We start from the raw sequence: 106,430 nt of genomic DNA on the forward strand, positions 1-106,430 counted from the left end.
CAGATCGTCCATGACGGCAATAGCGGAGCGATCAAAGGAGCCAACAAAAGTGGACGCAGTTTCCGCAGTGAGTTCAGCGGGAACGCCTGCAACGTTTAGTCGGCCATTATCCACCTGGGCGCCAGCGCCAGCAGTCCCCACCAAAGCCCGCAGCTCATCAAATCTTACTCCGGACGCTGCGGCATCAGATAATGAGAATGGGGTTAGCATTTCGGCGGCGTCGATTTCGTCCAGCAGCTCCTGGTCAACGAGATTCGCTAAACCATGGATGATAGAGGTCATGATTCTTGCGCTCAGCTCTGAGTCGCTCATGCCTTTCTGCTCGCGGCGTGACATATCGAAGCGTACAGCGCGGGTCCGCATCTGCCCAAGGTCGATGGGCGCCTCTTGGAAGGGTAGTGACTGAGCTATCGCGGGGGTAGCGTCATCGGCTGCTACAAAATTTGCTGGCTCTAGTAAGGTGAATGACCCCGGGCGGGTATAGAACGCACCGGCTGGCGCATAATCCGGCGGGGGTGGCATTCTGATAGGAATCAACCGAGCGCCAGCCTGAGCGACCCGAGAACGGTTTAGCAGGGATGCTTCCATGGATACGGTAGATCCTGCCGGAATGTTATATGTACGGCCATCAGCGCCGGGCAGTTGCGGGAGCATTTGGCGAAGCGACATGCTGCCATTAATACCCGCTACGCGAGACATTCCCGGTACTGTCTGATAACGCTCTTGATCGGTTCCCTGGCCAGCTATTCGGATGTTTCCCGGCATAGCGTTACGGGCTGCCACTAACATTTCCTCAAATTCTTCCATTTCCTACCCCTTGCGTGATCTGTGACTTGATGACGCTAAGTGTTGCAAGTTGTGCCAACTATTTCCGCTGGCGGTAGTTATTGGTTTTTTTCAGCGCGGGCACTGAAATACTTTGCTGCTCAATCGTGGCCACCATCACCCGCTTCGTCATCTAGCTCTATGTCGGCTTCGGCGGCTGACTCCAGCGCTTGAACCAGCTCAGCGGCCAACACCTCCTTAAAGCGCGCTTCGTTGGTCTCACCGATTAACAGGCTGATCACTCGGCTAGGCACGTTCATCACGTTAGCGCGGATAGTGGCGTTTTCGAGTGCCCGCGCCCGCTCGAACTCATCGATAGGCGCGACCTGTCGAAGAGAAACGGCGAGCTCCAGCTCTGCCTGTGTCGTCTCCGCTGCCAACTTGCGAAGCTTGAGCGCGTACTCGTCTAGGGGCTCGTCGCTTTCAGCATCGGCTCGCGCCTGATCACGGAGCCATTCAGAAACATCCCGCGTATTAAAATGCCTCTCTCGACCCCGCCCTCTGGACGGCGATCCCGGGCACCCCCGCCGAACCCAAGCGTCAACAGTTGTTCTGGCAACACCAAAAATCTCAGCTAACTCTATGCGATTGACTTCACGACCCTTTGCCATGCTCATTCCATCCTGGTGGCCACGCCATTAAGTAGTAGTAGGACTTGATTCCAGCTCCCTCGCTCACACAAATTTCCGCGACTCGTTCTACCCGCCGTACACCCCCCGCCGTAAGGTAGCTAAAAAGTTCTGGAAGGTAAGAGCGCCGCTGCAAGTCAGCAACGGCGCGTGATGCTATGCGCGGTATTCGCTGGGGATGTGGTAAGCAGGATCGGCAGACTGAACCAAGGCCGCAGGGGTTAGCTGCCCTGGTGCGCACGCTGGCAGGAAATGGATAGGCGCATCCCCGCCATTGGCGCGCTTACCATCAGGATAGATGCGATCAATTCGGAACTGCTCAAGCGCCAGCGGATCGGCCCACTGGTCAATAACTCTCTTCGCGTACGCCTCTATGGCCTCCCACTGCGCTCTCACCGTATAGAGGGCGAAGGCTGCGGCGTGCGGTGCTGCCTCGATGATTCTAGGTTCTTCGAAAAAGCCATGCCGCTCTTGTGCTTCCTTGGCGAGCTGCGCGGCATCTATCTGCCGCCCCTGCTGGAGCAATTCGGCTGCAATGCCTCCCATAGCAATCACCGCATGCAATTCGGCCGTGGTCGAGCAGCTAGAGACCATGGATGGATAGGCAACCCCGCCCACTTCTGGATTGGGATTCTTCCACACCAACATCCATCCACCAGTGCCACAGCATTCCATCATTACCAAGTGGCCAGCCATACGGTAGCTCGCGCTTAGTAAGCAATCGCGGTGCCAGCTCATCTCTAAAGACTCTTCCATTTCCTACTCCTTGCGTTTGATGTGTCGTGATGACGTCAAATGTCGCAAGTTGTGCCGTTGCTTTCCGCTGGCAGTGGTTAGGGTAAGTCAGCGCCAGCGGCTACTCTCTCTGCCACTCTCTCTCTGTCGTACACTGTGCTAATAGCGGTAGAAGGTGGCTTAAGTAGGAGTGGTGTAAAAACGACACCTGTGGAAGTTGGAAAAGGCGCCCACAGGTGTCAAAAACGACACCTGTGGAGGGTTTAAAAGGCTCCTATGGTGTAAAAACGACACCTGTGGCAGTGCTACAGGTGTCGAATATGCACCGGTAGAAATTTTAGGAATGCGGTTAAGTAGTCGTTAAAGCGGATAATAAAAAACCCACCGGATTGGGTGGGTTTTGATGGGTCACGCCTGTTTCTTATCTGGCGCTAATGGTACCGGCTCTTTTTCCCAGTCGTTGGTGGGTGGCCTATGCCTCCAGCATGGCAGCCAGGTCAATCGCCAAGTGCGCGTCTTTGACTGAGTTCGTGAACAAAACAAGCTCTCTTCCACCATGACGATGAAACCTGCCTCCTGCAGCTCCTTAAAGGCTCGCATAGCTAGCTTTCTCGAACACGGAATTGACTGCTCGGCCTGGCGAACGCCGAAGCCAACCGGTCCACTTGCTGACCAATAGGCTTGCATCTGGTGCAAAAGTGCTTTTGCCTGCGGCGATAAACCAAGATAGGCATTTGATTTAAGCAGGCGGCGCTGGATCACGACAATGCCTTCAGCCCTATCAAAAGGCAGCCTCGCTTTTTTTTGGCCCATTCCCGTCTCCAGATCAAGCGGGCCTCAGTTTAAGGCCCGCTGATAAATCAATGCGCTTCGTTAAGGCGATAACGCTGTATCGTCTTGCAGCGAGCACTCTGGTTTGGGTTGGGCGCCGGGATCTTGTCGATGACGTACCCTTTCGCTTTTAGATCGCGCACCACGGCGCGGGCATCTGCCAGGGGAAGCAAGTGTTGCAACTCAAAGGCGCTTGCGGGGTGCTGGCGCAAAACTTCTAGCACCATGCTTTGCTGAGTGGTAGATTTAACGGCGCAAGATGGCGGTTTAAGAATGGCTCGGCTCCCCTCAGGGCCGGGCCTTTTTAATTGCTCAGTCATGGCGGCACCACTTTTTTGCAAAGCCTCTTCAATCATCTGAGCAAATTGAACCAGCGCGGCGGGGTTTATTTCCTCTTCTCGGCGTTCGGCGGCTGCGGCCTCGTCTCGCATTGTCCGAAGGATGCCGGTTAGGAATAGCCAATTAATCTGCATGACTGCCTCCTGCCTTGCTGGCCCCTTGTTCCTCGATGATTTCAGCTAGATGAGCGGCGCGCTCGGCCAAGTGCTTAATAGAGGTGGCCATACACCCCCTTTGAAAGCGCCCAAGCGCCAGCCCTGTATCTTCACTGTCCTCGCTACTGCCATCTTGCTCTAACATGCCCGCTAAGCCATAAATGGCGGACATAATGTCTTGCACACTCTCGGCGTGGATCTGGGTGGGATTCATGACGTCACCCCCTGCCCTTGCGAGGCTTGATCGATAGCATCGAGGGCGGAATAACCACGGGTGGCAAGCTCATCAATGGCGGAAAGTAGGTGGCCAATGTGATTATCATTGAGGGTAACTGTTTCGCCCTCGCTGCCTTTGCGGCATAAGTCTTGCTGAATGATGTCAGTAAGGCCGCTAATGTTGCCTAACAGGTCTTCTAGCTTGTTGAGCTGGGGCTTAATGCGGCTCATACGGCACCCCCTGCACTGCGCTTGGCATTGTCTAGGGCGCTGGCTTCTAGCCGCTCGGCTTTTTCGATGTGGTGGTTGTAACGCTTAAGGCGGGTGCTGGCGCTGCTATCGGCAAATAAGGCACTTTTGGCCATGGCGCGATGGGCAGCGGCGCGGCTTGATAGGCTGCGGGTAATCAGATTGGATAGGCGGATTGATGCTGTCATTGGTGACACTCCTAGAGTTGAGGAGTCGCCACGATCCTTCCTACGGGATTGGGTGGCGACTGTACGCAGGGTAGGAAACCGGCACTCTAGGAAACCGGCCAAGCCGAAGCTTGCCCACGCACAGCCGCCATGACGTTCAGCGGGCACAAAAAAAGCGCCTGCTGATATGGGGGCGCTGTTGCGCCTAGAGATAAACGGGTTCCTACGCCCGGCTGACGATTTTGCGCCAGCTAATGAAGCATAGCGGGAAGCGATGGGAATAGTCAACATTACGCGGCCCCCATTTCTTGGCGGGCGGCATCAATACGTTGCTTAATCCAATGCTCTACTTCAGATTCTACCCAAGCAACGGCGCGACCATTAGGGTTAAGCTGAATAGGGCGCGGGAACTGCCCTTTTTCCATTAGCCGATAAAGCGCGGAATCGCTTAGGGTGGTGCGCTGACGCACCTCGGGACGTTTGAGAAGTACAGCCATGCCGTGAAACTCCTTGGTTGCTTATGGGCATGGCTGAATGTTCTTACGTTTACCTAATTGAGTCAGGGTTAATAAAATAGACTGTTTTTCTAACCCTTATTCGGGTCATGTTTCTCAATCTCTGCTTTCAGATCGCTAATACGCCAGGCTGGGTCAACCTGAATACCTAGCTGCTCCGCTCGCTTGATAAGCTCCCAGAACCTTTTCATACCTTTTGAGTAGGCCTGGCCTGCAACCATGCTGCCCCTCGTCACTCTTTGCCCCTTGGCAAACGACCTTATATCGCGATTCTTACACCACCCCTTTACCGTTTCCGGTGACTTGTGAACCTCTCCCGCTACGGTTTCGAGCGCGTCGGAATAACGCATTCCTCTGCTCTGCAGATCTAGCACTCTTACTACTGCTTCAATTCTGGGGGGCATGCCTTTGTCTGGATCAAGGTAATCACCCACTGTTTCCAACTCTTTCGGCGGCCTGCCCCTGGGACGCTTCAGCGCCTCGGCAATCAGCAGGCGCTGATCCGGTGTGAGATCAGCTCGACTGATCGCTTTCAGCAGATCACGAAAGGCCTTGGAGTTCACGCCCGCCCCCTGATCGGCACCACGTTTTGGCTGCCTTCACGTAGCGTATCCAAGTAGTCGGCCCAAGCTTGTAGCATGTCGCGGCGCTGCTCTAGGAAAGCCGTTCGGTTGTAGGCGCGGCCATTGGCATCTTTCACAGAGTGGGCCAGTTGCTGCTCGATATGGGCGGGCGGATAGTTCAGGCGCTCTTCAAGCACCGTGCGGGCCATTGCCCTAAAGCCGTGGGCGGTCATTCGCCCTTTGTAGCCCATACCAGCCAATGCGGCCGTAATGGCGTTTTCGCTCATTGGCCGCTCGCGACTTCGGGCACCTGGGAACACGTAGCGGCCTCGCCCGGTAAGATCACTAAGATCGGCCAACGCCTCTACGGCTTGCGTGGCCAGCGGCACGATAAGCGGTGACCCGTTTTTGCTCGGGTTGAATTTCCAGGTTGCGTCGTCCAGGTTGATCGCGTTCCACTCAGCGCGGCGAAGCTCGCCAGGGCGAACAAACACCAACGCGGACAACTTGAGCGCGGCCAGCGTTACCGGTTCGCCAGAATAGGCGTAAATGGCGCGCATCAGCTTAGCGATTTCATCGGGTTCAGTAACGGCGGGGTGATGTTTGACTTGCGGCGACTTCAGCGCGCCTTTCAGATCGGCGGCGGTGTCGCGATCAGCACGCTCTGTCACTATGGCATAACGAAAAATCATGCTAGCCAGTGTGCGCACCCGTTTGGCAGTCTCGAGCTTGCCCTGCTTTTCGATCTTACGCAGGCAATCAAGCAGCTCTGGCGCCGTGATCTCAGAAAGTACACGGTTACCCAGCACCGGCAGTAAGTGGAGCTCTAGGCGGCGCTTATCGTGCCGGTAATGGTCGTGAACCACCTTATCTTGATGAACGGCTAGCCATTCGGTGGCCACCGCGTTCAGCGTATTGGCAGCAGCCACCTTGCTAGCGCGCCGCTCTGCCTGTTTCGCTGCGCTCGGGTCAATTCCCTGGGCAAGCTGCCGTCTGGCGTCCTCTCGCTTTTCACGCGCTTGGGCTAGCGTGGTCTCTGGATAGATACCAAGCGCCAGCCGTTTCTCCTTACCGTTGAAACGATATTTCAGCCGCCAGTAGGTGCCACCGCTGGGCGTGATCTCTAAATACATACCACCACCATCGGACAGCTTATAGGCTTTTTCCTTCGGCTTGGCATTGCGCACGGCGGTAGCGGTTAGCTTATTGGTAGCTCGGGTCATTGGGGGCACCTAAAAACGTAATTCTGGCGTATGCCCCCACATATGCCCCCTAAGAAGGTGCGAAGTCAAGGAGTGTCATGGGAATTACAGACAACAAAAAAGCGCCCTAAGGCGCTTCGTTGCTGGGTTCCAGGTGCTTTCTGGGAACATCTGAAACCATGTTGTGGCGGAGGGACAGGGATTCGAACCCTGGATAGGCTATTAACCTATGCCGGTTTTCAAGACCGGTGCATTCAACCGCTCTGCCATCCCTCCGGCTTATGGGTGCGTATAATAACAGCTTTTCCTTGGAAGTCAACGCCTTTAGTACAAACGTAACCCGACGCGGGTAATCTTGCCGCCTTCCATATCGCTGACTACCCAATGAATACCGTGCCAATCTACATCATCCCCGACTACCGGGTGCCCACCCACGCGTAGGGCAATAAACTCAGCCAGGGTCATGTTTTGCTCGCCGGGGCTTAGTGTTAGGCCATAGGCTTGGGCGATATCCTGCATCTGCGCGCTGCCATCCAGGGTAAAGGTGCCAAAGAAGGCACGTTCCTGCTTGAGTTTGGCATCGCCATTAAACAGCCGGTTAAGGGAGTACAAATCTTCTGAACGGCCGATAACGCAAATCACGTCACCAAGTTTTAAGCGCGTGCTGCCCTTGGGGTGAAGCATGGTGTGGTTGCGAAACAGCGCCGAAATCAGCGCCCCGGATGGGAAGCGGAGAAGCCGGATAGGCACGTCCTCCAAATCCTGGTTCTCTACGCCGTAAACAAATAGCTCAAAATCATTTTCCGGCAAAATACCCAGCGGGCCGCGTCGGTTAGGCACGGTGCCTACCGGCACTTCTACCTTCAACCACTTGGCCATCAGCGTTAGCGAGCCGCCTTGAATCAGCAGCGACATCAATACCACGGCAAACGCGACGTTAAAGTAGAGTGAAGCGTTTTCGACGCCACCAATCACCGGGAAGATAGCCAGCACGATAGGTACCGCCCCTCTTAAGCCCACCCAGGCAATAAAGAAGGTTTCCCGCCAGCGGAACTTAAAGAACGGCTTAATGGTAATCAGCACGGCCAAGGGGCGAGCAATAAAGATAAGCGCCAGCGCCACTAACCCAGCGGGCAGTGCCACATCCCACAGTTCACTCGGCGTCACCAGCAGGCCAAGCACCAGGAACAGGCCAATCTGGCTAAGCCATGCGAGGCCATCGTGAACAGGGAGGATAAAATTGAGATGGCGCCCCGGCTGATTACCAATCATCAAACCGGCCAAGTAGATGGCCAGGAAGCCGCTGCCACCCAGCACGCTGGTTAGGCCAAACACACTGAAGCCAAGCGCTAATGCCAACATCGCATATAGACCCGGCGCCAAGTCTAGCCAGCGCAGCAGTTTAGCGCTTAGCCAGCCGCCGCCAAGGCCAACAATCAAACCAATACCAAACTGAGAAATGAAAAACAGCAGTGTTTCGGTAGGGCCACCAATATCGCCAACTAACAGCTCTACCAGCATCAAGGTGAGGAAAATCGCCATCGGGTCGTTGGTACCCGATTCAATTTCAAGCGTGGCCCCTACCCGCTCGTTAAGATTGACCCCGCGGCCACTTAGCATGGAGAACACCGCGGCGGCATCGGTAGAACCAACAATGGCGCCGACCAACAGGCCCTGCACAATGGTGAGATCAAAAATCCACATCGCGATTACGCCAACAATGGCGCTGGTGATAAAGACCCCAAAGGTCGCGAGAGAGAGCGCGGGCTTAAAACCAACCCGAAAGGTTTTGAGGCGGGTGCGTAAGCCACCGTCTAACAAAATCATGGCGAGCGCGAGATGGCCGATTGCAAAAGCCATGGAGTAGTCATCAAACACAACACCTAGCACGCCTTCTTCACCCGCTAGCATGCCTAGCCCAAGGAAGATCAGAAGTAGTGGCACACCCATCATTGACGATAAGCGGCTGGCCAGGATACTAAGCGCCATCAGCGAGCCGCCTACCAAAAAGAACATATAAATTGCGTCCATGACTCTCCGTCTCTACATCAATACAGCGCTATTATTACATGTAACCGTTGAATTTACTGTGACTTCTCCGCGTGCACTTGTGGTTAAAGGGCTAGTCAGAAGCTTTCCTGGGCGGCTACACTTCGTCGTTACAACATTTGGAGTTACTGACTATGTTGCGCTGCCTGTCACGCTATTGGCACCCTGTCCTGCTGAGCCTAATCTTTACGTTATTATTTTTTAATTCAGCTAGTTACGCAAATGAAGAGAGTGAAGAAAGCAGTCAAGAAACCGCCCCCCTAACGTTGGATACCGACGTTGAGGTGCCGGATAGCCTATGGCGACCCGTTGAAAGTGATACCGAAGCAGCGCCCACTATGGCACTTGCCCCGGCCCCGCCTCTTGAGCCACCGCCGGTTAAACACCTGACGCTGATGCTGGATTGGTACCTAAGCCCACAGCACGCTGCCTTGGTGATCGCGAAAGAGCGAGGCCTGTATATTAACCAAGGGCTTGAGGTAGAGATTCAGTCACCGGCCGACCCATCCATCGCCATCAAACTGCTAACTGCAGGCGAAGTTGATTTAGCGCTAACGCGCCAGCCGCTGCTTCATCTACAAGCCCATAACGGCGCACCGATTATCCGGATTGCGACACTGATTGAAACGTCGCTTACGGCGGTCATTGTGACGGGGGAAGAACAAGCGGAAACTGAAAATACCTTGGCAGGGTTACATTACGGTTATACCACTGGAGAAGGCCGCGACCTGAGTATTCCTCGGTTACTACCCCGCTCAGTTCAGCAAACCGATGATTTCGCAGCACCGGTCAACCTACACTTCGACCCAATTCGAGCAATGCGGGAAGGCCAAATCGATGCAGTCTCGGATGGTTTTTATCACTACCTTCCTCAGCAGCTAGCAACGGAAGGGATTAACACCCACATCATTCGTTTCGATGAGCTGGATATTCCCCGTAGTGACGGCTTAGTAGTGCTGGCCAATAGCGATACCCTTGCCCGCCGCGCCGATACGTGGTCTCGCTTTGTGCTTGCCCTTGAGCAGGCGAGTCACTGGATCGTCGACAATCCTGATGCTGCCTGGGAGCTGCTTATCAGTACCCACCCGGTGCTCGATAATGATATTAATGCTGGGGCCTGGGAGGACATCCTGCGACGCATGGCGCTTAACCCAGCAGCACTAGATAGCCGACGGTATGCTGCCTTTGAAACTTTCTTGCAGCAAACGGGCATTACCAGCGATGTGTTGCCGGTATCGCGTTTAGCGGTAGATCCGCACACGTTATAACCACATACCGCTTATCATCCCATACCTATAGCTCTCTCACTACGTTGGCGACGCATGAGCGAAACAGCATTAATCTTTGTCGATGTTGAGACCACCGGCACCCGGGCAACCCGCGACCGAATTACCGAAATCGCCGCCCTGAAAGTTGTTAACGGTGAGCTGGTCGATCGCTGGTCGAGCTTGATATACCCAGAATGCAAAGTGCCCGCGCAAATCACTCAGCTCACAGGGATTCGTGACGATATGCTGAGGGAGGCGCCACGGTTTACCCACATCGCCGAATCACTGCGTGAGTGGCTGGGCGACGGGCAACTGGTTGCTCACAATGCGCGCTTTGACTACAGCTTTTTGCGCAATGAGTTTAAGCGCGCGGGGCAGGATTTTCGCGCCTCGTTGATATGCACGCTGCGTTTATCGCGGCGGATAGCGCCCCAGGAGCGTCAGCACAATCTGAAAGCGCTACTTAACCGCTACGGCATTTCACCTATCCGCCACCACCGAGCTGGTGATGATGTGGATGCCCTGTGGGCACTCTGGCAAACGTGGCAAGTTGAGCACAGTGAAGAAGCATGGCAGAACCTTCTAGGTGATGAGCGCCGCCATCGAACACTGCCCGCCCATTTAGACAGCGCTCAGCTTGAAGGGCTGCCCACCTGCCCTGGTGTGTACCTGTTTTACGGTCACAATCGGCTGCCGTTGTATGTGGGCAAAAGCGTCAATCTACGCAGCCGCGTACTAGGCCACTTTCAGCGTGATCACCAGGACGATAAAGAGATGCGCCTAGCTCAGCAGGTGCAACATATCGAATGGGAAGAAACCACTGGCGACTTAGGCGCCCAGTTGCGTGAGGCGCAACTGGTGAAAACGTTAATGCCGATTATGAACCGGCAGCTACGCAAGCAGCGCAAGCTGACCACCTGGCACTGGGAGGCAGAAGCCGACCACCCTGAACTGCTTAGCGGAAGCGCCATGAGCCTGCCAATCAGTGGCGCACTGTACGGTTTGTTCCGCAATGCACGAGAGGCTAAGAACACGTTAAGAGTTGTTGCTGAAGAACAAAAGCTCTGCCCGCGAGTACTGGGGCTTGAAAAAGGGAAGGGCCGCTGTTTTGCCAATCAGGTGGGTAAGTGCCTTGGGGCATGCAATGGACAGGAGTCGATAGCAGCACATACCCAGCGGGCACAGGAAGCACTCACCCAGCTACAGGTCAATGTGTGGCCCTGGCCGGGCAGTATTGCTATTGAGGAGAAGTCAGCGGGCGCTACAGCGTCTGCATGGCATGTCGTTCGCCAATGGTGCTACCTGGGCAGTGCGGCAAGCCTTAAAAAGGCCAAAACCCTGGCCGATGCCTCCGCAAGCTTTGATGTAGATAGCTACCGTATATTGAACCGTTTTTTGCGCTCCCCGGAACAATATGGCCTAACGGTCATCCCGCTCGGTTAAGACTGCCCTATTGAGCGTCAATGAACGCCATGACGGCTTGCTGGAACGCTTCTGGCTGGTCAGCATGTAGCCAGTGACCGGCGTTCTTGAGCGTTACCACGCGGGCACGGGGCAGCACGTCGCGCAATGTAGGTAGCATATCGTCTGCCACGTAGTGAGAATCGCCACCCCGCAACACCAGCGTTGGACCTTCGTAGGGCTGCTCGCCATCCGGCACGCCAATAATGTCACTATAGCCCTGTTTGATATGATCCAGCCCAACGCGTAGCGCCATCACGTTGTCTTCATTGCGTATCAGGTTGGTGGCTAAAAACAAGCGTGTCGGTCGGGAATCGACATGTTCGCCCAGCAGGTCATCGGCTTCACGGCGATTTTTGGGCTGCCCTTGCCGCACGTTATCCAGCGCGGCAAACACATCATCGTGACCGTGCTCATAAGCCACCGGCGCAATATCGGCCACCATTAACGATGCCACTCGCTCAGGCGCCAAGCGCGCCAAACTGATCGCCACCTTGCCGCCCATGGAGTGGCCAAGCACATGCGCGCGCTCAATCGAGAGCTTATCCATTAGCGCAAGCACATCATCCACCATAGTGGCGTAACGCATTCCCTCGGCATGGGGTGAGCGGCCATGGTTACGTAGATCAAGCGCAATCACTCGGCGGCTACGCTGCCAGACTTTTAAATGCGAACGCCAATTATCGGCACTCCCCAGCAAGCCATGTAGCACGACTAGCGGCGTGGCATCCGTCGCGGCATCGTCGGCGGGCATATCGATAAAGTGCAAATCAACAGTGGCAACGTTCATCATGCTTGCTCCTAAGCCTTGGCGATTATGGTGGACTTTATACGATTAAGCCGTACGGGGTGCAGTATCCATTTGACCTGTCCAGACCACCAAGCGGCGCGTCAGCCAGGCCAGCAACAAACCATACAGCGGCAGGAAGAACAGCAGACTAATGGCGAGTTTGATCGCATAGTCCACGGCAGCAATTTCCATCCAATTCGCGGCCATAAACGGGTCTGGGCTGTTATAGAACGCCGCCGAGAAGAATGCAAAGGTATCCGCCAGATTACCCAGCACCGTCGAACAAACAGGCGCCACCCACCAGGCCCATTGGCGCAAGCGGTCAAACACCTGAACATCCAGTAATTGACCAATCACATACGCCAAGAAGCTGGCGAGCGCGATGCGGGCGACAAACAGGTTCCACTCCGAAAGCGCTTCAACCCCGGCAAAGCTGCCACGGGGAAACACCACCGACACCACATAGGAGACCAGCAGCGCAGGTAGCATAACGCGCAGAATAATCGATCGAGCCGGCCCTTTACCAAACAGGCGAACCGTTAGGTCGGTGGCTAGAAAGATAAACGGGAAGCTAAACGCGCCCCAGGTGGTATGAAAGCCAAACAGCGTAAACGGCAGCTGAACAAGATAGTTACTGGCGGCAATAATGCCAATATGAAAAGCCACCATTACCAGGAGGCAACGGCGGTGCTGAGTCTCACTCAATGCAAACATGCGGATCGACCTTTTTTTAACAGATAAGAGGGGTTAGGGAACCCTCGAGGTAGTAAGCACATCGCTAAATCAGTTTTAACTAGCGAACGCTATTCTGGGGAGCGCATTATACGGCTTCTGCAGGGTATTAAAAGTCAGGCTATTAAAAGTCAGGTTATTAAAATTCAGAGCATAAAAAGGCCGAAAGATGAAAGCCGCCCTCACTATCGGGCGACTTGTGCTTATGAATCGTTAATCCAGCGGCGTGGCTTTGTCTGCAGCGCCTACCGAGCGTTCGCGCATGGCGGCATGAACATCCGCTAGGCTGGTGGGGTCATCAATAGTGGAAGGAATACCAAACTCTTTACCATCGGCAATCGTGCGCAACAGCTTACGCAAAATCTTGCCCGAACGGGTTTTGGGCAAGCGGTCGACCACTAATACCTGCTTGAAGCAGGCAATCGGACCAATATGCTCGCGAACCCGCGCAATAAGTTCAGCCTCCAGCGTCGCTTCATCGCCATCAAAACCATCTTTAGGAATCACTAGTCCGATCGGCAACTGCCCTTTTAAATCATCATGAATCCCAATGACCGCACATTCGGCAACGGCAGGATGCGCACCGACTACTTCTTCCATTTCACCGGTCGAGAGTCTATGCCCTGCCACGTTAATGACATCATCGGTGCGGCCCATGATGAACAGATAACCCTGCTCATCAAAATAACCGCCGTCGCCAGTTAAATAGTAGCCGGGGAACGCCGCCATATAAGCGCTATGAAAGCGCTGCGGATCTTGCCAAACACCCGTTAAACAACCCGGCGGCATGGGCTGCTTGATGACCACACTACCCTGCTCCATGGGTTTAGCCTGCTCGCCATCGCGGTTGAGTACCTGAACATTGAAGCCTGGAACGGGAAACGTCGCCGACCCCGCTTTAGTCGGCATCGGTTCGATACCGGGCAAGTTAGCCGCGATGGGCCAGCCGGTTTCGGTCTGCCACCAGTGATCGATTACCGGCACGTCGAGAAGATCATCCAACCAATGAAACGTGGGCGGGTCGAGCCGCTCACCGGCCACATAAAGATGTTTGAGGCTGCTAATGTCATATTTCTGCAGCAGCTTGGCGTCTGGGTCCTCTTTTTTAATGGCCCGGAAGGCCGTCGGCGCGGTGAAAAAACTCTTTACTTGGTACTCTTCTATCAAGCGCCAGAAGCTGCCCGCATCGGGTGTTTTGACCGGTTTACCTTCATACACCACGCTAGTGCAGCCAAGCAGCAAGGGGGCGTAAACGATATAAGAGTGCCCCACAACCCAGCCCACATCAGAGGCGGTGAAGAACACCTCGCCTGGCTCCATGGCGTAGATCGCTTGCATTGAGTAAGCCAGCGCCACCGCATAACCACCCGTGTCGCGCATAACGCCTTTGGGCTTACCGGTGGTGCCAGAGGTGTAGAGTATATACAGCGGGTCGGTGCCCTTTACGGGCACGCAGTCGGCAAACGGTGCCTTAGCGACCAACGCATCCCAATCGTGATCGTTCGCTCCCAGTTCTGCACGGTGCGCTTCACGCTGATAAACCACACAGGCATCCGGTTTATGGGCGCTTAACGCAATGGCTTGATCCACCATCGGCTTATACGGCAGCACTTTGCCTAGCTCGATACCACAAGACGCAGCCACCACCACTTTGGGCTCGGCGTCTTCGATGCGTGCGGCCAGTTCGTGAGGCGCAAAACCACCAAACACCACCGAATGGATGGCCCCTAGCCGGGCACAGGCGTACATAGCCACCAGCGCTTCGGGGATCATTGGCATGTAAATCACCACACGATCACCCTTCTCCACCCCTAACTGCGTCAACGCCCCCGCAAAGTAAGCCACTTTGTCGCGCATATCCCGGTAGCTAATGGTGAGCTTGGCCTGGGCGGCGGGCGAATCCCAGAAAATCGCAGCCTGATCACCGCGGCCATTTTCAACGTGGTAATCAAGTGCAGCGTAGCAAAGGTTCATTTCACCATCGCTAAACCATCGCGCATGCTGCTGCTCATCGTAGCTGAGGATGGTTTGAGGTGGCGTATACCAAGGAATTCGTTTGGCTTGCTCGGCCCAAAACGTTTCTGGATGCTCTATCGACTGCTGGTAGGTATGCTGGTAGCGGCTCATGGTGTCTCTGTCTTTATTGTAATGACGATACGAGATAATTGTTGACACTGTATAAAGTAAATCGCCGTCTCACCCTCATACTATGGGCTAAAAAACGACTAAAGTAGCAGCCTGACCAATAGCATTGTCGACAAGAAAGTGGCTACCTGCCTACCATTGATTAATCGTTAAACAGCCACTTGGACAAAACTCGCTAAATTAATGATCATTGAACAACTTGATCCTCGCGACGCGACGATGCCACTACAACGTATAACAATGCTCATAAAAACGCTGAAGTAACAGTGTAGGCAAGGAGATCATTATGTCTGCTTCTACAAGCGCCGCTACACGTCTGCTTGAACATAACTGTCGCGCTATTGAGGCAGGGACTAACCTGCTAAAAGCGCTGGCCAACGAAAAACGCCTGCAAATACTCTGCCTACTTGCCGAAAAAGAACTGTCAGTGACGCAGATTAATCAACAACTTGCATTAAGCCAGTCGGCGCTTTCACAACACTTAGCCATTTTGAGACGTGATGAACTCGTCGACACCCGGAGGGAGTCACAAACCATCTATTATTCGCTGAGCAGTGAGAGCGCCAAGGCAGTGATTGCTACCCTGGCACACCACTATGCTGCATAAAGCTCTTTATAGTTTTCAACATCGCTAATAGTCATACAACAACCATAGCTGTTAACCCTAGTTATTAACCATCGCCCAGAACGATGCTCAGCGCCGCTGCCAACCAGCGGCGTCGATCAAGCCAAGCGCTTTGAGGGCTGCTTTTTCAACGCCTTCCGACACTGCCAAACCAAGTTTACGAGTCACTGTTTTAGGGGGCTCAAGCTTGACCGTAAAGACACGCGCCTCGGTCATACGCTCGACCAGATAAGCTTCGCTGGTACCCACACTGTCAACAAGCAGCTGGGGCAAGGCCTCGCTGCCATACCAAATCTCACCTGTCGCAATCGTTTCTATGTCCATGCCGGGACGCCGCTCAGCCACATAGCTTTTGAATAAGTGGTGAGTATTCTCTAAATCTTCGAGGAACTTTGCTTTTCCCTCTTCGGTATTTTCACCCAACACGGTCAAGGTACGTTTGTATTTACCGGCGGTGAGGAGTTCCACGTCAATATCGTGGCGTTTTAGCAAGCGATGAATATTAGGCACTTGCGCCACCACGCCAATAGAGCCGATCACAGCGAAGGGGGCTGCCTTGATATGCTGGGCGGTACAGGCCATCAAGTAGCCACCGCTTGCTGCCACCTTATCAATACATACAGTTGTGGTGAGCCCTGCCGTACGCAAGCGGTCTAACTGTGCGGCTGCCAACCCATAAGCGTGCACCAGGCCACCGGCGGATTCGAGGCGAATCACCACCTCGTCATTTTCGACGGCGACATCAATAATAGCGGATACTTCCTGACCAAAGCGCTCGGTTTGCGATGCCTTCAGGTCACCGTGGAAATCGAGCACCCAAACCCGTGGCTCATGGGTAGAATCTTGGTTAGCTTTTTGCGCTTTATGGCGTTTTTTATCTTCGTTGCGAAACGCCTTTAGCAGCTTTTTGCGGGCACCTGGTAACGTGGCCGTCAACCGCAGACGACGACCGCGCCGGCGGCGTTGCTCATTCAGCGGCTCAATGTGAAGTTTTAAGTCGCTCTCTTTGTCTTGTTTCGTTCGCGCCATCAAAAGCAAACCAATACCTATCAGCAACATAACGATGGTGGTTTGCACGACAAACGTACCTATTTCCGCTATCCATTCATTCATCGACGTTCTCCATTGGTAAGCTTGAGTCTTTTAGGGTGGGCGCTCTGCCCCGATAAGATGTTGCGGGGTTTGACCATGATGCTTGATTGAAACGCGTGTATGAAATAATCTCGCTCGCCATCACGATTGTTTCTTTGGGCTATTATCGCTAGCCTGGGTCTGATTTACCTAATTGAGAGAAATGTTATGTCTAACAACACCCTTGAGAAGTTGAAAGCACGCTTTAATCCTGAAGCGGCAAAGGGCATGAACGAAGTGTTTCAGTTCCACTTCTCAGACGCGGGCAGCTACTACTTAAATATCCAAGATGGCACGCTGGATGTGCAAGAGGGTGAACACGATGATCCTTCCGTTAGCTTAAGCCTAACGACTGACACGCTAAAAGGCATCATGAGTGGCGATATCAATGGCATGACGGCATTCATGACCGGCAAGCTAAAAGCAACCGGCAATGTCATGCTGGCCACCAAGCTGACCAGCCTATTCCCTAGCGAGTAATGACATATCGGCACTCGGCGCCGTTTAGCGCCAGCGTGCCAAATGAGTTTCGATTAGTTCGCGTGAAATTGAGTAAGGTGGCGGTAGTGATGGCAGTTGGCGAGGTGAAAACCATGCAGCATCGCTGATCTCTACCCCGTCAATGCGAATACGCCGGGTTGTCGCTTCAGCGAAGTAGCCAAACATCAGCGAGTGGGGAAACGGCCAAGCCTGGCTCTGGTGGTAACGCAGTTGGTCAATATGCACGCCCACTTCCTCAAACACCTCCCGGTGAACGGCCTCTTCGGCGGACTCGCCCGGCTCAATAAAGCCGGCCAAGGTTGAATAACGGCCTGGCGGAAAACGCGGGCTACGCGCCAGCAGCATCGCCTCGCCGCTAGTCACCAGCGTAATAATGCAGGGCGAAATACGTGGATAATTGCGGTGCCCGCAGGCATCGCAATGCATTGCAAATTCCGCGGTAAGCTTGGTAGCGGGCGCACCACAGCGCCCACAGAAACGGTGATTCTCCAACCAGGCACCCACCTGCAACGCCGTTGACAGTAAGCTGAACCAGGCGGTAGAAAGCTCGCTCATCCACTGTCGACCATCAATCCAGCCGCTTTCCGCCTGGGACTCAACCAACAGAGCGACCGGCTCATCATCCCAATAACATAGCGGTTGCATCTGCTCTGTCCAGGGCTGAAAGGGTTGTAGCGGCGTCAGCTCCTCGCTACCGCTTAGCGGTGCAGGCGCCAGCATACTGCGCGATAGGCGTATAACTCGCCCGGCCTGTTCATGATGGGGAATTTCTCGCCTAAGCATCGCTTGTCATACCTTTAAACCAATTCAATTGATGCGCTTCACATTTGGCTTTATGGGCCACCTGCTCCTCGTCAGTTGGGCGCACGACGCGCAACTGACCTGGAGTAAGCGTCATACGTTGAATCGACAGACCTTCACTGGAGGTATCCGCCTGCTCCTGCTCTGCTGCAGAGGCTGCGTCTAACGTCAGTGCGGTTTGCCCGCCGGTCATCGCCAAATAAACTTCAGCAAGAATTTCAGAGTCTAGTAGCGCGCCGTGCAGTACGCGGTGACCGTTATCGATATCATAACGTTTGCACAATGCATCCAGGCTATTGCGCTGACCGGGGTGCATGGCCCGGGCCATCGTCAGGGTATCTAATACCGCACAGTGATCGCGCACTGGCCCCAATGCGGGTGTTTTACGCTGCTGATTAAGCATACCCAATTCGTGGTCGATAAAACCCACATCGAAGGGGGCGTTATGAATCACCAGCTCGGCGCCTTCGATAAAGGCCCAAAACTCGTCAGCTATTTTCGCGAAAACCGGCTCATTGGCGACTCTAGCGTCGTCAATCCCGTGAACGGCAACGACTTCTGCGTCGATATGGCGTTCAGGGTTAATGTATTGGTGGTAGGTGCGGCCAGTAAAACGGCGGTTGACCATCTCAATCGCGCCAATTTCGACTAAGCGATGACCATCTTTTGGGTCGATACCCGTGGTTTCAGTATCTAGGATCACCTGGCGCATCATGCTCTCCTCTTGTGATGCTCATCAATGGCTTCATTGGCTAACGCGTCAGCGCGCTCATTGCCGGGATGGCCGCTGTGCCCTTTCACCCAGTGCCATTCTATTGTGTGTCGCTGAGTCTCTTCGTGCAGGGTTTTCCACAACTCAGCATTTTTGACTGGTTGCTTGGCGGCGGTTTTCCAGCCGCGCTTTAACCAGTTATGAATCCACTGTGTTATGCCCTGTCGCACATATTGTGAATCGGTCCATAGCGCGACTTCACAGGGAGTGTTTAGCGTTCGCAGGGCCATGATCGCAGCCATCAACTCCATACGGTTATTAGTGGTATCTGATTCATAGCCTTTCAAGGTTTTCTCATGCTGGCCGCTCGCCAGCACCACACCCCATCCGCCAGGGCCTGGGTTGCCCCGACAAGCCCCATCGGTATACACCGTTACCCGAGGCAGTTGCCCGGCAGCCTCTTTAGTCAAGTTCTTGATCCTTTGATTGATGCGTCTGAGCTTGTGTTGGGAGCTCTTGATAGGGTTGATAGTGAGCCGATGAACCTGAGCGAGTAACGCCTAATGAAGCGGGAGAAACAGGCGCTTTCAAACCAAACTTCATACGTTGCACTGGCGCTTGGCGTTGACGCCTGCGGGCTTGAATCATATAGCTCTCACCTAGCGGTAAGTTATGCCTACGCCCCAGCGACTCCCAATATTCACCGCATTTAGCACTCATCCGCCCACGAAAACAGCAATAGTCTACGCGTTCCACCTCGAAGTCGACAAACGCCAACCAGTCGCGCAGGCGACTAACAGAACGCCAAGTGCCATCCCAGGGAAACTGCTGCTGGCTTTTTCGCCATTGGCGGGCAAGCCCACCCACACCGATCGGATTAAAGCCAAACAATACCAATATCCCATTGTCAGCGGTGACCCGCGCGGCTTCCTGAAGGGTGAAATGGGCGTCGGTTAAATACTCCAGCCAGTGATGAATAACCATTACATCTAAGCAGCGATCTGGCAGCGCCAATTGATCCGGCGGGCATATCAAGGTGCTCTCATTCTCGGCCATTGGTCTTGTGGGTGACCACCGAATGGAATGAGGAATCGCCGACATGGTCATTAAAGCTGGCCCCATGCTCAATTCCAAACTGTGGCCGCCCACGCGCGATTCCACCACGGGCCCTAAGCAGGCACGCTGTGTTTCCCATAGCGAGCGCCCGGCCTCAGACTGCCAATACGGCTGGCAACTTATTAAGCGCTTGGCGAGTGTCGTGGCCGTGGTCGAATTTGACATGAACAGCGCTTCCCTCCACAGTAACGGCTTTTCAACGCCTTGGTTACACCGATTTAGCGCTACTTAAGAAGCGCGATGTTTTGCGTGTTTACGCATTTTGGTCACTGAATTCTGTATTTTCGCAATTTAAAGGATCTCGCCGATGATGAGCGTGACACCGATCCCAGCTCTAAGCGACAACTATATTTGGCTATTAAGACAAGATACCAGCCAAAGCGTTTGCGTGGTGGATCCAGGTGAAGCGGCCCCTGTGATCGAGTTTCTTGAGCGTGAGTCGTTAACCTTAAAATCCATCCTTATTACGCATCACCACCATGATCATACCGGTGGTTTAGCAGAATTAATTAAACGCTACTCCCCTCACGTTATCGGCCCGGCCAACCCCAACATTGAAGGGATTGACGAGACCGTTGGCGACGGCGATGAAGTCCGCATTATGGGCCGTTTATTCGACGTAATAGCGACACCGGGCCATACGCTGGACCATATCAGCTACTTCACAGCGGGCATCCCTGCCCTTCTTTTTTGCGGCGACACTCTTTTTTGCGCCGGTTGTGGCCGTTTATTTGAAGGCACCCCAGAGCAAATGTTTGCCGCGTTGAACAAATTTGCGGAACTACCTGAAGATACACTGGTCTTTGCAGCCCATGAGTATACGCAAGCGAACCTTACGTTTGCTCGTGCTGCGGACCCTGAAAACGAAGACGTTAAACACGCCTTGCAGGAGTGTGAAAAGGCGCGGGCATTGGATCGCCCCACCTTACCCAGCACGATAGGACGCGAGCTGAAAATTAATCCCTACCTGCGCGTGGGCACAGATAGCGTGCGCCAAGCAGCAGGCACCCAGGGTGTTAATGATACTGATCTCGCTACGTTTACCACTCTGCGCGAGTGGAAGAACCGTTTTTAAGAACGCTATCGAAACCAAACGAATGCAACTATGACCTATCGAACGATTCGCCAGCGCTTGATGCTGAGCGCTGGCAGTACCGTAATTATGGGCCTGATGTTAGCCGCTGCGGCAAGCTCACAAGCCTCTGCTCCAGCCTATGAAACCACTGCAAATGCGACGACAGCCTTACCTAACGGTGTTACCACCACGTCGCCAACCGATACAAAGCCCTATCCTACGCCTTTCCAAACCCATTTTTGGGAGGCGCTAGAGCTTGAACCCCAGAATGCCTGGACGACCCTGCGTAAAAGCTTCCAGTGGCAAGAGAAAACATTGCCAGTAGAAGCTCAAGCTCGGGTGGATGAATGGATTGAGCACTATCGTTCAAGCCCTGAAAACATTATCACGATCACCGAACGCGCCACCCCCTGGCTTGCCTGGATTACTCAACAAGTCAGTGAGCGCGGCCTACCTGGTGAAATCGCGTTAATTCCGTTTGTTGAAAGCTCTTTCGACCCAGGTGCACGAAGCCACCGCGGGGCGGCAGGTCTTTGGCAATTTATGCCCCGCACCGGCGACGCATTGGGGTTAGTACGTAATGGTAATTACGATGGTCGTCTGGATGTTCTGACCTCTACCGAGGCCGCGCTGGACTACCTGGAAATGCAGGCCGACCAGTGGTACGAGGGTGACCTCATGCTTTCTCTGGCCGCTTATAACGCAGGCGCTGGCACCGTCAACCGCGCGCAGCGTCAGGTGCAGGGCCAAGGGCTAAGTGGCGACTATTGGGACCTATCCCTGCCCTACGAAACAATGCAGTACGTTCCCAAGTTGAAGGCGATCGCCACGATCATTAACGATCCTGAAAAATACGGTGTGAGCTTACCTGAGATTCACATCGACCCTGCCTTCGCAAAAGTTCAGTTGGCCCACGCAGTGAGTCTGTCTGAAGCCTCGCAAATGCTGGATGTCAGCAAAATGGCACTGGCTGAGCTGAATCCGGGTTTACTGAATGGCAGCATCGATCCACGCAGCGCGCAGACGTTGCTTGTACCCGAAGAAGTGGATAAACAAGTGCTGGCTCAACTGTCACAGGGCAATAGTCAGGCACAGGGCAATAGCCAAGCGCTTGCGCAAAATAACAGCGCAGATACGCATCGCGTTGAAAGGGGCGATAGCCTCTCAGCGATTGCGGCCCGCTATAATATTGATCAACAAGACTTGATACGCTGGAATTCGATTGACCGCCCCAGCGCTTTACAACCGGGGCAGTTGCTGACACTTTCAGGGCGTTGAATCCGGGTTTACTAGTTGGCTTTGTTCACATGGGATGTTACCAATGCCGCGTGGTCTGTTTTTTGCGAAAGCGTTTCTACTTATCAGTGGCTTGCTAATAAATGTATCGATACTGGCGTCAGAAGCAACGACCACTATCGATTCTTCCCAACGCCCTGCCGGTAACAACGTGGTGGGCGATTTAAATACGGATGCCAACAACGTGGTGCCGGTTGAAACAGTTCACGGGTTATCACTTTACGATAGCCCCGAGCTACCGGCAGACTTCCCCTACTTCCCTCATGTGAACCCACAAGCCCCCAAAGGCGGCACTATTACCCATACCGCCGTGGGGGGCAGCTTCGATTCAACGAATCCGTTTATTATTCGCGGCACACCGGCCACTGGCGTTTCGCAAATTTATGACACCTTGATGGCTAGCAACCCCAATGAGCCCTTTAGCCTGTATGGTTTATTGGCTGAAGGCGTGCGCCTGGACCCCGACCGGGAATGGATTGAGTTTGACCTTCGCCCTGAAGCACGCTTTCAGGACGGCGAACCCGTCACCGCCTACGATGTGGTGTTTTCACTTAACCTGCTCCGGGAAGAAGGCAACCCGTTTTATGCCAGCTATTACGCGGGCGTGAACGAGGCAATCGCCCTCAACGAACATCAGGTGCGCTTTACCTTCAGCGACACCGATTCCCGAGAACTGCCGCTAATCATTGCTCAACTGCCGATCCTCCCCCGCCACTACTGGGAGCCCCGCGAGTTCACATCGCCTACCCTGGCGGCTCACCCTGGCTCTGGCCCCTACCTCATCAGTGAAGTTGACCCAGGCAGGCGAATTGTTTATCAGCGCGATGAGGATTACTGGGGTAAAAACTTGCCGGTTAACATTGGCCGCTACAACATTGACCGCATCGTTTACGACTACTATCGCGACCGCGATATTGCCTGGGAAGCCTTCAAAGCGGGCCTGACAGATTTTCGTACGGATGCCCGCGCGGCCACCTGGGCGATTGGCTACGACTTTCCTGCCTATGAAGAGGGTTTGGTGAAGCGGCTGACGGTACCTGACGTCAATCCCTCCATGATGCAGGCCTTCGTCTTCAACCTGCGCAAAGAGAAGTTTCAAGACCCACGGGTACGCGAAGCGTTAAGCCTTACCTTCGATTTTCCTTGGCTCAACACCAATATTTTCTACGATACCTACCGGCGTACCGAAAGCTTTTTCCAGAACTCGGAGATGGAGGCCACCGGACTACCTTCGGAAGAAGAGCTGGCACTACTTGAACCGTTTAGGGAAGAGTTAATTGCTTCCCATGGGTCTGACCGCCTGTTCACCGAACCGCTGCCCATTGACCAACCCCTCAATCTGCGCGAGCGTCTACGCAAGGCACTGGCGCTTTTGCGCGACGCGGGCTATCGCGTTGAAGAAGGAGTACTGGTCAACCAAGCCACCGGCCAGCCACTCAGCCTTGAAGTGCTGCTCTACGATTCGGGTCTTGAGCGTGTGGTTCAACCCATGCTGCGTAACATGGCCCGCCTAGGGGTGCAGACCTCGCTGCGCATCGTTGATATCAATCAATATTTAAACCGGCAGCGCAATTACGACTATGACATAGTGATTAGCCATTTCCCCCAGTCGAACAACCCGGGTAATGAGCAGCGCGACTTCTGGACCAGCGCCGCCGCCGAGGCGCCGCAAAGCCGCAATCGGATGGCGCTCGCCCACCCAGCGGTCGATGCCCTGGTGGAAGCGATCATTAGCGCCGATGGTCGTAAGGAACTGGACACCGCCACACGGGCGTTGGATCGGGTACTGCGCTGGGGATTTTATGTCATTCCTCACTACCACTCAGGCGAAACCCGCATTGCGATCTGGGACAAGTTCGGCTATCCCGAGCCCTTTCCGAAGTATGCGATGGATCTGGATGCATGGTGGGTGGATACCGAGCGTGAAGCAGAACTGCAGCGCCAGCGCCGCTGAGACTGGCTTTATTACAGCGACTTATTCGCAACGGCTTATCCTCAACGGTTTCATCGTCATAAACCTCGGAGTGCTCTGTGGCCCGCTACACCCTACGCCGACTGCTGCTAATGATTCCGACCCTTTTTGGGATCATGCTACTCAATTTTATTATTGTTCAGGCGGCGCCGGGCGGGCCGATTGATCAGATGCTGGCACGTTTTGAGGGTGCAGACGCCATGGCCAGCACCCGCTTGGATATGGGCGGTGCCGATGTGCAGGTAAGTGACGATTCTCGTGGCGCCCGGGGTATCGACCCACGCTTTATCGAACAGCTAGAACAGCAGTTTGGTTTTGATAAACCCGCCCACGAGCGCTTTATTGGCATGATGGCGGATTACCTCACGCTCGATTTCGGCACCAGTTTTTTCCGCGACCGCCCGGTAACAGAGCTGATGATTGAGCGTTTGCCGGTGTCCATTTCGCTAGGGCTATGGACCACGCTGCTGGTCTACCTGATTTCGATTCCGCTGGGTATTAAAAAAGCGCTACGCCACGGCTCCCGATTCGATGTCTGGTCGTCGGGGTTAGTGATTGTCGGCTACGCCATTCCGGGCTTTTTGTTTGCGATACTGCTGATCGTGCTCTTTGCTGGCGGCACCTACTGGGACCTGTTTCCCCTGCGTGGTCTAACCTCGCCCAACTTCGACCAGCTTTCGGCCTGGGGGAAAGTCAAGGACTACTTCTGGCACATCACGCTGCCGGTAATTGCAGCTTCGATTGGCAGCTTTGCTACCCTGACCATGCTGACCAAAAACAGCTTTCTGGATGAAATTCACAAGCAGTACGTGATTACCGCTCGCGCCAAGGGCGCCGATGAGCGGCGGGTGCTCTATGGCCATGTTTTCCGTAATGCCATGCTGATAATCATTGCTGGCCTGCCCGCTGCCATGATCGGGATTTTCTTTACCGGTGCGCTATTGATAGAAGTGATCTTCTCCCTGGATGGGCTCGGCCTGCTCGGCTTTGAGGCGGTGATGCAGAGGGATTACCCGGTTATTTTCGGCACGCTGTTTTTGTATACCGTGATCGGTCTGATCCTTAAGCTGATTTCTGATTTGACCTACGTGTGGGTAGACCCGCGTATCGACTTTTCGACCCGGGAGTCATGATCATGGCCTCTCTTTCTTCTTATTTTTCGCCCATTACCCGCCGACGGCTGGCGGCTTTTAAAGCCAACCGGCGAGCCCGCGTATCGCTTTGGCTATTTACGGCGCTGTTTGTGTTAAGCCTGTTTGCTGAGCTGATCGCCAACGACAAGCCCATCATTATGCAATACGACGAACAGTGGTACGTGCCGCTGCTGGTGGATTACCCCGAAACCGAGTTTGACGGGTTTCTTCCCACGCGTACCGATTATCTGGATCCGTTTATTCAGCAACAGATTAAAGAGCACGGCTGGGCGCTGTGGCCAGCCATCCCGTATTCCTACCAAACCCTGGACATGAACATGACCCGCCCTTCCCCGGCACCGCCGGATAGCCGCCACTGGCTGGGCACCGATGATCAGGGCCGCGATGTATTGGCGCGTGTCATTTATGGCTTTCGCCTCTCGGTTGCTTTTGCACTGGTGCTCACTGCGGGCTCGCTGGTAATCGGCGTTATAGTTGGTGGTGTGCAGGGCTACTTTGGTGGCAAGATTGATTTGATCGGCCAGCGGGTGACTGAAATATGGTCGGGCCTTCCGGTATTGTTCCTGCTTATTATTTTAGCCAGCTTTGTTCAGCCGGGCTTCTGGTGGTTGCTTGGGATCATGCTGCTCTTCTCATGGCTTGGCCTGGTCGATATCGTGCGCGCCGAGTTTCTGCGTGCGCGTAACCTGGAGTACGTGCGTGCCGCCAAGGCGATGGGATTGCCCTCGCGCCTGATCATGTGGCGCCACGTACTGCCCAATGCCATGGTCGCGACGCTAACTTTCATTCCGTTTCTGTTTACCGGTGCCATCGGCACGCTGACCGCGCTGGATTTCCTCGGTTTCGGCCTGCCTCCCGGCGCGCCCTCGCTGGGCGAGCTGGCAGCGCAGGGCAAGAACAACTTACATGCCCCTTGGCTGGGCATCACGGCGTTCATGACCCTGGCAATCATGCTTTCGCTACTGGTGTTCATTGGCGAAGGCTTGCGCGACGCCTTCGACCCACGTCACGTACAACAGCGCCAGGCTGGCCCTGCCCAGGAGACACAAAATGCCTAACCCGCTCCTGCGCATCGAGAATCTCAACATTGCCTTCGATGATACGCCCGTGGTGCATGCGCTATCGCTCACCCTCAATGCGGGTGAAACCCTGGCGATTGTCGGGGAGTCCGGGTCGGGAAAATCAGTCTCTGCGCTCGGGATGATCAACCTCTTGCCCAGCAATGCCACCGTCAAGGGCGAGCGTTGGCTGGGTGATACCGATCTCTCGACATTGACCCAGGACCAGTGGAACGACGTGCGCGGTAATCGTGTCGGTTTCATTTTTCAGGAGCCGATGACGTCGCTTAATCCGCTCCATCGGGTTGGCAAGCAGATTGGCGAAGCATTGCGTCTGCATCAGGGCTTGCGCGGCCAGACGGCTCGCCAACGCTGCAAAGCGCTACTCCAACAAGTGAAACTGCCGCGCCCGGAAGAGCTGCTGGATGCTTGGCCTCATCAGCTTTCGGGCGGACAGCGCCAGCGGGTGATGATTGCCATGGCGATTGCCAACAATCCCTCACTGTTGATTGCCGATGAGCCCACCACCGCCCTGGACGTGACGGTGCAGCAGGAGATACTTGCCCTGCTGCGTGAACTGCGCGACCACCACGCCATGGGCATGCTGTTTATCAGTCATGACTTGAACCTGGTACGCCGTCACGCGGACCGCATCTGCGTCATGCATCAGGGGCGGATACAGGAAATCGGACCGGTTGAGCAGGTCTTTCAACACCCGCAAAGTGATTACACCAAAGCGCTGCTCGCCGCCGAGCCGGAAGGCAGACCCCAGGCCATTAAGCAAGCGCCACCGCTGTTAACGGCTCGTCAGTTGAGCGTAAGCTTCAAGCGCCCCAAGACCGGCTTGTTCAAGCGCCAGCCGCCTGCGTTTGTGGCAGTTCAGCCCACCGATTTTCAGATCACGCCGGGCGAGACCCTGGGCATTGTAGGGGAGTCAGGGTCGGGCAAAACCACGCTGGCGTCGGCCGTCATGCGGCTGGTCACTAGCCAAGGCGATGTTACCCTTGGCAACGACAAACTAAGCTCCCTGTCCGGTGATGATTTGCGACGCCAGCGCCACCGTTTTCAGATGGTGTTTCAGGATCCCTATGGCGCCCTTTCGCCGCGCATGCCGGTCTTCGATATTGTCAGTGAGGGGCTGCGCTTTCATTACCCACACCTGACTGACAAAGAAGTCACCCAGCGGGTTAACCAAACCCTTCACGAAGTGGGTTTGCCCGAGAGTTGTGCTGCGCGCTACCCCCATGAGTTTTCCGGTGGTCAACGCCAGCGCATTGCCGTGGCCCGAGCGATCATCCTGGAGCCAGAACTGTTGGTGCTTGATGAACCCACTTCTGCATTAGACCGCACGGTACAGAAGCAGCTTGTTACCCTGCTGCGCGACCTTCAGGCTCGCAGGCAGTTGAGTTATCTGTTCATTAGTCACGATCTCGCCGTTATTCGCGCCATGGCCCATCGCATTATGGTGCTCAAAGATGGCGAAGTGGTCGAACAAGGCCCCTGCCTGGACGTACTTTCTGCGCCCAAACACGCCTATACCCAAGCGCTGATTGCTGCTGCTCACTTAGCCCCGTAAATTTAAGCCCCTTAAAATTCAGCTCCTTAGTACTTATCACATTAGTACTTATCACCTTAGTAGTTAGCAACGGCTAACCGCTATTGGCGTGAGGTCGCTCCAGCTTGCGACCTCTCTTTCTGGTTGGCACAAAAAACTGGGAATTACTGAAGCTGAATTTACAAGATAACGGTATAAATATTCAATTAAATTAAAGCCGCCCACCCTTTCAGGCAGCGGCTAAATAATACTTAGGGAGTATTCAGAACAGCGCAATTTCTTCGTCAGTCAACTCACGCCACTCGCCGGGCGCAAGGTTGGCATCCAAGGCTAAATCACCGATGGAGCTGCGGTGCAGAGAGTTCACATGATTACCTAGGGCGGCAAACATACGCTTTACCTGGTGGTAGCGCCCTTCGGTAATCGTCAGCTCCGCCTGGGTGGGCGATAGCAGCCGCAGCGTCGCGGGCTGAGTCAGCGTCTCTTCGCCATCAAGCATCAGGCCATCCGCCACCTGGCCAATCGCCCACTCTGCCGCCGCACCATCCATGGGCTCAGCAAGCTCTGCGATATAGACCTTGGCGCAGCGGTGGCGCGGCGAGGTCACACGGTGCGACCACTGACCGTCATCGGTTAACAACAGCAGGCCCGTCGTGTCCACATCCAAGCGCCCCACCGGCTGTAAGCGTTCGGCTTTGGGCAGATCAATCAGGTCGATTGCGCGCTGGTAAAGGCCGCGGCGGGCATTACATTCAACGTCCACCGGCTTGTGCAGCATAATATAGCGTACGCCTACCAGCGCCAGCCGCTCGCCATTAAGAACAACCACATCGTTATCGGTATCGATTTGAGTAGCCGATTGCTTGATCGGCTCACCATTGAGGGTGACTTCGCCGTTCTTAAGTGCTCGCTTGGCGAGGCTACGGGTTAACGGTGAGGTTTCACTTAAAAAGCGATCAAGGCGCATCATTAACCCACTCCTGGCAGCAGCTTAAAATGGTCGGCATCTTGCCAAGCAGGAAATTTTTCACGAAAAGCATCAAGGGTAGTTTTATCCAGCGTGCCCGTCTCTATAAACGGGGTATGGGCAGGTTTATCAATTAACGGTTCGCCTTTGAAGTCGACCAGTAAGGAGTCGCCGCTATAGGCAAGCCCTTTGGCATCCTCTCCAACGCGATTAACGCCAATCACATAGCTTAGGTTCTCTATCGCGCGGGCCTGTAGCAACGTACGCCAGGGGTGACGTCGCGGTGCTGGCCAATTGGCGATACACAGCAGCGCATCATACTCGAAATGCTCACCTTCTGCTGGCTGCTGGCGCATCCACACCGGAAAACGCAGGTCATAGCAAACGCTTAACAGCAGCTTAAAGCCGTTGAGCTCCACCACTTTGCGTTCACTGCCCATGCCGTAACGCTCGTGCTCGCCAGCCATACGGAATAAGTGGCGCTTATCGTAGTAGGTTAAGTCGCCCTCCGGCGTTGCCCATATCAAGCGATTATAAAATTCGCCATTCTCTTCGATCGCCACGCTGCCAGTCATCACGCAGTTTCGGGCCTGCGCCTGAGTCTGCAACCAAGTCACACTTTGGCTTTCGGCCATTGGCTGAGCCATTTCACGCGAGTTCATGGTAAAGCCGGTGGCAAACATTTCAGGCAAAACAATAAGGTCGGTATCACGGCTATCCAGCTCACCGAGTAACTCCTCAAGATGAGCGTGGTTGGCTTGTGGGTCTTCCCAGCGCAGATCGCACTGCACCAAGCTGGATCTAAGTTTAGTCATTAAACACCTCCGTTCCGCCAGTGTTATTGCAATGTTTATGCTAGATTAGCATCTTTAAATAATGAGGCTGCTATGCTTCCTACTCCAACACGCGATCCCGACGCAGTCAAAGGCGTTATGTTTGGGCTAACGGCCTATACAATGTGGGGCTGCTTTCCGCTCTTTTTTGCCCTGTTTGACGGCGTTCCTGCCTTTGAAATATTGATTCACCGCATTATCTGGGCCTGCCTGTTTTTAGTGGGCCTGATTACCCTGTTACGCCGCTGGACTCCCGTTGTTGCAGCCTTGGGCGAACCAAAAAAGCTTGGACGTGTACTGGCCTGTGCGTTATTGATCGCGTTCAACTGGGGTATCTATATCTATGCGGTGGAATCCAAGCAGGTCTTGCAGGCAAGTTTGGGCTATTTCCTGACGCCGTTGGTGAACGTCGCGCTTGGCATGCTGGTGTTGCGAGAAGTGATGGCAAAGCTGCAACTGGTGGCGCTGGGGCTAGCAAGTATTGCGATTGCCACCCAGTTTGTAATGCTTGGTGAACTGCCCTGGATCAGCTTGCTGCTGGCGTTAAGCTTCGGTAGTTACGGCCTGTTTCGTAAGCAGGTGCCGCTAGACGGCCTATCAGGACTGTTTGTGGAAACCCTTTTGCTATTCCCCCTCGCCCTGATCGCCTTGACCTGGTTAAGCTGGAACGACACCTCACATTTTTTACAGAACACTTCAACGACCAGTTTACTGGTCGCCAGTGGGGCTTTAACCGCGCTGCCGCTAATGGCCTTTGCTGGCGCGGCCCGCCGGTTGCGTTTGGCGACCCTGGGCTTTTTGATGTACATCAACCCGAGTATTCAATTCCTGATCGCTTTAACCGTTTTCGGTGAGCCCCTTGGGCTTATCCAGTTGGCGACCTTTGTGCTTATCTGGATCGGGCTTGCGCTCTACTCCTGGTCAGCATGGCAGTCACGCCCGCGCTACGCGGCGGCTAGTTAGAGCAAGTGGTGGTGAGTTGGCGTCTGCGGCGCCTTTCAGCATAGGCGCCGATGCCGTGATCCGTTCCGGCTGATAACCCACCCGGAAGCCACCCTAATGCTTGCCCTGCACATACACTGGCACTGAAAGGTCGTGCATGATTTCTCCGGTATCCCGCTTGTAGGTCTGCAGCAACAGCGGCTTTTCATGGGCGCCACAGCGGCTACCAGTCGGGTCATCGAAGATCCGCTTACTACGGCAGTATTTGAGATCGTGAGCGTAGTCACCCGTAGGCTCGCGGCTTACAGCTGCATTGTGGGTAGGCACATAGCCTTTACGGTCGCAGGCAATGGCGTAACTCAGACCCAGCTGTTTCAGCAGCGGCTCTTGTAAAGTGGGCAGGTGATTGTCGGTAAAGGTATCGAAACCGGTTTTATAAAGCGGCGGCTGGGTACCGGGAATTTGCTCGTACTGGGGCTGAAACAGTTTAGTTTCTGACAGTTCACCGCTGGCAATCGCTTTTTCGAGCATCTTGCCCAACTTATCGGCAGTTGATCGCGCGGCATGAAACACCTGCTGATGCCGCCCTTCTAGATGCTGTTGAGCCAGTTCCCCATCAACCCCTTCAGCGGCTTCCATCAACGCCCGGGCCTGCTCAGCCAAATCGTGCATATTACGGTTGCCTTCATCAACGTCATCTTCCAGTTGGCTCAGGCTGTCCGCCACGGTTTGGCTGTGTTGACGAGTATTTCCCATGGCATCGGCGACGCGAGTGATTTCACTCTGTACCTGATCAAATTCTTTCGTCATCGTCCCCAAGCTATTGCCAACTACTTGTAATCCTTTCGAACGCTCGCTGATACGGGTCATTAAATGGCCCATAGTGGCGACCACTGACTGGCCGCTCTCGTGCATGTCTTTCACCAGCTCATCGACACTTTGCGTCGCGGTGGAGGTTTTTAACGCCAGGTTGCGTACTTCGCCAGCGACTACCGCGAAGCCGCGTCCATGCTCCCCCGCCCGTGCCGCTTCGATGGATGCATTAAGCGAAAGTAGGTGGGTTTGCTCGGCGATATCCTCGATCATTGAGGTAACGTTACGCACACGTTCAATTTTTTCGTTCAGAGCGGTCAGCATGTCCAGTGCCTGATTAGAGCGCTCGGCGACATCACTCATATCCTGGATGATATCGTCCAGCTCGGCATGGTTGTGGTGGCTGGCTTCACGGGCGCTCTCTGCCAGTGCCGCCACTTGGCTGGCGCTTGCACTGACCTGCATAATAGCCGCATTAATGGCTGTCATGCTGGTGGAAGCCTCTCGGGCCATGGTCTCTTGTTGGGTCAGGCGCTGGTCCATCAGGTCGGCATAGTGGGAGACTTCTGCCGAAGCAATCGCGGTACTGCTGGCGCGATTCATCAACCGGTAGGCCATGGCGCGCAGCGAACGGTAATCACGAAGAGATTTAAAGCCACGCTGGTGCTGCTCAAGGCGCCGTTGATCGGCGCGATATACACGCTCAAAAGTCGTTAGCAACATCGCGCCGCCCCCCAATGCGGCACATAACAGAGCGACATAAATCCACACGCCGCCTTGAGCGGCAAGACCAACCGACAACGCCACCATCAGCACTGGAACCAGCAATAGCAGTACACTCATGAGCAGTACTCTTTTATTGATGTTGTTGAGTATCAAACAGCCTTATTAAGGAGGCTTAACTCTCCTTTGTGCATAATCTTAACGGGTTATGCTAATGAAAGAAGTAGCACTTTGGGGGAAGACGGAAAGTACATAAGCGCTTGGTCATCATTGAATGAGCGCAGTGCAAATGAATATAAGCACTGCAAATGAATATAAGCACTGCAATGAATTGGAATATCCCTTACTCTCTTTATCCTGACACTCTTACACCCTATGGAATTCATGCTAAAGCGCTATTTTCCCATTCTGACGTGGCTCCCCCATTATCATAAACGTCTGCTGGGGGCCGACCTCTTAGCGGGGCTGATTGTCACCGTGATGGTTATTCCTCAGTCACTCGCCTATGCACTACTAGCTGGGCTGCCAGCAGTGGTTGGCTTGTACGCCAGCATCCTGCCGCAACTGGTTTATACCCTATTTGGTACCAGCAAAACCCTAGCGGTTGGGCCGGTCGCCATTATCGCGTTGATGACGGGTGCGGCCCTGTCGTCTGTCGCAGCAACCGGCACAGAAGCGTATTTACAGGCAGCGCTGATACTGTCACTGCTTTCTGGCGGCATGCTGGTAGTGATGGGCCTGCTAAAAATGGGCTTTTTCAGTAATTTCCTTAGCCATCCAGTGATTTCGGGCTTTTTAACCGCATCGGGTATTTTGATCGCAGCCAGCCAACTCGGCAGTTTGCTGGGCATCGAAAGTAGTGGTTTTACCCTGGTGGAACGCCTGGTTACCTTGGTACCCAACCTGGCATCCTTCAACTTACCCACCCTGATAATCGGCGGCGGTACCCTGGTATTTCTGATTGTATTGCGCCGCCACGGCAAAGCCACTCTACATAAAGCAGGCTTGCCTCTCCCTCTAGCGGACTTGATTGCAAAAGCCGGCCCCGTCTTTGCAGTGGTTATTACCACTCTGGTGACCTGGCACTGGCAGCTGGCGGATAAGGGCGTCAATGTGGTTGGCCAGATACCTGGCGGCCTGCCAGCGCTGAGTTTTCCCTGGGGAGACTATTCACTGTGGCGAGCACTGGTGATTCCTGCACTACTGATCAGCCTGGTAGGGTTTGTAGAGTCGGTCTCCATGGGGCAGATGTTGGCAGCCAAGCGGCGCCAGCGTATCTCGCCTAATCAGGAGTTAGTAGGCCTGGGCGCTAGCAATCTGGCCGCCGGTTTTTCTAGCGGCATGCCGGTCACCGGGGGGCTATCGCGTACCGTTATTAACTTCGATGCGGGCGCCCAGACACCTGCCGCAGGCACGTTTGCGGCCCTGGGTATCGCGCTGGTAACACTATCCTTTACCGGTTGGCTCTTCTACCTCCCGATTGCGACCCTGGCCGCCACCATCACGGTGTCTATTCTGACGTTGGTGGATATCCCTATGCTGCGGCAAACCTGGCGCTACTCGCGTAGCGACTTTGCCGCGATGGCAGTGACCATTCTGCTCACGCTGATCGAAGGTGTTGAAGCCGGTATCCTCAGCGGTGTTACGCTATCCATTGCGTTGTTCTTGTACCGTACCAGCCGTCCTCATAGCGCGCTGGTAGGTCGTGTTCCTGGCACTGAACACTTTCGCAACACCACCCGCCACGATGTGGAGACGGTCAATAATGTGGCCCTGCTGCGCATTGATGAGAGCCTCTATTTTGCCAATGCCCGCTATTTGGAAGACACCGTCTATAACCTGGTGGCGAGCCACCCAGAACTAGAGCACGTGGTGTTGATTTGCTCAGCAGTCAACCTGATCGATGCATCAGCGCTGGAAAGCCTGGATGCCATCAATGCCCGTTTAAAAGACTCCGATGTGAAACTGCACTTGTCAGAAGTAAAAGGGCCGGTGATGGATCAGCTCAAGAAAAGTGACTTTTTGGATGCGCTAACCGGGCGTGTTTTTCTCAGCACCTACGCCGCCTGGCGCGAATTTTCCTAGCCAATTAGATCAGCAAATCATTGAAAAACCAGGCCAATGCCTGGTTTTTTTGTGTCTGTCGCTTGCTAAAGAGAGCAGGCTCGAACAACAACATTGACAGCTACCTAGCGGCTTCTCTACTATCAATCGACCACTTAGCAAAACAAGATACCGCATAGCAAAACACAAAGTAACGAAACGTAACTATCAGCATCATCACAACCACAACAAAGGAGCATCAAAATGCGCCCACTTGCTCACCGACTCGTTATTGCCGCTCTCCCGCTAACGCTGCTTGGCGCTGCGGTCAGTCACGCCAGTGAGATTGAATTACCCGGCACGATGGCCTGGACAGCTTACGGCACCAACTCGAGCGGCTACGCTCAGGCCGTGGCTATCGGCAATATGCTGCAAAACAAATACGATTCATCGGTACGCATCCTGCCTGGCGACAACGATGTCTCGCGCATGACTCCACTGAAACAAGGCCGTGTGGATCTTTGCGCCTGCGGTATTGCTAGCTACTACGGCGCGGAAGGCGTAATGATGTTCGCTGACCGCGACTGGGGCCCACAGCCACTGCGGGTCATTACTACCTCTACTGCCTCATTTGGGCTTTCACTGGCCGTAGCGGGAGATCTAGGCGTTGAAACCCCAGCGGACTTGGCAGGCAAGCGCATTGCCTATATCCGCGGTGACGACGCCTTGAACAAAGGTACCGAAGCCTATCTCGCCTTTGGTGGGTTAACGTGGGATGACGTCGAGCGGGTTGATTACCCCGGCTATGGTCGTTCATTCGACGGCATTATCGCTGGCGATGTAGATGCCTCTTTTACCACTACCGTAACCCCGCCCGCCCAGCAGTTAGCGAGCAGCCCACGGGGTATCAGTTGGCCGGTCTTGGACCCCAACGATGAAGCAGGCTGGGAGCGGATGGCGGCAGTTGCTCCCTACTTCCGCCCCCACGAAGTGACCGCCGGTGCAGGTGACATTAGCGCTGAAAACCCGGTTCCCAGTGCCAGCTACCCCTACCCGATTGTGGTCGCCAATCAAGACCTAGCGGATAACGTCGCTTACGGCTTGATCAAAGCGATGCAAGAAAATTTCGATGACTATAAAGATAATGCGCCAGGTGCATCGGGTTACGCATTGGAACAACAGGATCTTCAGTGGGTAGTTCCGTTCCACGATGCGGTGGTGGAGTACTACAAAGAGATCGATGTATGGACCGAGGCAATGCAGTCGCACCAGGACAAACTCGTCGAGCGCCAGAACGTGCTGATGAGTGCCTGGGAGAGCTTTATGCAGGACGCACCCAGCGATGATGAAGCTTTCACTACTGAATGGATGGAAGCCCGTGCCACTGCACTGAGCGATGCTGGCTTCGAACCGATCTTCGAGTAATACGCCACGGGGCGGCGCCCGCCGCCCCTGCTGATTGACGGATGTCCCCCATGACCACAGATACCTCGCCTGCCAATAATAAGCAGGTTAAAGAAAAGATTAGCCAAATTCGTGAGTTACCTTCCGCGTTACGCTGGGTGCCAGCCACCGTCACTGTCATATTGATGTTGATGACACTGGATTACCTATTTAATTTAGGGTTACTCACTTTTGTCACGGGGCTAGAGACGCAGTTCTATTACGCCGTGGTCGCGTTATTGCTGCCGCTAGTGTTCTTGCTCTGGCCCATGCGCGACAGCCAGCAAGAGCAGCCTATTCCCTGGTATGACTATCTGCTCAGCGCGGCCACCCTGCTCGTTGGCGGTTACTTTGTCTATAACGCCGTGCCCATCCTGGAGCGTGGCTGGGCATTTTCTGCCCCGGAATTGGCTATTTATGCCAGCTACGCCTATTGGGTGCTGATTATCGAAGCCGCACGCCGGGCAGGTGGTTTACCAATTGCGATCATTGCCGGCTTATTTTCTCTTTACCCGCTGGTGGCAGATATCGTTCCCGGTCCTATCCAGGCGTTCCCTTCCACCCTGGAACAGACCGCTATGTACCATACGATGAGCACCGAGAGCATCATGGGCGTGCCCCTGCAGGCTTTTGCAGGCTTGGTCATTGGCTTTCTGGTATTTGGCGTGGTGCTGCAGAAAAGTGGTGGCGGCAAGTTTTTCATTAATCTCGCCTTTGCACTGCTAGGTCATGTACGCGGCGGCCCCGCCAAGGTAGCAATTTTCTCCAGTGGGCTGATGGGGTCGATGAGCGGCAGCGTCATTAGTAACGTATTGACTACCGGTGTTTTATCTATCCCCGCCATGCGTCGTATCGGCATGAGCCGTTCCTTTGCGGGCGGTGTGGAAGCCTGTGCTTCTACCGGGGGTGTATTGATGCCCCCCGTGATGGGTGCCACCGCCTTCGTCATGGCAATGTTTCTAGACATTCCCTACTCTGCGGTTGCGCTAGCAGCGGTGATTCCCTCCATTCTCTATTTCCTAGGCCTGTTCATTCAAATCGACGCCTATGCAGCGCGCAATGACATCAAAGGCCTGCCCGCTATTGAGCTGCCGTCGATCAAGCAAACACTTAAAGAAGGCTGGTACTTCATCTTTGTCTTCGGCCTGCTGGTGTGGATGCTGCTGGTCATGCAGCGCGAAGCAGTGGCCCCCTTCTATGCCACCGCTCTGCTGCTGGTGCTCAACCAGCTCTCCAAACACAACCGTTGGGGCTGGAAAGACGTCACCGAGACGCTGTCATCTGCGGCCAAGCTGTTTGCTGAACTCATCGCCATTCTGGCGGGTGTGGGCATGTTGGTAGGCGCGCTCTCAATGACTGGCCTGTCGGGCACTATTGCCAACGACTTTATCAATATCGCCGGTGGTAGCGTGCCGCTGCTGTTGATTATGGGCGCGGTAACGAGCTTTGTATTAGGGATTGGCATGACCGTAACGGCCGCTTATATCTTCCTGGCGGTGGCGCTCGCCCCTGCGTTGATTCAAGGCGGCGGCCTGGACCCTATGGCGGTGCACATGTTCATTCTCTACTGGGGCATGCTGAGCTTCATTACGCCGCCCGTGGCGCTGGGTGCCTTTGCTGCCGCCACTGTGGCCGGTGCCCGTCCCATGGAAACTGGCCTCCAGGCCATGCGTTTGGGCAGCGTGATTTACTTTATTCCGTTCCTGTTCGTTCTTAACCCGGCGCTCATTATGCAGGGCGCGCCGCTGATGATTATCGCCGTGTTTATTCAGGCGATCCTTGGCATCATCCTGTTTGCCTCCGCGATGCAAGGCTACTTAATGGGCGTGGGGCGGCTAGGCTATGGCGCACTGCAGGAAATCGTTATTCGCACCCTGGTCTTGATCGCCGGTCTACTGCTAGCACTGCCTGGCGGCGGCATGGTCCCATTGAGCCAGTGGGAGTTGATTGGCCTCGCTGCAGTAGCACTGGTACCGGGCGTTTTATTGGCGCGTTTAAGCCAGCGTCACCATCGGCGTTTGCTAACGACCAACGCTTAATTCAAACACCGAGGAAACTATGCGCACAAAAACAACACTCCCCCTCGTCATAAGCAGCTTAGCGGCTGGCCTTCTCATCACTAGCCATGCCAGCGCTATGCCGCCCACCCTGAATTGGACCGCTTACGGCACTGGCACTAGCGGTAATGCGCAAATCATGGCGATCAGTCAATTGCTACAAGCCGAGCATGGCACGCAGTCCAGGGTCATTCCGGGTGAAAACGACACCATGCGCATGACGCCCCTTAAGACAGGCCGCGTGGACCTATGCGCCTGCGGCATCGCCAGCTACTACGGTTCAGAAGGTGTGATGATGTTCGCCCGACCTGATTGGGGGCCGCAACCCATTCGCGTTATTTCAACCTCCTTGGCCAGCTTTGGCTTGGGCATGGCCGTGGCGGGGGATGTCGAACTTGACGACATCGCCGACTTGGAAGGCAAACGACTGGCCTACCTGCGTGGCGACGATGCGCTGAATAAAGCCGCCGAGGCCTACCTGGCATTTGCAGGCTTGACCTGGGATGACGTCGAGCGCGTCGACTTCCCCGGCTACAACGCCGCCTTCGACGGCATTATCAGCGGCCGTGCCGACGCAGCGATTACCACCACGGTCACACCTGCCGCCCAACGATTGGCCGCCAGCCCCCGCGGCTTACAGTGGCCGGAGCTGCCTAGTGATGACGAAGCCGGCTGGGCACGCATGCTTGAGACGGCCCCTTACTTCCAGCCGCATGATGTCACGTCCGGGGCGGGGATTGATGCAGAACAGCCGCTAGCCAGCGCTAGCTACCCTTACCCCATCATGGTCAGCAACGCTGACTTGGCACCCGAAACCGTGCGCGGGTTAATCACCACACTGATCGAGTCCTTCGATGCTTATAAGGACAACGCACCAGGTGCCAAGGGGTATGCTTTGGAAAATCAGGACATGACATGGGTCGTCCCTTTCCATGATGAGGTGGTCGACTATTACCGCGACAAAGGAATTTGGACTGAGGCAATGGACGCGCATCAAAGCGCCCTGGTGGATCGCCAGGCATTGCTCAAGGCTACTTGGGACGCCTATCAAGCGGATGCACCCGATGATGAAGTAGCATTTATCGACGGCTGGATGGAAACTCGGCGCGCCGCCTTACAAGAAGCTGGGTTAAACCCCGTTTTCTGATGTTGCTTCAATCACGACGGAAATCATTACCTAAGGCCGCCTCTGCGCGGCCTTTTGTTTAGCCAACCATGTTCCGCAATGCAGAACGTTGTTTTGCATTATTGACTCCAACGGCGTCTTTCGCCATGATCACCTCATTCCGAATAACAACTTTAAATTTCATATAGCGAAATACAGGAGCCACTATGAGTGTTCACTACCAGCGACATGGCGAGGTCGGCGTCATCAGTATCGCTAACCCGCCCGTCAACGCATTGAGCCAAGCGGTGCGTAGCGGCTTGCTCAGCGCCCTGGAAGAGGGGTTGATCGACCAGCAGGCCCAAGCACTGGTGGTGATGGCAGAGGGGCGCACCTTCATCGCCGGGGCCGATATACGTGAATTTGGTAAGCCACCTCAAGCGCCACTGCTATCGGATGTCATTACACAGCTAGAAGCCTGCCCTAAACCGCTCATCGCATCGCTACACGGCACTGCGCTGGGCGGCGGCTTAGAAGTCGCGCTGGGTTGCCACTATCGAATTGCGCTGACAGACACCCGCGTTGGCTTACCAGAAGTGAAGCTTGGCTTACTGCCCGGCGCAGGCGGTACCCAGCGGCTGCCCCGTTTGGTAGGCGTGGAAAGATCCTTAGACATCATTACCAGCGGGCGCTTTGTGGAAGCCGCTGAAGCGCAGGATATCGGCATTATTGATGCGATCAGCTATGCCCAAACACCGCTGGAAGCGGGTTTGGCAGCGGCAAAAGAGGTATTGGCGGGACAACAGCAGGCGCGCATCACCGGGCAGTTACCCGCTCCAGAGGCCAATCCCCAGGCCATTGCTGCCATGCGAGAGCAGCTTGAAACCAGCGTACCAGCTCTGTTCTCTCCGTTTCGCATTGTGGACGCCGTTGACGCCTGCACCAAAGCCACATCTCTGGAAGAGGGTTTGCGCCGCGAGCGTGAGCTATTTCTTGCCTGTATGGACTCCCCGCAGCGCGCAGGGCTGATTCACCTCTTTTTTGCCGCTAGAAATCCCCATGTCGTCCCTGGCGTAGACAATGCTGAGCCCTTTGCGCAGATCGCCCTCATCGGTGAGCACACGCTGTTTGAGACGTTTCATACCGCCGCCCAGCGCGCCAACATAACGCTTACCGATACCTCAAACGATAGCACCGAGCTGTGCCTGCTCGCCCCTGGCGAAGATGTCAGCGCCTGCCCTTCTCAAGCCGTCACCGTAGCGCTGCAGCCACTCACCGACAGTGCCTCAGCCACACTCCTAAGCCTAGTACTTGCCGAGCGCGGCCCGTTCCATGAATTGGTGAATCACCACGCCAGCGCGACCGACCAGCAGCGGGCTGCCTTAACGCTCAAAGCGCTGCGGGCCAACGTGGTGGTTAGCAAGTCGCCTAGCGTATTGAGCACGCTGTATAACGCCGCAACGCAAGCGCCCGACAACGACGCTCAGTCAGCCATGGAGCAGGCGAGCCTGACGCTAGCACAGCAAGGCGCCTGCTACCGCGAGAGCGATATTGATCTGTTGGCGGTGGAAGCGTTGGGCTACCCACGCCATTTAGGCGGGCCGCATCGCCATGCCACTCTGCAATCCACTTTATCGACGCCTTCCAAGGATGCTCACTCATGAACCTGACGTTTAGCCCCGAAGAGCAGGCATTCCGCGAGGAAGTCCGCCGATTTTTAGCCGATTCACTGCCGAGTGACATCCGTGAGCGCGTGCGCCTAGGCCGCCATCTGCGCGCCGATGACCACATCCGCTGGCAGAATATTCTCAGCGATCAAGGGTGGCTTGCCGCCAACTGGCCTGTTGAGCACGGCGGCCCAGGCTGGGGTCCGGTGCAGCGGCATATCTTCGATGAAGAGTGCGCCGCCGCCCACGCCCCCACAGTGGTGCCCTTTGGCGTCAATATGGTCGCGCCAGTGATCATGAAATTTGGCAGTGTGGAGCAGCAACAGCACTACCTGCCGCGGATTCTTAATAACCAAGACTGGTGGTGCCAAGGTTATTCTGAGCCGGGTGCTGGCTCGGATTTGGCGGGCCTATCCACCCGCGCCGTGCTCGATGGCGACCACTACATCGTCAACGGGCAGAAAACCTGGACCACCCTAGGCCAGCACGCCAATATGATGTTCTGTTTGGTGCGCACCGACCCCCACGCGAAAAAACAGGCGGGTATCAGCTTCTTGCTGATCGATATGCAGACCCCCGGCATTACCGTACGGCCGATTATCACCCTCGACGGCGCTCATGAAGTCAACGAAGTGTTTCTCGATAATGTCCGCGTGCCGGTAGAAAACCGCGTGGGTGAGGAGGGCCAAGGCTGGACCTGCGCCAAATTCTTGCTTACCCACGAGCGCACCGGCATTGCCGGGCTTGGTCACGCCAAACAGGCGCTGCGCCATTTGAAGTCCCTCGCCTCCCGTATGCAGCATCGCGGCAAGCCACTTTTATCGCTCCCCAGCTTTCGCCAACGAGTGGTCAAAGCAGAGCTTGAGCTGATGGCGCTGGAAGTGACTAACCTGCGCGTGATTGCCGCAGCGCGGGATGGCGGCGTGCCGGGTGCAGAAAGCTCGCTGCTAAAAGTGCGTGGCTCTGAGCTGCGCCAAGAGATCAGCGAGCTCACCCGCCGTGCGCTTGGCCCTGCTGCCCTGCCATTCTTCCCCGAGTTTCTCCATGGTGATGCGTCGCTAGATGACGAATACGCCCAAGGCGCTGCCGCCAGCGCCCAGTATTTTAATCGTCGCAAGCTGTCGATTTATGGCGGTGCCAACGAGATTCAAAAAAGCATCGTCGCTAAAACCATTTTAGGTATGTAAGGGAGTCACCATGGATTTTGCACTCACCGACGAGCAGCGCATGCTCGAAGAGACACTCACACGCTTGGTGGCCGATCAGGTAACGCCCGAGCAGCGCCGCGCTATGCTGGAAGCGCCAGCCCAAGGGGCCAGCCCGCTATGGCGCACGTTTGCCGAGCTGGGCCTGCTGCATATGCCGTTTAGCGAAGACGTAGGCGGGCTAGGCGGCGACGGCACCGATGTAATGATTATTATGCAAGCGTTGGGGCGCGGCTTGGTGCCGGAAGCGTACCTGTTTGGGTTAATCATGCCCGGGCAGCTGCTTGCGCTATGCGCCAACTCATCACAGCAGGAGCGCTGGCTGGCACCATTGTTGGAAGGTGAACACCAGCTCGCCTTGGCTTGGCAAGAACACACCGCCCGCTATGACGCTTTCGATATTTCGACTCAAGCGAGCCAACACAATGGCCAGTGGCAGCTTAACGGCCGCAAAGATGTCGTGATGAACCTCAGCAATGCCGCCGCCACGCTGGTGACCGCCCAACTGCCTACCGGCAAGCTAGGGCTGTTTATCATCCCTGCGGACACTCAAGGCGTCACCTTACAGACCTATCGTACGATGGATGATCAGCCCGCCGGTAACCTAACGTTGGACAGCGTAGCACTGCCGCTAGAGAACTGCCTAAGCGAAGACGTAAATGATGCACTGGCAGAGGTACTGGCCCTGGGCCGCGCCGCGCTGTGTGCCGAGGCCATTGGCGCCATGGAAAACGCCTGCGACCAAACCTTGGCCTATTTAAAAGAGCGCAAGCAGTTTGGCCTACCGCTGGCCACGTTCCAGTCACTGCAGCACCGCATGGTGGATATGCACCTTCACCTAGAACAGTCGCGCTCCATGGCGATTCTCGCCGCCACCAGCCTCTCGCTGCCTGCTGACGAGCGGGACTATAAAATCGCCGCTGCCAAGGCTTACTGCGGCGAGTCTGCTCGCTTTATTGCGGAACAGGCCATTCAGCTTCATGGCGGCATGGGTATGACCGAAGAGTGCTACGTGGCCCACTACGCCAAACATCTAGTGATGTTTGACCACTACCTGGGCGACAGCGACTATCACCTTGAAACAGTGAGCGAACAGCTCGACGCCGCCTAAGGAGTAGCTCATGCGCAGTGAAGAAACGTCACTTGTACGCGTTGAGACTACCGAGGGCGGTATCGCCGAAGTGACCATTGCGCGCCCTGCGGTGCGCAATGCCCTCAACGAGCCTACGGCCCTGGCGCTCAATGACGCATTAGCCACCGTGGCAACTGACCCGCAGGTGCGCTGCGTGATCCTTAGCGGTGAAGGTAGCGCCTTTTGTGCCGGTGCCGATTTAGCAGAATTCGAAAAGGCCTCCACCCAGCCCGCAAGCCAACGTCTGGCAACGCTTTTTCTGCCTGCGCTGCGCAGCATGATGACGATGGAAAAGCCCGTAATCGCCGCCGTGAGCGGCGCTGCCGCGGGGATTGGTGTGTCCTACGTGCTGGCCAGCGATATGGTGGTGATGGGCCGCTCGGCTTACCTAAAACTGGCCTTTATCAATATTGGCTTGATTCCCGACGGCGGCGCTTGCTGGCATTTGGTACGCAAGCTTGGCCACGCCCAAGCTTTTGAGATGGCAGCGCTTGCTACCCCAATGGATGCAGAGCGCTGCGTGGCGCTGGGCCTGGCCAACCGAGCAGTGGAAGATGATCAGGTGTTAGCGGAAGCACGAGCGCTGGCACAGGCCCTGGTGGCTCAATCACCTCAAGCGCTGGGAGCAACGAAACGGGCCATGCGGCGGGCGGCAAACCTGTCGCTTGACGACACGCTAACGCTTGAAGGTGCGCTGCAGGATGAGTGTAAGGCCACCGAGGATTTTCACTCCCGCGTGGCTGCTTTTCGTCAACGCCGCCGCAATTGATTCAGCGCTTGTTGATAATCAGCACGCAGCGTGGCTACTTCATCGGCCACGCTGTTCAGTGTGGTAATACCGCCCACTCCCTGCCCGGCACCCCAAATATCCCGCCACGCTTTTGCCTTGCTGCTGCCGCCTGATCCATAGCGCATGGCGCTTTTGTCGCCCTCTGGCAGTGCCTCTGGGTTAAGCCCGGCCAGCTCGATGCTTTGGCGCAGGTAGTTACCGTGCACGCCAGTAAATAGGTTGGTATAGACGATATCCCCCGCAGCGGCTTCCAGTACCATCTGCTTGTACGCGGGCTGAGCATTGGCTTCCTGGGTTGCAATAAAGCGCGTGCCCATATACACCATGTCCACGCCCAGCGCCTGGGCGGCGGCGATCTGCTCGCCTTTGGTTATCGCCCCTGCCAGCACCAGCGGACCATCGTAAAACTGCCTGACCTCCGCCACAAAGGCGAAGGGGTTAAGCCGCCCCGCATGACCGCCTGCCCCATGGCAGACCAAAATCAGCCCATCTACCCCGGCATCGATGGCTTTTCTAGCGTGCCTCAACGTGGTCACGTCATGAAACACCAGGCCACCATAGGCGTGCACTTGCTCGACCACCCGATTGGGCGCATGCAGGCTGGTAATGATCAGTGGCACCTTGTACTCAGCGCATAGCGCCACATCATGCTCCAGGCGGTCATTGGTGGGGTGCACGATCTGATTCACCGCAAACGGCGCGGCGGGCTGCTGCGGATTCTGAGCGTTATAGTCGTCTAAGGTATCGGTAATCTGCTGCAGCCACTCCCGAAGCAATTCCGCAGGCCTGGAGTTCAGCGCCGGAAACGCGCCAATAATCCCCGCCTGACACTGGGCAATGACCAGCTCAGGGCCAGAAACAATAAACATGGGAGAGCCGATGACCGGTAGCGTCATCGAGGCAGTCAGTTGGGTTAGCATGGAAAACTCGCTAGTTATTATTGTGAACCAATACTGCAAAAGGCCCCACTGGGCCTTTCAATAAGATGTCACACTGCAGTGGTATGGTCGGAACAACCCTACGCGGGGGCGCTGTGAACCCATCCATGGGCGCTACTTTCGCCATCCATGGCGAAAGACCCCCGCTACGGGTTATTCCGACCAAGACGTGGATGCAAGAAGCTTTTACAGCTTGCTTTCAAGCTCCGGCAGGATCTCGAACAGATCCCCGACCAGGCCGTAGTCGGCCACCTGGAAGATCGGTGCTTCGTCGTCTTTGTTGATCGCGACGATTACCTTGGAATCCTTCATGCCCGCCAAGTGCTGAATCGCACCGCTGATACCCACCGCAATGTACAGGTCGGGTGCGACGATTTTACCGGTCTGACCCACCTGCATATCGTTAGGCACGAAGCCGGCGTCTACCGCCGCGCGAGAAGCGCCGATGGCGGCGCCCAACTTGTCGGCAATGCCGTTCAGCAGCTTGAAGTTTTCACCGTTGCCCATGCCGCGGCCGCCGGAGATGACGACCTTGGCGCCGCCGAGTTCTGGGCGGTCGCTTTGCGCCAGCTCTTGCTTCACAAAGCTGGACTGGGTGTTTTCCACCACGGTATCGACGGCTTCGATCGTTGCACTGCCGCTACTGCCCACCGCATCGAAGCCGGTGGTACGCACGGTGATGACTTTCAGCGCGTCATCGCTTTTGACCGTGGCAATGGCGTTACCGGCGTAGATCGGGCGCAGGAAGGTATCGGCACTTTCAACACCCAGCACATCCGATAGCTGGCTGACGTCTTTTAACGCGGCCAGGCGCGGCAGGACGTTTTTGCCGGTGGTGGAGGCACTGGCCAGCACGTGGCTGTAATCATCGGCCAGCGCGACCAGCAGCGCGCCCATGGGCTCGGCAAGCTGGTGGGCGTACACGGCGTTATCGGCAACGCGTACTTTGTTGACGCCGTCGAGCCTGGCAGCGGCGTCTGCTGCTGCCTGAACGCCTTCACCGGCGACCAGAATATCAATATCGCCACCGATGGCTTGGGCGGCCACCACGACGTGGGCGGTGGCGCCAGCCAGTTGGCCTTCGTGTAGATCCGCAAGTACCAGAATGCTCATGGCATCAACTCCTTTCAAAGCACTTGTTTTAAAGAACTTTGGCTTCGTTTTTCAGTTTGTCGATCAGCTCGTCTACCGAGGCCACTTTGATACCGCCTTTGCGCTCGGCGGGGGATTCCACCTTGAGCAGCGTGACCTTGGAGGCCACCTCAACGCCATAGTCGGCGGGGGTTTTGACATCCAGCGGCTTTTTCTTGGCCTTCATGATGTCTGGCAGCTTGGCGTAGCGCGGCTCGTTGAGGCGCAGGTCGGTAGTGACGATCGCCGGGAGTGTCAGCGCGACGGTTTGCAGGCCGCCGTCGATTTCACGAGTGACATTGACCTTGTCGCCGTCTACCGCGACTTCTGAGGCGAAGGTGCCTTGCGGCAGATTGGTCAACGCGGCGAGCATCTGGCCGGTCTGGTTGTTGTCGGTGTCGATGGCCTGCTTGCCGAGAATCACCAGACCCGGCTGCTCTTCGTCCACCACTTTGGCCAGCAGTTTGGCCACTGCCAACGATTCGGCGCGCTCGTCGGTTTCGATATGAATGGCGCGATCAGCGCCCAGGGCTAGCGCGGTACGCAGCTGCTCTTGGGCGGCCTTGGGGCCCACGGTCACGGCCACGACTTCGGTCGCCACGCCCTTCTCTTTCAGGCGCACGGCTTCTTCCACGGCAATTTCGCAGAAGGGGTTCATGGCCATTTTGACGTTGGTAAGGTCCACATCAGAATGATCCGCTTTGACGCGGATTTTGACGTTGTAGTCGATGACGCGTTTCACCGCGACGAGGATTTTCATAAGGCATGCTCCAGCGATTGAACCATCGGCTTTTTATTCCGCATAGCAAAATAATATTTCACTTTATAAAAATAACAATAAAAAAACGCCTGCCAAAGGTCAAGCGTTTCCTTGAACAGCCCAACTCAGAAAGGCGACCAACCAAACCATAACGCCAGCAGCGGTATCGCCGCGATCAGAAAGCGCCCGTTCCAGCGGTAACCGATGCGGGTGGCGGGTACGCCAGTAAAGCGCGATAGAATCAGCATGGAAGCGGTCATTGGTGATGACATCAGCGCCAGCGCCCAGCCTACCATTAACGATGCCCCAATCAGCTCAGGCGTTAACCCCTCGATGCCCAGCGTGGGGAGCAAGCCCACCAACAGCGTCACCGTAACAATCGGGTTGACGCCTATTTGCGCTAGCCCCACCACCATCAGCATGGCCAACACCGCATTTAAAGTGCCCAGCGGGTCAAGCACTGCCAATAACGGTGCAAGCTGCTGGGTGTCCACCAAGCCCACGCATACATGCCCCAAATAGCCTGCCGCCCCCAGCACCACGATTTCATTAGCGCTGGGAGACAGCAACCAAGGTAGCTGACGATGCACCGCCGTTATGGCGGCAGGCAATCCACCATAGCCTAGCCTGCGACGCTGCCAAGCCAGCCATAAAAGCGCCCCGGTAGGCGCGCCCAGCAGCGCGGCAATGGGTAGTCGTAAGTCCAGCAGCCACGCAATGGAAAACACCAGCGCCACAATGCCGATTAGCAAAACGCTAAACTGCGCCAACGGGCGCAGCGACGGGGTGACATAGGTTTTATTGGCGGGTGGGTGCGGGCCGGTGAAATAGTCCACCGCCCAGCCCGCCATAAAAATCAGCGCGGCGGCCCCTAGAATATAGGGTGCCAGCTGTGGCCAGGTGACCTGGGGAAGGCTTGAAAGCACCACGGCCACCCCAATACCCATGGGCGAAATTAGCGGTGCCAGCGAAAATCCGCGCAGCAGCGCCAGCATCATGCGCCGCTGACGGGCCGCGCGCACCCAGGCGCGCCCTTGGGCGGCACTCAGGGTATTGCTCTTCTCGATCATCGCGGCGAAGAGATTCAGCACGCCAATGTTCAGAATGATGCCAAACAGCGCCGAGCCCAGGGATAAGATCGGGTAGCGGCGGCTAGGCGGCTGAAGCAGCATGCTTTGCCCGCAGCGGCGCACTAAACGAGAGCGATAGGCAGGTAGGCGCAACATGCTCAGCGCCACCACAAAGGTAGCAAAAAACGCGAAACGCCCACTCGCCTCAAACAGCAGCTGCCCAGGCGTAGGCGAGCGCCACAGCGCGAGCAGTGTGAGTACGCCAGCGGCACACAGCAGCCCCTTGGCCATGCGGGTGAGTTGACCTTTCAGGGTCATCAAATAGAGCAGCAGCGCAACAATGCCTGCGGCTTGCCACGCCACGCTGCCACCCACCAAATGAATCAGCGTGGCAAGCGTCACCAGTAGCAAACAGGAAACCCGCAGGCGGGCTGGGCTCACTCGCTAGGCTCCCTCAACTGCGGGTCGGGAACGCCTTGTGACGATTCGCTGCCGCTACGGCGACGAAAAGAGCCTTCGCCCATAGCGACGAGATTGCCCTGCTCATCCACGATCTCACCGCTGGTCATGAAGGTTTTTTGCCCGCCGCCACGCAGCGTGCCCGTGGCCCGTAACACGCCTTGCCGAGCAGGCCCCACAAAGGTGGTGGTAAGTGACAGCGTCATCCCACGACGAATATTCCCCGGCACATCGCAGTGCAGGCCCGCTAGGCTCAGGGCGCTGTCCAGCATGGAAGCCAGTACGCCGCCGTGCACGTTGCCGCTGCGGTTGAGGTGCTTGGGTTCAATGGTGAGTTCCACCACCGCGCGCCCCTCTTCCCACTCCACCACGTGCATGCCCAGCAATTCGTGATAACCCATCAGCGCCTGGGGCGTTGTGGAAGCGATTGCGCTGTCTGTTTCGCTCATAAAGCGCTCTCCTGCTGGGCCAAGTCGCGTAGCCGACCTTTCAAAATCTTACCGCTGGCGGTGGAAGGCAGCGCATCCATCAGCACAATTTGGGTCGGCCGCTTATAGGGGGCTAGCCGTTCGGCAATAAAGGCTTTGAGCTCTACCATATCTACTTCAATACCCGGCTCGCACTGCACAAATGCCACGACCTCTTCATTGCCTGCCACCTGCCGCCCGACGACTGCGGTTAAGGTCACCGCAGGATGCTCATTGATCACTGCTTCCACATCCGGCGGGTAGATATTGAAGCCCGAGCGAATAATCAGCTCTTTACTGCGGCCCACGATATAGAGCTGATCGTCGTGATCCAGCTTGGCGATATCACCGGTATTGAGCCAGCCATCTTCCATTAAGGTGGCGCGGGTGGCGTCCGGCTGGCGGAAGTAGCCCTTCATGATATTAGGGCCACGCACCCACAGCTCGCCGATCTCATCGCCTGCCTTTTCTGACGTGCCGCTGCTGCCTAGGGGCTCTAACCGATACTCCAACAGCGGCAGCACGCGGCCCACGGTGCTGCTCTGGTGGCGGTCTTCAATGCGGGTTTGACTAATCGTTGGGCTGGCTTCGGTGAGGCCGTAGCCATTGTGCAGCGTTAGGCCAAACGCAGCTTCAACACGGGTTTTGGTATCGCTATCCAGCGGCGAGCCACCTGCGGAGATATAGATAAGCGCAGGCGCTTCTAGCACGCGCTGCTCACGCTTCAAATACTCCAGGGCGCGGGCATACATGGCGGGCACGCCTTGGAGCACCGTAATACGCTCCTCTTTCAACGTTGCCAACAGCTGAGCAGCCTCGAAACGCGGCACGGTGTACAGGCACGCGCCGTTATACAGCGAGCCCATACACACTGATGAGAGGCCAAACACATGAGACATCGGCAGCACGCCATACACCCGCTGCCCTTCGCTCAGATGGCGCATGCCGCCGGAAATAGAAGCGATATACAGAATACCGCGATGGGTCAGCATGACGCCTTTCGGCGTACCGGTGGTGCCTGAGGTGTAGATCATCGCGGCTACCTGCTCGGCACCGCTGGTGTGAACAGGCTCTGGCTCGCTCTCAAATAGCGGTGAAATCGCTAGGCCGCCGAGCTGCGGATGCTGATAGCGGTCAGCCGCGTGGCGCTCGGCGTGCTGGCTCGCCTCTTGGGAGGCTTCGCAGGTGTAAAACACTCGGCGAGGCAGGCAGTTGCCCTGGATTAGATCCACTTCTTGAGCGGAGAGGCGCGAATTGACAATCGCGACCCAAACATCCATTTCACTGGCGGCCAACAGCAGTACCACCAGGGCACGGCAGTTTTCACTGACCGTCATAATACGGTCGCCGGGCCGTACGCCTAAATTAGCTAACCACTCGCAGGCGGCATGAATCTCTTGCCCCAGCTCGGCGTAGCTCCAGCGAACGTTGCCATCCACAAGCGCGGGGTGATCCGCTAGGCGTTTCGCATTTTCCAGCACGCGGGTGCTCAAGCGCTCGGGAAGTTCTGCTAACAGCTCGCTTGCCAGACGGCCAAAGATCTTCTCATCTGGCGCTTGGTAAGGGACCGACAGAGCCATTAGGACGCCTCCCGCACCATGTTCCGGGCAATCACCAGCTGCTGAATTTGCGTCGTCCCTTCGTAAATGCGGAACAAGCGCACATCGCGGTAGAAACGCTCAACGGCGTATTCCGACATATAGCCCGCACCGCCGTGCACCTGCACGGCGCGATCCGCGACGCGACCCACCATCTCGGCACAGAACAGCTTGCAGCAGGAGGCTAGGGTTGAGACGTTTTCGCCATCATCCTTGCGGCGTGCGGCGTCCATGACCATGGTTTTACCTGCGTAGGCTTCGGTTTTGCTATCTGCCAGCATGGCCTGCACCAGCTGATGCTCCGCCAGCGGCGCACCAAACTGCTTACGTTCCATGGTGTAGCGCAGCGACTCTTCAACCAAACGCTCGGCCACGCCCACACACACGGCGGAAATATGCAGTCGCCCACGGTCGAGCACTTTCATAGCGGTTTTAAAGCCTTGCCCCTCTTTGCCGCCAATGATGTTTTCAGCCGGTACACGGCAGTTATCAAAAATGATGTCGCAGGTATGCGCGCCCTTCTGGCCCATCTTGTTATCCGCAGGGCCGCGAATCAGACCAGGCGTATTGCCTTCAACAATAAAGGCAGAGATACCGCCAGCGCCTTTGTTGTCTGGGTCGGTACGCGCCATGACGGTGAACAGGTCTGCTTCCGGGCCGTTGGTGATATAACGCTTGGTGCCGTTCAATACGTAGTGGTCGCCATCGCGCACGGCGGTGGTCCGCAGGCTAGCGGCATCAGAGCCTGAATCCGGCTCAGTCAAACAGAACGAGCTGAGTATCTCACCTGTGGCCAGGCGCGGCACGTATTTGGCTTTTTGCTCTTCAGTGCCATCGATCAAAATCCCCTGGGCGCCAATGCCATTATTGGTGCCAAATACTGAACGGAACGCGGGAGAGGTTTTGCCAATTTCCATTGCCACCAGGGCTTCCTCTTCCATAGTCAGCCCTAAGCCGCCGTACTCTTCAGGAATGGATAGCCCGAACAGCCCCATCTCCTTCATTTCCGCCAGGATCTCGGCGGGCACTGCATCCTCTTCGGCAAGCCGTGCCTCATTGGGAATCAAACGCTCCCGGACAAAGCGGGCAATGGTATCAACCAACTGATTCAGCAGTTCGGGATCACGGATCATAACGGCTCCTGGTGGCAACGATATTTTTATGGTTGGCGTTCGCACGGGCAGTGAGGCCTGCAAGAATTCTGCATGGCGAAACTAGTGTTCACTCTCTTGTCAGGCACTTTTGCATAGCCTAGGATGGCAGTCAATAAACGAAATACTATTTTGCAATGCAGAACAACAAACTCTTGCAGCGAGGATTTTGACCTATGTCCAACGACGCAGTCGCCCATTCGTTCAACACTCTTGGCATTGTCGGCACGGGGGCCATGGGTAGAGGGATAGCTCAGCTTGCCGCGCAGGCAGGCCTGAACGTGATGCTATTTGATGTTAAAGAAGGCGCGGTGGCGGAAGCGACTGCCTTTATTAATGGGTTATGGCAGCGCAGCGCCGACAAGCAGCGTATTACCCAAGCCCAAGTCGAGCAGTACAGCGAGCGATTGATCGAGGCCCGCGACCTCGCCGCCCTCGCCCCCTGCGATATCGTCGTTGAAGCGATTATCGAGAAGCTGGAAGCCAAACAGGGGCTGTTTAGCGATTTAGAAGGCATTGTTCGCCAGGATGCCGTGCTCGCCACCAACACCTCTTCGCTGTCTGTTACCGCAATTGCTGCCGCCTGCCAGCACCCAGAGCGCGTGATTGGCTTTCACTTTTTCAATCCCGTCCCGCTGATGAAAATTGTGGAAGTGATTCCGGGGTTACGTACCGCTAACGATGTCACCCAGCGGGTCAATGCCTTGGGCACCGCCATGGGCCACTTTACCGCCCAGACCACCGATACCCCTGGCTTTCTGGTCAATCACGCCGGGCGCGCTTTTGGCACCGAAGCGCTGCGCGTTCTGAGTGAGAGCGTGACCGACCCCGCCACCATTGACCGCATCATGGTGGATCAAGGCGGTTTTCGAATGGGGCCGTTTACCCTGCTGGACCTGACCGGCCTGGATGTTTCCCATGCGGTGATGGAGTCGGTGTACCACCAGTATTATGAAGAGCCGCGCTTTCGCCCTTCACCGCTCACCCGCCAGCGGCTCTCAGCAGGCCTGCTGGGCCGCAAAACCGGTGAAGGCTTTTATCGCTACGTGGATGGCCAGCAGCAGATACCGGAAGAGCCCGCCATTGCGACAGCCTCGCCTTGCCCCGTGTGGATCAGCCAAGACGACTCTGGCAGCGCCGCGCAGCTTGCCGAACTGGTCACCAAGGCGGGCTGGCCACTAGAAAGTGCGGATCAGCCTTCGTCAGAGGCGCTGTGCCTGCTGACACCGCTGGGCGAAGACACCACGCAGTGCGCCCTGCGCCAAGGCTTGAATGCCGAGCAGTGCGTCGCGGTGGATATGCTGGCGGGGCTGGATAAGCGCCGCAGCCTGATGGCCTCCCCCCTTACCCGACCCGAACTAGTCAATGCCGCCGCCAGCCTGTTGAATGCTGACGGCACGCCGGTCAGCACGCTTCAAGACAGCACTGGCTTTGTACTGCAGCGAGTAGTGGCCTGCATCGTCAACGTCGGGGCAGATATCGCACAGCAAGGCGTCGCTGCACCCGCCACTATTGATCGTGCGGTAGAACTTGGCCTGGGCTACCCATTTGGCCCGCTGCGCATGGGCGACCATTACGGCACTTCGCGCATCCTGACCATTTTGAACAACCTATTAGACGCCACCGGTGACCCCCGCTATCGCCCTAGCCCGTGGCTGCGCCGCCGCGCCGCGCTGGGCATGTCTCTCACTGACGGGCCAACGGGCTGACACCCCTCAGTTTCAATTACGGCTCAAGTAAGGCTTACACAAACAAGGAAAATAACCATGCAAGACGCCTACATTTACGACGGATTACGTACCCCTTTTGGTCGCCATGGCGGCAGCCTAGCGGCCATTCGCCCGGATGAACTGCTGGGCTTAACGCTAAAAGCACTGGTGGCGCGTAATCCGTTTGCCCCGGAAAGCTACGAAGAAGTGTTGGCGGGCTGTACTAACCAGGCGGGGGAAGATTCCCGTAACGTGGCCCGTCACGGTGCGCTGCTGGCGGGCCTGCCCATTGAAGTCGCGGGTCAAACCGTCAACCGTCTGTGCGGTAGTGGCCTAGCCGCGATGATGGATGCCGCCCGTGCCGCTCGCTTAGGCGAAGGTGAGCTATTTTTGGCTGGCGGCGTGGAGTCTATGTCCCGCGCGCCTTACGTGCTGGGCAAAGCCGACTCCCCCTACGCTCGCAATCAGCCGATGTTTGATACCGTGATTGGCTCGCGCTTCCCCAACCCGTGGATTGCCAAAGAATACGGCAGCCACAGCATGCCGGAAACTGCCGATAACATTGCCCACGACCTGAACATTGGCCGCGAGGCCAGCGACGCCTTTGCCGCCCGCTCCCAAGCGCGCTATGCCAAGGCGCTGGCAAACGGCTTTTATGAGGGAGAAATGTTTGGGGTAGACGTGCCTCAAGGGCGCAAACAGCCGCCGCTGTTGGTAGATAAAGACGAGCACCCCCGGGCTGAAAGCACCGAGGAGAAACTGGCCAAACTCGGCGCGCTGTTTGAAGGCGGTGTCGTGACCGCAGGCAACGCTTCTGGATTAAACGACGGGGCTGCCGCGCTGATTGTCGGCACGCGTGCAGCAGGCGAGCGCGCTGGGCTTGCTCCGCGGGCGCGTATTGTTGCCAGTGCCGTGGCGGGCGTAGCCCCCCGTGTCATGGGCCTGGGGCCAGTACCCGCCTCGCAAAAAGCACTGGCTCGGGCTGGCCTTTCGCTTGAACAAATGGACGTGATTGAAATTAACGAAGCCTTTGCGGTGCAGGTATTGGGCTGCGTTCAGCAGTTGGGGCTTTCCGCCGACGACCCGCGCCTAAACGCCAACGGTGGTGCCATTGCCATTGGCCACCCGCTGGGTGCCTCGGGCGCACGTTTGGCGCTCACTGCCCTGCGCCAGCTAGAAGCCACCGGCGGGCGCTATGCGCTGGTCACCATGTGCATTGGCGTCGGTCAAGGCATCGCCACGATTATCGAGCGCCTGGATGGCTAAAGCGGTGTTATGAGGCAGGCGTTTTCGTTGATGAGCATGAAAGCTACCCCTAAGTAGATATGCCATAATGCACACCATAAGCCACCTATTGTTGGGAAATTGAATGCAACCCACCGACTCAGATGCTGAAGAGCCGCAACCGCCTGGAAAAGATCGTAACTTTGTGACCGCGCTGGCGCGTGGCCTTGAGCTGCTACGTGCCTTTGGAACCGGTGAGGAGTATTTAGGGAATGCCGAGCTTTCTAATCGCACCGCTATTCCTCGGCCTACGGTGTCACGGCTCACCTATACGCTGACCCAGTTGGGTTATCTTCAGCACAACACGCATCTTGAGAAGTATCGTCTTGGCCCCGGAGTGCTGGCGTTGGGTTATCGTTTTCTGGCAAACATGGGCATTCGCGAGGTCGCCCGGCCGCATTTGCAGAAGTTTGCCGATGCCACCGACTGTAATGTCAGCCTGGGAAGCGCTGACCGTAGTGATATGGTTTACCTGGAAACCTGCCATGGTAGCGGGCCGCTCATCATTCGTCTGGATGTGGGGTCGCGCTTGCCTATTGCCACTTCAGCCATTGGTCGTGCTTGGCTTTGCGGCTTGCCCGCTGCCCGTCGTCAGCAATTAATGCATGAACTGGCGGACGTCCATGGCAGCGATTGGCCAGCGCTGGAAGCGGGTATCCAGCAAAGCTTGAGAGACTATGCTGAGTACGGTTTCTGTCTCTCCGAGCAGGATTGGCAGCGCGACATCAGCGCCGTGGCCATGCCGCTCATCCTGGAAGATGGCGCCGAGGTCATGGCCATCAACTGCGGCGGCTCCAGCCTGCGCCTGGATCACGACCGCTTGGTCAATAATTTGGGACCTCGACTTAAAGAGGTAGCAGAACAGATCAAACAGGAGCTGGCGCCCCGTTATCGTTCGGCTAGGTAGCGTCTCCGAGCGACGATCGCCTGGCGACCTCCCGTGGGTCGCGTGGGTAGTAGCGTTCTGGCTGGCTTGCCAAGTGGGTGAAATAGCGGGTGTCTTTATAGGGCATTTTCATATAGCCCGAGACGCCCAGCCCCTCGATCTGATTGACCGATGACAGGATCCGAGCCAGTAGCGTTCGAAACTCGGCTTCTCTGGCGGGGTCGAGCAGGCGATAATAGCTGTGAATCTTGAGGTGCTGAGGTAATGCTTCAAAAATGATCATGCCGGTATGGTGTATATCGTTGAGCTGCTGTAGCACGTGCATTATTGCTTCTGGCAGCACCAGCAGTTCTTCTGGGTCGGGACCGTCCTCGAAGTAGCTGTGTTGACGGGTACGGTCCTCCAGCTCAGGTACCGCGCTCAGCTCATAGCCAATCGCCATGTTCGGTTCGCTGAAAAACGCCTCATCTGCACTGGCGCGCTCCAGGTGAAGAGTCTGGCGGGCATTGAACAAGCAGCTTTTGAACACTCCCTGACGGTGAATGGCACGCGCCAGATGCACCATATTGTTGACCGCTTCAATGAAGGCGGGCTTCAGTGCTGGATCATGGAGGTTGAGCGATGAGTCGATATAGACCCCTTCTCGCTCCCAGCGTACCGCCAACCCACCTACCACTGGATACTTGCCCAACCGGCTGACGGAGGCCAGAAAGGCTTTTTCGGTTTCCCCCATGCCCTGCATGAACTGTTTGTAGTAGCGATCAAGCTGCACATCGTTGACGTCATTGAGCGTTTCCTGGGCATTTGCTTCACGCAAAAAGGCCTTCCGCGAGCTGTAGACGACCGTATCGATCTCCTGCCGGGCAGGTCTTGCCCATACCGGCACTAGCGGCACCTTTACCGATTCGGGGAGATCAATCATCACTACCTTAGCCATGCGTGCCATGTTGGCCAAAAAGTAGTCGCCCGCTTTACGACGGGCTTGTGGATCGGGATCCAGCATGCCATCCAGCGTACGCGCAAATTCCATGGGCAGTCCCAGGGAGCTGGCGGGAATGGCACGATGCCCAAAACGGCAGGACTGAGCCGACGCCAATGCGTATAAGGTGCCTGCAGTGCCCTGCTCATCAAAACGCGGCGAAGAGAGCGCCCCATTGAGCTGCTCTTCACCAATAAAGTAGACATCGCCCAGCCGGGCATTGGTTTGCTGCAGATTATCCGACATCAATTCCATGACATTGGCGCTTACAAACTGCAGTTGAGCATCTAGTTGCGCAAAAACCGACGATCCCCAGTCAATCAACGCTATCGCCTCCTGCTCAGGGTCGAAAACCACATTGGAGGGTTTGATATCTCCATGCACAACAGGGCGCGCCTGGGGACCAGACTCGCGGCGCAAAGCGAGTAGGATATCGGCCAACTGCGCGGCGATACGCACGATCAAGCGGGGTGAGAGACGCCCCTGCCGCAGCGAGACTTGTTCGAGATTCCAACCCGGTGCACGCTCCATGACTAGAATGGATTGCCCCCGGGAGCGCTGATAGGCTACTAATCCGGGAATACGTGGGTGTGACACCTGATCGAGCATGAACGCCTCTTCCTCAAGGCGTTCCTGGAGATGCGTCGGCAGGGTAATGCGTGAGAACTTGAAGACATAATGGTGGTTAGCACCTTGCTGGAGGGTACTACCCGCGAAGACAAAGCCGTAAGCACCCTTACCGATCAACTCGATGCCTTGGTAACCCAGTTGGGTGAGCTGCGCCTGGCACAGCGCCACCCAGTCCTTGAGTTTACGGGCATCGTGATGGCTCAGCAGATAAACCGACTGCTCTTCGGGGATATAAAACTGCTGAAGCGGTGCCTGGGACATAAGTCGCCTTGCTAACCCAAGTGAAGCAACATGGTCTCGGGATCTTCCAGAAAGCCCTTCCAGCTATTACAGAAGCGCGCAATGGTGCCGCCATCGATGAAGCGATGATCCCCTGCCCAGGTAATGGTCATGATGGCACGTCGCTGAACCTCGCCCTTCGCATCGAACCTGGGCAGCCACTGTGTTTTACCTATAGCAACGATAGCGGCTTCCGGTGCGTTGATGATAGGAGCCGCGTAGGTGCCACCGAGCGCACCAATATTGGAAATACTGATGGTTCCGCCTTTAAGATCCGCTTGATCAACGCGTCCTTCCCGTGCCGCCGTAGTTAGCCGCGCCACTTCCCGGGCAATCTCAAGCAAGGATAAGCGTTCGACGCGTTTGACATTGGGCACCATGAGGCCTGCCTTGCTATCCACTGCCATGCCGATATTACACTGGGAGAAGTAGTGCAGCGCGTCACCCGCCGCATTTAACTGTGCGTTTACAATGGGTTCTTCTGAGATCGCTAACGCCATGGCTTTCATAAAGAACGGCATTAGCGTTAGCCGCTCGCCTTTTGACTCTGCCACTGGTTTCAAACGCTCACGCATTGCCAACAGCGCTGTTACGTCAATCTCTTCACCATAATGAAAATGAGGAATCGTGCTGGCCGACTCCACCATTCGTTTGGCCATTACCGCCCGCACGCCGCGTAACGGCTCCACCCTGGGCGCTTCCTCTACACTACTAGATGGAACAGCCTGCGACGATGTCATGGCTGCGCCAGCAGGCTGTTCAAGGTGCGCCAATACGTCTTCCTTAAGCACACGACCATCTTTACCACTGCCTGCGATATCGGTCAGATTGAGCTGATGCTCTCGCACCAATCTTCGCACCGCGGGGCTGGCGGGTACTTTCCCGTGGGTGGCCAACGTTGGCGCGGTTGGCGCTACGGCTGTGTGCGCTGCAGCTCTATCCGTTGCCGCATCGGTACTAGTGATTGGCGTAGACGGTAAGGCATCCGGCGTAACTTCCGGTTTGCTGGGCTCGGCTTGTACTTCTCCTTCGGCCTGATAGGCGTATAAGGGAGCATGCACCTTGGCAATCTGACCCTGAGCCACATACAGCTTGGTAACGACACCGGCTTCGTGGGCGGTAATTTCCACCAGCGCTTTGTCGGTCATGACTTCAACGATGGGCTGGTCTTCTTCAATTTGATCGCCTTCAGCGACGCGCCATTCGACGACTTCGCACTCGACAATGCCTTCGCCAATATCGGGCAGTAAAAAATCGCTCATTGTTCTCCTCCTCCTCAGCGCTAAAAGTTGACGCTTTCGCGAATCGCTTCAAAAATCTTCAGGTGATCGGGCAGATACTCTTTCTCCAGCACCAGCGGAAAAGGCGTATCCAGCCCTGTTACCCGGGCGATGGGCGATTCCAGATAGAGGAAACAACGTTCCTGAATGGTGGCGGCAATTTCACCGGCAAAACCACCGGTTAAAGGTGCTTCATGGCTCACGACCAACCGGCCGGTCTTGAGCACGGATTCCACGACAGTGTCCGCGTCCCAAGGCAGTAGTGAGCGCAGGTCGATCACTTCACAGGCGATCCCCTGCTCTTCGGCCAGCTCGACGGCTTTGCCAATCACTTCCATCTGCGCACCCCAGCCCACCACGGTAATGTCGGTGCCCTCCTTGGTGATCTCGGCCTCACCAATGGGCAGCTGATAATCCTCTTCGGGCACTTCACCTACCGCGGCGCGATAGAGGCGTTTAGGCTCTAGAAAAAGCACTGGGTCCGGGTCTCGAATGGCCGCAAGCAGGAGCCCCTTTGCTTGGTAAGGATTACGCGGTACGACTACTTTCAAGCCGGGGGTATGGGTGAAATAGGCTTCAGGGGACTGAGAGTGATAGAGCCCACCGGCGATTCCGCCGCCGTAAGGGGTACGAATGGTCAGCCCGCCCACATTGAAAAGATCCCCTGAGCGATAGCGGAACTTGGCGGTTTCGTTAACGATTTGGTCGAACGCGGGAAAGATATAGTCTGCAAACTGGATTTCTGCGACCGGTACCGAGCCTTGAGCCGCCAGACCATTGGCAAAGCCGATGATCCCCTGCTCCACTAGCGGTGTATTGAAACAGCGAGCCTTGCCGTACTTTTCCTGCAGATGGCTTGTCGCCCGGAAGACACCGCCGAAAATCCCCACATCCTCACCAAAGCAAATGACCTTTTCATCTTCTGCCATGGCGATATCGAGCGCATTATTGATCGCCTGAAGCATGTTCATTGTGGCCATGTTACGCCTCTCCCTGCGAATCAGTGTCAGTGCCCACGTCCAGATCCAGCGATTTCGCCCCGCGTGGATAAGCGTCTGGATAGCGACGAATATGGCGCTTCAGTTGATCAAACTGACGCTGCAGCGCAGGTGTAATGTCGGCATAGACATCGCTGATCAAACTCTCAAGCGGAGGCGATGCGCGCTTCTCGGCACGTTTTAACGTATCAAGCACTTCCCGGCGCAGGGCTTCTTGCTGGGTACTCTCCTCTTCCTCACTCCACCACTGCTTTTTCAACAGCCATTTTTTTAGCCGCAGCACGGGGTCTTTGGCGCGCCATACCTCTTCTTCATCCTTGGAGCGATAGCCGGAGGGGTCATCCGAAGAGGAGTGAGCAGCCAGACGATAACTCATGGCCTCGATCAAGACAGGCTGGTTACGCTCAACGGCAATCTTGCGCGCCTGACGAGTGGCCTCATAGACCGCCAACACGTCATTGCCGTCCACGCGTATCACGTGCATATGGTACCCAAACGCTCGTGGGGCAATACCATCGGCGGCGAACTGCTCTACGGCAGGCGTGGAAATGGCATAGCCGTTGTTACGGCAGAAGAAAATCACTGGCACCTGATGTACTGAGGCCATATTGAGTGCGGCGTGGAAATCGCCTTCGGAAGCAGCACCTTCGCCAAAGAAGGTCAGCGTACAGTGACCATCACCAGCAAGTTTTTGCCCATAGGCGTAGCCCGTGGCCTGTGGAATTTGCGTAGCCAGGGGGGAAGAGATGGTCATGTAGTGCAGCTTGCGCGACCCATAGTGGATCGGCATTTGGCGGCCTTTGCCGTAGTCCAACTCGTTGCCAAACAGCTGGTTCATAAATTCATCGATTGAGAAGCCGCGATACATCAGAGCGCCCTGCTCGCGGTACTGGGCCATGATCATGTCGGCATCATCAAGCGCGGCAGTTGCGCCCACTACGGCGGCCTCTTCCCCCGTACACTGCATATAGAAACTAAGCCGCCCCTGACGCTGGGCTGCCATCATTCGTTCGTCGAGAATACGCGTGGCCAGCATTGCCTGGTAAATGCGCCGGGCATGATCACGCTCAAGCGCCGGTTCAATGGCGCCGTCATGTAGCTCGCCTTCCGGACAAAGCAGGCTAAAGGTGGGAATCGAAAATTCGTCGCCGGTCATGAAGTCCGGCTGGTGCACGTACTCAGTCATCATTATTGTCCTTGTTTTACCCCTTTTGAGGGCAGTGTTGTTGGTATTGACCATTTTTGCCAGTGGATTTATCTGGCATGAGTCAAATACAACTACTGCGACAGTAACGCAGCACAAGAACTTTAGGGATACAACTTAAGCCGCAGAGAGACGAGAACGCAGTGGTTGTTGCAGCACTTCAAATAGGCTGTCGACCGTCAATGCCAATAGTGCAATGGTCAACGCCCCCTGAACGACATAGGCCATATTGCCGTTAACGATGCCGGAGATAATCGGGTCGCCAAGGTTACTGGCCCCAACAGTCGCCCCCAGAGCAGCCGTGGCGATATTAATGGTGACGGAGGTGCGAATGCCCGCCAGGATGACCGGGGCCGCCAACGGCAGCTCGACATACCGCAATGTCTGAGTCGGCGTCATGCCCATGGCGTGTGCGGCGGTCTTTATGTCGATATCAACCTCCTGCAGTCCGGCAAGCGTATTACGCACGATGGGCAGCATGCCATACAGCATCAAGGCGACAATGATGGGCAAAGTACCAAATCCGAGCACAGGTACCGCCAGCGCCAGCACGGCCACCGGCGGAAAGGTTTGTCCCAGCGAGGCCAACTGGCCGACCAGCGGCAAAAAATCGCTGCCACGCTCGCGAGTCACCACAATGCCAGCTGAGACGCCTACGACAACGGTCACAAGCGCCGCTATGCCCACCACAAGGAGATGGCGGCCCAGCAGCACATAGAAATCAGCCCGGTCATAAATCACCTGCCTGGCATCAGGTTCTATCCAGCGAAAAAGTGGCTCGGCAGCAGACATGGCCACAACGCTGAGCAGCAGCAGTGTTCCCCACATCAGTGGCCAAAGCCACAGCAGGGCTCTTTTACGTGGCTGCGCGATACTCAGCGAATTACTCACGCGCACTTCCTTTATCCAGTTGTGCTTCCTTGATGATCCTGCGCAGCGATAGCTCGCCAATGGGGACATCGTGCTGATCGACAACCGTAAGCCTATCGCTATGGTCGCGCAGCATCATGGAAAGCGCTTGACGCAGTGAGAAATCTGCGGGTATGCGCGACTGGGCGGGTAGAGTCGGTCCCATGGAGGTCATGTGGTCTTTAACGCGGGTTAAAGCAGCCTGTTTGAGCCCCCGTTCAAGCCCTCCCAACAGTGACTCGACAAACGAGTCGGCTGGCTGTTGCAGCAGCGCCAGCGGAGAGCCCTGCTGCACGATTCGTCCTTCGCGCATCACTACCAGGTGATCCGCGAGTTTGAGGGCTTCATCCATGTCATGGGTCACGAAGACCACCGTTTTGTGCAGCCGCGCCTGTATTTTGGCCAGCTCATCCTGCAGCTTTTCACGGGTAATCGGATCAAGGGCGCCGAAAGGTTCGTCCATAAGCAAAATATCAGGGTCGGCGGCCAATGCCCTTGCCACCCCAACTCGCTGCGCCTGCCCACCTGAAAGCTGGTGAGGATATTTATGCGCAAACTCCCCGACAGGCAAGCCTAGCAAGTCCATCAACTCTTCGACCCGTCCCTGGACATCGGCGGCTGACCACTTCAATAAACGCGGTACCAAACCAATATTGCGCGCCACGTTCCAGTGAGGGAACAAACCGGTGTGCTGAATGACATAACCAATCCGGCGGCGTAGTTTTACCGGGTCATACACCTCAATGGCTTGGCCATCCAGAATAATGTCACCCTCGCTATGCTCGATTAAGCGATTGATCATGCGCAGGGTGGTGGATTTACCGCAGCCGGAGGTGCCGACCAGCGCACAAAACTTGCCCTTCGGCACACGCAGTGAAATATCATCCACCGCGGTTTCTTCACCAAATCGCTTTGAGACATGGGAAAGCTCAATCATCGTGTTCCTCCGGGGCGCAGTGCTTCTGCCAGGGCGCCCAAGCCCGCATCCACGACCAGAGCCAGCATTAAAATAGGCAATGCGCCGAGCAGAACCATGTCCATGGCTGCTTGACCCAGGCCCTGAAAAATAAAGGTGCCAAGCCCACCCGCCCCGATCAAAGCGGCTACGGCAGTGAGACCAATGGCCTGAACCGTGGTAATACGCACCCCTTCAAGTAGCACCGGCAGCGCCAGCGGTAGCCGCACCTGCCAAAAACGCTGGCCAGCACGCATTCCCATCCCCTTGGCGGCTTCCAGGGTATCGGGGCTTACTTCTTCAAGAGCGATATAGGTGTTACGCACCATGGGGAGCAGGCTATAGGCAATCAGTGCGATCAAGGCAGGCATCGTACCGATCCCGCTGACGCCAAGCCGGCCTAGCAATGGTACGTTTGCGGCAAGCCAAGCAAGCGGCGCCAGTAGCAGGCCAAACAAGGCAAGACTGGGAATGGTTTGTAGAAAATTGAGTACTGCGAAAGCGCCTTTCTGCAGCCGTGCATAGCGGCGCATCAGCATCGCTAGTACTAAGCCAACCACCACGCTAATACTGACGGCAGCCCCAACCAGCGTCACGTGCTGACCAATAGCTCTCAGAAACTGCCGATCACGCGCCTTAAACTCCTGCACCAGGGCAAGGCTATCCAGCCACAAAGTTGCACACAGCCACCACACCAACGCCACGCCACATAACAGTAGCGTGGGCCAGAGACGAGTGAGCTTTAAGCGTAAGCGTATTTCAATTAAGCACAGTAGTAATACAAACAGCACTACCCAATACGTTGCCCCCAGGCCCAAACGCGCCTGGGGCAGTTCAGGATCAATCAGTAAATAGCTGCTGGCAATTAACCCCACGGGCATGAGTGCCATCAAGGTCATTACTGCCGCTAACAGAGCGCGATAGTGCCGGTGACTCGGTTGCCACGCTAATATGCCAATGAAACTGAGCAGTAATGTGGCTAATAGCGCGCCGGGCCAGCCTAAGGCCTCAAGCGCGCCGTAGCTCGTTCCCTGAACAATCCGGTTGGGAGCCATGCTAACCACGTCCAAACCCCAGAATGCGGCCAGCATGATAAGACTGAGGCTAACAAGCACAGTGTTAGGGTGCCGCCCATCCCAACGAAGCCGAGGGGTGGGCAATGCATCCAATAACGACATTAATTAGTTATCCCAGGCATAAACACATTAATCAGCTAGCGTATCCAGATAGTCGCTGGCCACTTGGGTTGGTGACAGCCCGTTAACGGCAACATCTGCATTTAGCGTTTGGAGAGTGACCAGATCAAGGGTGGCAAAGACCTCGTTGAGCAGCGCTTCCATTTCGGGATACGTTTCCAGCACGCTTTCACGCACCACGGGGGCAGGCTGGTATACGGGCTGCACACCTTTAGTATCTTCCAGTACGACCAGACCCAGTGCACTTAAGCCACCGTCGGTGCCATAAGTCATGGCGGCGTTAACGCCACTGGTTTGCTGGGCGGCGGCACGCATGGTGGCAGCAGTATTGCCACCCGACAGCACTAGCAGTTGCTCATCGCTCAATTCAAAACCGTAGGCTTCCTGAAACGCAGGTAACGCCTGTGCGGATTCCACAAATTCAGCGCTGGCGGCGAATTTGAACTCCCCCCCTTCCGCCAGATAGGCCGCGAGGTCTTCTAAACTGACCAATTCATTTTCAGTGGCTACGTCTTCGCGGACACTCATTGCCCAGGTGTTGTTAGCGCTAGCTGGCTGCAGCCAGACCAAGTCTTGTTCCGCGTCACGCTCTTTAACGGTTTCAAACGCTTGATCCGCATCGTTCCACACTGGACTGTCGGCCATATCAAAAAAGAAGGCACCATTGCCCGTGTACTCAGGGTACACATCAATTTCGCCAGCTTCTAATGCCGACCGCACAACACTAGTACCACCAAGCTGCAAGCGGTTTTCGGTAGCAATATCGTTGCGTTCCAAGGTCTGAATGATCAGCTCACCCAACACCGACCCTTCCGTGTCGATCTTGGAGGACACCACTACCGGCTCATTGGCGCTGGCCTGGGAAAGGGAAATAACGGATACGGCGCAAGCAACGATTAGGGGCTTAGCAATGATAGGATTAGCTGAAAAGCGCATCTTGGAATTCCTTTTGAAGTGGGCTTTTTTACTGAGGCTCTTATGAAGTATAAGAGCCATCAGCGTTTAAGGTGCTTCTAACACCCAAGAAGTACCTTCGCGTGAGTCTTTAAGAATAATCCCCAGGGCTGCGAGCTCATCGCGAACCGCATCCGCCTGAGCGAAGTCCTTATTCGCTTTCGCCTCAATACGTTGAGCAATTTTCGCTTCAATCTCGCTTTCACTAAGCGGCATACCCTGTTGCTGCGTGCCTTTCAGGAAAATTTGCGGCGCCTGCTGAAGCAGCCCCAAAATAGCCCCTAGCTGCTTGAGCTCGCCCCCAAGCCTAGCGGCCTCGTCGGGCTGCTCCTGCTTGGCGCGATTGACTTCACGCGCCAGCTCAAACATGACTGCCAACGCTTCAGGCGTGTTGAAGTCATCGTCCATGACCTGAGTAAAACGCTCTCGGTAAGGGGATGCTTCACTGCTGGCAATAGCGTCAGTGTCGACGCCTTCTAGCGCTGTGTATAAACGTGTCAGCGATTTGCGTGCTTCGGTCAGTGAGTCCACCGAATAGTTGATCGGGCTACGGTAGTGACTGGCCACCAGCAGAAAGCGCACCACTTCAGGGTCGTGTTCGGCCAGTACATCGCGAATGGTGAAGAAGTTGCCCAGAGATTTGGACATCTTCTCCTTGTTCACCCGCACTGCCCCAGCGTGCATCCAGGTTTTGACGTAGGTCTTGCCGGTGGCCGCTTCGCTTTGCGCAATCTCATTTTCATGATGCGGAAAGGTTAGATCCGGCCCGCCACCGTGAATATCGAAGGTATCACCCAAGCAGCAGGTCGACATCGCCGAGCACTCGATGTGCCAGCCGGGACGCCCATTACCCCACGGCGACGACCAGTGGGCCTCACCCGGTTTTGCAGCCTTCCAAAGTACAAAGTCGAGTGGATCTTCTTTATGAACATCAACATCCACCCGAGCACCAGAGCGCATATCGTCTAGCTGGCGATTATTGAGCTTGCCGTAATTGGCAAACTTGCGTACACGGTAGTAAACATCGCCGTTATCGGCCGCATAGGCAAAGCCTTTTGCAATCAGCGTTTCAATCATTGCCACGATATCGTCGATATGACCGGTGGCGCGGGGCTCATGAGTCGGTGGCAAAACAAACAGACGCGCTTCATCTTCGTGCATGGCGGCAATCATGCGCTCGGTTAGCGCGGTGATGCTTTCACCATTTTCGTCAGCACGCTTCAGTATCTTGTCATCAATATCGGTAATGTTGCGCACATAGTTAACATCGTAGCCACGCTCACGCAGGTAGCGGGTGATGACGTCAAAGGCGACCATGACGCGGGCATGACCAAGATGGCAATAGTCATACACCGTCATGCCGCAGACATACATACTGACTTTTCCCGCTTCAAGCGGGGTGAAAAGTTCTTTGCGACGCGTCAGCGTATTGTAAATATGCATATGGCTATCCATGTTTTTCCTGGCCTTTAGCCCTTCTGCTTGATTTTTGCCCAGCTATCTTTTAATCCCACGGTGCGGTTAAACACTAAATGCTCTGGTGTGGAATCATGACGATCTGCACAGAAGTAACCAACGCGCTCGAACTGGAAGCGTGACTCGGGCGTGGCCTCCGCAAGGCTTGGCTCGCCAATTGCCTGACAAACGACCAGCGATTCCGGATTTAAGTGCTCTAGGAAGTCGACATCTTTGTCACGATCTGGCTGCTCAACGGTGAACAGGTTGTCATACAGGCGCACTTCCACCGGCACGCCGTGGGCAGCGCTTACCCAATGAATAACCCCTTTCACCTTGCGACCTTCAGGATTTTTGCCCAGCGTATCGAAATCCACTGAACAATGCAGCTCTCTGATGTCACCGGCCGCGTCCTTAATTACCTCGTCACAGCGAATCACATAGCTATTGCGTAGACGTACTTCTTTACCTGGCGCGAGGCGGAAGAACTTCTTAGGAGCATCTTCCATAAAGTCGTCTTGATCGATGTAAAGCTCCCGAGTAAAGGGCACCTTGCGCATCGTCATATCTTCACGTGCAGGATGCCCCGGCACTTCATACATCTCTTCGTGATCTTCCGGCACATTGGTGAGCACGACTTTCAGCGGCTTTAACACACACATGGCGCGCGGCGCATTGTCTTCAAGATCCGAGCGAATCGCGTGGGTCAACATGGCGATATCGACCAAGCCACCGTCGGCACGGGTGACGCCGATCATCTCGCAGAATTTGCGGATAGAGGCTGGTGTGTAGCCGCGGCGACGCATACCGGAGATCGTCGGCATCCGCGGATCATCCCATCCATCGACAATCTTTTCGTCTACCAACAGCTTCAACTTGCGCTTGGAGGTTAACGTGTAATCAAGATTGAGACGGGCAAATTCAATTTGGCGCGGCTTGGCGGGTACAGGAAGGTTGTTTAAAAACCACTCATACAGTGGGCGGTGATCTTCAAATTCCAGGGTACAGATCGAGTGCGTAACCCCTTCAATGGCATCCGACTGACCATGGGTGAAATCGTACGAGGGGTAGATTTTCCACTTATCGCCCGTTTGGTGATGGCTGGCATGTCGGATGCGGTAAAGGATGGGGTCGCGTAGGTTGATATTAGGTGACGCCATATCGATTTTAGCGCGCACGACCTTTTCACTTTCACCAAACTCGCCTTCGCGCATTCGCGCAAGCAGATCAAGGTTCTCTTCGGCGCTGCGCTCACGGTAAGGGCTAGGGGTACCCGGCGCCGTTAGTGTGCCGCGGTACTCGCGAATTTCATCCGGCGAAAGGTCGTCCACGTAGGCTTTTCCTTCTCGCATCAAGTGCTGCGCCCAGGCATAGAGTTGGTCGAAGTAGTCGGAAGCAAAACGCACAGGACCTGCCCATTCAAAGCCTAGCCAAGTGACATCCTCTTTGATGGCATCGATGTATGCCTGTTCTTCTTTCGCCGGATTGGTATCATCAAAACGTAGATGACATTCGCCACCCATTTGCTCCGCCAGCCCGAAATTGAGACAGATCGACTTTGCATGGCCGATGTGCAAAAAGCCGTTGGGCTCGGGGGGAAAGCGTGTCACGATTTTAGTGACCTGGCCGCCCTCGATTTCGTCGCGTACTTGGTTGCGAATGAAGTTCGGCGCTGGGGTGGTCTCGTTGGTCATGGTGGTGTTGATAACCTCGTGGTGGATGGCGTACTGAGCCGTGAGAACATAGGATACTCCTATGGCACTTCGCGGTGCAGGGCAAAACCGTTATTATAACGTGACGCCGATGCACAGCGCCAAGGCGAACGCCTTTATTGAACAGGAATTTATCAATGATCGTATTACAGACGAACCACGGTGACATCACCATCGAGCTTAACCATGAAAAAGCGCCGATTAGCGCGGCGAATTTTGAGCAGTACGTTCGCGACGGATTTTATGACGGCACCCTATTTCATCGGGTGATTGACGGATTCATGGTCCAAGGCGGCGGTTTTGATAAAGACTTTGAGCAGAAGCCAACCCGTGACCCTATCGATAACGAAGCTGACAACGGCTTAAAAAACACTATCGGTACGCTAGCCATGGCTCGCACCCAAGACCCGCATTCTGCCACTGCGCAGTTTTTCATTAATGTGGGCGACAATAGCTTTCTGGATCACAGCGGTAAAAGTCTTCAAGGCTGGGGCTATGCGGTGTTTGGCGAAGTCGTTGGCGGTATGGAGGTGGTCAACGAGATTAAAAACGTGGCCACTACACGCCGTGGCATGCATGCCGATGTACCCGCTGAAGACGTGATCATCGAACGCGCTTATGTGAAGGAAGCGGAATGACACTGGGAGCTTTATGCGCACATTGCTTGTTGCCGACCTGCATCTAAGTAGCGACACCCCTGAGATTAATCAGGGGTTTTACCGCTACCTAGAACATACTGCCCCAGGAGCCGATGCTCTTTATATTCTGGGCGACCTTTTTGATGCCTGGATGGGTGATGACCTTCTGGATGCCACGGACCATCCGCTCAGCATTGTGGCTCAAGAGGTTATCAAGCGGTTGCACAAGCTTAGCAGTGACGGTACCACTGTTTATTTGATGCATGGCAACCGTGACTTTTTACTCGGCGAGCGCTTTGTTAACGCTTGCCAGGCGATGCTGCTATCTGACATTGAGGAAGTCGAGATTCAGGGGGTGCCCGTGGTACTTCTTCATGGCGATAGTTTATGCACCCAAGATGAAGCCTACATGGCTTTCCGTCAGCAGTCGCGCAACCCAGAGTGGCAAACTCAGATATTGGCTCTACCGCTGGAACAACGTCTAGAGCTGGCCAAAAGCCTACGTATGCAGTCGGGCGAGGCTAACGCCAATAAAGCTGAGGCAATCATGGATGTGACACAGCAGGAAGTCATTTTGTTGATGGAGCGGTTTGGTGTTGCCACTATGATTCATGGTCACACTCACCGCCCCCACGTACATGACCTGACGGTTGAAGAAGTACCCGCCAAACGTTATGTGTTAGGTGATTGGGATAGCCAACGTGGCTGGGATATCGTGGTTGAGCGCTCAGATCACACCGCGCCAAGCTTGCGTCAGTTCTCTTTCACCGAATTACCTGACACCTAACCGCAGCTTACGGGTATAAAAAAAGCCGATCTCGCGATCGGCTTTTTTGGGCTTGCTTAAAAGATTCTACCGCTCTATGTCTGCGTCACTGCGCAAATCATCAATCAATCCCTGCAGGATCGATTGAGCACGCAGTTGTTCTGCCATTTGTGAGACAAACGTTTCCATCTGCTCATCAATTTCACCGTCAGTAACGCTATCCAACGCTACAATGGCAACGCCTTGAGGCAGTTCAACGGCATGATAAACGCTCTCACCCTCATCAGGCCGTGGCATGCGGAAAGCTTCTTGAACAATGGTTTGAGGTACGGTGGTATCGGCTTGGCGACTAACGTTGTTAGCTTCGAGCCAATTGATATCCAACTCCTCACCTGCCTGCAGTTCTGAAATCAGTGATTGCGCCTCTTCACGCAATGCTTGCTGCTGCTGCTCAGCGGCGACGGATATTTCGACCTCCTCGCGGACCTCATCCAGAGGCAGTAACGTTGCATCGCGCTGTTCAGCAACACGCAGCACCATCCGACGATCTTGGTCTAACTCGATAACTTCACTGTTATAACCCTCTTCCAGCACGTCGTTGCTGAACGCCGCTGACATCACACCAGGCTCGGATAAAACGCCTTCAACTTCATCATCACGGGCAAGCCAATCGCTCTCATTAAGGGTAAGACCAATGCTTTCAGCAACGCTTTGCAGGTCATCAGCAGCGAAGCTTTCATCAATTAGCTGCTGAACTCGCTGATTAAATTCATCATCAACATCGTTCAGCGCCACTTCCCGCGCCAACTCATCGCGCTGTTCTTCAAATGTTGGGCCTTGAATGTCCGTCACCTGAATAATGTGAAAAGCATTATCCAGTTCAACCGGCTGGGATACATCACCCTCTTCTAAAGAGAATGCTGCTTCATCAAAGCTATCCCCAAAGAAGCCACGGCTGATTACCCCAAGGTCCCCACCCTCTTCGGCACTGGCCGTATCATCAGAGTAGCGCAGAGCGGTATCGGCAAACGATTCACCGCTATTCAACGCTTGCCTGGCTGTTTCAGCCCTTTCCTGAGCTTCATCACGAGTACGTTCGTCACCAAAGGTGATCATGATATGGGAGATTTGGCGGTCAGCGTCACGATTCTGTTCGCGCCATGCATCGCGTAGCGCCTCTTCATCAACATCGCGGCCTTCTGCCATTGCCTGACGATCAACTATCACATACTCAAGACGCACCTGCTCTGGGCGCTCGTAGCGCTCTTGGTGGGCATCATAATAGGCTTTTAGGTCGTCTTCACTGATATTGACATCAGCCTCGACGTCGTCACCATCTAGCACCACATAGCGCAAGCTCCGCTCCTGGCGCTGCAACTCTGCCAGACGCTCTTGCTCATTGGGCAAGCTAAAATCGCTGAAGGCGAGGCCCTGCTGTAAATGCTGCCGCTGGATATCGACGCGCAATTCTTCACGAAAAGATAATGGCGTATAGCCTGCGCCCGCTAAGCGGTTACGAAAAACTTCAGCAGAAAAACGACCATCCTGATCATGGAACTCAGGCAGACTGACAATCAGTTGATCAAGTTGCTCTTCTGAAACAGCGAAACCACCCTCTTCTGCGTACTGGGATAACAGTTCCTGGGTGATGAGCTGGTCAAGCATGTCGCTGCGTAGGGCTCGCTCTTGTTCAGGCGGCACCTGTCCTGAGCGTAAAGCGCGCTGCACACCGAGCTCAACCTGCTGACGCATGATTGGCTGCCCGTTGACACTGGCTACTTCGTCTGGATCGCTGCCAAAAAGCCCAAACAGTGATTCAATCCCGAAAAGCGCCATGGCCGCAACCATAACACCGATAATAATTTTGGCACCCCAGCTCCTGGAGCCATCTCGAATACTTTGCAGCATGCTAGCCTCAGATAGTCACAGCCAAATACATCGACCCACTAAATCCTAACAAATAGGGGGCCAGAAAATAACATGGGCGCATCGCCTATGCGATGCGCCCATTAGGTTACAGCAAACGCGGTCAAATTAGTTGACGGCGTCTTTCAGCGCTTTACCTGCTTTGAAGCTGGGTACTTTGGCGGCACTGATCTGGATTGGCTGTCCCGTTTGCGGGTTGCGGCCAGTTCGTGCAGCACGTTCTTTGATCGCGAAGGTACCAAAGCCTACTAGTGATACGCTTTCGCCCTTCTTAAGGCTATCGGTGACAGACTCCACCATGGCATCCAATGCGCGGGTTGCCGCTGCTTTCGGGATATCTGCAGACGCGGCAATGGCTTCAATCAGCTCGGACTTATTCACTCTTCACCCCTTGACTGTTTCAAAAAATGGCTCTGAACGGCATGGTCACCGATAGGTACAACGATCAAAGCATAGCTGCGTTTTATAGCAACGCCTTGAAACACCTGTCAAGCAACCATGCTGTGAGATACCCGCCACACAAAGCAGTGGGCATAAAATATTAAGTAAAATTAAAGACCAAAGAGGGCTTTAACAGCTTAATGGGTACTAGCAACTACGGTATTACTATACGATGCGTCGGTGCTTTTCAACGGTGCACCTTCTTCTACGTTATCAGCTAGCGCTACGGCTAAGACATCATCTATCCAACGTACCGGACGAATATCAAGTGCACCTTTGATATTGTCAGGTACTTCCTTGAGATCACGACGGTTTTCCTCAGGAATTAGCACTGTCTTTATACCACCGCGGCGGGCTGCCAGCAATTTCTCCTTCAGACCGCCGATGGGCAACACTTCACCGCGCAGATTAACCTCACCGGTCATTGCCACGTCACAACGTACCGCCCGCTGCGTGTAAGCGGAAACAATAGCGGTCACCATGGCAATACCCGCACTGGGGCCATCCTTAGGCGTAGCTCCTTCGGGTACGTGGATATGCAGATCCTCTTTTTCGAACCGCTCAGGATCAATTCCATACGCTTGCGCTCTAGCTCTAACCACGGTGTGTGCAGCGCTTACCGACTCTTTCATGACATCGCCGAGCGAGCCAGTTTTGTTAATTCGCCCCTTACCCGGCGTAACCACTGACTCAATATTAAGCAATTCGCCACCGACCGATGTCCAGGCAAGCCCAGTGACTCGGCCAATTTGATCTTCTTGCTCAGCCAGACCGTAACTATAGCGACGCACCCCTGCATAGTGCTCTATCTGTTCAGCCGTTAAGCTCTGACCATCTTGATCAGATGTAGGGTCACGCTCATTTTCAAGGCGTTCACGTAGCACTTTACGCGACACTTTGGCGATCTGACGTTCAAGCTCACGCACACCTGCTTCACGAGTGTAATAGCGAATAAGCTCTAAAAGTGCGCTATCTTCCAGCGTTAACTCATCGCTCTTCAAACCGTTTGCTGCTAACTGCTTGGGCAACAAGTACCGCTTAGCGATGGCCAGTTTTTCATCTTCCGTGTAACCCGGCAGACGAATAATCTCCATACGGTCTAGAAGCGCGCTAGGAATATTCATCGAATTAGCCGTACAGATGAATAGTGTTTCTGAAAGATCGTAATCGAGCTCCAGATAGTGATCGCTAAAGCTGTTATTTTGCTCAGGATCAAGCACTTCAAGTAACGCAGAGGCAGGATCGCCGCGATGATCCATGCCAAGCTTGTCGACCTCATCAAGCAAGAACAGGGGATTTTTAACCCCAGCACGGCTCATCCGCTGCATCAATTTACCGGGCAGCGACCCGATATAGGTGCGGCGATGGCCGCGAATTTCTGACTCATCGCGAACGCCACCTAGGGCCAAACGCACATACTTACGATTGGTGGCACGGGCGATAGATTGGCCGAGAGAGGTTTTACCCACCCCAGGCGGGCCCACTAAACATAATACAGGCCCTTTCATCTTGCGCACCCGCTTCTGCACGGCAAGATACTCTAGGATGCGCGCTTTTACCTCTTCGAGGCCGTAATGATCTTCATCCAGCACTTGCTGAGCTTTGACGAGATCATGCTTCACACGTGTGCGCTTCTTCCAGGGCACCGCGACTAGCCAATCCAGATAAGATCGCACAACGGTTGCTTCAGCGGAATTTGAAGCCATCATTTTGAGCTTGTTAAGCTCTTGCGTGGCTTTCTCAGATGCCTCTTTGGGCATACCGGACTCTTTAATCGCCAGCTCGTACTTTTCAGCCTCGTTGGGCACATTATCCAGTTCACCCATTTCCTTCTGGATGGCTTTCATCTGCTCATTGAGATAGTACTCGCGCTGGGTTTTCTCCATCTGCTCTTTAACCCGCGAGCGGATGCGCTTCTCCACTTGCAACAGATCGATTTCAGACTCAATCAGCGCCATCAGGTGCTCAATACGATCGCGCACACGATCCATCTCAAGCAATTCCTGCTTATCACCAATCTTCAGCGACAGATGAGCACAAATGGTGTCCACCAAGCGGCTTGGGTCTTCAATCCCTGATAACGAGTTAAGTACCTCGTTAGGGACTTTCTTAGACAGCTTGACGTACTGTTCAAACTGATTGAGTAATACGCGAACCAGTGCTTCTTGTTCACGACTGGTAAGCGGCTCACTCTCTCGGGGTGTTAAGTGTGCCTGCGTGTAGCCAGCTTCATTCTCATCGACACTTAGTACATCCGCTCGAAAATTACCCTCAATGAGTACTTTAACCGTGCCATCAGGAAGCTTGAGCAGCTGCATAATGTCAGCCACGGTACCCATAGAATAAAGATCAGCGTTATCCGGCTCATCCTGAGACGCTTCACGTTGAGCCACCAGCAATACACGCTTATCAGCCTCCATCGCTGCTTCAAGCGCCTGGATAGATTTTTCACGACCAACAAAAAGGGGTATTACCATTTGCGGATAAACGACTACATCGCGCAACGGTAAAAGGGGTAGACATTGTGTCTGTTCGGCGTTCTGCTGCATCGCAGACGTTCCTCGGCAAATCGGATGAGTACTTAAAAAAGAGTACTTGGAAAAGTACTGCGCAGTCGTCAGTAAGCGATTTTTAACCACATTAGCATTGAGCGGACTAGGCAGTAACACTTCACAACAAAGCTTTTCAACGGCAAAGCTCTTAAGCGACAGGGCTCTTCAACAACAAGGGGTCGCCTAAGCGACCCCTTGGTTTTAGCGCAAGCGGTTAAAGCTGGGCCGACTGGTCAACTAGCCACTAACCATCAGTGCCGTCGACTAGCGCTTCTTCTTGCTGAGAATAGATCAAAAGAGGCTCGCTCTCACCGGCAATCACTGAACCGTCAATAACAACTTTACTGACTCCTTCAAGCGATGGAATTTCGTACATGGTGTCAAGCAACACTGACTCTAGAATAGAGCGCAAGCCACGTGCGCCAGTCTTACGCTCCATCGCTTTTTCAGCCACAGCACGTAGCGCTTCATCCCTGAACTCAAGCGTTACATCTTCCATTTCAAACAGCTTAGCGTACTGTTTAACCAGGGAATTCTTAGGCTCGGTCAGAATCTGCACCAGTGCATCTTCGGTAAGCTCCATCAGCGTCGCGATGATAGGCAAACGCCCCACAAATTCTGGAATCAAGCCAAATTTCACCAGATCATCAGGCTCTACGTCAGCCAGCAGCTCACCCACCCCGCGGGAGGACTCCTTGCTTTTCACCGCTGCATTGAAGCCGATACCGCCCTTCTCAGCACGGTCACGAATAACTTTCTCCAGCCCCGCAAACGCACCGCCTACGATAAACAGAATATTGCCCGTATTAACTTGGACAAATTCCTGCTGGGGATGTTTGCGTCCACCTTGAGGTGGCACAGAAGCCGTTGTACCTTCAATAAGCTTCAGCAATGCTTGCTGGACGCCTTCACCCGAGACATCACGCGTAATTGAAGGGTTATCCGATTTGCGTGAAATCTTGTCGATTTCATCAATATAAACAATCCCGCGCTCGGCTTTCTCAACGTCGTAATCGCACTTTTGCAACAACTTCTGGATGATGTTTTCGACATCTTCACCGACATAGCCGGCTTCCGTCAGCGTGGTTGCATCCGCAATGGTAAAAGGTACATTCAGTAACCGTGCCATCGTCTCCGCTAACAGCGTTTTACCGCTACCAGTAGGGCCAATCAGCAGAATGTTTGATTTACCTAATTCTACATCGCCGTCGCGCACATCTGTCTTCAGACGCTTGTAGTGGTTATACACCGCTACAGAAAGCACCATTTTGGCGCGATCTTGTCCGATGACGTAGTCATCAAGCGTATGACGTATTTCGCGAGGCGTAGGTAAACGATCCTCATCGCTCTCGGCATCGGCTTCGAGAACTTCCTCGCGAATAATGTCATTACATAAGTCGACACACTCATCGCAGATATAAACGGACGGGCCCGCAATCAGCTTACGTACTTCGTTTTGATTCTTTCCACAAAACGAGCAGTAGAGCAGCTTGCCACCTTCGTCCTTGCCTTTGCCGTCGGCCATTCGCATACCTCTATCACTGCGGCGGCTTACGCCGCCGGAAAAGCTCGTTAGAAAAGCAGAATCCTATTACGCTATCAGGATGTAGGCCGCTTATCCAGCACTGCGTCAATCAAGCCATACGTTTTGGCTTTATTGGCGCTCATGAAATTATCCCGATCTGTATCACGCGAGACAGTTTCAATATCTTGACCCGTATGGTGGGCAAGGATTTGATTCAGCTTTTCGCGAATACCCAGAATTTCACGGGTATGAATCTCAATGTCAGATGCCTGGCCTTGGTAACCACCCAGCGGCTGGTGAATCATCACCCGTGAATTGGGTAGGCAGTAACGTTTGCCAGCAGCACCTGCCGTTAATAGCAGCGCACCCATACTGGCCGCTTGGCCAATACATACCGTAGACACGTCCGGCTTCACAAACTGCATAGTGTCGTAAATCGACATCCCCGCGGTAACCGAACCACCTGGCGAGTTAATATACAGGTGAATATCTTTATCTGGATTTTCTGACTCTAGAAACAGTAACTGAGCGACCACCAGATTAGCCATGTAGTCTTCTACAGGACCTACCAAAAAGATCACACGCTCTTTCAAAAGGCGTGAGTAAATGTCGTAGGCTCTTTCCCCCTTGGCGCTCTGCTCAACCACCATGGGCACTAAACCGCCGGCGTTTTGAATATCAAACTCACTCATTCAGGTGATTCCTTGCGTCCGGGAAGGGAAAGGCGCACCGACATAAAGGTGCGCCACGTTCCAGGGTGTTAGGCGCTAGCTTGCTCGCCTTCTTCAGCACCCTCATCTTGCTCAGCCTGCTGTTGCGCAGCGGCAAGGGCTTGCTGATAAGACATTTCAACGTCTTTAATGTTCGTTTGCTCAAGTAACTTAGCCACCGCCTTCTCTTCGAGAATGGCAGATTTCACCTGGGTTTTTAGCTGTTCGTTACCCATGTAGTAGCTAACCACTTCATCAGGATCTTGATACTGCTCAGCCAGCTCGGCTACTTTTGCCTTGATAGCATCATCGTCGGCATCAAGTTCGTTTGCCTTGATGACTTCTGCCAGTAACAAACCAACCTGAACTCGGCCTTTAGCCTGCTCTTCGAAAAGTTCATTGGGCAGCTGGCTAACATCAAAATCTTCGCCTAAACCAAACTGTTGAGCCGCCTGACGCTTCATGCCATCTGTTTCTTGCTGAACCAGTGCGCTCGGCACAGGAATTTCATTCACCTTTTTAAGCGCATCAAGTACTTGCTGCTTAACCCGGTTATCAACGGCTTGTGATGCTTCGCGGGTCATGTTCTTCTTGATTTCGGCGCGGAATTTTTCCTGATCGCCGCCTTCAACGCCAAAACGCTCGATAAACTCAGCGTCAACTTCGGGCAGTTTCTGGCTGCTGACTTTGTGAACCGTCACCTTGAAAGTGGCTTCTTTGCCAGCCAAGTGCTCAGCCTGGTAGTCATCAGGGAACGTGACGTTAAGGGTCTTCTCTTCGCCCGCTTTAGCACCAATTAACTGCTCTTCAAAACCTGGAATAAAGCTATTGGAGCCAATGACCAGTGTGTGACCTTCGGCACTACCGCCTTCGAAGGGTTCATCACCAATATAGCCCTGGAAGTCGATAGTGACTTGGTCACCATCAGCGGCGGCAGCATCAACTTCTTCCCATGAGGCATTTTGCTTACGCAGTGTATCGATCATCTCATCGACATCTGCATCGCTAACGGACACCACCGGGCGCTCTATATCAGTACCTTCAATTGAAGCCAGCTCTACCTGTGGGTAGATTTCCATTACTGCCACGAATTCAAGGTCTTTGCCTGATTCGTTAACGGAAGGTTCAATTTGCGGGAAGCCCGCCGGATTGAGGCCTTCATCAGTAATAGCGCGTACGTAACGCTCACGCATTACTTCGCTAACTACCTCGTTACGTACATCTTGGCCGTAGCGCTGCTGAACTACTGCCATTGGCACCCGGCCCTGGCGAAAACCATTCAAGCGAACATTCTTCGCGGTGTCTTTCAAGCGAGCACTAACGGCCTCGTCAATTTCGGCAGCCGGCACTTGAATAGTAATGCGGCGTTCGATCTGGGAGGTCGTCTCGACAGAAACTTGCATGAATTGTCCTCTAACGGCTGGGCGTTGTGTTGATTGCATGTAATAAGTTCAAGGGGGTAATTTTAAGAACCCCAACGCATAGTGGCAAGCGCCATGCTCGCAACATGGGGGCAGTGATGTTAAAAACAAGGGAATAAGCGAGCAATTAACCGCTTTAAGGCGTGTTTAGCTTCATTATTAGCCCCATGCTGCGTAATTTATACCATTCTACTGCTTTGTACGTCTTGCAGCGACTTTTTCAATCGCTGTACCAAAAACACTAGTGAGCTTGGTGCTCACCAGCCCACCATAGACCTACTGCGTGCATCAGTACGCCAAGCGTTGCACCATGGGAAATGAACATCTGCCAACTAATCCACTCCGTAAACAGCGCGTGCCAACCACCCATTACGACCATTCCTAGCAGTAACATAACGGCTAACCGTTTGCATAGTTGCGGCAAGCGGCGACGCGCCTCCACAGCCAATAAGCGCCACTGAATAATAGCCGCAAAAGCCACCAGTGCTAAGGCGAAGAAAATCAGCGTCTGGCGGGTTTCATGCCCGCCCGCCATGTAGCGAGGCAGGGTTGCCAGCATAACGACACATAAGCCCAGCGCAACGCTGATGCGCTCAGGTGAGGTGGGCGTTCGCTGCATCGCTCAAGCCACCTTTAACTGTTGATTAACGATCCACTCTTCCACCCAGGGCACAGCAGCATCGTCGGCCATAAAGGTCTCCATGGCGTCGATTTCTAGGCGCTCCCCTAAGCGAGTCGCGCCATAATCCGCCAGCAACTCGTCTAGCGCGCGGCCTGCGCCGCAAAAAGTATCGCCATACGAGCTATCACCGAGTGCAATGAGCCCGTAGCGAAGCGTGGTAAGCGCGGGACTTTGATCACGCAACTGCCGGACAAAGGGCACAAAACTGCCGGGAAAATCTCCACTGCCAGTGGTCGAGACACAAAACAGCGCCAAATCGGCATCACCACTGACAATATCATCGACAGATGGCTGCTCAACAACCTCTACAGCGTAACCGGCCTGTTCAAATAGGGGCTTCACTTGCTCTGCCACATCAAGGGCACCGCCGTACATGGTCCCCACCAAAATATTTAGCTTCGGCATCGTCACTCCCCTGTCAAAGTGTCACAGTGCCAACCCTCAAGTCGACAAATACCCGATGAATTTGCTCAAATATTAACATGGCTGGTTAGAATGAAACACAAAACGTCATGGCCAGCTCATTACCGTCAACCAGGAGTCACTATGCAGCAAACCTTTGAGACGTGGATCACCCCGATAATGATCGGGGGGTTAATTATATTTATGTGTTTTATTATCTGGGATTTGGCTAAAAAGTCCAACGCTGGCAAATTTGGCACCATCATGCTGTTTGTCGTGCTGGGAGCAGGCATGCTGGGTTACGTTATCAAGGTGGTGATTACGTGGTTAATAGAAGGTGGTGGCATGTAGTCGCAAGATACCCCTAATGACTTGAGACTCGACGCTATAACAAGAAAAGGAGCGCCCATAGGCACTCCTTGTAAAGGGCATGAGATGATCTAGTGTTGTGAACCTAAAGCTTATGAATCAGATGCCCATACGCCTAGAACCCAAAATGCTACTCACCGCCCACATAATGCTCTACCTGCTGTTTAAGCTTCTGCCCTGGGCGAAACGTGACTACCCGCCGGGCAGAAATCGGAATTTCTTCACCAGTTTTCGGGTTTCGTCCTGGCCGCTCGCGCTTATCACGCAGGTCAAAGTTACCAAACCCCGATAACTTCACCTGTTCGTTCTCACGAAGACAGGCTCGAATCTCTTCAAAAAAAGCTTCGACCATGGCCTTCGCTTCTCGCTTGGACAGGGCTAGCTCAGCATGTAAATGCTCAGCCAGTTCTGCTTTGGTCAACGCACCCATAAGGCTTCTCCTTATCCTTTAAGCAGATACAGCAACAATCACACTGTATCAACCGTACAGTAGCAAAACGCATTGCCAAGAACGTGATAAGCATCGTGGCGTGGCCTAATTAAACACTTAGATTTTTATTAGCCGCGCAGCTCCGCATCCAGCTTGACACGCACTTGTGTCACAATTGAATCGACCAACTGGTTGATTTCTTCGTCGTTTAGCGTGCGCGATGGATGCTGCCAGGTCAAGCCCAGCGCAATACTCTTATGTCCTTCGGCCACGCCTTTACCTGAATAGACATCGAATAGCTTGATATCCTGCAGATACTCCCCCGCTTGCTGCTTGGCGCAATCGAGCAATGCCTGCACAGGTGTCGACTCATTGAGTATAAACGCCAAATCACGGCGCACTTCAGGAAAGCGTGACAGCGGCTCAAACGCAGGAACTCGGCCTTGGCTAAGTGCATCTAAGCGCACCTCAAACAACACGGCATCCATTTTTAAGCCCAGCGTTGCTCGCACTTGTGGGTGCAGGGTACCAATCCAGCCTGCAGGCTCACCGTTATGCAACAGCTGAGCACTTTGACCAGGATGAAGCGCTGGGTGCTCAGCGGGCTCAAACCGCCAAGCGTCAGCTTCGCCACCCAAGGCGATGACGCTTTCTAGATCACCTTTAAGGTCATAAAAGTCGACGCGATCTTTAGCGCCACTCCACCCTTCCGCTTCACGCGGGCCACACACTAACGCACCCAGCATCGGCACCTGTGACAAAGCATCCAGCTCACCATTAAAGACTAGCCCGGTTTCAAATAAACGCACGCGGGTTTGCTGTCGATTGAGATTATATTCCATGGCGCGAACTAGGCCAGGAAACAAGCTGGCCCGCATCACCGACAAATCAGCCGAGATAGGATTAGCAAGCACAGGCGTTACTGCGTCTGGTAACAGCGTCGCTTGCAACTCAGGTGCTACAAAGCTGTAGGTGATCGCCTCTTGAAAGCCACGTGCGACCATCTGACGACGCAGCTGCGACTGAGTCAGCTTCGCCTCGTCCGAAGAGCGAAGCGCCAAGCGTGCTGCAGGACGACGTACCGGCAAATTATTATAGCCATGGATACGTGCCACCTCTTCGATTAGGTCCTCCTCAATGGCCAAATCAAATCGCCAAGTAGGCGCGGTGACAGCCCAATCGGCACCCTGGATGCTGACATCAAGCCCCAGACGCTGAAGAATATCGGTCACATCATCGCTATCTAGCGTCTTGGATAGCGCCTGCTCTAAACGGGCACTGCGCAATAAGATTGAGCGCTCTTCGGGCATATGCTTAACGCTTAGCGCTTCAACAACAGGCCCGGCTTGACCACCGCAAATATCAATGAGCAACTGTGTAGCCCGCTCGACGGCAATGGGCGTTAACTGTGGATCAACTCCACGCTCAAAACGGTGCGATGCATCAGTATGCAGACCGTAAGAACGCGCTTGGCCAGCAATAGCAAGCGGCGTAAAGAACGCAGATTCAAGGAAAATAGTCTGGGTGTTTTCGTTAACGCCTGAGTTTTCACCACCCATGACGCCTGCCATCGCTAGCGGGCCGGAATGGTCGGCAATGACCAGCGTTTCAGGGCGTAGCGACACCTCATGACCATCAAGTAGCGTTAAACGCTCACCCGGCGTGGCCATGCGAATAACCATGCCACCCTGAAGATTATCGCGGTCAAAAGCATGTAGCGGCTGGCCCAACTCAAGCATCACGTAGTTAGTGACATCTACGACAGGATCAATAGAACGTACGCCGCTACGACGCAGCCGCTCAACCATCCATAGAGGCGTCTCAGCCTTAACATTGACACCTTTAATAATCCGGCCCATATAGCGAGGGCATTGCTCTGGCGCCTCGACACTAACCGCAAAGCTATCGTCAATCTCAGTGGACACCGACGCTATTGCAGGACCGCTCACCGCCAGCCGATTAAGCACTCCCACTTCACGCGACAACCCTTTAATGCTTAAGCAATCACCACGATTGGGCGTCAGGTCAACCTCAATGGTCATGTCATTCAGGTGCATGAATTCTCTAAAATCAGCACCCACTGGAGCGACTGCCGACAACACCAGAATGCCTGGTGACGTCTCTTCTTCAAGCCCCAATTCAGATGCCGAACAAATCATACCCCGTGACTCAACGCCACGCAGTTTAGCTTTTTTGATTTTAAAGTCGCCCGGCAAGACACCGCCCACCTGGGCAAAGGGTACTTTCTGGCCAACATCGACATTAGGCGCCCCGCAGACAACCTGGACAGGCTCACCACTGCCATCATCAACGGTACACACATTGAGCTTATCTGCGCCAGGGTGCTTCTCTTTACTCAGCACCTCTGCCACCACCACTCCACTGAATTCGGCAGCAACTGCCTCAATAGCGTCTACTTCCAAGCCCGCCATGGTGATTTGGTCGGCCATGGCCTGTGTATCAAGCTGCGGCGAAACCCATTCACGCAACCACTGTTCTGAAAATTTCATCGTTGATCCTGTATTCGGCGGCGGTCTTAAGCGAATTGACGTAAAAAACGCAGATCGTTTTCAAAGAACAGGCGTAAATCGTTCACGCCGTAGCGCAGCATTGCCAAACGCTCAGCCCCCATTCCGAAGGCAAACCCCGTATAGCGCTCGGTATCAATGCCCGAGTGGCGGAAGACTTCAGGATGCACCATGCCGCACCCCATCACTTCCAACCAGCCACTATGGGAACATACACGACACCCCGCACCACTACACATCACACACTGAATATCGACCTCGGCAGATGGCTCAGTGAATGGAAAGTAGGAAGGACGGAAACGGACGGATAGGTCGTCACGTTCAAAAAATGCCTGCAGAAAGTCTTCGATCGTCCCTTTTAAATCAGCAAAGCTGATGCCCTCATCAACCAACAGCCCTTCCACTTGATGAAACATGGGCGTGTGGGTTAAATCCGAGTCGCTGCGATAAACACGCCCTGGACAAACAATACGAATGGGGGGCTCACTGCTTTTCATGGTGCGCACCTGCACCGGTGAGGTGTGAGTCCTCAACAGGCGCGTGGCATCAAAATAGAAGGTATCCGCCATGCCACGGGCAGGGTGGTGGGCAGGAATATTGAGCGCTTCAAAATTGTGATAATCGTCTTCAATTTCAGGCCCTACCGCCACATCATAACCAATACGCGTGAACAGTCCCTCTATACGCTCAAGCGTACGCGTCACCGGATGTAGACCACCCTCGGCCTGGCCACGCCCTGGCAACGTGACATCAATACTTTCAGCGGCCAAACGGGCATTGAGCGCAATACTTTCAAGTTGCGCGCGCTTAGTATCAATTTCTTCGGCCAGCGTTTGCTTGGCCTGATTAATACGTTCGCCCGCTGCAGGGCGCTCTTCTGCTGACAGCTTCCCCAGGCCTTTCAGTAAGGCAGTTACCTCACCTTTCTTACCTAGGTAGCGTACTCGTAATTCGTCTAGTGCAGCGACACTCTGCGCAGCCTGAATGGCGTCGCGAGCCTCAGATACCAGAGTAGGAAGGTGATCCATCCGTTTCACTCCGAATTAAGCGGTGTCCACCCCTAAGGATGGCGTGGCACGTTGAAGGTGACAAAAAAACAGGGGAAGAGCGGCTGCTCTTCCCCTGGATGGGTCACTCTGAAATGACCTCAGGTACATTGCATGGGCAATCACCCAATGCAAACTACCTTATTGGGCAGCCTTGGCCTTTTCCACGATGGCAGCAAATGCAGCCTTCTCGTGTACTGCCAAATCGGCCAATACTTTACGGTCGATTTCAATACCGGCTTTCTTGAGGCCACCAACAAAACGGCTGTAAGACATGCCGTTGACGCGTGCACCAGCGTTGATACGCTGAATCCATAGCGCACGGAACTGGCGCTTACGGTTGCGACGGTCACGATAAGCATACTGACCAGCTTTGATAACGGCTTGCTTGGCAACGCGGAAAACGCGTGAACGGGCACCGTAGTAACCTTTAGCAAGCTTCAATACTTTTTTATGGCGACGACGCGCTACTACGCCACGTTTAACTCGAGTCATAACACACTCCTGACTTTAAGGCTGAGGCGAAAAAATTTTGCACTCAGAAAAACGAAAACCCGACTTATAGATTCGGCAGCATACGCTGGATAAGCGCTTTATCAGACGCATGGATTTGCTTCATTCCACGCAGTTGACGCTTACGCTTGGTCGTTTTCTTGGTCAAGATGTGGCTACGGTGAGACTGCTTGTGCTTAAAGCCATTAGCAGTCTTCTTGAAGCGCTTGGCAGCGCCGCTGTTGCTTTTGATTTTCGGCATGAGGAAAACTCCGCTCGATATTTTTTAGAAAACCCAGGGCCGACCACCTGTTTAACGGTGGTCCGTTGACATCGCCGTTGGATCACTTCTTTTTCGGGGCAATAATCATGATCATCTGGCGCCCTTCCATTTTCGGGAAAGACTCTACCGCTCCGATCTCTTCCAGGTCTGCCGCAATCCTTTCCATCAGCTTACGACCGATGTCCTGGTGCGCCATTTCACGACCACGGAAGCGCAGTGTGACTTTGCCCTTGTCACCACCTTCCAAAAAGCGCGTCAGGTTTTTAAGCTTGACCTGATAATCGCCTTCGTCGGTGCCAGGACGGAATTTAACTTCCTTAACCTGGATTTGCTTCTGCTTCTTCTTTTGAGCCGCTTTCTGCTTCTTGGTCTCAAAAACGAACTTGCCGTAATCCATAATCTTACAGACAATGGGATCGGCATTCGAAATTTGCACGAGATCTAAGCTTTCTGATTCAGCACGCTCTAGCGCTTCGGTGGTGGGCACAACGCCCAACTGCTCACCGTCGCTACCAATAAGACGTACTTCTTCTTCGACAATTCGCTCGTTCATTGGTGGGCGTTTATCTGCTGGACGCCCTCGCTGGTTGCTTCTCTTGATCGTTCCGTCTCCTTAGGCAATTGACGATGTCGCCAGGGCTGCTCTCTCGGCAGTATGGCGTTCAATAAATTCATCGACCGTCATTGTACCGAGGTTTTCGCCGCTGCGTGTTCGCACGGCCACTGAGTCAGCTTCGACTTCCTTATCTCCTACCACAAGGAGATAGGGAACTTTCTGTAACGTATGCTCACGGATTTTAAAGCCGATCTTCTCGTTCCTCAAGTCCGCTTTAACACGTAAGCCACTTTTTTGCAGACGGCTCTCCAAATCAAGCGCATATTCACGCTGTGAATCGGTAATAGTCATGACAACTGCCTGCTGTGGCGCAAGCCATAATGGCATAGCGCCTGCATAATGTTCAATCAAGATGCCAATGAAACGCTCCATAGAGCCAACGATAGCACGATGCAACATCACTGGCGGCTTCCGATGCCCCTCTTCAGTCACATATTGAGCACCAAGTCGCTCTGGCATCATAAAGTCTACTTGCATAGTACCTACTTGCCACTCGCGTCCCAGGCAGTCTTTCATATGGTATTCAATCTTGGGGCCATAGAACGCGCCTTCGCCAGGAAGTTCCTGCCATTCGACATCGCAAGTTTTTAACGCACTACGTAGTGCATCTTCTGCCCGATCCCAAACCTCATCACTACCAATGCGTTTTTCGGGGCGAAGAGCAATTTTGATAGCAATATCGTCAAAGCCGAAATCGCTATATACCTTCAACGCTTGACGATGAAAGTCAGTTACTTCTGACTCAACTTGAGCTTCGGTACAAAAAACATGACCATCATCTTGAGTAAATGCACGTACGCGCATGATACCGTGTAAAGCGCCTGAAGGCTCGTTCCGGTGACAACCACCAAACTCACCAAAACGAACGGGGAGTTCGCGATAACTACGTAAGCCAGAATTAAATACCTGAACATGGCCCGGGCAATTCATAGGCTTAAGGGCATACTCACGCTTTTCTGACTCGGTAAAGAACATTCCGTCTGCGTAATTATCCCAGTGCCCTGACTTTTTCCAAAGCGATACATCCATTATCTGGGGGCAGCGAATTTCTTGGTAGCCACCCTCTTTATAAACGCCTCGCATATATTGTTCGATCTGCTGCCATAGCGCCCAGCCGTTAGGGTGCCAAAATATCATGCCCGGCGCTTCTTCCTGCATGTGAAAGAGGTCCAGTCGGCGCGCCAATTTACGGTGATCGCGCTTCTCTGCCTCTTCAAGCCGCTTTACGTAAGCTTTAAGCTGCTTCTTATCGCCCCATGCTGTGCCGTAGATACGCGTAAGCATGGTATTTGCAGCATCGCCACGCCAATAGGCACCTGCCAACTTAGTGAGCTTGAAAGCTTTTAAGTGGCGGGTGTTAGGCACGTGCGGGCCGCGGCACATGTCGGTGTACTCTTCGTGATGATAAAGCCTGATGGTCGCATCATCAGGGATATCACGAACAATTTCCTGCTTGTAAGGTTCATCACGATGCAAAAAGGTCAACATTGCTTTGTCGCGATCAACATATTCGCGAACCACATCGTACTCGCGCTCAATCAATGATTGCATGCGCGCCTCTATCGCCTCCAAGTCTTCCGGCGTGACCGACTGACCGAATTCAATATCGTAATAAAAGCCATCTTCAATGACTGGCCCAATCGCCATCTTGGCATCAGGGTACATCTGTTTAACCGCATGACCAATTAGGTGAGCGCAGGAGTGGCGAATTATTTCCAATCCCTCAGCGTCACGCGCGGTGATAATAGCGACGCTAGCATCTTGCTCAATTAAATCAGCGGCATCTACCAGCAAACCATCAATCTTCCCAGCGATACAGGCCTTAGCCAAACCAGGGCCAATGGATTCTGCGAGCTGCATAATGGTTAGCGGTGCTTCAAACGTTTTTTGACTGCCGTCAGGCAGAGTAACAATAGGCATTCATGTTCCTTGAGCGCAGTGGTGATCCATACCAAGGATCACATTTCGCTATCAATGGTCTTGGAGGGTGCAAAAGATAGTGCAAAAGCCCCACTAAAAACAGCGACAAGATTAGCAGACTTACCTACCGCTTAAAATAAAAACGGAAGGCATTGGCCTCCCGTTTCTGTACCTGTGGCTTGCAGTTAACCGTTTATAAGTCCTCTACAAGCCTCAGAAGCTAAACAAACTTAGTTCCACTCATCCAGTTCAACGCGACGGTTCTGGAAGCGACCTTCTTCAGTCTCGTTAGACGCGATCGGCTGCTCTTCACCGTAACCTACTGCACGCATACGGTTAGCTTCTACGCCACGGCTCGCCAAGTAGTTAGCAACAGATTGCGCACGCTCTTGTGACAAGTTTTTATTGTACTCGTCAGAACCGCGTGAATCAGTGTGGCCTTCGATGCTTACGCGAACATCAGGATTGCTGACCAAGCGCTCAGCAACACCGTTCAGTACATTCTGAGCGTTAGAGGTTAACTGAGCAGAATCAAATTCGAAGTTAACATCTTGCAGAACGACGCTATCCGGGCAACCCAGTGCGTTAACTTCTACGCCTGCAGGGGTGTTCGGACACTGATCACGGTAATCCGGAACACCGTCGTTGTCGGAGTCAAGCGGGCAACCGTTAGCGTTAACTTCAACGCCAGCAGGAGTACCTGGGCACTGATCACGATAATCAGGCACGCCGTCACCGTCAGAATCTAGCGGGCAACCTTCAGCGTCAACAGCAACACCAGCAGGCACTTCGCCATAACTCGGGCATTGCGGTGCAACCGGCTCAGGAGTACGGTCAGCACATAACAAACCGCCGATAGCAGCACCGGCAACAGCACCAGTGGCAGTACCGCTCTCTTCATCAGAACTGCTGCTGGTAGCATAGCCAATGCTGCCACCGATCACACTGCCAGCCAAACCACACACTGCAGGGTGCTGGTACCAGCTGCGGTCGCTGCTAGCACTTGCTTGGCCGGAAGCTTGGCCGGAAGACTGTGAGGCCGAGCTGGCGCAGCCAGAAAGACCGACTACCAGTGCGGAACCGATTAGCAATCCAGTCGTTGATTTTTTCATGCAAGACTCCTTCTTGATCCAATGCTGAAATGGTCATAAGTGACCAAATCTATCCAATGCTTCTTATTGCGAGAGCATCCATTTTTCGCCTGTTCTGTATTAAGCTGAATAACCAAGCCCTCAGTATTTATGATGACATACCCATAACTCAGTACCCAGCCACTACAGAACATTGTGCCTATCATTAACGCTTAAGCGCTAGAAGGCAACAATGCCAAGATATCAACTTCTTGCCAATACCGACATCATTCAGCATAGCAAAATTGCCACGATGGGCACTAAAAATTAGCTTGCTATGCATTTTGGCGGTTAATACCGCTCAAAATTAATAGTTAATGCAAAGCACTTTTGCCTTTGGCTCGCCATTTTAATACTGCTTTAGCAGCTTTCAATACGGCTTCCCGCATGTCATTTTCTGCCATCAACCGTTCTTTGTCTTCCTGCATACGCTCTCGAGCAGTCAACTGCTGCCGGGCGGAATGCGTATTCAAATGTTGAGTGCGACGATAGTGCTCGGCAAAAGCCTTAAATTCAGTTCGTTCCGTTAAACTAGGATCGATAATCTCAAGTAGAACCTTACAACGCCAAGCCCCCTCCGTGATATCGACCTGCTCCTGAACCAAAGCGCTCGCGACATAATCGAGGTTTTCTAAACTGTTTTGTTGGGCACGAGCATCTTCATCGCGCCGATAAGCTTCTCGGCGACTTACCTCTTTGCGCAGCGACCATGCGTAGAAACACAGCCCCACAATGACTGCAATCGCCAAGGCGAGTAATACCAGCGCTACTGTTGAGTTCATGAAACTCCTCATTAAGCGAATAAATTGCTTGACGAAAATTGTACACCCTTATACCACTACTCTGCCAATAGCATCTAGGCTTGCTTCTCCACTTACTGCATACCTGTCCAGTTCGTCTTCGAATCACCAAGCAAGCGCCGCAGCGTAGTGATCAAGTAATAGCGCACCGAAAACGCCTAATAAATAGCGAATTGAGAACCAGAAAGCGCCGATAGGTGCGGTAGCATCGTGACCGCGCCAAACCCGCCAGTTCCAAAACATAAAGCGTGCATTCAGACCTAACACAATGACTAAATAAAGCACTCCACTCATCCCGATCATTACCGGTAATAGAGTAGTTAATACCGTTAGCCAGCCATACAACCATATTTGCAGCCGTGTAAAAGGAAGACCATGGGTAACAGGCAACATTGGGATGCCTGCCCGTGCATAATCATCACATTTGTGAATCGCTAGTGCCCAAAAGTGCGGCGGCGTCCAAGCAAAAATAATCAGCATCAGTAACAACGGCTCAGGAGATACTTGCCCCGTAATAGCAACCCAACCTAGCAATGGCGGTGCCGCGCCAGCCACGCCTCCAATAACAATATTCTGGGGCGTAGCCCGCTTTAAAAAAGCAGTATAAATCAATGCATAACCGATCAAAGAAGCAAAGGTCAGCGCAGCCGCTAAAACGTTAACCTGCCAAGCTAATAGTGTAACACCTGCAACAGAAAGCAAGCACGCCCAAGCCAACGCGATTGTCACGGGTAGCCGTTTACTCGCCACTGGACGACGAGAAGTCCGCGTCATTACCGCATCCAAATGGCGGTCAATTACATGATTAAAAGCAGCCGCACCACAAGAGGCTAAGCCGATACCGGCCAAACCAATAATTACTTTTGTCAGTGGTGGTAGGCCTTGGGTTGCCAATGCCATCCCCACGGCAGCACATACCAACATAACAACCACTACTTTAATTTTGCAGAGCCCAAGTAATTCTCTCCACCCCCACACCATAGAAGGCAGGGCCGAAGGTAGTGTCATTGTTATATTTCGCATGCGCTCCCCTTCTTTAGTCAGCAATAACATTGCAATACAACGGATTAGAGCCCTTTAAACAAGTGCCAGCCTCGTTGTAACGCCAGCACCACCAAGCCCATACCAAACCAACAGATAGTGCAATGGCACCTGCCGTATGTAGCAACGCAAGCCATAAAGGCAGCCATAACAATACGTTAGCGATACCCAGAATAGCCTGCAGCATGTATAGAGAAACCACAATTGATAGTGGTTTAGCGACATTCTGCCAATGCCGATATCGTAACCAAAGCGCAATCAACCCGACTCCTAACATGAGTGCGCCTAAGCGATGAACAACATGGATAGCAGTGCGTGCATCAGCATGTAGCTGCCCATGTAAATAATTAGGGCCAACAGTTTGGGTAAAATGAAAACCCTCGCTTACATCCAACTCAGGCCACCACTGAGCATTACAGGTAGGGAATCCTTGGCAAGCGATGCCCGCATAGTTGCTAGTCACCCACCCACCCAACGCTAACTGCACCACCAGCAAGCATGCCGCAATACCCCACCAGGCATTGGTTCGGCGCGGCTCAGTTGTGGTTTTTTTACGAGCACGACGTAAGCGTAGGTGTACCCAAAAGAACAGTAGCAATACACTCAGCCCACCCAAAAGGTGGAGAGTGACGACTTGCGGCCAGAGTTGTAGCGTCACCGTGAAAGCACCGAAGGCACCCTGCAATATAATAACTACTAAGAGCGTCAAACTGAGCCGCCATGGGTAACCTGAGCGTTGACGCAATGGCCAACCCAGCGCGACAACACTTATTACCACCAGTCCAAGCAGGCTAGCAATGTAGCGATGGGCCATTTCCACCCACGCTTTAAACGGTTCTAACGGAGCATCAGGATGGCGCAGGGTGGCATGATCGCTACCGGGGACCAGCAGCTTTCCATAGCAACCTGGCCAATCAGGGCAGCCTAATCCAGCATCGACTAACCGTGTCCATGCACCAACCAGCATTACCACTGCAGTAAACAGGGTACCTATTAACGTTAATCGCACTAACCAGCGTAAGCGGCGCTCATAGGAATTTGACATGATGCTTCCTTAACAACAGAGATTAGTGCGCTTCATAGAGGGTTTACTTTAAAAAGATGCTGTATATCTTCAAGCACGTATTTGGTCGCGATGTTTTCATCGAATGCTAGCGCCGGACGTCCTGAAGGATCGAACAACCACACTGAGTTTTCTTTTCGCCATGAAGGAAAACGCTGCCACTCACTAGTCACTTCGCCCGGCAATGTTTCAAGCCCCCCGCCGATGCGCAAACGCGTTAATCTTGGCGCCTCGCGTCCTAAAGCACGATGTAGCCGCCACAATTCATCCTGGCGAGTTTCACACTGCAGGGCGCAGTCAAATGCCAGAATCCATTTGTCTTCTTCACTCACGGCAGACGTTGTTAATGGCCATTCATGAAGAGCGGGTAATGCCAGGTCTACATCACCATGTGCCGTATGGTGATCGGGGATGCCAATACGGAACTCGACCATTCCCCAGGCAGCAACCACGGGAGCCGCGAATATCGCAAAGATCAGCATTAATTTGAGCCGCTGACGCCGGATATATTTAGCTTCCTGCATATTTATTCACCCTGCTTATTTTTACTCAGTAACGACTCTTCTTGAGTTGCATCGCAACGCAATTTTCGCCCCCCAAAAAACATTACCACCAGGGCCGCCAGAGCCAGCCCCCACCACTGAAGCGCATACCCTATATGCCGGCTGGGCGGCATAACACTGGCTTCCCACCAAGGAATCAGAACGCCATCGCCCTCACTAGCATGCACCCAGCCCGCATAGCTAAACGACCCTAACGAAGCGCGCCAAGGTTCAAGACTTAACTGCTGCAACCTGACACCTTCTCTGTTTTCTCCATATAGTGGCCCGCCCGCTTGTACTTCCTGCCACTCACCGGTCAACTCAACACTGCCACTTGGAGTAGTGGCTTGGGGTGGGCCACGATGAGGCCCCGTTGCTAAAAAGCCTCGCTGCACCAACCAAAGCTGACCGAAGCTATCACGCAGTGGTGTGAGTACTGCTACCCCTAACCTCCCCTCTACAATCCGATTATCTAAATAGAGAGTATGCTCTGCCAAGTACTCACCCCGTAGGGTTACCTCTGCGCCTTGGGCTGGCTGCGCGGTAGGTTGTACCAATGCAGGTGCCGTTTCGCGAACGGCCAATGCTAATCGCTTGTCATCTGCCCGCTCCCACTGCCATAGTCCTAAATAGGCGCCTAAGGCCACCACCAGACTCCAGAAAAAACACCAGCTATAAAAACGCCATTGTCGAGAGGTTTTCATCATGTGGTTACAACTACTCATTGCCGCTGTATTCGTTGCGATGGTTATAAGTCTAGCCATGGGAGCTGGCTTTTTGCTGCGTGATAACTCCTCGTCTCGCCGCTTGCTTGTGTCTCTTAAATGGCGCATCGGACTAGCTTGTTTATTAATGGTCCTCATCATATTTGGCTTTTGGTCCGGCCAGCTAGGCTAGGCAATTTATAAAACGTAAACGAAAATAAAGAGCCCAACCCATACCACATCGACGAAATGCCAATACCAACATGAGGCTTCAAAACCAAAATGATTTTCATCGCCAAAATGGCCTTTCACTATTCGTACTAACATGGTGGCAAGAATTATTGTGCCGATAATCACGTGCAACCCATGAAAGCCGGTCAATATAAAGAATGTTGCGCCAAAAATACCGGCTTCCAATGTAATACCGTAATGCGAATAAGCCTCATAATATTCAATGCCTTGAATCATTATAAAGCAGCACCCTAATAGCACGGTACCGGTTAGCCAGTTACGACATGTCCGCCGGTAACCGACTTTTAAAGCTTCATGGGCAACTGTTAGCGTGATACTTGAGGTGATCAAAATTAGCGTATTAACGAGAGGAAGTTGCCAGGGGCTAAAAACTTGTTGAGGGCCAGCAATGGAAGCATCGGGTGGGTTCAGCAGGGGCCATGTAGCAACAAAATCTGGCCAAAGTAACGCCGAAACCCCTTTCGCGCCCTCCCCGCCCAACCAAGGAATAGTGAACATCCTTACGTAAAACAACGCCCCAAAAAAAGCGGCGAAAAACATGACTTCTGAAAAAATAAACCAGCCCATGCCCCAGCGAAACGAACGATCCATTTGAGCATCGTACAGCCCACCACGAGACTCACTGATCACATCCCGAAACCATAGCCCCATCACAGACACTATGCCCAACACGCCTATTAAAACCAGCGGCAGCCCAGTGTCGTAAACAAGCTTAATGCCGATTCCGGCCATCATTGCACCGAGTGCCACCGAACCGAGAACAGGCCACCGACTACTCGCTGGAACATAATAGCTACCACTGCTCATATCGTTTCTCCCGCCGCGTTATTGTTCTTTGCTTCGTTTTTGGGATCGTTCTTAACACCGTGATTGATTGTGTTGTTCAGTGAGGCGTTCTGTATCACACGCTCAATTGGATATAGGGTATATACCAGTGTGATGGTATTAATATCTGCTGGAAGATCTCGCGCCAACTGAAACACTAGCGGGATAGTCAAGCGTTCATTACCCTGCAACTGTTGCTCTTCAAAACAGAAACAGCTTACTTTGCGTAAATGGCGCGTTGCATTTGAAGGGGAAACGCTAGGTACTGCCTGCCCCCAACTTTCTTTATGACTATTATTAGTAAACGTAAAGTCGACTTCTGCCGTTTGCCCCGGATGCACGCTCATTTGATGCATTTCAACGCTCATCTGCCACGGTAAGCCTGGGCTGCCCCGCGTTATAAATTGCACATTAATGTAACGGGACTCATCTACCTCTTCGTGCACGATACTTTGTGCCGTAGCATCAACCTTGCCATTGATGCCAGTAATTTGACAAAACACGTCATACAACGGCACCAACGCAAAAGCAAAGGCGAACATACCTACTAGCACAGCCATTGTTCTAATAACTGTTCGACGCACGCCTACCTGGTTTTGCTCTCGACTATCCATAACCCCTCTTGGGCCTACTGGCCTGTGTGGTTTATGCCATGTTTAATGGGAAATGCGATGAAAAACCGGCGGTGTTTCAAAGGTGTGCAAGGGTGCAGGACTGGGTACTGTCCACTCTAAATCTTCCGCGCCCTCCCAAGCTTTTGCTGGCGCTTTTTTACCTCCGCGAACGCACAGTATGATGCCTAAAACAAATAGCAACTGTGAGGCGCCAAAGAAGAAGGCACCAATACTTGAAAGTAAGTTAAAGTCGGCAAACTGAAGAGCATAATCGGGAATACGGCGTGGCATACCCGCTAACCCAGCGAAATGCATGGGGAAGAAGGTTAGGTTGACGCCGATAATCGAAAACCAGAAATGCCACTGGGCAAGCCGTTCATTAGGGTAATTCCCCGTCCATTTCGGCAACCAGTAATAAACACCTGCCATGATGGCAAAGATTGCCCCAGGGACTAACACATAGTGAAAATGGGCCACGACGAAATAAGTGTCATGATATTGAAAATCAGCAGGCGCTATCGCCAGCATTAGCCCTGAAAAGCCACCAATAGTGAACAGCACAACAAAGGCAAGGGCAAACAACATCGGCGATTCAAAACTGATTGAGCCACGAAACAGCGTAGTTACCCAATTAAACACTTTCACCCCAGTAGGTACAGCGATCAGCATCGTGGTATACATAAAAAACAACTCTGCCACCAAAGGCATCCCTACCACAAACATATGATGAGCCCAGACCAAAAACGACAGAAACGCAATCGCCGCTGTGGCATAAACCATTGATGCATAACCAAACAACGGTTTCCTTGCAAAAGTTGGTATGATCGCAGAGACAATACCAAAGGCAGGCAGGATCATGATGTACACTTCAGGATGGCCAAACGTCCAGAAGAGATGCTGAAACAGAACTGGGTCGCCCCCACCCGCCGCATTAAAGAAACTTGTGCCAAAATTAATATCCATAAGCATCATGGTAATAACTGCCGCTAAAACCGGCATTACCGCGATCAGCAGAAAGGCCGTAATTAACCATGTCCAGACAAAGAGTGGCATATCCATTAAACGCATGCCCGGTGCACGCATATTCAAAATAGTCGCGATAATGTTAATCGCACCTAGGATGGAGCTAATACCAGCCATATGTAATGCAAGAATAAAAAACGAAGTGGAAGGAGGAGCATAATTAGTCGACAACGGCGCATAAAAAGTCCAACCGAAATTTGGCCCTCCTCCGGGCATAAACAGAGTTGAAAGCAATAGCGCAAAGGCAACAGGAAGCAGCCAAAAACTGAAGTTATTCAATCGTGGTAACGCCATATCTGGCGCTCCAATTTGTAGCGGTATCATCCAGTTAGCTAATCCTGTGAAAGCCGGCATTACGGCGGCAAACACCATGATCAAACCATGCATAGTGGTCATCTGGTTGAAAAACTCAGGTTCGACCAACTGAAGACCAGGCTGGAAAAGTTCGGCTCTCACTACTAAAGCAAATATGCCGCCAACGAAAAACATCGTCAGTGAAAAAATCAGATAAAGAGAACCTATCTCTTTATGATTTGTGGTCAATAACCAGCGCAAAATACCTTTCGGCGGCGCAGCATGGCTCTGGCTTTGCCCGTCGGAGACGGCCGTGCTGCTATGTTGCAAATGAGGTTGAGGGGGTAGTTTGGGCGACATAATACTCTCCGAAATATTGTTGTTGTCTAAATAAGTGGCACATCAGCATTATTGGGCAATTAGCTCAGCTACTTCTGAAGGCTGCACCACATCTCCCGTATCGTTACCCCAAGCATTTCGCGTATAAGTGACTACAGCAGCAATTTCTACTGGATTTAAGGTGCTACGAAAAGCCGGCATTGCAGCACCCGAAACACCGTTGATTACTTTATTGAGATGCCAATCTACATCACTAATGAGCTGTTCGTTATTTGCCAGTGCAGGAAAAGCAGGTGGCGAGCCCTGGCCTTCAGCTTGATGGCAAGAAGAGCAGATCGATTGATAAATTTCCTGACCGCGTGCTACTAGCTCTTCCATAGCCCATTCACGATCAACGCCCATGGCCTCTTCGGCAGCCGCTTCTTTGCGCTCGGCAAGCCAACCATCAAACTCATCCTCTTCCATCGCGTGTACGACAACAGGCATAAAACCGTGGTTGATGCCACACAGCTCAGTGCACTGCCCACGGTAGATACCCGGCTCATTGATCGTTACCCAATTTTCATTGATAAAACCGGGAATCGTGTCTTGTTTGACAGCTAAGTCGGGCACCCACCATGAATGAATAACATCATCAGAGGTCATCAAAAAGCGCACTTTGCGGTTGATGGGTAAAACAAGCGGCTCATCCACTTCTAATAAATAGTGTTCTCCCCGTGTTTCAGCCCCACTGACTTGTGTCCGTGGAGTGCTCATATTAGAAGTAAACGCGACGTCCTCGCCTAGATACTCATAGCGCCAGCGCCACTGCTGTCCTGTAATCATAACGTCTAATTCTGCATCTGAAGAGTCGTACATATTTTTTAGCGTTGCGGTAGCAGGGACAGCCATGCCAACCAGAATCAAGACAGGAATAGCCGTCCAAAGCACTTCTACACTGGTGTGCTCATGAAAGTTGGCGGCTTTGGCGCCTTTGGAGTGGCGGTAGCGAAACAGGGAGTAAAACATAGCACCAAACACTACGAGGCCGATGACGACACATATCCAAAAAATCGTCATGTGAAGGCCAAAGATATCGGCGCTAACATCGGTTACACCAACAGGCATATTCCAATCATTGGCATTAGCCTGCGACCCGCTCGCAGAAAGGGTAATGACTAACAGCCACCGCCACGCTGATCGCATAGAAACCTCCAGACTTATTGTTGTTATCTCCTGCCTTTAGATGAGGGCAGAACTAAATGAGATATTAGCAGTATAGAAAATATGTGCCATTCGTCACGCTTTGCTTACTTAGCGCTATCAACGCTTTTCAGCGGGCAGCAAACGTTGCCAAAACGATAAGCATCAAAACGAACAGCAATGTAATGACTATCCCTGTAACAATGTAGGCTGCAGGCTTGCCACTACTAAAGTCTTCCTGTCGCTTCTGGTTACTCTGGACCCCAAGCAAGGCCGCTAATACTGACTTCACCACTGACCACATAAAGCCTCCGATTAGGACTGGTGTGACAACGCTCGCTCATTGAGGATTCATGGTTAACATTCATCATCATAGACAGACAAAGGTATTACGTTTGGATAAACGGAAAAAAATCTAAGCATTTACAGGCAGGTAAATGGCAATCTATAGTTCCGATTATGCGATACTAATTTCCCCCAGGATCAAGCGCCACCCAATGGAGTGACTCATGTTCAAGCATCTTCCAAGCCTACCAGCTAAAAGCCTATTGGCTATTTTCCCATTACTGCTACTAACAGGTTGTACAACATATACTTGGCCCGACGGCTCACAGGAAACTGTAATCGGTGTGGTGCCAGAAGAAGAAAATAAACGCTATGAAGAAGAACAGGTAGAAGGGGTACGCTATCGTATTCCAGGCGAGATCCCAGAAAAGCGCAGCGAATAAGCGTAACGGCAAAAACGGTCAGGCTATTTGTTCATCTTGCGTTTGGTATGCGCAGTCGCCGTTGCAGTAAAAGGATTTTCTGGCCAGGGATGTCGAGGGTAGCGACCGCACATTTCTTTGCGTACCTCTGGGTAACCATGTTGCCAGAAACTCATTAAATCTTGGGTGACTTGTAGCGGTCTACGCGCTGGTGAAAGCAGATGAATCATTACGGCAACGCCGCCAGTAACGACAGTAGGGGTAACCCGCCAACCAAAGGCTTCTTGCAGCTTTATAGCTAAAACGGGTGGGTATTGGGAAAGGCAAGGCACATAATCCAACATAATTACTTTCCCACTGGGTACTTTAAGCGCTTGAGGTGCCAATTGATCAAACTCACTTTTCTGCTCCCAGGTGAGTGAATCAAGCAAGTAGCGCTCTACAGGCAATGCTTCAATTTCGCTCAGTCGATTTATACCGATCAAGTAGGGAGCTAACCAGCTCTCTAAGGTGGCTAGCAGTGCCTGCTCTGACCAATCGGGCCATTGCTCCCCCACGTTGGCGCGTAACAGTGCCATGCGCCCGAGCAACTGTTGAAGTTTCTTGCCAAACAACTGCCTAGGCTGCTGACGTAAAGCATTCAATAGTGCATCTTTTACGGCTTCTTCCGGCAAATGCGCCAATGGCCGTTTGGCAATAATAAGGCTAGCGTGCGCCTGCACCTCTTCACCGATTAAACGGCCCTGCTCTTGCGACCATTTTACGCGCGGCTGCCAGAGGCTAATCACAGGATATAGAGAGAGCAGTGAAGCAAGGGATAATTGTTCACCAGCAATAATGCGCGCTAGGTCACCTGCTGCGCTGTTTAACACGGCGGCCACTAAAAAAGATTGATGTGCCAAGGGATCATTTAATGGCAGCGTAGCGGTTTTGCCATTGGCCAGTCGAAACTTACCAGGCTCTATTAACTGTCCGATGCGCTCAGGGTATGCCAGCGCCAAAAGCGGCCCAAGCGGTTGCAACATGGCCTCATCAAGCCCGACCCCTGCTTTCCTAGCAAGCCTAAGGGCTTCGCGCTGCCACTGAGGAAAACGTTTAGGCTGACTGAGCCGGAGTGCTAACGCATCATGCAGCGAGCGCTCTGAGCTGTCACGCTCCTCCAGTAGGGCTGCTAGCCCACAAGCCAGCGGAACAGCATTGAATTCTGCCGCACGCTCCAGCATCACAGCTATTCGCGGTTCGACTGGCCAGTGGGCACAGCGACTGCCCAAGGGGGTTAGCCTGTGTTGCTTGTCTAATACACCAAGCTGCACTAAAAGCGCTTGTCCACTGCGCCAGGCACTTTCTGGTGGCGGCGTCACCCAACTCAGCTCTTGGGGCGATGCAACCCCCCAACACGTCAGTTCAAGCACCAGCGATGAGAGTTCCGCTTGCTGAATTTCTGGTTCACCGTAAGCGGTTAACGGCTGCTCTTGAGCCCAGAGCCGAAAACAGACGCCCTCCCGTTGCCGACCTGCGCGACCCAGCCGCTGGTCGGCGCTAGCACGGTTGATTCGTCTTGTGGTTAACCACGTTAGGCCCGTGCGCGGCTGAAAAAGCGGCACTCGCTCTAAGCCACCGTCAATCACTACATTGACGCCATCCACCGTAATGCTAGATTCGGTAATCGCAGTGGAGACAATAATACGCTGTTGTGAAGTGTTTGCTGCTAATGCCACCTGTTGCTGCGCGATACTCATCCTACCGTGCAGCGGTCGTATCACGAGTTCAGGTAGTACTCTTTCCAACGCTTGTACTAGCCGATTTATCTCGGCCACGCCCGGCAAGATCACTAATACATCCTGCGTATCAGGCATTAAAAGCGCTTCATTGACTACGCGAAGAGCATGGCTAACACTCTCTTCGCTATTTAAGGAAGGACGATAAAGCGTTGTCACCGGATACTGACGACCATGACACTCGATGGTGGGCACCTGCTCCCCTAACACTCGTCTAAGCGCCTTGATATCCAGCGTTGCCGACATTACCAGCAGGCGTAAATCGTCACGAATACTGGTTTGCACATCCAGGGAAAGCGCCAACCCTACATCGGCGTCTAAACTTCGCTCATGGAATTCATCAAAGATGATCCCGGCCACGCCTTCCAGTAGCGGGTCATCCTGCAGCATGCGAGTAAGCACCCCTTGAGTAACGACTTCTAAACGAGTTTGCGCGCTAACACAGCTATCACCGCGCATGCGATAGCCCACTGTCTGACCGACCTTTTCGCCTAACTGCTGAGCCATATAGTTAGCCGCCAATCGCGCGGCGACCCGCCGAGGCTCTAGCAAAAGCAGCTTCTGCCCTTTTGCCCAATCGGCCGTAAGCAGAGCAAGCGGGACACGGGTAGTTTTGCCAGCGCCTGGCTGGGCAATCAGCATCAGACGGTTGCTGGTAACCAGGACGTTTTTAACATGATCAAGATGCTGATCAATCGGTAAATCGCTCATTTAACACTCACTTTTCCACCAAGTGAGCGTTAGTACTCGCCTGAGTGATTCCGCAGCCTTTTAGGATAACGTGCTCAAGAAAGGCTGAAATTGATTCAATATCCTCTTCAGTTAATGCATCTCGGCCTAGAATACCGCTTACCTGAGCGCTATATTCAGTGTAGTGCTGGGTAGCAGACCAAATTAAGAAGATTAGCCACTTGGGGTCGACGGCGTCCATTTTACCTTGCGCAGACCACTGTTGAATGATCGCGGCACGAGAAGCCACCCACTCACGCAGTTCACCGGCCAGATAGTCACTCAAGAAGGGAGCGCCTGCTAAAATTTCCGCTGCAAATAGTTTTGAGCCTTCGGGATAGCGCTGACCAAGCACCATTTTGGCGCGGATAAAATCACTCAGCACAGTCGCCGGATCGCTCTCCGGGGTAATATCTTCAAGCACCTTGTTCCAGCGATGCATCATGCGGTTAAGCAGTCGGACATAAAGCGCCTGCTTACTTCCCATGTAGTACAAAATATTAGCTTTGGGGAGACCGGCCCGATCAGCGATCATTTGCAAGCTCGCTCCGCGGTAACCGTGCTGAGAAAACACTTCCTCAGCAGCCATCAGAATATTTGTCTCAACTTTTTCACGGCTGGGGCTTTCATGAGTGACGGATACAGCGGTCATTTACAGTGTCCCTTAATAAGCGTCGGAGGGTAGGCTTATTGCCCCAAACAGAGGCATTTCGCACAAGCTTGCCCCACTCCCGTGCAGCGATCAAATACTTGCAAGGCAGACCATTTTGTCTCAAGCTCAACTTATATTGACCGATCGGTCAGCACAATCCCGGTCTATACAACAACAGTGGAGTTTGGCATGGCAACGATTGCGTTCCTGCTCAATGGTGCCCCCCACCAGTGTGAGGTTTCACCGAATACGAGCATTTTAACCTTATTACGCGAGCATTTGGCGTTAACAGGCACCAAAGAGGGCTGCGCATCGGGTGACTGCGGTGCTTGTACCGTAGCCATTGGCGAGCAAAACGCTGACACCCACACGTTTACCAGTGCCAACGCCTGCATCACACCAGCTCATCAACTTCAGGGTAGGCATTTAGTCACCATTGAAGGGCTAGCTAAAGAAGGACGTCTGCACCCAGCCCAGGAAGCGATGATCGAATGCCATGGAAGCCAGTGTGGTTTTTGCACGCCGGGTATTGTTATGTCGCTTTTCACACTGCATAACGACCTTACCCAGCGGCCTGCTCCGCTAACCCCAGAACGCCTAGAAGCAGCCCTGGGTGGCAACTTGTGCCGTTGCACGGGCTATCGCCCTATCCGGGATGCTGCGCTGCGAATGAATGATATGCCCTATGAGCGCCCCCAATGGCAAGACGCGGCGCTATCAACGTCAGAAAATGATGCTGAAATAACAGACCCTACAGCGAAAACACCTTTTTTTGCCCAGCCCCTCTCCTTGGCAGCCCTAACACGGCTGCGCCAAGAAGCCCCTCAAGCACGCTTGGTGGCAGGAGGCACAGACCTTTGGTTGGAAAGCACTCAGCGCTTGGCTTCGCTTGATCAGTTGATCGATGTTTCTCGCGTTGCCGAGCTGTTAACAGTAGAAGCGACAACGTTTGAAGGACAACCTGGCTGGTGGATTGGCGCCGGGGTCACCTATACTCAGCTTGAACCACTGTTTGAAGAGCACTTCCCCGCCTTTGCTCACCTGCTGCACCGATTGGGCTCTCAGCAGATCCGGAACCGGGGAACGCTAGGTGGCAATATTGCCAATGCTTCTCCTATTGGCGATACGCCACCCGTGCTACTTGCCTTAGGGGCCCGGGTAGAACTTGCCAGCGTAAAAGGTAGCCGTTGCTTAGCGCTGGAAAACTTCTTTTTGGATTATAAACAGACCGCTATGGCGGCCGATGAGGTCGTTTCACGAATTTTTATTCCCCAGGCAATTGAACGCAGCCAGCTGCGCGTCTGGAAACTTTCCAAGCGCCGGGAAGACGATATTTCTGCAGTGCTCGGCGCTTTTAGCTACCGCATTGAGCAAGGTGTCTTGCACGATGTACGAATCGCTTTTGGCGGCATGGCGGCCACTCCCAAGCGCGCGCAAGCAGCGGAAGCAACACTGGAAGGTAGCGCCATTACTGCAGACGCTTTTCGCGCCGCTCAGCGGTCACTCGATGAGGACTTCCAACCCATGAGTGATGTGCGTGGCAGTCAGCATTATCGCCAGCAAGCCGCCAAAAACCTGTTTGAACGCCTCTATCTTTCTCTTTCAGCGCCCGACCGCGAGGTGATGCTCCATGCGTACGCTCACTAAACTGGACGGCGACAGCAGCCGTGCCCGCCGTGATTTACATGATCATATCCAGGGGTCTGGCCCTTTGGCACGACATACGGTCGATAGCACTGGTCGGCGTCAAGCAGGTAGCTCAAGCTTTCACGAGAGCGCCAAAAAACACGTTACCGGCAAAGCCGCTTATATTGATGATTTGGTACTGCCTGCCGACGTCCTGCATGTTGCGCTAGGCCTATCGCCCATTGCACACGGCACCTTAACGCAGCTTGATCTCAGCAGAGTGAAAGAGGCGCCTGGTGTGGTCGACGTGATTACCTTTCATGAGGTACCGGGGCATACCGATATCGGCCCTGTTTTTCCGGGCGATCCTATTTTTGTCGACCAGGAGATCAGCTACGCAGGCCAATGCCTCTTCGCCGTTGCAGCAACCTCACTGCAAGCTGCACGCCGCGCTGTCAAGTTGGCCGCTGTCAGTATTGACGAGCAGCCCGCCAGCTTAGACCCGGTGGCTGCGACCGAGCGCGAAGAATTTGTGCGCCCTACACATGTACAGACACGTGGTAATTGGCAACAGGCGCTTGATCAAGCGGAACAGATAATAGAGGGAGAGCTATTCGTCGGTGGTCAAGAGCACTTCTACCTGGAAGGCCAGGCGTGCGTGGTTCATCCCACCGAAGATGAAGGCGTTATTGTCCATACTTCCAACCAACACCCCAGCGAAACCCAGAAGCTGGTGGCGGAGGTGCTTGATATTCCCTTTCATGCGGTGACGGTAGAAGTACGGCGAATGGGCGGTGGCTTTGGGGGTAAAGAGACGCAGGCTTCTCCCTGGGCATGCATCGCTGCCTTTATTGCCCGCCGCACGGGTAAAACGGTTCGACTCCGCTTACCTCGCAGCGAAGATATGCGCGCAACAGGCAAACGTCATCCTTTTCATAATCGCTATCGGTTAGCTATTGACTCTAAGGGCGTGCTTCAAGGTGGCGAGATCACCGTGATCGGTGATTGTGGTTATTCGCCTGACCTTTCCGATGCCATCGTTGATCGCGCTATGTTTCACGCCGACAATGCCTACTCGTTAGGCGAAGCGCAGGTCACGGGTCATCGTGCAAAAACGCATACCGCGTCCAATACAGCTTTTCGGGGCTTCGGTGGCCCTCAGGGAATGATGATTATCGAAGCGGCCATGGACGATATTGCCCGCAAGATTGGTGAAGACCCGCTGACTATTCGTAAGCGCAATTTCTACCGCGATGGTCGCGAGGTTACCCACTATGGCCAGCAGGTCGATCAGCGGCAACTACTGCATACACTCGTTGAAACACTTGAAAGCGATAGTGAGTACTGGGCACGCCGCAAAGCGGTGAGCGACTTCAACGCCACTAGCCCTGTTATTAAGAAAGGGCTGGCACTTACTCCGGTTAAATTTGGCATTTCGTTTACCGCCCAGCATCTTAATCAGGCGGGCGCTCTTCTGCATGTTTACACCGACGGCAGCGTGATGATCAATCACGGCGGTACCGAGATGGGCCAAGGGCTACATACTAAAATTTGTCAGGTTGTGGCTCGCGAGTTGGGTCTGGATCTGGATAAAGTACGCATTACCGCTACGCGAACCGATAAAGTGCCCAATACCTCACCTACCGCGGCTTCTAGCGGTGCTGACTTGAATGGTATGGCGGCGCGGGATGCAGCGGGAAAGCTGCGTGAACGTTTATTCGACTTTGCTGCAGAGCATTTCACTGAGGGGTTGGATCGTGAAGGTATGCGCTTAGAGGATGGCATGCTGGTAGCAGGGATCGGCGAGAGTGAACGCCGAGTTCCTTGGGGTGAATTGGTACAAACAGCCTATATCAATCGCGTTTCGCTATCGGAAAAAGGCTTCTACGCCACACCGCTCATTCACTATGATCGCTCAATCGGTCAAGGGCGCCCCTTTTATTACTACGCTTTTGGCGCGGCAGTGGCTGAAGTGAGCGTGGACACCTTAAGCGGCGAGTATTTAGTAGACCGCGTCGACATTTTGCACGATGTGGGTGACTCACTAAATCCAGCCATTGATATTGGCCAAGTAGAAGGTGGCTTCATTCAGGGTATGGGCTGGTTAACCAGTGAAGAACTTAAATGGAACGATAAAGGCGCCCTGGTCAGTGATGGTCCAGCGACCTATAAAATACCCACCTATGGTGATTTGCCCCCTACTTTCAACGTCGCACTACTGGAGGGTCACCCCAACTCCATGGCGAGCCTCTATCGCTCCAAAGCGGTCGGCGAACCTCCGTTTATGTTAGGTATCAGCGTGTGGTCGGCGCTAAGGGATGCGCTATCTAGTCTAACCAACTATACAGACTCCCCCCACTTAGATACGCCTGCTACCCCTGAGCGGGTTATGCTGGCAGCCAATGCTATCAGGGAGAAAGCGCTGTGAGTGATACGCTGGCTTCTGATTCCTGGCATGCAGCGCTGCACCGCTTACAGCGCGACGGCACGCCGCATGTTTTAGCCACACAGGTGACGAGTGCTGGCTCTACACCCCGCGAGCCTGGTGCGCGTATGGTCATCACCGCCGACGCTATCTTCGATACACTAGGGGGCGGTACGTTTGAGTGGCAAACTATTGCCGCAGCACGATCACGCTTAGCAGAGCAGCGCTATGGACTAAGCTTAGAAGCTTTCTCTTTGGGTGGACGAAGCGGACAGTGCTGCGGCGGCTTTGTGAATATATTGCTGGAGGCTTTTCCTGGCGCGGAATCGCACCTGGCAATATTTGGTGCAGGTCATGTGGGCCAGGAAATTGTAAAGCTAAGCGCCCCGCTCCCTTGGCAGTTGCATTGGTACGACAGCCGTCGTGATGCGTTTGCCGGACACTATCAGCAACAGCCGCGACTGAGTTGCTACCCCCATCAAGATGCACAGCAAAGTGTTGCCGCCTTGCCTGAAGATACCCATGCGCTGGTATTAACACACAACCATGACGAAGACTATGCCCTAGTCGCCGCGCTGATCGAGCGCGATGACGTAGCGTCGATTGGACTGATTGGCTCTGACAGCAAATGGGCAAGCTTTGAAGGACGCCTTAAGCGCGATGGTTACTCTTCCGAACAAATTTTGCGCGTGCGAAGCCCCATCGGACACGTTCACGCCACTAAACTGAGTAATAAAACGCCCTACGCCATTGCGCTAACGGTGGTGACTGAACTGCTTTGGCTAACCGACACGCCCTCTTCTCAAGAAAACCGCGGTCTGGACTCCCAGGCACTTCGAACGCTAATGACCGACTCCCCGACAATCACGAGTTAATATGAATTCTTCTACCAATACGTTTATTCGTGCCGAATTGATAAGTTTTGCCCGCAACCCTGGTGATGGCGATACGCCCGAACCGGGCAGTTTAGAGCATTACGGCGACGGATTACTTTGGTTGAAAGGCCAGCATATTCATGCCGTCGGCCATTTCTCCGAACTCTCACCTTCACTACCTAAAGGTGCTGACGTTCTCGATTATCGCGACAAACTGATTATGCCGGGCTTTATTGATACCCATGTGCACTATGTCCAGTTGGATATCATGGCTTCATACGGGCGTCAGCTGCTTGACTGGTTGAACGACTATACCTTTCCTGAAGAGTGCCGTTTTGCCAATCATGCCCATGCTGAAGCGCTATCAAATGCATTTTTAGATGAAATGTTGCGAGCAGGTACCACCACCGCTCAAGTGTTTGGCTCTAGCCATCCTGGCTCCATGGATGCCTTCTTCTCTGCTTGTCATAAACGGCATTTGCGCATGCTGGCTGGCAAGGTATTAATGGATCGTAACGCGCCAGAGGCGCTGCTGGATGGAGCGACGGGCATTGCCGATAGTGAACGACTTATTGAAGATTGGCACGGCAAGAGCCGACTAGGTTACAGCGTAACACCGCGTTTTGCGCCTACATCGACCAAAACGCAAATGGACGCCGCTGGCGCTCTTCTCCGCAATGATCCTAGCCTTTGGCTACAGACACATTTGGCTGAAAACAGCGGTGAACTGGATTGGGTAGCCGAATTATTTCCCGGTAGCCGTGACTATTTATCAGTTTACGAAGAAGCAGGCCTCGTCGGCCCTCGCAGCACCTTCGCGCATGGCATCCACCTTGATAACGGTATGCGTAAGCGCTTGGCGGACCGAGGTGCCAACATTGCCTTTTGTCCCAGCTCCAATCTCTTCCTAGGCAGTGGGTTATTTGACCGTGAAGCTGCTAAACAGGCGGGTATGGCATTTACTTTTGCCAGTGATATCGGCGCAGGCACCGATTTGTCAGGGTTTGGAACGCTGAAAGCCGCTTATCAAGTGGGTCAGCTAGGAGGGCAACCCCTTACCGCATGGCAAGGTTTCTATGGTTTAACCATGGGTAATGCAAAGGCGCTATCTCTGGATGACCATATTGGCCAGCTTGCTCCTTCTTTAGAGGCTGATTTTGTCGTGATTGACCCTCAGTCGACAACACTGCTAGCAAGACGCATCAGCCGCTGCACAACCCTTGGCGAGCGCCTGTTTGCCCTAATGATGCTGGCCGATGACCGCTCCATTTATGAAACTTGGGCAGGCGGTACCTGCCAACACCGCCGAGATTAAACATACATAAACCCAGCCACGACTGGCTGGGGTCTTATATGCCTTATTTTCTTTGACGCACACAAAAAACCCAGCCGGGTGGCTGGGTTCTTCGTGGTATAGGTGCCTGACGATGACCTACTCTCGCATGGGGAGACCCCACACTACCATCGGCGCTAAGCGGTTTCACTGCTGAG

Annotated in this window: 99 protein-coding genes, 1 tRNA gene, 1 rRNA gene and 1 pseudogene (1 of these 102 running past the window's edge); 32 read left to right on the forward strand and 70 right to left on the reverse strand. The window is 54.0% G+C overall.

From position 1 onward, the window contains the following. From HUO07_RS02180 to HUO07_RS02240, 13 genes are all read right to left on the reverse strand, one after another. Positions 1 to 807: the 5' portion of a hypothetical protein gene (locus HUO07_RS02180; RefSeq protein WP_176302190.1), read on the reverse strand. Its footprint begins 108 nt before the window's first position; the window shows 807 of its 915 coding nt (coding positions 1-807); its start codon is at positions 805 to 807; the stop codon falls past the left edge of the window. A 119-nt stretch (positions 808 to 926) separates the two neighbouring features. Next, complete coding sequence (locus HUO07_RS02185; protein WP_217908751.1) at positions 927 to 1,436, reverse strand: helix-turn-helix domain-containing protein; 510 nt, start codon at positions 1,434 to 1,436, stop codon at positions 927 to 929. A gap of 174 nt (positions 1,437 to 1,610) precedes the next feature. Beyond that, complete coding sequence (locus HUO07_RS02190; protein ID WP_176302192.1) at positions 1,611 to 2,210, reverse strand: hypothetical protein; 600 nt, start codon at positions 2,208 to 2,210, stop codon at positions 1,611 to 1,613. 387 nt (positions 2,211 to 2,597) lie between these two features. Then, on the reverse strand, positions 2,598 to 3,002 hold the full coding sequence (locus HUO07_RS02195; protein ID WP_176302193.1) for a helix-turn-helix domain-containing protein: 405 nt from the start codon (positions 3,000 to 3,002) through the stop codon (positions 2,598 to 2,600). Between the two features lie 47 nt (positions 3,003 to 3,049). Next, positions 3,050 to 3,493: a helix-turn-helix domain-containing protein gene (locus HUO07_RS02200; RefSeq protein WP_176302194.1), complete on the reverse strand. Its 444-nt coding sequence runs from the start codon at positions 3,491 to 3,493 to the stop codon at positions 3,050 to 3,052. Then, the gene (locus HUO07_RS02205; RefSeq protein WP_176302195.1) at positions 3,483 to 3,728 is read right to left on the reverse strand and encodes a hypothetical protein; all 246 of its coding nucleotides are present in this window, start codon (positions 3,726 to 3,728) and stop codon (positions 3,483 to 3,485) included. Before HUO07_RS02205 ends, HUO07_RS02200 begins: the two co-directional genes overlap by 11 nt. Continuing rightward, entirely contained in the window at positions 3,725 to 3,961 is a 237-nt protein-coding gene (locus HUO07_RS02210) for a hypothetical protein (RefSeq protein WP_176302196.1), read from the reverse strand. The genes HUO07_RS02205 and HUO07_RS02210 overlap by 4 nt, the downstream gene beginning before the upstream one ends. Continuing rightward, entirely contained in the window at positions 3,958 to 4,167 is a 210-nt protein-coding gene (locus HUO07_RS02215) for a hypothetical protein (protein ID WP_176302197.1), read from the reverse strand. Before HUO07_RS02215 ends, HUO07_RS02210 begins: the two co-directional genes overlap by 4 nt. Positions 4,168 to 4,436: 269 nt before the next feature. Further along, positions 4,437 to 4,643, reverse strand: coding sequence for a helix-turn-helix transcriptional regulator (locus HUO07_RS02220; protein WP_176302198.1), 207 nt, complete (start codon positions 4,641 to 4,643; stop codon positions 4,437 to 4,439). Positions 4,644 to 4,732: 89 nt separating this feature from the next. After that, positions 4,733 to 5,224 carry a hypothetical protein gene (locus HUO07_RS02225; RefSeq protein WP_176302199.1) on the reverse strand — a complete coding sequence of 164 codons (492 nt, stop codon included), beginning with the start codon at positions 5,222 to 5,224 and terminating at the stop codon, positions 4,733 to 4,735. Beyond that, on the reverse strand, positions 5,221 to 6,447 hold the full coding sequence (locus HUO07_RS02230) for a tyrosine-type recombinase/integrase (RefSeq protein ID WP_176302200.1): 1,227 nt from the start codon (positions 6,445 to 6,447) through the stop codon (positions 5,221 to 5,223). Before HUO07_RS02230 ends, HUO07_RS02225 begins: the two co-directional genes overlap by 4 nt. Before the next feature lie 164 nt (positions 6,448 to 6,611). Beyond that, a tRNA-Ser gene (locus HUO07_RS02235) sits at positions 6,612 to 6,702 on the reverse strand. A 48-nt stretch (positions 6,703 to 6,750) separates the two neighbouring features. Further along, positions 6,751 to 8,457, reverse strand: coding sequence for a potassium/proton antiporter (locus HUO07_RS02240; RefSeq protein ID WP_176302201.1), 1,707 nt, complete (start codon positions 8,455 to 8,457; stop codon positions 6,751 to 6,753). A 152-nt stretch (positions 8,458 to 8,609) separates the two neighbouring features. Here HUO07_RS02240 and HUO07_RS02245 point away from each other — a divergent pair, with 152 nt between their 5' ends. Together HUO07_RS02245 and HUO07_RS02250 are read left to right on the forward strand one after the other, a co-directional pair. Then, a complete protein-coding gene (locus HUO07_RS02245; protein WP_176302202.1) occupies positions 8,610 to 9,743 on the forward strand; it encodes an ABC transporter substrate-binding protein in 1,134 nt (377 codons plus the stop codon). A gap of 54 nt (positions 9,744 to 9,797) precedes the next feature. Then, a complete protein-coding gene (locus HUO07_RS02250) occupies positions 9,798 to 11,186 on the forward strand; it encodes a 3'-5' exonuclease family protein (RefSeq protein ID WP_176302203.1) in 1,389 nt (462 codons plus the stop codon). Between the two features lie 7 nt (positions 11,187 to 11,193). On the opposite strand, the gene HUO07_RS02255 is transcribed toward HUO07_RS02250, so the two are convergent. From HUO07_RS02255 to HUO07_RS02265, 3 genes are all read right to left on the reverse strand, one after another. Further along, complete coding sequence (locus HUO07_RS02255) at positions 11,194 to 11,997, reverse strand: alpha/beta fold hydrolase (protein ID WP_176302204.1); 804 nt, start codon at positions 11,995 to 11,997, stop codon at positions 11,194 to 11,196. 42 nt (positions 11,998 to 12,039) lie between these two features. Continuing rightward, positions 12,040 to 12,708: a 7-cyano-7-deazaguanine/7-aminomethyl-7-deazaguanine transporter gene (locus tag HUO07_RS02260; protein WP_176302205.1), complete on the reverse strand. Its 669-nt coding sequence runs from the start codon at positions 12,706 to 12,708 to the stop codon at positions 12,040 to 12,042. Between the two features lie 231 nt (positions 12,709 to 12,939). Next, a complete protein-coding gene (locus HUO07_RS02265) occupies positions 12,940 to 14,853 on the reverse strand; it encodes a propionyl-CoA synthetase (RefSeq protein WP_176302206.1) in 1,914 nt (637 codons plus the stop codon). A 304-nt stretch (positions 14,854 to 15,157) separates the two neighbouring features. Between HUO07_RS02265 and HUO07_RS02270 the strand changes: the two genes are divergently transcribed. Then, positions 15,158 to 15,478 (forward strand): ArsR/SmtB family transcription factor, encoded by a 321-nt coding sequence (locus HUO07_RS02270; protein WP_008956925.1) that lies wholly within the window; start codon positions 15,158 to 15,160, stop codon positions 15,476 to 15,478. An 87-nt stretch (positions 15,479 to 15,565) separates the two neighbouring features. Here HUO07_RS02270 and sohB read toward each other — a convergent pair whose 3' ends face one another. After that, entirely contained in the window at positions 15,566 to 16,609 is a 1,044-nt protein-coding gene (gene sohB / locus HUO07_RS02275; protein WP_176302207.1) for a protease SohB, read from the reverse strand. Positions 16,610 to 16,795: 186 nt separating this feature from the next. On the opposite strand from sohB, the gene HUO07_RS02280 reads away from it, so the two are divergent. Beyond that, positions 16,796 to 17,107 (forward strand): SCP2 sterol-binding domain-containing protein, encoded by a 312-nt coding sequence (locus HUO07_RS02280; protein WP_035555706.1) that lies wholly within the window; start codon positions 16,796 to 16,798, stop codon positions 17,105 to 17,107. A gap of 24 nt (positions 17,108 to 17,131) precedes the next feature. Here HUO07_RS02280 and nudC read toward each other — a convergent pair whose 3' ends face one another. From nudC to HUO07_RS02300, 4 genes are read right to left on the reverse strand one after another with little or no spacing between them, the layout of a single operon-like run. Continuing rightward, positions 17,132 to 17,911, reverse strand: a complete 780-nt coding sequence (nudC, locus tag HUO07_RS02285; protein WP_176302208.1) for an NAD(+) diphosphatase — start codon at positions 17,909 to 17,911, stop codon at positions 17,132 to 17,134. Continuing rightward, a complete protein-coding gene (gene dnaQ / locus HUO07_RS02290; protein ID WP_176302209.1) occupies positions 17,904 to 18,641 on the reverse strand; it encodes a DNA polymerase III subunit epsilon in 738 nt (245 codons plus the stop codon). The genes nudC and dnaQ overlap by 8 nt, the downstream gene beginning before the upstream one ends. Further along, entirely contained in the window at positions 18,641 to 19,111 is a 471-nt protein-coding gene (rnhA, locus tag HUO07_RS02295; protein ID WP_008956920.1) for a ribonuclease HI, read from the reverse strand. The genes dnaQ and rnhA overlap by 1 nt, the downstream gene beginning before the upstream one ends. Further along, positions 19,104 to 19,922, reverse strand: a complete 819-nt coding sequence (locus HUO07_RS02300; RefSeq protein WP_176302210.1) for a class I SAM-dependent methyltransferase — start codon at positions 19,920 to 19,922, stop codon at positions 19,104 to 19,106. The genes rnhA and HUO07_RS02300 overlap by 8 nt, the downstream gene beginning before the upstream one ends. A 142-nt stretch (positions 19,923 to 20,064) precedes the next feature. On the opposite strand from HUO07_RS02300, the gene gloB reads away from it, so the two are divergent. The 6 genes from gloB to HUO07_RS02330 all read left to right on the forward strand — a co-directional run bounded on the left by gloB (position 20,065) and on the right by HUO07_RS02330 (position 27,888). Further along, complete coding sequence (gloB, locus tag HUO07_RS02305; RefSeq protein ID WP_008956917.1) at positions 20,065 to 20,832, forward strand: hydroxyacylglutathione hydrolase; 768 nt, start codon at positions 20,065 to 20,067, stop codon at positions 20,830 to 20,832. 30 nt (positions 20,833 to 20,862) lie between these two features. Then, positions 20,863 to 22,110 carry a transglycosylase SLT domain-containing protein gene (locus HUO07_RS02310; RefSeq protein ID WP_176302211.1) on the forward strand — a complete coding sequence of 416 codons (1,248 nt, stop codon included), beginning with the start codon at positions 20,863 to 20,865 and terminating at the stop codon, positions 22,108 to 22,110. A gap of 43 nt (positions 22,111 to 22,153) precedes the next feature. After that, a complete protein-coding gene (locus HUO07_RS02315; protein ID WP_176302212.1) occupies positions 22,154 to 24,082 on the forward strand; it encodes an extracellular solute-binding protein in 1,929 nt (642 codons plus the stop codon). A gap of 77 nt (positions 24,083 to 24,159) precedes the next feature. Beyond that, entirely contained in the window at positions 24,160 to 25,233 is a 1,074-nt protein-coding gene (locus tag HUO07_RS02320; RefSeq protein ID WP_101146990.1) for a microcin C ABC transporter permease YejB, read from the forward strand. Positions 25,234 to 25,235: 2 nt separating this feature from the next. Continuing rightward, positions 25,236 to 26,312 (forward strand): ABC transporter permease, encoded by a 1,077-nt coding sequence (locus HUO07_RS02325; protein ID WP_176302213.1) that lies wholly within the window; start codon positions 25,236 to 25,238, stop codon positions 26,310 to 26,312. Beyond that, positions 26,305 to 27,888 carry an ABC transporter ATP-binding protein gene (locus HUO07_RS02330; protein WP_176302214.1) on the forward strand — a complete coding sequence of 528 codons (1,584 nt, stop codon included), beginning with the start codon at positions 26,305 to 26,307 and terminating at the stop codon, positions 27,886 to 27,888. Before HUO07_RS02325 ends, HUO07_RS02330 begins: the two co-directional genes overlap by 8 nt. 241 nt (positions 27,889 to 28,129) lie before the next feature. On the opposite strand, the gene HUO07_RS02335 is transcribed toward HUO07_RS02330, so the two are convergent. Together HUO07_RS02335 and HUO07_RS02340 are read right to left on the reverse strand one after the other, a co-directional pair. Continuing rightward, positions 28,130 to 28,834, reverse strand: coding sequence for a pseudouridine synthase (locus HUO07_RS02335; RefSeq protein WP_176302281.1), 705 nt, complete (start codon positions 28,832 to 28,834; stop codon positions 28,130 to 28,132). 2 nt (positions 28,835 to 28,836) lie between these two features. Next, a complete protein-coding gene (locus tag HUO07_RS02340; protein WP_176302215.1) occupies positions 28,837 to 29,649 on the reverse strand; it encodes an amidohydrolase in 813 nt (270 codons plus the stop codon). Positions 29,650 to 29,721: 72 nt separating this feature from the next. Here HUO07_RS02340 and rarD point away from each other — a divergent pair, with 72 nt between their 5' ends. After that, on the forward strand, positions 29,722 to 30,630 hold the full coding sequence (rarD, locus tag HUO07_RS02345) for an EamA family transporter RarD (RefSeq protein ID WP_176302216.1): 909 nt from the start codon (positions 29,722 to 29,724) through the stop codon (positions 30,628 to 30,630). On the opposite strand, the pseudogene HUO07_RS02350 reads toward rarD, so the two are convergent. After that, positions 30,601 to 32,265, reverse strand: a pseudogene (locus HUO07_RS02350) (methyl-accepting chemotaxis protein). The gene rarD and the pseudogene HUO07_RS02350 overlap by 30 nt on opposite strands. Before the next feature lie 264 nt (positions 32,266 to 32,529). Here HUO07_RS02350 and HUO07_RS02355 point away from each other — a divergent pair. The 8 genes from HUO07_RS02355 (at position 32,530) to HUO07_RS02390 (ending at position 43,566) form a co-directional block, all read left to right on the forward strand. Next, the gene (locus HUO07_RS02355) at positions 32,530 to 34,230 is read left to right on the forward strand and encodes a SulP family inorganic anion transporter (RefSeq protein ID WP_176302218.1); all 1,701 of its coding nucleotides are present in this window, start codon (positions 32,530 to 32,532) and stop codon (positions 34,228 to 34,230) included. Between the two features lie 222 nt (positions 34,231 to 34,452). Further along, the gene (locus HUO07_RS02360) at positions 34,453 to 35,613 is read left to right on the forward strand and encodes a TAXI family TRAP transporter solute-binding subunit (protein ID WP_176302219.1); all 1,161 of its coding nucleotides are present in this window, start codon (positions 34,453 to 34,455) and stop codon (positions 35,611 to 35,613) included. A gap of 50 nt (positions 35,614 to 35,663) precedes the next feature. Continuing rightward, complete coding sequence (locus HUO07_RS02365) at positions 35,664 to 37,670, forward strand: TRAP transporter permease (protein ID WP_176302220.1); 2,007 nt, start codon at positions 35,664 to 35,666, stop codon at positions 37,668 to 37,670. Positions 37,671 to 37,689: 19 nt separating this feature from the next. Continuing rightward, positions 37,690 to 38,835 carry a TAXI family TRAP transporter solute-binding subunit gene (locus HUO07_RS02370; protein ID WP_176302221.1) on the forward strand — a complete coding sequence of 382 codons (1,146 nt, stop codon included), beginning with the start codon at positions 37,690 to 37,692 and terminating at the stop codon, positions 38,833 to 38,835. A 185-nt stretch (positions 38,836 to 39,020) separates the two neighbouring features. Then, positions 39,021 to 40,457: an enoyl-CoA hydratase/isomerase family protein gene (locus HUO07_RS02375; RefSeq protein WP_176302222.1), complete on the forward strand. Its 1,437-nt coding sequence runs from the start codon at positions 39,021 to 39,023 to the stop codon at positions 40,455 to 40,457. After that, positions 40,454 to 41,647, forward strand: coding sequence for an acyl-CoA dehydrogenase family protein (locus tag HUO07_RS02380; protein WP_176302223.1), 1,194 nt, complete (start codon positions 40,454 to 40,456; stop codon positions 41,645 to 41,647). The genes HUO07_RS02375 and HUO07_RS02380 overlap by 4 nt, the downstream gene beginning before the upstream one ends. 10 nt (positions 41,648 to 41,657) lie before the next feature. Continuing rightward, a complete protein-coding gene (locus HUO07_RS02385) occupies positions 41,658 to 42,776 on the forward strand; it encodes an acyl-CoA dehydrogenase family protein (protein WP_176302224.1) in 1,119 nt (372 codons plus the stop codon). Positions 42,777 to 42,786: 10 nt separating this feature from the next. Beyond that, complete coding sequence (locus HUO07_RS02390; protein WP_176302225.1) at positions 42,787 to 43,566, forward strand: enoyl-CoA hydratase/isomerase family protein; 780 nt, start codon at positions 42,787 to 42,789, stop codon at positions 43,564 to 43,566. Here HUO07_RS02390 and HUO07_RS02395 read toward each other — a convergent pair. From HUO07_RS02395 to HUO07_RS02425, 7 genes are all read right to left on the reverse strand, one after another. Next, the gene (locus HUO07_RS02395; RefSeq protein ID WP_176302226.1) at positions 43,548 to 44,507 is read right to left on the reverse strand and encodes an NAD(P)H-dependent flavin oxidoreductase; all 960 of its coding nucleotides are present in this window, start codon (positions 44,505 to 44,507) and stop codon (positions 43,548 to 43,550) included. The genes HUO07_RS02390 and HUO07_RS02395 overlap by 19 nt on opposite strands. Positions 44,508 to 44,711: 204 nt before the next feature. Beyond that, a complete protein-coding gene (locus HUO07_RS02400) occupies positions 44,712 to 45,638 on the reverse strand; it encodes an electron transfer flavoprotein subunit alpha/FixB family protein (protein WP_176302227.1) in 927 nt (308 codons plus the stop codon). A gap of 28 nt (positions 45,639 to 45,666) precedes the next feature. After that, on the reverse strand, positions 45,667 to 46,416 hold the full coding sequence (locus HUO07_RS02405) for an electron transfer flavoprotein subunit beta/FixA family protein (protein ID WP_101147005.1): 750 nt from the start codon (positions 46,414 to 46,416) through the stop codon (positions 45,667 to 45,669). A gap of 125 nt (positions 46,417 to 46,541) precedes the next feature. Further along, complete coding sequence (locus HUO07_RS02410; protein WP_176302228.1) at positions 46,542 to 47,927, reverse strand: hypothetical protein; 1,386 nt, start codon at positions 47,925 to 47,927, stop codon at positions 46,542 to 46,544. Then, positions 47,924 to 48,394 (reverse strand): PaaI family thioesterase, encoded by a 471-nt coding sequence (locus HUO07_RS02415; RefSeq protein ID WP_176302229.1) that lies wholly within the window; start codon positions 48,392 to 48,394, stop codon positions 47,924 to 47,926. The genes HUO07_RS02410 and HUO07_RS02415 overlap by 4 nt, the downstream gene beginning before the upstream one ends. After that, positions 48,391 to 49,992 carry a class I adenylate-forming enzyme family protein gene (locus tag HUO07_RS02420; RefSeq protein WP_176302230.1) on the reverse strand — a complete coding sequence of 534 codons (1,602 nt, stop codon included), beginning with the start codon at positions 49,990 to 49,992 and terminating at the stop codon, positions 48,391 to 48,393. The genes HUO07_RS02415 and HUO07_RS02420 overlap by 4 nt, the downstream gene beginning before the upstream one ends. Beyond that, on the reverse strand, positions 49,992 to 51,143 hold the full coding sequence (locus tag HUO07_RS02425; RefSeq protein WP_083023559.1) for an acyl-CoA dehydrogenase family protein: 1,152 nt from the start codon (positions 51,141 to 51,143) through the stop codon (positions 49,992 to 49,994). Before HUO07_RS02425 ends, HUO07_RS02420 begins: the two co-directional genes overlap by 1 nt. Positions 51,144 to 51,337: 194 nt before the next feature. On the opposite strand from HUO07_RS02425, the gene HUO07_RS02430 reads away from it, so the two are divergent. The 3 genes from HUO07_RS02430 to HUO07_RS02440 all read left to right on the forward strand — a co-directional run bounded on the left by HUO07_RS02430 (position 51,338) and on the right by HUO07_RS02440 (position 55,061). Beyond that, the gene (locus tag HUO07_RS02430) at positions 51,338 to 52,870 is read left to right on the forward strand and encodes a 3-hydroxyacyl-CoA dehydrogenase (RefSeq protein WP_176302231.1); all 1,533 of its coding nucleotides are present in this window, start codon (positions 51,338 to 51,340) and stop codon (positions 52,868 to 52,870) included. A gap of 57 nt (positions 52,871 to 52,927) precedes the next feature. Further along, positions 52,928 to 54,136, forward strand: coding sequence for a 3-oxoadipyl-CoA thiolase (locus HUO07_RS02435; protein ID WP_176302232.1), 1,209 nt, complete (start codon positions 52,928 to 52,930; stop codon positions 54,134 to 54,136). A 103-nt stretch (positions 54,137 to 54,239) separates the two neighbouring features. Then, positions 54,240 to 55,061, forward strand: coding sequence for an IclR family transcriptional regulator (locus HUO07_RS02440; RefSeq protein WP_176302233.1), 822 nt, complete (start codon positions 54,240 to 54,242; stop codon positions 55,059 to 55,061). Here HUO07_RS02440 and HUO07_RS02445 read toward each other — a convergent pair. The 10 genes from HUO07_RS02445 to HUO07_RS02490 form a co-directional block, all read right to left on the reverse strand. Then, positions 55,054 to 56,910, reverse strand: a complete 1,857-nt coding sequence (locus tag HUO07_RS02445) for a protein kinase domain-containing protein (RefSeq protein ID WP_176302234.1) — start codon at positions 56,908 to 56,910, stop codon at positions 55,054 to 55,056. The two genes, HUO07_RS02440 and HUO07_RS02445, sit on opposite strands and share 8 nt — an antisense overlap. Before the next feature lie 11 nt (positions 56,911 to 56,921). Next, positions 56,922 to 58,190 carry a 2-oxo acid dehydrogenase subunit E2 gene (locus tag HUO07_RS02450; RefSeq protein WP_101147018.1) on the reverse strand — a complete coding sequence of 423 codons (1,269 nt, stop codon included), beginning with the start codon at positions 58,188 to 58,190 and terminating at the stop codon, positions 56,922 to 56,924. A gap of 20 nt (positions 58,191 to 58,210) precedes the next feature. Beyond that, the gene (locus HUO07_RS02455; protein WP_176302235.1) at positions 58,211 to 59,188 is read right to left on the reverse strand and encodes an alpha-ketoacid dehydrogenase subunit beta; all 978 of its coding nucleotides are present in this window, start codon (positions 59,186 to 59,188) and stop codon (positions 58,211 to 58,213) included. 1 nt (position 59,189) lies between these two features. Then, positions 59,190 to 60,392: a thiamine pyrophosphate-dependent dehydrogenase E1 component subunit alpha gene (locus HUO07_RS02460; RefSeq protein WP_176302282.1), complete on the reverse strand. Its 1,203-nt coding sequence runs from the start codon at positions 60,390 to 60,392 to the stop codon at positions 59,190 to 59,192. Between the two features lie 135 nt (positions 60,393 to 60,527). Continuing rightward, the gene (locus HUO07_RS02465) at positions 60,528 to 61,301 is read right to left on the reverse strand and encodes an ABC transporter permease subunit (protein WP_176302236.1); all 774 of its coding nucleotides are present in this window, start codon (positions 61,299 to 61,301) and stop codon (positions 60,528 to 60,530) included. Continuing rightward, positions 61,294 to 62,256, reverse strand: coding sequence for an ABC transporter ATP-binding protein (locus tag HUO07_RS02470; protein WP_176302237.1), 963 nt, complete (start codon positions 62,254 to 62,256; stop codon positions 61,294 to 61,296). Before HUO07_RS02470 ends, HUO07_RS02465 begins: the two co-directional genes overlap by 8 nt. Further along, positions 62,253 to 63,452: an ABC transporter permease gene (locus tag HUO07_RS02475; protein ID WP_176302238.1), complete on the reverse strand. Its 1,200-nt coding sequence runs from the start codon at positions 63,450 to 63,452 to the stop codon at positions 62,253 to 62,255. Before HUO07_RS02475 ends, HUO07_RS02470 begins: the two co-directional genes overlap by 4 nt. 27 nt (positions 63,453 to 63,479) lie before the next feature. Continuing rightward, on the reverse strand, positions 63,480 to 64,406 hold the full coding sequence (gene osmF / locus HUO07_RS02480; RefSeq protein ID WP_176302239.1) for a glycine betaine ABC transporter substrate-binding protein OsmF: 927 nt from the start codon (positions 64,404 to 64,406) through the stop codon (positions 63,480 to 63,482). Between the two features lie 66 nt (positions 64,407 to 64,472). Next, positions 64,473 to 65,867, reverse strand: coding sequence for a cysteine--tRNA ligase (gene cysS, locus HUO07_RS02485; protein ID WP_176302240.1), 1,395 nt, complete (start codon positions 65,865 to 65,867; stop codon positions 64,473 to 64,475). A 26-nt stretch (positions 65,868 to 65,893) separates the two neighbouring features. Further along, positions 65,894 to 67,573, reverse strand: coding sequence for a glutamine--tRNA ligase/YqeY domain fusion protein (locus tag HUO07_RS02490; protein WP_176302241.1), 1,680 nt, complete (start codon positions 67,571 to 67,573; stop codon positions 65,894 to 65,896). Positions 67,574 to 67,634: 61 nt separating this feature from the next. Here HUO07_RS02490 and HUO07_RS21995 point away from each other — a divergent pair, with 61 nt between their 5' ends. From HUO07_RS21995 to HUO07_RS02500, 3 genes are read left to right on the forward strand one after another with little or no spacing between them, the layout of a single operon-like run. Beyond that, positions 67,635 to 67,757 carry a hypothetical protein gene (locus HUO07_RS21995; RefSeq protein ID WP_008956874.1) on the forward strand — a complete coding sequence of 41 codons (123 nt, stop codon included), beginning with the start codon at positions 67,635 to 67,637 and terminating at the stop codon, positions 67,755 to 67,757. Beyond that, complete coding sequence (locus tag HUO07_RS02495; protein WP_101147024.1) at positions 67,729 to 68,229, forward strand: peptidylprolyl isomerase; 501 nt, start codon at positions 67,729 to 67,731, stop codon at positions 68,227 to 68,229. Before HUO07_RS21995 ends, HUO07_RS02495 begins: the two co-directional genes overlap by 29 nt. A gap of 13 nt (positions 68,230 to 68,242) precedes the next feature. Beyond that, positions 68,243 to 69,016 (forward strand): UDP-2,3-diacylglucosamine diphosphatase, encoded by a 774-nt coding sequence (locus HUO07_RS02500; protein ID WP_101147025.1) that lies wholly within the window; start codon positions 68,243 to 68,245, stop codon positions 69,014 to 69,016. 66 nt (positions 69,017 to 69,082) lie between these two features. Here the strand turns inward: HUO07_RS02500 and HUO07_RS02505 are convergent, their stop codons facing one another. The 8 genes from HUO07_RS02505 to HUO07_RS02540 all read right to left on the reverse strand — a co-directional run bounded on the left by HUO07_RS02505 (position 69,083) and on the right by HUO07_RS02540 (position 78,657). Further along, on the reverse strand, positions 69,083 to 70,903 hold the full coding sequence (locus HUO07_RS02505) for a SurA N-terminal domain-containing protein (RefSeq protein WP_176302242.1): 1,821 nt from the start codon (positions 70,901 to 70,903) through the stop codon (positions 69,083 to 69,085). A 126-nt stretch (positions 70,904 to 71,029) separates the two neighbouring features. Then, positions 71,030 to 71,302 (reverse strand): HU family DNA-binding protein, encoded by a 273-nt coding sequence (locus tag HUO07_RS02510; protein ID WP_007114333.1) that lies wholly within the window; start codon positions 71,300 to 71,302, stop codon positions 71,030 to 71,032. A gap of 197 nt (positions 71,303 to 71,499) precedes the next feature. Beyond that, the gene (lon, locus tag HUO07_RS02515) at positions 71,500 to 73,911 is read right to left on the reverse strand and encodes an endopeptidase La (RefSeq protein ID WP_176302243.1); all 2,412 of its coding nucleotides are present in this window, start codon (positions 73,909 to 73,911) and stop codon (positions 71,500 to 71,502) included. Positions 73,912 to 74,158: 247 nt separating this feature from the next. Beyond that, positions 74,159 to 75,439, reverse strand: a complete 1,281-nt coding sequence (clpX, locus tag HUO07_RS02520; RefSeq protein ID WP_176302244.1) for an ATP-dependent Clp protease ATP-binding subunit ClpX — start codon at positions 75,437 to 75,439, stop codon at positions 74,159 to 74,161. Positions 75,440 to 75,513: 74 nt separating this feature from the next. Continuing rightward, positions 75,514 to 76,131: an ATP-dependent Clp endopeptidase proteolytic subunit ClpP gene (gene clpP, locus HUO07_RS02525; RefSeq protein WP_101147029.1), complete on the reverse strand. Its 618-nt coding sequence runs from the start codon at positions 76,129 to 76,131 to the stop codon at positions 75,514 to 75,516. Between the two features lie 68 nt (positions 76,132 to 76,199). Beyond that, the gene (gene tig / locus HUO07_RS02530; RefSeq protein ID WP_176302245.1) at positions 76,200 to 77,552 is read right to left on the reverse strand and encodes a trigger factor; all 1,353 of its coding nucleotides are present in this window, start codon (positions 77,550 to 77,552) and stop codon (positions 76,200 to 76,202) included. 259 nt (positions 77,553 to 77,811) lie between these two features. Next, entirely contained in the window at positions 77,812 to 78,189 is a 378-nt protein-coding gene (locus tag HUO07_RS02535; protein ID WP_176302246.1) for a hypothetical protein, read from the reverse strand. Between the two features lie 3 nt (positions 78,190 to 78,192). Then, on the reverse strand, positions 78,193 to 78,657 hold the full coding sequence (locus HUO07_RS02540; protein WP_101147032.1) for a flavodoxin: 465 nt from the start codon (positions 78,655 to 78,657) through the stop codon (positions 78,193 to 78,195). 141 nt (positions 78,658 to 78,798) lie between these two features. On the opposite strand from HUO07_RS02540, the gene HUO07_RS02545 reads away from it, so the two are divergent. Continuing rightward, the gene (locus HUO07_RS02545) at positions 78,799 to 79,005 is read left to right on the forward strand and encodes a DUF2788 domain-containing protein (protein ID WP_008956864.1); all 207 of its coding nucleotides are present in this window, start codon (positions 78,799 to 78,801) and stop codon (positions 79,003 to 79,005) included. Positions 79,006 to 79,153: 148 nt separating this feature from the next. Here the strand turns inward: HUO07_RS02545 and HUO07_RS02550 are convergent, their stop codons facing one another. The 13 genes from HUO07_RS02550 to HUO07_RS02610 form a co-directional block, all read right to left on the reverse strand. Beyond that, the gene (locus HUO07_RS02550) at positions 79,154 to 79,453 is read right to left on the reverse strand and encodes an integration host factor subunit alpha (protein ID WP_035579533.1); all 300 of its coding nucleotides are present in this window, start codon (positions 79,451 to 79,453) and stop codon (positions 79,154 to 79,156) included. Between the two features lie 128 nt (positions 79,454 to 79,581). Continuing rightward, complete coding sequence (pheT, locus tag HUO07_RS02555) at positions 79,582 to 81,963, reverse strand: phenylalanine--tRNA ligase subunit beta (protein WP_176302247.1); 2,382 nt, start codon at positions 81,961 to 81,963, stop codon at positions 79,582 to 79,584. A gap of 26 nt (positions 81,964 to 81,989) precedes the next feature. Next, positions 81,990 to 83,009, reverse strand: coding sequence for a phenylalanine--tRNA ligase subunit alpha (gene pheS / locus HUO07_RS02560; protein ID WP_176302248.1), 1,020 nt, complete (start codon positions 83,007 to 83,009; stop codon positions 81,990 to 81,992). A gap of 159 nt (positions 83,010 to 83,168) precedes the next feature. Further along, positions 83,169 to 83,522 carry a 50S ribosomal protein L20 gene (gene rplT / locus HUO07_RS02565; protein ID WP_007114344.1) on the reverse strand — a complete coding sequence of 118 codons (354 nt, stop codon included), beginning with the start codon at positions 83,520 to 83,522 and terminating at the stop codon, positions 83,169 to 83,171. A 64-nt stretch (positions 83,523 to 83,586) separates the two neighbouring features. Next, positions 83,587 to 83,781, reverse strand: coding sequence for a 50S ribosomal protein L35 (rpmI, locus tag HUO07_RS02570; RefSeq protein WP_007114345.1), 195 nt, complete (start codon positions 83,779 to 83,781; stop codon positions 83,587 to 83,589). A gap of 82 nt (positions 83,782 to 83,863) precedes the next feature. Continuing rightward, entirely contained in the window at positions 83,864 to 84,355 is a 492-nt protein-coding gene (infC, locus tag HUO07_RS02575) for a translation initiation factor IF-3 (RefSeq protein ID WP_008957470.1), read from the reverse strand. 60 nt (positions 84,356 to 84,415) lie between these two features. Then, complete coding sequence (gene thrS / locus HUO07_RS02580) at positions 84,416 to 86,338, reverse strand: threonine--tRNA ligase (RefSeq protein ID WP_176302249.1); 1,923 nt, start codon at positions 86,336 to 86,338, stop codon at positions 84,416 to 84,418. A 230-nt stretch (positions 86,339 to 86,568) separates the two neighbouring features. Next, entirely contained in the window at positions 86,569 to 87,450 is an 882-nt protein-coding gene (locus HUO07_RS02585; RefSeq protein WP_176302250.1) for an OmpA family protein, read from the reverse strand. A 332-nt stretch (positions 87,451 to 87,782) separates the two neighbouring features. Beyond that, positions 87,783 to 88,250: a DUF2489 domain-containing protein gene (locus HUO07_RS02590; RefSeq protein WP_176302251.1), complete on the reverse strand. Its 468-nt coding sequence runs from the start codon at positions 88,248 to 88,250 to the stop codon at positions 87,783 to 87,785. Between the two features lie 123 nt (positions 88,251 to 88,373). After that, on the reverse strand, positions 88,374 to 89,291 hold the full coding sequence (gene cyoE, locus HUO07_RS02595) for a heme o synthase (RefSeq protein ID WP_176302283.1): 918 nt from the start codon (positions 89,289 to 89,291) through the stop codon (positions 88,374 to 88,376). Positions 89,292 to 89,304: 13 nt separating this feature from the next. After that, positions 89,305 to 90,354, reverse strand: coding sequence for a COX15/CtaA family protein (locus tag HUO07_RS02600; RefSeq protein WP_176302252.1), 1,050 nt, complete (start codon positions 90,352 to 90,354; stop codon positions 89,305 to 89,307). Between the two features lie 32 nt (positions 90,355 to 90,386). Continuing rightward, complete coding sequence (locus HUO07_RS02605) at positions 90,387 to 90,896, reverse strand: hypothetical protein (protein ID WP_176302253.1); 510 nt, start codon at positions 90,894 to 90,896, stop codon at positions 90,387 to 90,389. Between the two features lie 2 nt (positions 90,897 to 90,898). Beyond that, the gene (locus HUO07_RS02610; protein WP_176302254.1) at positions 90,899 to 91,621 is read right to left on the reverse strand and encodes an SURF1 family protein; all 723 of its coding nucleotides are present in this window, start codon (positions 91,619 to 91,621) and stop codon (positions 90,899 to 90,901) included. Here HUO07_RS02610 and HUO07_RS02615 point away from each other — a divergent pair. After that, positions 91,620 to 91,811, forward strand: a complete 192-nt coding sequence (locus HUO07_RS02615) for a DUF2909 domain-containing protein (RefSeq protein WP_176302255.1) — start codon at positions 91,620 to 91,622, stop codon at positions 91,809 to 91,811. The two genes, HUO07_RS02610 and HUO07_RS02615, sit on opposite strands and share 2 nt — an antisense overlap. A gap of 5 nt (positions 91,812 to 91,816) precedes the next feature. On the opposite strand, the gene HUO07_RS02620 is transcribed toward HUO07_RS02615, so the two are convergent. The 5 genes from HUO07_RS02620 to HUO07_RS02640 form a co-directional block, all read right to left on the reverse strand. Further along, complete coding sequence (locus tag HUO07_RS02620) at positions 91,817 to 92,677, reverse strand: cytochrome c oxidase subunit 3 (protein WP_176302256.1); 861 nt, start codon at positions 92,675 to 92,677, stop codon at positions 91,817 to 91,819. Beyond that, positions 92,674 to 93,309, reverse strand: a complete 636-nt coding sequence (locus tag HUO07_RS02625) for a cytochrome c oxidase assembly protein (protein WP_176302257.1) — start codon at positions 93,307 to 93,309, stop codon at positions 92,674 to 92,676. The genes HUO07_RS02620 and HUO07_RS02625 overlap by 4 nt, the downstream gene beginning before the upstream one ends. Positions 93,310 to 93,351: 42 nt before the next feature. Beyond that, on the reverse strand, positions 93,352 to 94,986 hold the full coding sequence (gene ctaD / locus HUO07_RS02630) for a cytochrome c oxidase subunit I (protein WP_176302258.1): 1,635 nt from the start codon (positions 94,984 to 94,986) through the stop codon (positions 93,352 to 93,354). Between the two features lie 48 nt (positions 94,987 to 95,034). Further along, positions 95,035 to 96,150, reverse strand: a complete 1,116-nt coding sequence (gene coxB / locus HUO07_RS02635; protein ID WP_176302259.1) for a cytochrome c oxidase subunit II — start codon at positions 96,148 to 96,150, stop codon at positions 95,035 to 95,037. Positions 96,151 to 96,277: 127 nt separating this feature from the next. Beyond that, a complete protein-coding gene (locus HUO07_RS02640) occupies positions 96,278 to 96,451 on the reverse strand; it encodes a DUF2970 domain-containing protein (RefSeq protein WP_176302260.1) in 174 nt (57 codons plus the stop codon). A 205-nt stretch (positions 96,452 to 96,656) separates the two neighbouring features. Between HUO07_RS02640 and HUO07_RS02645 the strand changes: the two genes are divergently transcribed. Then, complete coding sequence (locus HUO07_RS02645) at positions 96,657 to 96,875, forward strand: hypothetical protein (protein ID WP_176302261.1); 219 nt, start codon at positions 96,657 to 96,659, stop codon at positions 96,873 to 96,875. Between the two features lie 23 nt (positions 96,876 to 96,898). Here the strand turns inward: HUO07_RS02645 and hrpB are convergent, their stop codons facing one another. Further along, positions 96,899 to 99,343 carry an ATP-dependent helicase HrpB gene (gene hrpB, locus HUO07_RS02650; protein ID WP_176302262.1) on the reverse strand — a complete coding sequence of 815 codons (2,445 nt, stop codon included), beginning with the start codon at positions 99,341 to 99,343 and terminating at the stop codon, positions 96,899 to 96,901. 7 nt (positions 99,344 to 99,350) lie between these two features. Beyond that, complete coding sequence (locus HUO07_RS02655) at positions 99,351 to 100,013, reverse strand: TetR family transcriptional regulator C-terminal domain-containing protein (protein ID WP_176302263.1); 663 nt, start codon at positions 100,011 to 100,013, stop codon at positions 99,351 to 99,353. A gap of 189 nt (positions 100,014 to 100,202) precedes the next feature. Between HUO07_RS02655 and xdhA the strand changes: the two genes are divergently transcribed. Genes xdhA through guaD form a run of 4 tightly spaced genes read left to right on the forward strand, consistent with a single transcriptional unit; the run spans position 100,203 to position 106,254 of the window. Then, complete coding sequence (gene xdhA, locus HUO07_RS02660) at positions 100,203 to 101,660, forward strand: xanthine dehydrogenase small subunit (protein WP_176302264.1); 1,458 nt, start codon at positions 100,203 to 100,205, stop codon at positions 101,658 to 101,660. Continuing rightward, entirely contained in the window at positions 101,644 to 104,067 is a 2,424-nt protein-coding gene (gene xdhB, locus HUO07_RS02665; protein WP_176302265.1) for a xanthine dehydrogenase molybdopterin binding subunit, read from the forward strand. The genes xdhA and xdhB overlap by 17 nt, the downstream gene beginning before the upstream one ends. Beyond that, positions 104,064 to 104,939: a xanthine dehydrogenase accessory protein XdhC gene (gene xdhC / locus HUO07_RS02670; protein ID WP_176302266.1), complete on the forward strand. Its 876-nt coding sequence runs from the start codon at positions 104,064 to 104,066 to the stop codon at positions 104,937 to 104,939. The genes xdhB and xdhC overlap by 4 nt, the downstream gene beginning before the upstream one ends. Position 104,940: 1 nt before the next feature. Further along, on the forward strand, positions 104,941 to 106,254 hold the full coding sequence (gene guaD, locus HUO07_RS02675; RefSeq protein WP_176302267.1) for a guanine deaminase: 1,314 nt from the start codon (positions 104,941 to 104,943) through the stop codon (positions 106,252 to 106,254). 104 nt (positions 106,255 to 106,358) lie between these two features. On the opposite strand, the gene rrf is transcribed toward guaD, so the two are convergent. Next, positions 106,359 to 106,430, reverse strand: a 5S ribosomal RNA gene (rrf, locus tag HUO07_RS22180); the annotation flags it as partial.

This window comes from Vreelandella maris (assembly GCF_013371085.1).
Taxonomy (GTDB): domain Bacteria; phylum Pseudomonadota; class Gammaproteobacteria; order Pseudomonadales; family Halomonadaceae; genus Vreelandella; species Vreelandella maris.

Bases quoted from the DNA above. Each gene is read 5' to 3' on its own strand.
- HUO07_RS02220 (WP_176302198.1), bottom strand. From the start codon at position 4,643: ATGGCTGTACTTCTCAAACGTCCCGAGGTGCGTCAGCGCACCACCCTA.
- clpP (WP_101147029.1), bottom strand. From the start codon at position 76,131: ATGAGTGAGTTTGATATTCAAAACGCCGGCGGTTTAGTGCCCATGGTG.
- rplT (WP_007114344.1), bottom strand. From the start codon at position 83,522: ATGACTCGAGTTAAACGTGGCGTAGTAGCGCGTCGTCGCCATAAAAAA.
- HUO07_RS02330 (WP_176302214.1), top strand. From the start codon at position 26,305: ATGCCTAACCCGCTCCTGCGCATCGAGAATCTCAACATTGCCTTCGAT.
- rarD (WP_176302216.1), top strand. From the start codon at position 29,722: ATGCTTCCTACTCCAACACGCGATCCCGACGCAGTCAAAGGCGTTATG.
- infC (WP_008957470.1), bottom strand. From the start codon at position 84,355: ATGAACGAGCGAATTGTCGAAGAAGAAGTACGTCTTATTGGTAGCGAC.
- HUO07_RS02545 (WP_008956864.1), top strand. From the start codon at position 78,799: ATGCAGCAAACCTTTGAGACGTGGATCACCCCGATAATGATCGGGGGG.
- HUO07_RS02245 (WP_176302202.1), top strand. From the start codon at position 8,610: ATGTTGCGCTGCCTGTCACGCTATTGGCACCCTGTCCTGCTGAGCCTA.
- tig (WP_176302245.1), bottom strand. From the start codon at position 77,552: ATGCAAGTTTCTGTCGAGACGACCTCCCAGATCGAACGCCGCATTACT.
- rpmI (WP_007114345.1), bottom strand. From the start codon at position 83,781: ATGCCGAAAATCAAAAGCAACAGCGGCGCTGCCAAGCGCTTCAAGAAG.
- nudC (WP_176302208.1), bottom strand. From the start codon at position 17,911: ATGCTTAGGCGAGAAATTCCCCATCATGAACAGGCCGGGCGAGTTATA.
- HUO07_RS02390 (WP_176302225.1), top strand. From the start codon at position 42,787: ATGCGCAGTGAAGAAACGTCACTTGTACGCGTTGAGACTACCGAGGGC.
- HUO07_RS02455 (WP_176302235.1), bottom strand. From the start codon at position 59,188: ATGGCCACAATGAACATGCTTCAGGCGATCAATAATGCGCTCGATATC.
- HUO07_RS02415 (WP_176302229.1), bottom strand. From the start codon at position 48,394: ATGAGCGAAACAGACAGCGCAATCGCTTCCACAACGCCCCAGGCGCTG.
- HUO07_RS02655 (WP_176302263.1), bottom strand. From the start codon at position 100,013: ATGACCGCTGTATCCGTCACTCATGAAAGCCCCAGCCGTGAAAAAGTT.
- HUO07_RS02340 (WP_176302215.1), bottom strand. From the start codon at position 29,649: ATGACTAAACTTAGATCCAGCTTGGTGCAGTGCGATCTGCGCTGGGAA.
- HUO07_RS02470 (WP_176302237.1), bottom strand. From the start codon at position 62,256: ATGATTGAGCTTTCCCATGTCTCAAAGCGATTTGGTGAAGAAACCGCG.
- HUO07_RS02380 (WP_176302223.1), top strand. From the start codon at position 40,454: ATGAACCTGACGTTTAGCCCCGAAGAGCAGGCATTCCGCGAGGAAGTC.
- HUO07_RS02590 (WP_176302251.1), bottom strand. From the start codon at position 88,250: ATGAACTCAACAGTAGCGCTGGTATTACTCGCCTTGGCGATTGCAGTC.
- osmF (WP_176302239.1), bottom strand. From the start codon at position 64,406: ATGCGCTTTTCAGCTAATCCTATCATTGCTAAGCCCCTAATCGTTGCT.
- HUO07_RS02450 (WP_101147018.1), bottom strand. From the start codon at position 58,190: ATGAGCGATTTTTTACTGCCCGATATTGGCGAAGGCATTGTCGAGTGC.
- HUO07_RS02310 (WP_176302211.1), top strand. From the start codon at position 20,863: ATGACCTATCGAACGATTCGCCAGCGCTTGATGCTGAGCGCTGGCAGT.
- HUO07_RS02620 (WP_176302256.1), bottom strand. From the start codon at position 92,677: ATGAGCAGTGGTAGCTATTATGTTCCAGCGAGTAGTCGGTGGCCTGTT.
- guaD (WP_176302267.1), top strand. From the start codon at position 104,941: ATGAATTCTTCTACCAATACGTTTATTCGTGCCGAATTGATAAGTTTT.
- HUO07_RS02335 (WP_176302281.1), bottom strand. From the start codon at position 28,834: ATGCGCCTTGATCGCTTTTTAAGTGAAACCTCACCGTTAACCCGTAGC.
- lon (WP_176302243.1), bottom strand. From the start codon at position 73,911: ATGCAGCAGAACGCCGAACAGACACAATGTCTACCCCTTTTACCGTTG.
- HUO07_RS02405 (WP_101147005.1), bottom strand. From the start codon at position 46,416: ATGAAAATCCTCGTCGCGGTGAAACGCGTCATCGACTACAACGTCAAA.
- HUO07_RS02325 (WP_176302213.1), top strand. From the start codon at position 25,236: ATGGCCTCTCTTTCTTCTTATTTTTCGCCCATTACCCGCCGACGGCTG.
- clpX (WP_176302244.1), bottom strand. From the start codon at position 75,439: ATGGCCGACGGCAAAGGCAAGGACGAAGGTGGCAAGCTGCTCTACTGC.
- HUO07_RS02600 (WP_176302252.1), bottom strand. From the start codon at position 90,354: ATGTCAAATTCCTATGAGCGCCGCTTACGCTGGTTAGTGCGATTAACG.
- HUO07_RS02195 (WP_176302193.1), bottom strand. From the start codon at position 3,002: ATGGGCCAAAAAAAAGCGAGGCTGCCTTTTGATAGGGCTGAAGGCATT.
- HUO07_RS02400 (WP_176302227.1), bottom strand. From the start codon at position 45,638: ATGAGCATTCTGGTACTTGCGGATCTACACGAAGGCCAACTGGCTGGC.
- HUO07_RS02280 (WP_035555706.1), top strand. From the start codon at position 16,796: ATGTCTAACAACACCCTTGAGAAGTTGAAAGCACGCTTTAATCCTGAA.
- xdhA (WP_176302264.1), top strand. From the start codon at position 100,203: ATGGCAACGATTGCGTTCCTGCTCAATGGTGCCCCCCACCAGTGTGAG.
- HUO07_RS02190 (WP_176302192.1), bottom strand. From the start codon at position 2,210: ATGGAAGAGTCTTTAGAGATGAGCTGGCACCGCGATTGCTTACTAAGC.
- cysS (WP_176302240.1), bottom strand. From the start codon at position 65,867: ATGCATATTTACAATACGCTGACGCGTCGCAAAGAACTTTTCACCCCG.
- HUO07_RS02505 (WP_176302242.1), bottom strand. From the start codon at position 70,903: ATGCTGCAAAGTATTCGAGATGGCTCCAGGAGCTGGGGTGCCAAAATT.
- HUO07_RS02215 (WP_176302197.1), bottom strand. From the start codon at position 4,167: ATGACAGCATCAATCCGCCTATCCAATCTGATTACCCGCAGCCTATCA.
- HUO07_RS02585 (WP_176302250.1), bottom strand. From the start codon at position 87,450: ATGAAAAAATCAACGACTGGATTGCTAATCGGTTCCGCACTGGTAGTC.
- ctaD (WP_176302258.1), bottom strand. From the start codon at position 94,986: ATGTCGCCCAAACTACCCCCTCAACCTCATTTGCAACATAGCAGCACG.
- HUO07_RS02250 (WP_176302203.1), top strand. From the start codon at position 9,798: ATGAGCGAAACAGCATTAATCTTTGTCGATGTTGAGACCACCGGCACC.
- HUO07_RS02490 (WP_176302241.1), bottom strand. From the start codon at position 67,573: ATGACCAACGAGACCACCCCAGCGCCGAACTTCATTCGCAACCAAGTA.
- HUO07_RS02240 (WP_176302201.1), bottom strand. From the start codon at position 8,457: ATGGACGCAATTTATATGTTCTTTTTGGTAGGCGGCTCGCTGATGGCG.
- gloB (WP_008956917.1), top strand. From the start codon at position 20,065: ATGATGAGCGTGACACCGATCCCAGCTCTAAGCGACAACTATATTTGG.
- pheS (WP_176302248.1), bottom strand. From the start codon at position 83,009: ATGGATCACCTTCCTACTCTGGTATCTGAGGCTCGCGACGCCATTCAG.
- HUO07_RS02230 (WP_176302200.1), bottom strand. From the start codon at position 6,447: ATGACCCGAGCTACCAATAAGCTAACCGCTACCGCCGTGCGCAATGCC.
- HUO07_RS02360 (WP_176302219.1), top strand. From the start codon at position 34,453: ATGCGCCCACTTGCTCACCGACTCGTTATTGCCGCTCTCCCGCTAACG.
- HUO07_RS02300 (WP_176302210.1), bottom strand. From the start codon at position 19,922: ATGTCAAATTCGACCACGGCCACGACACTCGCCAAGCGCTTAATAAGT.
- dnaQ (WP_176302209.1), bottom strand. From the start codon at position 18,641: ATGCGCCAGGTGATCCTAGATACTGAAACCACGGGTATCGACCCAAAA.
- HUO07_RS02460 (WP_176302282.1), bottom strand. From the start codon at position 60,392: ATGACTGAGTACGTGCACCAGCCGGACTTCATGACCGGCGACGAATTT.
- HUO07_RS02500 (WP_101147025.1), top strand. From the start codon at position 68,243: ATGCGCACATTGCTTGTTGCCGACCTGCATCTAAGTAGCGACACCCCT.
- HUO07_RS02185 (WP_217908751.1), bottom strand. From the start codon at position 1,436: ATGGCAAAGGGTCGTGAAGTCAATCGCATAGAGTTAGCTGAGATTTTT.
- hrpB (WP_176302262.1), bottom strand. From the start codon at position 99,343: ATGAGCGATTTACCGATTGATCAGCATCTTGATCATGTTAAAAACGTC.
- HUO07_RS02420 (WP_176302230.1), bottom strand. From the start codon at position 49,992: ATGGCTCTGTCGGTCCCTTACCAAGCGCCAGATGAGAAGATCTTTGGC.
- HUO07_RS02395 (WP_176302226.1), bottom strand. From the start codon at position 44,507: ATGCTAACCCAACTGACTGCCTCGATGACGCTACCGGTCATCGGCTCT.
- HUO07_RS02640 (WP_176302260.1), bottom strand. From the start codon at position 96,451: ATGTGGTCAGTGGTGAAGTCAGTATTAGCGGCCTTGCTTGGGGTCCAG.
- HUO07_RS02265 (WP_176302206.1), bottom strand. From the start codon at position 14,853: ATGAGCCGCTACCAGCATACCTACCAGCAGTCGATAGAGCATCCAGAA.
- HUO07_RS02425 (WP_083023559.1), bottom strand. From the start codon at position 51,143: ATGATCCGTGATCCCGAACTGCTGAATCAGTTGGTTGATACCATTGCC.
- HUO07_RS02495 (WP_101147024.1), top strand. From the start codon at position 67,729: ATGATCGTATTACAGACGAACCACGGTGACATCACCATCGAGCTTAAC.
- HUO07_RS02540 (WP_101147032.1), bottom strand. From the start codon at position 78,657: ATGCCGAAGCTAAATATTTTGGTGGGGACCATGTACGGCGGTGCCCTT.
- HUO07_RS02375 (WP_176302222.1), top strand. From the start codon at position 39,021: ATGAGTGTTCACTACCAGCGACATGGCGAGGTCGGCGTCATCAGTATC.
- sohB (WP_176302207.1), bottom strand. From the start codon at position 16,609: ATGAATGAATGGATAGCGGAAATAGGTACGTTTGTCGTGCAAACCACC.
- HUO07_RS02440 (WP_176302233.1), top strand. From the start codon at position 54,240: ATGCAACCCACCGACTCAGATGCTGAAGAGCCGCAACCGCCTGGAAAA.
- HUO07_RS02445 (WP_176302234.1), bottom strand. From the start codon at position 56,910: ATGTCCCAGGCACCGCTTCAGCAGTTTTATATCCCCGAAGAGCAGTCG.
- HUO07_RS02315 (WP_176302212.1), top strand. From the start codon at position 22,154: ATGCCGCGTGGTCTGTTTTTTGCGAAAGCGTTTCTACTTATCAGTGGC.
- pheT (WP_176302247.1), bottom strand. From the start codon at position 81,963: ATGAAATTTTCAGAACAGTGGTTGCGTGAATGGGTTTCGCCGCAGCTT.
- HUO07_RS02255 (WP_176302204.1), bottom strand. From the start codon at position 11,997: ATGATGAACGTTGCCACTGTTGATTTGCACTTTATCGATATGCCCGCC.
- HUO07_RS02210 (WP_176302196.1), bottom strand. From the start codon at position 3,961: ATGAGCCGCATTAAGCCCCAGCTCAACAAGCTAGAAGACCTGTTAGGC.
- coxB (WP_176302259.1), bottom strand. From the start codon at position 96,150: ATGCGATCAGCGTGGCGGTGGCTGTTAGTCATTACCCTTTCTGCGAGC.
- HUO07_RS02205 (WP_176302195.1), bottom strand. From the start codon at position 3,728: ATGAATCCCACCCAGATCCACGCCGAGAGTGTGCAAGACATTATGTCC.
- HUO07_RS02365 (WP_176302220.1), top strand. From the start codon at position 35,664: ATGACCACAGATACCTCGCCTGCCAATAATAAGCAGGTTAAAGAAAAG.
- xdhB (WP_176302265.1), top strand. From the start codon at position 101,644: ATGCGTACGCTCACTAAACTGGACGGCGACAGCAGCCGTGCCCGCCGT.
- HUO07_RS02535 (WP_176302246.1), bottom strand. From the start codon at position 78,189: ATGCAGCGAACGCCCACCTCACCTGAGCGCATCAGCGTTGCGCTGGGC.
- HUO07_RS02550 (WP_035579533.1), bottom strand. From the start codon at position 79,453: ATGGGTGCGTTGACCAAAGCAGAACTGGCTGAGCATTTACATGCTGAG.
- HUO07_RS02370 (WP_176302221.1), top strand. From the start codon at position 37,690: ATGCGCACAAAAACAACACTCCCCCTCGTCATAAGCAGCTTAGCGGCT.
- HUO07_RS02385 (WP_176302224.1), top strand. From the start codon at position 41,658: ATGGATTTTGCACTCACCGACGAGCAGCGCATGCTCGAAGAGACACTC.
- HUO07_RS02610 (WP_176302254.1), bottom strand. From the start codon at position 91,621: ATGATGAAAACCTCTCGACAATGGCGTTTTTATAGCTGGTGTTTTTTC.
- HUO07_RS02615 (WP_176302255.1), top strand. From the start codon at position 91,620: ATGTGGTTACAACTACTCATTGCCGCTGTATTCGTTGCGATGGTTATA.
- HUO07_RS02475 (WP_176302238.1), bottom strand. From the start codon at position 63,452: ATGTCGTTATTGGATGCATTGCCCACCCCTCGGCTTCGTTGGGATGGG.
- HUO07_RS02625 (WP_176302257.1), bottom strand. From the start codon at position 93,309: ATGGATAGTCGAGAGCAAAACCAGGTAGGCGTGCGTCGAACAGTTATT.
- HUO07_RS02200 (WP_176302194.1), bottom strand. From the start codon at position 3,493: ATGCAGATTAATTGGCTATTCCTAACCGGCATCCTTCGGACAATGCGA.
- HUO07_RS02435 (WP_176302232.1), top strand. From the start codon at position 52,928: ATGCAAGACGCCTACATTTACGACGGATTACGTACCCCTTTTGGTCGC.
- HUO07_RS02430 (WP_176302231.1), top strand. From the start codon at position 51,338: ATGTCCAACGACGCAGTCGCCCATTCGTTCAACACTCTTGGCATTGTC.
- HUO07_RS21995 (WP_008956874.1), top strand. From the start codon at position 67,635: ATGGCACTTCGCGGTGCAGGGCAAAACCGTTATTATAACGTGACGCCG.
- HUO07_RS02270 (WP_008956925.1), top strand. From the start codon at position 15,158: ATGTCTGCTTCTACAAGCGCCGCTACACGTCTGCTTGAACATAACTGT.
- HUO07_RS02605 (WP_176302253.1), bottom strand. From the start codon at position 90,896: ATGCAGGAAGCTAAATATATCCGGCGTCAGCGGCTCAAATTAATGCTG.
- cyoE (WP_176302283.1), bottom strand. From the start codon at position 89,291: ATGCGAAATATAACAATGACACTACCTTCGGCCCTGCCTTCTATGGTG.
- HUO07_RS02645 (WP_176302261.1), top strand. From the start codon at position 96,657: ATGTTCAAGCATCTTCCAAGCCTACCAGCTAAAAGCCTATTGGCTATT.
- HUO07_RS02355 (WP_176302218.1), top strand. From the start codon at position 32,530: ATGCTAAAGCGCTATTTTCCCATTCTGACGTGGCTCCCCCATTATCAT.
- HUO07_RS02260 (WP_176302205.1), bottom strand. From the start codon at position 12,708: ATGTTTGCATTGAGTGAGACTCAGCACCGCCGTTGCCTCCTGGTAATG.
- thrS (WP_176302249.1), bottom strand. From the start codon at position 86,338: ATGCCTATTGTTACTCTGCCTGACGGCAGTCAAAAAACGTTTGAAGCA.